Annotated in this window: 87 protein-coding genes and 2 pseudogenes; 27 read left to right on the top strand and 62 right to left on the bottom strand. The window is 72.9% G+C overall.

All coding sequences use genetic code 11. The features are described from left to right. Nucleotides 1-887 (bottom strand): NAD(P)/FAD-dependent oxidoreductase (locus ACJ6WD_RS31720; RefSeq protein WP_407617043.1); only part of this gene is annotated, 887 nt, incomplete at its 3' end. A gap of 630 nt (nucleotides 888-1517) precedes the next feature. Between ACJ6WD_RS31720 and ACJ6WD_RS31715 the strand changes: the two genes are divergently transcribed. Together ACJ6WD_RS31715 and ACJ6WD_RS31710 are read left to right on the top strand one after the other, a co-directional pair. Further along, nucleotides 1518-2261: a class I SAM-dependent methyltransferase gene (locus tag ACJ6WD_RS31715; protein ID WP_233659137.1), complete on the top strand. Its 744-nt coding sequence runs from the start codon at nucleotides 1518-1520 to the stop codon at nucleotides 2259-2261. 331 nt (nucleotides 2262-2592) lie between these two features. Beyond that, a complete protein-coding gene (locus ACJ6WD_RS31710) occupies nucleotides 2593-3636 on the top strand; it encodes a lysozyme (protein WP_407617042.1) in 1044 nt (347 codons plus the stop codon). On the opposite strand, the gene ACJ6WD_RS31705 is transcribed toward ACJ6WD_RS31710, so the two are convergent. Further along, nucleotides 3623-4897 carry an MFS transporter gene (locus tag ACJ6WD_RS31705; RefSeq protein ID WP_407617041.1) on the bottom strand — a complete coding sequence of 425 codons (1275 nt, stop codon included), beginning with the start codon at nucleotides 4895-4897 and terminating at the stop codon, nucleotides 3623-3625. The two genes, ACJ6WD_RS31710 and ACJ6WD_RS31705, sit on opposite strands and share 14 nt — an antisense overlap. 90 nt (nucleotides 4898-4987) lie before the next feature. On the opposite strand from ACJ6WD_RS31705, the gene ACJ6WD_RS31700 reads away from it, so the two are divergent. Both ACJ6WD_RS31700 and ACJ6WD_RS31695 read left to right on the top strand, forming a co-directional pair. After that, on the top strand, nucleotides 4988-5440 hold the full coding sequence (locus ACJ6WD_RS31700; RefSeq protein WP_016579240.1) for a helix-turn-helix domain-containing protein: 453 nt from the start codon (nucleotides 4988-4990) through the stop codon (nucleotides 5438-5440). A 226-nt stretch (nucleotides 5441-5666) separates the two neighbouring features. Continuing rightward, nucleotides 5667-7277, top strand: coding sequence for a carboxylesterase/lipase family protein (locus ACJ6WD_RS31695; protein WP_407617040.1), 1611 nt, complete (start codon nucleotides 5667-5669; stop codon nucleotides 7275-7277). 50 nt (nucleotides 7278-7327) lie between these two features. On the opposite strand, the gene ACJ6WD_RS31690 is transcribed toward ACJ6WD_RS31695, so the two are convergent. The 6 genes from ACJ6WD_RS31690 to ACJ6WD_RS31665 form a co-directional block, all read right to left on the bottom strand. Then, complete coding sequence (locus tag ACJ6WD_RS31690; RefSeq protein ID WP_376443964.1) at nucleotides 7328-8716, bottom strand: AMP-binding protein; 1389 nt, start codon at nucleotides 8714-8716, stop codon at nucleotides 7328-7330. A 209-nt stretch (nucleotides 8717-8925) separates the two neighbouring features. Next, nucleotides 8926-10071, bottom strand: a complete 1146-nt coding sequence (locus tag ACJ6WD_RS31685; protein ID WP_376444016.1) for an RNA polymerase sigma factor — start codon at nucleotides 10069-10071, stop codon at nucleotides 8926-8928. 8 nt (nucleotides 10072-10079) lie between these two features. Then, a complete protein-coding gene (locus tag ACJ6WD_RS31680; protein WP_331249799.1) occupies nucleotides 10080-10487 on the bottom strand; it encodes a YciI family protein in 408 nt (135 codons plus the stop codon). Nucleotides 10488-10664: 177 nt separating this feature from the next. Further along, entirely contained in the window at nucleotides 10665-12074 is a 1410-nt protein-coding gene (locus ACJ6WD_RS31675) for an MFS transporter (RefSeq protein ID WP_233659132.1), read from the bottom strand. A gap of 186 nt (nucleotides 12075-12260) precedes the next feature. Then, entirely contained in the window at nucleotides 12261-14291 is a 2031-nt protein-coding gene (locus ACJ6WD_RS31670; RefSeq protein WP_407617039.1) for a PQQ-binding-like beta-propeller repeat protein, read from the bottom strand. A 170-nt stretch (nucleotides 14292-14461) separates the two neighbouring features. Further along, nucleotides 14462-15001: an adenine phosphoribosyltransferase gene (locus ACJ6WD_RS31665; protein ID WP_038524909.1), complete on the bottom strand. Its 540-nt coding sequence runs from the start codon at nucleotides 14999-15001 to the stop codon at nucleotides 14462-14464. A 432-nt stretch (nucleotides 15002-15433) separates the two neighbouring features. Here ACJ6WD_RS31665 and ACJ6WD_RS31660 point away from each other — a divergent pair, with 432 nt between their 5' ends. The 3 genes from ACJ6WD_RS31660 to ACJ6WD_RS31650 all read left to right on the top strand — a co-directional run bounded on the left by ACJ6WD_RS31660 (nucleotide 15434) and on the right by ACJ6WD_RS31650 (nucleotide 18571). After that, nucleotides 15434-16027, top strand: coding sequence for a TetR/AcrR family transcriptional regulator (locus ACJ6WD_RS31660; protein ID WP_407617038.1), 594 nt, complete (start codon nucleotides 15434-15436; stop codon nucleotides 16025-16027). Next, on the top strand, nucleotides 16024-16869 hold the full coding sequence (locus ACJ6WD_RS31655; protein ID WP_376557002.1) for an alpha/beta fold hydrolase: 846 nt from the start codon (nucleotides 16024-16026) through the stop codon (nucleotides 16867-16869). Before ACJ6WD_RS31660 ends, ACJ6WD_RS31655 begins: the two co-directional genes overlap by 4 nt. A gap of 181 nt (nucleotides 16870-17050) precedes the next feature. Continuing rightward, nucleotides 17051-18571, top strand: coding sequence for a cellulase family glycosylhydrolase (locus tag ACJ6WD_RS31650; RefSeq protein WP_407617037.1), 1521 nt, complete (start codon nucleotides 17051-17053; stop codon nucleotides 18569-18571). A 54-nt stretch (nucleotides 18572-18625) separates the two neighbouring features. On the opposite strand, the gene ACJ6WD_RS31645 is transcribed toward ACJ6WD_RS31650, so the two are convergent. The 17 genes from ACJ6WD_RS31645 to ACJ6WD_RS31565 form a co-directional block, all read right to left on the bottom strand. Continuing rightward, the gene (locus tag ACJ6WD_RS31645) at nucleotides 18626-19444 is read right to left on the bottom strand and encodes an SDR family NAD(P)-dependent oxidoreductase (protein ID WP_407617036.1); all 819 of its coding nucleotides are present in this window, start codon (nucleotides 19442-19444) and stop codon (nucleotides 18626-18628) included. Nucleotides 19445-19550: 106 nt separating this feature from the next. Then, entirely contained in the window at nucleotides 19551-20030 is a 480-nt protein-coding gene (locus ACJ6WD_RS31640; RefSeq protein ID WP_233659125.1) for a deaminase, read from the bottom strand. Then, on the bottom strand, nucleotides 20027-20731 hold the full coding sequence (locus ACJ6WD_RS31635; RefSeq protein ID WP_376443980.1) for a RibD family protein: 705 nt from the start codon (nucleotides 20729-20731) through the stop codon (nucleotides 20027-20029). Before ACJ6WD_RS31635 ends, ACJ6WD_RS31640 begins: the two co-directional genes overlap by 4 nt. Next, complete coding sequence (locus tag ACJ6WD_RS31630) at nucleotides 20721-21566, bottom strand: MBL fold metallo-hydrolase (protein ID WP_016577079.1); 846 nt, start codon at nucleotides 21564-21566, stop codon at nucleotides 20721-20723. The genes ACJ6WD_RS31635 and ACJ6WD_RS31630 overlap by 11 nt, the downstream gene beginning before the upstream one ends. A gap of 58 nt (nucleotides 21567-21624) precedes the next feature. Next, nucleotides 21625-22326 carry an alpha/beta fold hydrolase gene (locus tag ACJ6WD_RS31625; protein WP_233659123.1) on the bottom strand — a complete coding sequence of 234 codons (702 nt, stop codon included), beginning with the start codon at nucleotides 22324-22326 and terminating at the stop codon, nucleotides 21625-21627. A gap of 94 nt (nucleotides 22327-22420) precedes the next feature. After that, the gene (locus ACJ6WD_RS31620) at nucleotides 22421-23521 is read right to left on the bottom strand and encodes an HAD family hydrolase (protein WP_233659122.1); all 1101 of its coding nucleotides are present in this window, start codon (nucleotides 23519-23521) and stop codon (nucleotides 22421-22423) included. Beyond that, on the bottom strand, nucleotides 23518-24630 hold the full coding sequence (locus ACJ6WD_RS31615; protein WP_407617035.1) for an acyl-CoA dehydrogenase family protein: 1113 nt from the start codon (nucleotides 24628-24630) through the stop codon (nucleotides 23518-23520). Before ACJ6WD_RS31615 ends, ACJ6WD_RS31620 begins: the two co-directional genes overlap by 4 nt. Continuing rightward, entirely contained in the window at nucleotides 24623-24874 is a 252-nt protein-coding gene (locus tag ACJ6WD_RS31610; protein ID WP_016575864.1) for a phosphopantetheine-binding protein, read from the bottom strand. Before ACJ6WD_RS31610 ends, ACJ6WD_RS31615 begins: the two co-directional genes overlap by 8 nt. Beyond that, nucleotides 24871-25743 (bottom strand): 3-hydroxyacyl-CoA dehydrogenase family protein, encoded by an 873-nt coding sequence (locus ACJ6WD_RS31605; RefSeq protein WP_331249807.1) that lies wholly within the window; start codon nucleotides 25741-25743, stop codon nucleotides 24871-24873. Before ACJ6WD_RS31605 ends, ACJ6WD_RS31610 begins: the two co-directional genes overlap by 4 nt. A gap of 121 nt (nucleotides 25744-25864) precedes the next feature. Continuing rightward, entirely contained in the window at nucleotides 25865-31483 is a 5619-nt protein-coding gene (locus tag ACJ6WD_RS31600; protein WP_407617034.1) for an SDR family NAD(P)-dependent oxidoreductase, read from the bottom strand. Continuing rightward, the gene (locus ACJ6WD_RS31595) at nucleotides 31480-33426 is read right to left on the bottom strand and encodes a non-ribosomal peptide synthetase (RefSeq protein WP_407617033.1); all 1947 of its coding nucleotides are present in this window, start codon (nucleotides 33424-33426) and stop codon (nucleotides 31480-31482) included. The genes ACJ6WD_RS31600 and ACJ6WD_RS31595 overlap by 4 nt, the downstream gene beginning before the upstream one ends. Then, the gene (locus ACJ6WD_RS31590) at nucleotides 33423-34700 is read right to left on the bottom strand and encodes a flavodoxin family protein (RefSeq protein ID WP_407617032.1); all 1278 of its coding nucleotides are present in this window, start codon (nucleotides 34698-34700) and stop codon (nucleotides 33423-33425) included. The genes ACJ6WD_RS31595 and ACJ6WD_RS31590 overlap by 4 nt, the downstream gene beginning before the upstream one ends. Before the next feature lie 12 nt (nucleotides 34701-34712). Further along, nucleotides 34713-35747, bottom strand: coding sequence for a formylglycine-generating enzyme family protein (locus ACJ6WD_RS31585; RefSeq protein ID WP_376443994.1), 1035 nt, complete (start codon nucleotides 35745-35747; stop codon nucleotides 34713-34715). After that, nucleotides 35744-36745, bottom strand: coding sequence for an SUMF1/EgtB/PvdO family nonheme iron enzyme (locus ACJ6WD_RS31580; RefSeq protein ID WP_233659115.1), 1002 nt, complete (start codon nucleotides 36743-36745; stop codon nucleotides 35744-35746). The genes ACJ6WD_RS31585 and ACJ6WD_RS31580 overlap by 4 nt, the downstream gene beginning before the upstream one ends. Beyond that, nucleotides 36742-38439: a WD40 repeat domain-containing protein gene (locus ACJ6WD_RS31575; RefSeq protein WP_233659114.1), complete on the bottom strand. Its 1698-nt coding sequence runs from the start codon at nucleotides 38437-38439 to the stop codon at nucleotides 36742-36744. Before ACJ6WD_RS31575 ends, ACJ6WD_RS31580 begins: the two co-directional genes overlap by 4 nt. Nucleotides 38440-38453: 14 nt before the next feature. Next, a complete protein-coding gene (gene ribA / locus ACJ6WD_RS31570; protein ID WP_233659113.1) occupies nucleotides 38454-39134 on the bottom strand; it encodes a GTP cyclohydrolase II in 681 nt (226 codons plus the stop codon). A 216-nt stretch (nucleotides 39135-39350) separates the two neighbouring features. Then, nucleotides 39351-39803 (bottom strand): transposase, encoded by a 453-nt coding sequence (locus ACJ6WD_RS31565; RefSeq protein WP_233659112.1) that lies wholly within the window; start codon nucleotides 39801-39803, stop codon nucleotides 39351-39353. A 402-nt stretch (nucleotides 39804-40205) separates the two neighbouring features. Between ACJ6WD_RS31565 and haaN the strand changes: the two genes are divergently transcribed. The 4 genes from haaN to ACJ6WD_RS31545 all read left to right on the top strand — a co-directional run bounded on the left by haaN (nucleotide 40206) and on the right by ACJ6WD_RS31545 (nucleotide 43891). After that, the gene (gene haaN / locus ACJ6WD_RS31560) at nucleotides 40206-40673 is read left to right on the top strand and encodes a cyclophane-containing RiPP N-acetyltransferase HaaN (RefSeq protein ID WP_407617031.1); all 468 of its coding nucleotides are present in this window, start codon (nucleotides 40206-40208) and stop codon (nucleotides 40671-40673) included. A 114-nt stretch (nucleotides 40674-40787) separates the two neighbouring features. Beyond that, the gene (locus tag ACJ6WD_RS31555; RefSeq protein WP_233659110.1) at nucleotides 40788-41426 is read left to right on the top strand and encodes a LysE family translocator; all 639 of its coding nucleotides are present in this window, start codon (nucleotides 40788-40790) and stop codon (nucleotides 41424-41426) included. A 193-nt stretch (nucleotides 41427-41619) separates the two neighbouring features. Further along, on the top strand, nucleotides 41620-42372 hold the full coding sequence (locus tag ACJ6WD_RS31550; protein WP_233659109.1) for a carbonic anhydrase: 753 nt from the start codon (nucleotides 41620-41622) through the stop codon (nucleotides 42370-42372). Nucleotides 42373-42484: 112 nt separating this feature from the next. Next, the gene (locus ACJ6WD_RS31545; protein ID WP_407617030.1) at nucleotides 42485-43891 is read left to right on the top strand and encodes a histidine-type phosphatase; all 1407 of its coding nucleotides are present in this window, start codon (nucleotides 42485-42487) and stop codon (nucleotides 43889-43891) included. Between the two features lie 36 nt (nucleotides 43892-43927). On the opposite strand, the gene ACJ6WD_RS31540 is transcribed toward ACJ6WD_RS31545, so the two are convergent. The 3 genes from ACJ6WD_RS31540 to ACJ6WD_RS31530 all read right to left on the bottom strand — a co-directional run bounded on the left by ACJ6WD_RS31540 (nucleotide 43928) and on the right by ACJ6WD_RS31530 (nucleotide 46291). Further along, on the bottom strand, nucleotides 43928-44275 hold the full coding sequence (locus tag ACJ6WD_RS31540) for a DUF1330 domain-containing protein (protein ID WP_233659107.1): 348 nt from the start codon (nucleotides 44273-44275) through the stop codon (nucleotides 43928-43930). A gap of 151 nt (nucleotides 44276-44426) precedes the next feature. Next, nucleotides 44427-45641, bottom strand: coding sequence for a GDSL-type esterase/lipase family protein (locus ACJ6WD_RS31535; RefSeq protein ID WP_233659249.1), 1215 nt, complete (start codon nucleotides 45639-45641; stop codon nucleotides 44427-44429). Between the two features lie 62 nt (nucleotides 45642-45703). After that, nucleotides 45704-46291, bottom strand: coding sequence for a TetR/AcrR family transcriptional regulator (locus ACJ6WD_RS31530; RefSeq protein ID WP_376556976.1), 588 nt, complete (start codon nucleotides 46289-46291; stop codon nucleotides 45704-45706). Between the two features lie 244 nt (nucleotides 46292-46535). Here ACJ6WD_RS31530 and ACJ6WD_RS31525 point away from each other — a divergent pair, with 244 nt between their 5' ends. Beyond that, nucleotides 46536-47405: a S1 family peptidase gene (locus ACJ6WD_RS31525; RefSeq protein ID WP_407617029.1), complete on the top strand. Its 870-nt coding sequence runs from the start codon at nucleotides 46536-46538 to the stop codon at nucleotides 47403-47405. Between the two features lie 46 nt (nucleotides 47406-47451). Here the strand turns inward: ACJ6WD_RS31525 and ACJ6WD_RS31520 are convergent, their stop codons facing one another. Next, nucleotides 47452-48564: a sensor histidine kinase KdpD gene (locus ACJ6WD_RS31520; RefSeq protein ID WP_233659248.1), complete on the bottom strand. Its 1113-nt coding sequence runs from the start codon at nucleotides 48562-48564 to the stop codon at nucleotides 47452-47454. Between the two features lie 2 nt (nucleotides 48565-48566). Continuing rightward, complete coding sequence (locus tag ACJ6WD_RS31515; protein ID WP_233659104.1) at nucleotides 48567-49277, bottom strand: response regulator transcription factor; 711 nt, start codon at nucleotides 49275-49277, stop codon at nucleotides 48567-48569. A 112-nt stretch (nucleotides 49278-49389) separates the two neighbouring features. On the opposite strand from ACJ6WD_RS31515, the gene ACJ6WD_RS31510 reads away from it, so the two are divergent. Next, on the top strand, nucleotides 49390-50205 hold the full coding sequence (locus tag ACJ6WD_RS31510) for a class I SAM-dependent methyltransferase (RefSeq protein WP_331249498.1): 816 nt from the start codon (nucleotides 49390-49392) through the stop codon (nucleotides 50203-50205). On the opposite strand, the gene ACJ6WD_RS31505 is transcribed toward ACJ6WD_RS31510, so the two are convergent. Both ACJ6WD_RS31505 and ACJ6WD_RS31500 read right to left on the bottom strand, forming a co-directional pair. Beyond that, the gene (locus ACJ6WD_RS31505; RefSeq protein WP_331249499.1) at nucleotides 50187-50621 is read right to left on the bottom strand and encodes a hypothetical protein; all 435 of its coding nucleotides are present in this window, start codon (nucleotides 50619-50621) and stop codon (nucleotides 50187-50189) included. The two genes, ACJ6WD_RS31510 and ACJ6WD_RS31505, sit on opposite strands and share 19 nt — an antisense overlap. Then, nucleotides 50618-51772 (bottom strand): molybdopterin-dependent oxidoreductase, encoded by a 1155-nt coding sequence (locus ACJ6WD_RS31500; RefSeq protein WP_407617028.1) that lies wholly within the window; start codon nucleotides 51770-51772, stop codon nucleotides 50618-50620. The genes ACJ6WD_RS31505 and ACJ6WD_RS31500 overlap by 4 nt, the downstream gene beginning before the upstream one ends. Before the next feature lie 113 nt (nucleotides 51773-51885). Between ACJ6WD_RS31500 and ACJ6WD_RS31495 the strand changes: the two genes are divergently transcribed. Then, the gene (locus ACJ6WD_RS31495; RefSeq protein WP_407617027.1) at nucleotides 51886-53334 is read left to right on the top strand and encodes a glycosyltransferase 87 family protein; all 1449 of its coding nucleotides are present in this window, start codon (nucleotides 51886-51888) and stop codon (nucleotides 53332-53334) included. A gap of 13 nt (nucleotides 53335-53347) precedes the next feature. Here the strand turns inward: ACJ6WD_RS31495 and ACJ6WD_RS31490 are convergent, their stop codons facing one another. From ACJ6WD_RS31490 to ACJ6WD_RS31465, 6 genes are all read right to left on the bottom strand, one after another. Continuing rightward, the gene (locus tag ACJ6WD_RS31490; RefSeq protein WP_407617026.1) at nucleotides 53348-55963 is read right to left on the bottom strand and encodes an acyl-CoA reductase; all 2616 of its coding nucleotides are present in this window, start codon (nucleotides 55961-55963) and stop codon (nucleotides 53348-53350) included. Beyond that, on the bottom strand, nucleotides 55963-57126 hold the full coding sequence (locus ACJ6WD_RS31485; protein WP_407617025.1) for an acyl-protein synthase: 1164 nt from the start codon (nucleotides 57124-57126) through the stop codon (nucleotides 55963-55965). The genes ACJ6WD_RS31490 and ACJ6WD_RS31485 overlap by 1 nt, the downstream gene beginning before the upstream one ends. Beyond that, a complete protein-coding gene (locus tag ACJ6WD_RS31480) occupies nucleotides 57123-58328 on the bottom strand; it encodes a GNAT family N-acetyltransferase (protein ID WP_233659098.1) in 1206 nt (401 codons plus the stop codon). Before ACJ6WD_RS31480 ends, ACJ6WD_RS31485 begins: the two co-directional genes overlap by 4 nt. Further along, nucleotides 58325-59671 (bottom strand): MFS transporter, encoded by a 1347-nt coding sequence (locus tag ACJ6WD_RS31475; protein ID WP_233659097.1) that lies wholly within the window; start codon nucleotides 59669-59671, stop codon nucleotides 58325-58327. The genes ACJ6WD_RS31480 and ACJ6WD_RS31475 overlap by 4 nt, the downstream gene beginning before the upstream one ends. Further along, nucleotides 59668-60954 (bottom strand): phenylacetate--CoA ligase family protein, encoded by a 1287-nt coding sequence (locus ACJ6WD_RS31470; RefSeq protein ID WP_233659096.1) that lies wholly within the window; start codon nucleotides 60952-60954, stop codon nucleotides 59668-59670. Before ACJ6WD_RS31470 ends, ACJ6WD_RS31475 begins: the two co-directional genes overlap by 4 nt. A gap of 396 nt (nucleotides 60955-61350) precedes the next feature. After that, nucleotides 61351-61827 carry a hypothetical protein gene (locus ACJ6WD_RS31465; RefSeq protein WP_376556965.1) on the bottom strand — a complete coding sequence of 159 codons (477 nt, stop codon included), beginning with the start codon at nucleotides 61825-61827 and terminating at the stop codon, nucleotides 61351-61353. A gap of 34 nt (nucleotides 61828-61861) precedes the next feature. Between ACJ6WD_RS31465 and ACJ6WD_RS31460 the strand changes: the two are divergent. Further along, nucleotides 61862-62425 (top strand): annotated as a pseudogene (locus tag ACJ6WD_RS31460) (transposase family protein); the annotation flags it as partial. Nucleotides 62426-63059: 634 nt separating this feature from the next. On the opposite strand, the gene ACJ6WD_RS31455 reads toward ACJ6WD_RS31460, so the two are convergent. From ACJ6WD_RS31455 to ACJ6WD_RS31445, 3 genes are all read right to left on the bottom strand, one after another. Continuing rightward, on the bottom strand, nucleotides 63060-63758 hold the full coding sequence (locus ACJ6WD_RS31455; protein WP_407617024.1) for a hypothetical protein: 699 nt from the start codon (nucleotides 63756-63758) through the stop codon (nucleotides 63060-63062). Between the two features lie 426 nt (nucleotides 63759-64184). Further along, nucleotides 64185-65207 carry a hypothetical protein gene (locus tag ACJ6WD_RS31450; RefSeq protein ID WP_407617023.1) on the bottom strand — a complete coding sequence of 341 codons (1023 nt, stop codon included), beginning with the start codon at nucleotides 65205-65207 and terminating at the stop codon, nucleotides 64185-64187. Nucleotides 65208-65524: 317 nt separating this feature from the next. Next, nucleotides 65525-66184, bottom strand: a complete 660-nt coding sequence (locus ACJ6WD_RS31445; RefSeq protein WP_233659092.1) for an MSMEG_1061 family FMN-dependent PPOX-type flavoprotein — start codon at nucleotides 66182-66184, stop codon at nucleotides 65525-65527. Nucleotides 66185-67134: 950 nt separating this feature from the next. Here ACJ6WD_RS31445 and ACJ6WD_RS31440 point away from each other — a divergent pair. Next, nucleotides 67135-68649, top strand: coding sequence for a hypothetical protein (locus ACJ6WD_RS31440; RefSeq protein ID WP_331249508.1), 1515 nt, complete (start codon nucleotides 67135-67137; stop codon nucleotides 68647-68649). A 103-nt stretch (nucleotides 68650-68752) separates the two neighbouring features. On the opposite strand, the gene ACJ6WD_RS31435 is transcribed toward ACJ6WD_RS31440, so the two are convergent. Then, nucleotides 68753-69787: a cytotoxin leucocidin gene (locus ACJ6WD_RS31435; protein ID WP_407617022.1), complete on the bottom strand. Its 1035-nt coding sequence runs from the start codon at nucleotides 69785-69787 to the stop codon at nucleotides 68753-68755. 255 nt (nucleotides 69788-70042) lie between these two features. On the opposite strand from ACJ6WD_RS31435, the gene ACJ6WD_RS31430 reads away from it, so the two are divergent. The 3 genes from ACJ6WD_RS31430 to ACJ6WD_RS31420 all read left to right on the top strand — a co-directional run bounded on the left by ACJ6WD_RS31430 (nucleotide 70043) and on the right by ACJ6WD_RS31420 (nucleotide 71924). Continuing rightward, nucleotides 70043-70492: a GtrA family protein gene (locus ACJ6WD_RS31430; protein ID WP_331249855.1), complete on the top strand. Its 450-nt coding sequence runs from the start codon at nucleotides 70043-70045 to the stop codon at nucleotides 70490-70492. A gap of 102 nt (nucleotides 70493-70594) precedes the next feature. Further along, complete coding sequence (locus ACJ6WD_RS31425; protein ID WP_331249854.1) at nucleotides 70595-71311, top strand: molybdopterin-dependent oxidoreductase; 717 nt, start codon at nucleotides 70595-70597, stop codon at nucleotides 71309-71311. Further along, nucleotides 71295-71924, top strand: coding sequence for a cytochrome b/b6 domain-containing protein (locus tag ACJ6WD_RS31420; RefSeq protein ID WP_331249853.1), 630 nt, complete (start codon nucleotides 71295-71297; stop codon nucleotides 71922-71924). The genes ACJ6WD_RS31425 and ACJ6WD_RS31420 overlap by 17 nt, the downstream gene beginning before the upstream one ends. Nucleotides 71925-71961: 37 nt before the next feature. Here the strand turns inward: ACJ6WD_RS31420 and ACJ6WD_RS31415 are convergent, their stop codons facing one another. The 5 genes from ACJ6WD_RS31415 to ACJ6WD_RS31395 all read right to left on the bottom strand — a co-directional run bounded on the left by ACJ6WD_RS31415 (nucleotide 71962) and on the right by ACJ6WD_RS31395 (nucleotide 76916). Beyond that, on the bottom strand, nucleotides 71962-73374 hold the full coding sequence (locus ACJ6WD_RS31415) for a glycosyltransferase 87 family protein (RefSeq protein ID WP_407617021.1): 1413 nt from the start codon (nucleotides 73372-73374) through the stop codon (nucleotides 71962-71964). Beyond that, the gene (locus tag ACJ6WD_RS31410) at nucleotides 73371-74036 is read right to left on the bottom strand and encodes a DUF2064 domain-containing protein (protein WP_331249851.1); all 666 of its coding nucleotides are present in this window, start codon (nucleotides 74034-74036) and stop codon (nucleotides 73371-73373) included. The genes ACJ6WD_RS31415 and ACJ6WD_RS31410 overlap by 4 nt, the downstream gene beginning before the upstream one ends. Further along, on the bottom strand, nucleotides 74033-74728 hold the full coding sequence (locus ACJ6WD_RS31405) for a glycosyltransferase family 2 protein (RefSeq protein WP_407617044.1): 696 nt from the start codon (nucleotides 74726-74728) through the stop codon (nucleotides 74033-74035). The genes ACJ6WD_RS31410 and ACJ6WD_RS31405 overlap by 4 nt, the downstream gene beginning before the upstream one ends. A 40-nt stretch (nucleotides 74729-74768) precedes the next feature. Then, entirely contained in the window at nucleotides 74769-75890 is a 1122-nt protein-coding gene (locus ACJ6WD_RS31400) for an NAD-dependent epimerase/dehydratase family protein (protein WP_407617020.1), read from the bottom strand. A gap of 63 nt (nucleotides 75891-75953) precedes the next feature. Further along, on the bottom strand, nucleotides 75954-76916 hold the full coding sequence (locus tag ACJ6WD_RS31395; RefSeq protein WP_407617019.1) for a GNAT family N-acetyltransferase: 963 nt from the start codon (nucleotides 76914-76916) through the stop codon (nucleotides 75954-75956). Between the two features lie 360 nt (nucleotides 76917-77276). Here ACJ6WD_RS31395 and dgoD point away from each other — a divergent pair, with 360 nt between their 5' ends. Further along, nucleotides 77277-78422 carry a galactonate dehydratase gene (dgoD, locus tag ACJ6WD_RS31390; protein ID WP_407617018.1) on the top strand — a complete coding sequence of 382 codons (1146 nt, stop codon included), beginning with the start codon at nucleotides 77277-77279 and terminating at the stop codon, nucleotides 78420-78422. 82 nt (nucleotides 78423-78504) lie between these two features. Further along, nucleotides 78505-79518, top strand: a complete 1014-nt coding sequence (locus tag ACJ6WD_RS31385; protein WP_407617017.1) for a sugar kinase — start codon at nucleotides 78505-78507, stop codon at nucleotides 79516-79518. A 56-nt stretch (nucleotides 79519-79574) separates the two neighbouring features. Here ACJ6WD_RS31385 and ACJ6WD_RS31380 read toward each other — a convergent pair whose 3' ends face one another. Then, on the bottom strand, nucleotides 79575-80210 hold the full coding sequence (locus ACJ6WD_RS31380) for a GNAT family N-acetyltransferase (protein ID WP_376443825.1): 636 nt from the start codon (nucleotides 80208-80210) through the stop codon (nucleotides 79575-79577). A 235-nt stretch (nucleotides 80211-80445) separates the two neighbouring features. On the opposite strand from ACJ6WD_RS31380, the gene ACJ6WD_RS31375 reads away from it, so the two are divergent. Continuing rightward, a complete protein-coding gene (locus ACJ6WD_RS31375) occupies nucleotides 80446-80769 on the top strand; it encodes a hypothetical protein (protein ID WP_407617016.1) in 324 nt (107 codons plus the stop codon). 25 nt (nucleotides 80770-80794) lie between these two features. Here ACJ6WD_RS31375 and ACJ6WD_RS31370 read toward each other — a convergent pair whose 3' ends face one another. Continuing rightward, a complete protein-coding gene (locus tag ACJ6WD_RS31370) occupies nucleotides 80795-81724 on the bottom strand; it encodes an NAD(P)H-binding protein (protein WP_407617015.1) in 930 nt (309 codons plus the stop codon). Between the two features lie 200 nt (nucleotides 81725-81924). Beyond that, nucleotides 81925-82374 carry an HPP family protein gene (locus ACJ6WD_RS31365; protein ID WP_331249844.1) on the bottom strand — a complete coding sequence of 150 codons (450 nt, stop codon included), beginning with the start codon at nucleotides 82372-82374 and terminating at the stop codon, nucleotides 81925-81927. Nucleotides 82375-82586: 212 nt separating this feature from the next. Here ACJ6WD_RS31365 and ACJ6WD_RS31360 point away from each other — a divergent pair, with 212 nt between their 5' ends. Then, a complete protein-coding gene (locus tag ACJ6WD_RS31360) occupies nucleotides 82587-83108 on the top strand; it encodes a MarR family winged helix-turn-helix transcriptional regulator (RefSeq protein WP_020930499.1) in 522 nt (173 codons plus the stop codon). A gap of 20 nt (nucleotides 83109-83128) precedes the next feature. Here ACJ6WD_RS31360 and ACJ6WD_RS31355 read toward each other — a convergent pair whose 3' ends face one another. From ACJ6WD_RS31355 to ACJ6WD_RS31305, 11 genes and pseudogenes are all read right to left on the bottom strand, one after another. After that, nucleotides 83129-83368, bottom strand: coding sequence for a hypothetical protein (locus tag ACJ6WD_RS31355; protein WP_407617014.1), 240 nt, complete (start codon nucleotides 83366-83368; stop codon nucleotides 83129-83131). A 274-nt stretch (nucleotides 83369-83642) separates the two neighbouring features. Next, the gene (locus tag ACJ6WD_RS31350; protein ID WP_020963689.1) at nucleotides 83643-83879 is read right to left on the bottom strand and encodes a DUF2180 family protein; all 237 of its coding nucleotides are present in this window, start codon (nucleotides 83877-83879) and stop codon (nucleotides 83643-83645) included. 73 nt (nucleotides 83880-83952) lie between these two features. Then, the gene (locus ACJ6WD_RS31345; RefSeq protein ID WP_407617013.1) at nucleotides 83953-84297 is read right to left on the bottom strand and encodes a DUF3040 domain-containing protein; all 345 of its coding nucleotides are present in this window, start codon (nucleotides 84295-84297) and stop codon (nucleotides 83953-83955) included. 39 nt (nucleotides 84298-84336) lie between these two features. Next, a complete protein-coding gene (locus ACJ6WD_RS31340) occupies nucleotides 84337-84798 on the bottom strand; it encodes an SPW repeat protein (protein ID WP_407617012.1) in 462 nt (153 codons plus the stop codon). Between the two features lie 85 nt (nucleotides 84799-84883). After that, a complete protein-coding gene (locus tag ACJ6WD_RS31335) occupies nucleotides 84884-85510 on the bottom strand; it encodes a carbonic anhydrase (RefSeq protein WP_233662012.1) in 627 nt (208 codons plus the stop codon). Between the two features lie 21 nt (nucleotides 85511-85531). Next, the gene (locus ACJ6WD_RS31330) at nucleotides 85532-85777 is read right to left on the bottom strand and encodes a hypothetical protein (RefSeq protein WP_407617011.1); all 246 of its coding nucleotides are present in this window, start codon (nucleotides 85775-85777) and stop codon (nucleotides 85532-85534) included. A gap of 145 nt (nucleotides 85778-85922) precedes the next feature. Beyond that, on the bottom strand, nucleotides 85923-86801 hold the full coding sequence (locus ACJ6WD_RS31325) for a geranyl diphosphate 2-C-methyltransferase (protein WP_016574303.1): 879 nt from the start codon (nucleotides 86799-86801) through the stop codon (nucleotides 85923-85925). A gap of 32 nt (nucleotides 86802-86833) precedes the next feature. After that, complete coding sequence (locus ACJ6WD_RS31320) at nucleotides 86834-87892, bottom strand: family 2 encapsulin nanocompartment cargo protein terpene cyclase (RefSeq protein WP_233662011.1); 1059 nt, start codon at nucleotides 87890-87892, stop codon at nucleotides 86834-86836. Between the two features lie 18 nt (nucleotides 87893-87910). Beyond that, nucleotides 87911-89353 carry a family 2B encapsulin nanocompartment shell protein gene (locus tag ACJ6WD_RS31315; protein ID WP_407617010.1) on the bottom strand — a complete coding sequence of 481 codons (1443 nt, stop codon included), beginning with the start codon at nucleotides 89351-89353 and terminating at the stop codon, nucleotides 87911-87913. Between the two features lie 441 nt (nucleotides 89354-89794). Further along, entirely contained in the window at nucleotides 89795-89938 is a 144-nt protein-coding gene (locus ACJ6WD_RS31310) for a hypothetical protein (RefSeq protein ID WP_407617045.1), read from the bottom strand. Nucleotides 89939-90230: 292 nt separating this feature from the next. Further along, nucleotides 90231-90428: pseudogene (locus tag ACJ6WD_RS31305) on the bottom strand (alcohol dehydrogenase catalytic domain-containing protein); the annotation flags it as partial. A gap of 12 nt (nucleotides 90429-90440) precedes the next feature. On the opposite strand from ACJ6WD_RS31305, the gene ACJ6WD_RS31300 reads away from it, so the two are divergent. After that, nucleotides 90441-90686 carry a hypothetical protein gene (locus tag ACJ6WD_RS31300; protein WP_407617009.1) on the top strand — a complete coding sequence of 82 codons (246 nt, stop codon included), beginning with the start codon at nucleotides 90441-90443 and terminating at the stop codon, nucleotides 90684-90686. Between the two features lie 194 nt (nucleotides 90687-90880). On the opposite strand, the gene ACJ6WD_RS31295 is transcribed toward ACJ6WD_RS31300, so the two are convergent. Then, entirely contained in the window at nucleotides 90881-91048 is a 168-nt protein-coding gene (locus ACJ6WD_RS31295; protein WP_233662009.1) for a hypothetical protein, read from the bottom strand. 1309 nt (nucleotides 91049-92357) lie between these two features. Between ACJ6WD_RS31295 and ACJ6WD_RS31290 the strand changes: the two genes are divergently transcribed. From ACJ6WD_RS31290 to ACJ6WD_RS31280, 3 genes are all read left to right on the top strand, one after another. Then, on the top strand, nucleotides 92358-95000 hold the full coding sequence (locus ACJ6WD_RS31290) for a Pls/PosA family non-ribosomal peptide synthetase (protein ID WP_407617008.1): 2643 nt from the start codon (nucleotides 92358-92360) through the stop codon (nucleotides 94998-95000). Between the two features lie 111 nt (nucleotides 95001-95111). Further along, nucleotides 95112-98333 (top strand): amino acid adenylation domain-containing protein, encoded by a 3222-nt coding sequence (locus ACJ6WD_RS31285; protein ID WP_407617007.1) that lies wholly within the window; start codon nucleotides 95112-95114, stop codon nucleotides 98331-98333. Nucleotides 98334-98411: 78 nt separating this feature from the next. Next, nucleotides 98412-99416, top strand: coding sequence for a TauD/TfdA family dioxygenase (locus ACJ6WD_RS31280; protein WP_407617006.1), 1005 nt, complete (start codon nucleotides 98412-98414; stop codon nucleotides 99414-99416). Nucleotides 99417-99546: the final 130 nt, after the last annotated feature.

The following is a 99546-nucleotide window of genomic DNA, read 5'->3' as shown; positions in this document are numbered from 1 at the left end:
GGGTGGTCGGCGGCGGCGACGTCGCCGGCGGCGTGGATGAACGGGTCGGAGGTGCGCAGCGCCGCGTCGACGGCGATACCGCCGCCGTCGGCGCGGTCGACGACGGCCAGGCCCGCGGCCTCGGCGAGCGCCGTGCGCGGGGCGGCACCGATCGCGACGAGCAGCGCGTGGGCGGGGTGGTCCGCGCCGTCGTCGGTGCGTACCGACACGACCGTGTCGTCCTGGCCGACGATCTCGGTGAGGCGGGCGCCGAAGTGGAAGCGGACGCCGTGTTCGGCGTGCAGGTCGCGGAAGACTGCGCCGAGTTCCGGTCCCAGCACTCGGTGCAGTGGGGTGGGTGACGGTTGGACGATGGTCACTTCCGCGCCGTATGCGCGGGCGGCGGCGGCGACTTCGAGGCCGATCCAACCGGCGCCGGCGATCACGAGCTGCCCCTGGTCGCGGCCGACCTCGGTCAGGACTTCGCGCAGTTGCTCGGCGTGGGCGAGGTCGCGCAGGTGGTGGATGCCGGCGAGGTCGGCGCCGGGGACGTCCAGGCGGCGCGGTTCGGCACCGGTGGCCAGCAGCAGCCGGTCGTAGCGGACGGACGTGCCGTCGTCGAGCCGCACGGTCTTCGCCGCCCGGTCGAGGTGGACGACGGGCTGGCCGAGGCGGAGTTCGACGTCGGCCTGCTCGTACCAGTCGGGCTCGTGGACGAAGACGCTGTCCCTGGCGGCCTTGCCCGCGAGGAACTGCTTCGACAGCGGCGGACGCTCGTAGGGCCGCTCGCCTTCGTCGCCGATGACGATCACCCGGCCGCCGAAGCCTTCGGCGCGCAGGGTCTCGGCTGCCTTGGCGCCGGCCAGTCCCCCGCCCACGATGACGAACGTCTCGTCGGTGTTCACCACTTGCTGCCTCCTCGTTGTCCGGTCCGTCTCGTTGACGTGTGTGCGCTTCCTCCGCCGGCGCCGTGGGCGCCGTGCGGCGGCTGGTGCAGCCGCCTGGGCGTTGCGTCGACGGCTGGTGCCGAGAATCCCGCACGCCGCGGCGAAGCCGGAAGATGATCTCCACCAGATGGGCGCATCACCCCCGGGAAGACGACGCCTGGGGGTGATGGGAGAGGTGTGCGCGGTGCGCGCGGACGCCTGGGGAGTGGCCGGGTGACTGGGACGCGAGGCAGGTCGGCGCCCGTCGTCCAGGCCCTCGCAGGTGGGCCTCGATGGTTGGGGAGGTCCGGGAGGGCTGCGAGGAGTGGAAGGAAGGGTGGGGAAGGGTGGGGAAGGGAGGGGAAGGCGGGAGAAGGGCGGCGGAGGGCGTGGGGATTGGCCCAGTTCACGGCTGATGCGCCAGGTGGTGTTGGGTGATTGGAGGATCATCCCACCACCTTCTTTGTGTTATTTGCCAGTACAGCGCCCAGACACGACGGAGGAGACTTTCGGCCACGCCGCGAGCCGTTGATCCGGTGCATCCGATACATCCGGTGCATCCGCTGGGCCGGCGTGGGAACGCACATCGACGTAGCACGGGAGGGGCAGCACGTGAGCGTGCAGCAGTACGACGAGATCGGTGAGGCATTCGAGGGGTTCAAGTCCCTGCCGCTGGTGCGTTACGGGGAGGTGCCGAGCTTCCTGGGCATGGTCGGGGACGTGCGCGGCAGGTCCGTTCTGGACGTGGCGTGCGGCACCGGCTTCTACAGCAGGGAGTTCAAGCGGCGCGGCGCCGCGGACGTCCTCGGGGTCGACATCTCCGTCGAAATGATCGCCGCGGCAAGGGAGTTCGAGCGGCGTGCGCCGCTGGGCGTGCGCTACGAGGTCGGCGACGTGGGCGAGTTGCAGTCCGTCGGGCGGCGCTTCGACGTCGCGGTCGGTGTGCAGTGCCTGAACTACTCGGCGGATCGGGCGGAGTTGGAGCGGATGTGCGCCAACATCCACCGGCGTCTGGTGCCTGGCGGCGAGTTCTTCGTGTTCGCCCAGAAGCCCGATTACGCGTTCGACTGCCCCTCCCTGGACAAGTACGGGTTCCGCTGCGAGCCGACCGGCGAGGAGACCGAGATGGGTCCGCGGGTGCGGGTCACCGCCCTCCTGGAGGCGGGGCCGATCAGCATCGTCGCCACGGCACCGCGTCGCGAGGTCTACGAGGAGTGCCTGCGGGCGAGCGGGTTCAGTGCGGTGGAGTGGGTTCCGCTGGAGGTGTCCGAGGCCGGCATCCGTGAGTTCGGCGAGGAGTTCTGGGCGGACGCCCTTGCGCACCCGCCGTTGGAGATGCTGCGCTGCCGAGCCTGACCCTTCGCTCCTTCGGGCCCTTCGCGGTTCTTCGACTCCCCGTCGACGCTGAGCCGAGGAAGCCCGCCGCCCCGGTGCGTCATGCCGGGGCGGCGGGCCTTCCGCCCATGGACCCGAAACGCACCCGATACGGACCCGCGCCCCGACCGGGAGGCGTCGCGGGGTCCGGTTCGACGGCCATGCGGCACCCAGGAGCACCCCAAGTAGTCGCAAAAATTGGTCAGTTGTGCACTCCGGGGCTCTTGACGGCGGCTTTGGTCTAGTCCAACTCTTGTCGGTGATCGGTCACGCTCTTCGCTCTTCCTCCCCCCACGGAAGGACCGGACACCTGATGAGGATGTCGACCCGAATGGCCCTGGCCGCCGCGGCCGCCGGAGCCCTCTCCCCCCTCGCGATCCCCACCGCCGGCGCGGGCACCGTGCACGCGCAGGCGAGCCACCCGGCGGCGCTTGTGAGCGCGGCACAGTTCGCCCCGTACGTGGACATGAGCAACTCCGGCGTATCCCAGCTCGATGCCGCCATCACCGGTCACGGCGTGCAGACCTACACCGCCGCCTTCACCATCGGCGCCGGTTGCAACAACATCTGGGGCGACACCCTCCCCGTCGGCAACGACCCGAACGTCGACCCGGAGATCGCCAAGGCCAAGTCCGAGGGCGCCAGCGTGATCATCTCCTCCGGCGGCGCCGGCGGTGAGCCGTTGGCCTTCACCTGTACCGACCAGGGCCAGATCGACGCCGGCTATCAGAAGGAGATCACCGCCTACGGCGCCAACGCCCTGGACTTCGACATCGAGGGCGCGGCCGTCGCCGACGCCGCGGGCGTGGCCCGGCAGATGACGGCGATCAAGGATCTCAAGGCGCAGAACTCCGGGCTGACCGCCTCGGTGACGCTGCCGGTGCTGCCCACCGGTCTGACCGAGGACGGCGTCAACGTGTTGAAGGCCGCCAAGGCAGCCGGCGTGAAGCTGGACAACGTCAACGTGATGACGATGGACTACGGGCAGGGCACCGGCACCGACATGGGCGCGGCCGCGATCAGCGCCGGCAAGGCCACCCTGGCACAGATGCAGGCCGTGGACCCCGACTACGGCTACGCCAACCTCGGCATCACGCCGATGATCGGTGTGAACGACGACGGTTCCACCTTCAGCCTGGCCGACGCCGCCTCGGTGGCGAGTTGGGCGGCGAGCAACGGGGTGGGCCGGATGTCCTACTGGTCCGTCAGCCGCGACCAGGCGTGCGGCTCGCTCGCGCGGACGGCGCCCAAGGACCGCATGGGCGCCGCGCAGATCATGAAACCGGCGTCCTCACCGGTGTGCAGCGGCGTCTCCCAGTCACCGTTCGCCTTCACCGACGCACTCAGGAACGGCTGACGACCGCCGCGGTCGGCGGGGTGTCGGGGTGCCCACGGTGCCGGGTGAGCGCCCACAGTGCGAGCCCGGCGCCGCTGAAGGCGGCTCCCAGCGCGCATACGGCGCCCCAGCCGGCCGCCGTGTAGAGGGCGGTTGCGGCGAAGGCGCCGGTGGCGCTGCCGATCGAGTAGCAGACCATGTAGCCGCCGATGAGGCGACTGCCCGCGTCCGGATGCAGCGCGTAGATCAGGGTCTGGTTGGTGACGTGCACCGCCTGCACGGCGAGGTCGAGGAGGATCACGCCGGCGACCAGGGCCCAGAGGGAGCTGCGGGTGAAGGCCAGGGGCAGCCACGAGGCGGCGAGCAGCGCCAAGGCGAGGCCGGTGGTCCGGCCGGACAGTCCGCGGTCGTTGAGGCGGCCCGCCACGGTCGCGGCGAGGGCGCCGGCGACGCCGATCAGCCCCAGCGCCCCGATGGCGCTGTGGGACAGGAAGTACGGGGCGCCGCTGAGTGGCAGCGCGATGCTGCTCCACAGGGTGCTGAAGGCGGCGAAGATGAGGAGGCAGAAGAGGGCCCTGAGCAACAGCAGCCGTTCCTGCGCGAACAACGTGACGGTGGAGCACAGGAGTTGACGGTAGCTCAGCTCCGGTGCGGGAGCGGCCCCGTGGCGGGGCAGCACTCGGTGGAGCACCATGGCGAGCAGGGCGGTGAGTGACGCCGAGGCCAGGTAGACGGAGCGCCAGCCCGCGAGATCGGCCAGGAGGCCGGACACGGTGCGGGCGAGCAGGATTCCGATGACCACGCCGCTGGTGACCAGGCCGACCACCCGGCCGCGCCCGGCGGGCGGGGCCAGCGATGCCGCGAAGGCCACCAGTGTCTGGGTGACGACCGCGAGGAGTCCCGTCGCGGCCATGCCCGCGAGCAGGACCGCCGCGGTGCGGGCGGTGGCCACCACGGCCAACGCCACCACCAGGAGCAGCAGTTGGGCCACGATGAGCCGCTTGCGGTTGGCCACGTCGCCCAGCGGTACGAGGAAGAAGAGTCCCAGGCCGTAGCCGACGTGCGTGAGCGTGACCACGCTGCCGACGAGGGCCGGACTCAGGGCGAGGTCGTGCCCCATGGTCACCAGGAGCGGCTGGGAGAAGTAGACGTTGGCCACCGCGGCCCCGCAGGCGACGGCGAACAGGATGACGACGCGCCGGGACAGGGCGAACCCGGAATCCCTCTCGCCGCGGACGTCGGTCCGTCGCGTCACGGCCTCACCGTTGCCTGGCATCAGCATTCCTCCGCGATTGTGGTTTCAACTTGCTACCAGACGGGACGGTAGCCTTCTTGGTAGCATGTTGCAACCACCTTGAAAGGGAGGGACGCCATGGTGAACCGGACGCGCTTGGACGACAGCGAATGCCCCGTCGCCCGGTCGGTGGACGCGATCGGCGACTGGTGGTCGCTGCTGATCGTGCGGGACGCCTTCGACGGGAGCCGGCGCTTCGGGGAGTTCCAACGCAGCCTCGGCGTCGCGAAGAACATCCTCACCGCGCGACTGCGGGCCCTGGTCGCCGGCGGCGTCCTGGCATCCGTTCCCGCTTCGGACGGCAGCGCCTACCGCGAGTACGTGCTGACGCCGAAGGGCGAGGCGCTCTTCCCCGTCATCGTGGCCCTGCGGCAGTGGGGCGAAGGGCACTTCTTCTCCCCCGGCGAACCCCACTCGGAGTTGGTCGACCGTCAGCAAGGGCGTCCCCTGCACGCGTTGGAAGTGCGGTCCGCGGACGGGCGACGACTGGGCCCCGACGACACGGTGGTCCACAAGGTCTCCGACCAGTGATCCACGCCCGGCCATCGGTGCCGCCGAGTCGCTCCGGCCGGTGATCCGGCACCCGGGTGCGACGCGCGGCGCGCACGGTCGCGGGCAGGCGGCCCCACCGCTCGACGGCGGATCGCAGCGGTGGCCACGACAAATGTCATGCCGGGATGCGGGTTGCTCGGCCCTACCTGACAGGACGGTCGCGCCGGGAGTCTGGGGAGGACCACACCCCATCCTTGGAGGACCCGTGAGGTTCCTGTCGCGCCGTCTCGTACCGCCCGTCCTCGCCCTCGGCCTGACGTCCGCCGTCTGCCTCGGCGCGCCCGCGCCCCCGGCTGCCGCATCGGGTGCGTCGGGGCGCCCGCTGGTGACCACCGAGGCGGGACGGGTGCGCGGCGTCGACCACGGCGCCTACCGGACGTTCGCCGGGATCCCCTACGCGGCGCCGCCGGTGGGCGAGTTGCGGTGGCGGCTGCCCGCCCCGGCCCGACCGTGGTCGGGCGTGCGCGACGCCGACCGGCCCGGCAGCCCGTGCCCGCAGGCAGCCAGCAGCGAGGTGCGCGGGGGCAGCACCGACGAGGACTGCCTCTACCTCAACGTCACCGCCCCGCGCGCCGACCGGCACCGGCCGCTACCGGTCGTGGTCTGGCTGCACGGCGGCGGGTTCCTCAGCGGCGCCGGCAGCAGCTACGACGCGCACCGCATGGCCGAGCGCGGGAACGTGGTCGTGGTGACGCTCAACTACCGGCTGGGCATCTTCGGCGGCTTCGGTTACCCGGGGCTGGCCGGCTCCGGTGACTTCGGACTGGCCGATCAGCAGGCGGCGTTGCGCTGGGTCCGGCGCAACGCCGCCGCGTTCGGCGGCGACCGGCACAACGTGACGCTCGCCGGTGAATCAGCCGGCGGGATGAGCACCTGCACCCAGCTGACGTCGCCGAGCGCGGCCGGACTGTTCGCCAAGGCCATCGTCCAAAGCGGGGCCTGCACCCTCGACTTCGGCAAGAACGCCGTCTATCCGGGCGTCGGAGACTTCTCCCCGTGGGCCTCGCTGCCGGCCGTGCAGTCCGCGGGCCGGCAGGCCGCCGGCACCTTGGGGTGCGCGCAGGCGTCGCGAGCGCTGTCGTGCCTGCGCGCGAAGCCCGCGGCCGAACTGCTGCGCGTCAACCAGGACTTCCAGCAGGTGTCCTACGGCACTCCCCTGGTGCCCAGGCGACCGGCGACCGCCCTGCGTGACGGCCGGTTCCACCGGGTCCCCGTGCTGCAAGGCGACAACCGGGACGAGATGCGGGCCTACGTGGCCGCCCTGCAACAGAACCAACCGATCACCGCGGAGTCGTACCGCGCGCTGTTGCAGGACACCTTCGGCGACCGGGCCGGGCGCTTCGCGGCGGTGTACTCCTCGACCGCGTACGGCACACCGGCACTGGCCTGGGCGGCGCTGAACACCGACCGCGTCTTCGCCTGTCCGACGCTCGCCGCAGACCGGTTGCTGGCCAGGCACACGACCGCCTACGCCTACGAGTTCGCCGACCGCGACGCGCCCGCCATCGGCTATCCCCGGTCGCCGGAGCTGCCGTTGGGCGCGGCGCACGCCACCGAGCTCCCCTACCTGTTCGACCTGGGCGGCCGGCATGCCTCGTTCACCAGGGCGCAGGACGCGCTGGCCACGGACATGATCGACTACTGGACGGCGTTCGCCCGGAACGGCGCACCGGCCGGACGGCGCCTCGCGCCCTGGCCGCAGGTGACCGCCGGCGCCGCTGCCCCCTACGTGCAGCAGCTCGACACCGGCGCCGGCGGCATCCACCGCGTGGACCTCGCGGCCGAACACCACTGCCGGCTCTGGCCGCAGGGGTGAGGCGGGGCCGGGCACGGCCCCACCGGCGGAGTCTGCGGTGCCGGAGGTCGTCACGGACCGGGGGGAGCTTCCTGGTCGGTGCGCCGCGGGGCCTCTTCGAGGCGGCCCGTCACCACCAGGTTGCCGTCCGGGGTGCGCCGGGCGAGGGCGCCGGTGCGGAAGTAGCCGTCGGCGGTGAAGGCGCGTGCGTCGTACTCCGGTGCGCGGTAGTGGCCGCGCGGGGTGTACGGGCCGCGGGCGAGGAGTTCGCCGGTCCCTCCCTCGGGCACGTCCGCGTCCTCGCCGTCGACGATGCGGATCTCGTCGTCGGGCGAGAGGGGGCGGCCCTGGGTGGTGAGCACGGCCTCGTCCGGATCGGCGGGGCGGGTGAGGAGCAGCGGCCCCTGGGCCGTGCCGAAGACCCGTTGCAGGCCGCATTCCCATGCGGGGCCGACCCGTTCGGCGATCGCCCGCTCCAGGGGCGCGCCGGCGACCTGCACGAGCCGCAGGCTGCGCACGTCGGCGCGTTGGCCGGGCGGTGCGTCGAGCCAGCGCTGTACGACGGCGGGCGTCACGGACGTGAGGGTGACCCGTTCCCGTTCGACGGCCGCGAGGCACTCCTCGGGGTCCGGGGTGTCGGCGAGGACGACGGTGCCGCCGACGGAGAGGGTGCCGATGATGCCGGGAGCGCCGAAGGCGACGTTGGCGTCGGCGGGCAGCGCGGCGAGGTACACGTCGTGCTCGGTGAGGGAGACCAGTTCGGCGGCGGCCCGTGCCTGGTAGACGTAGTCGTTGTGGGTGCGCGGGACGAGCAGGGGCGCCCCGGTGCTCGCGCTGGCGGTCAGGAAGAACGCCACGTGGTCGGCGCTCTGCGCGCGCGGCGGCTCGGGTGGGGCGTCGACGGAGCCCAGCGGGAAGTAGTGGCAGCCCGACCGGTCGGTCGCCAGACCGCCGTACGGGGAGGAGGTTCCCGGCGCCTCATAGGTGAAGACCCGCCGCAGGAACGGCCCTTGGGACGCGATGTCCGCGACCATCGCGGTGTGGTCGAAGCCCTGGGACGTGCCCGGGCCGACGTAGCCGGTGGCCTCGGTGACCTGCACGAGGTGGGAGACCTCGGGGGCCCGGTGCGTCAGCGGGCAGATGACGGGGACCGCGCCGACCCTCATCAGGGCGAACACGGTGAGGACGAACTCGGGGACGTTCGGCAGTTGGACGACGACCCGCTGCCCGGGCCGCAGACCGCGCAGGCGGAATCCGGCGGCCGTACGGTCCACCCGCCGGTTCAGCTGTCCGTACGTGAGGCGGTCGGCGCCGTGCACCAGCGCGGTCCGGGGTCCGTGCTCCAGGGCCCAGCCGCGCAGCAGGTTGTCGAGCGTGTTGCCGCGCCAGTGCCCGACCGCCCAGTAGCGGTCGACGAACACCTCGGGCCAGGGCGTGCAGCCGTCGAGTAGCGATGTCATGCGTGTCTTCCTGTACGAGGTCGTGCGTCGGAACGCGCCCTTGCCTCACGTTGGATGCGCCCGCTCCGTCATGATGCCGACCAGCCAAACCCTCCGCACCGCCGTACGCAATGCGCTGTCCCGACCATGGCGGCGGAACTCCCTCAGCAGAAGATCCAACGCACGCCGCTGACCAGGAGGATGTCGGAGCCCGCGGGGCCCGACGCCCCTCAGCCGTGTCGGCGGGCGTTGAGCCGCGCCGCCTGGCGCATCAGGTGGTCGCGCTCGGCGCGGTTGGACGCCTTGTCGGCGGCCTCGGCGTACAGCCGGGCCGCCGTCGTCGGGTCGCCGGCGCGCTCGTGGAGGTACGCCGCCGCCGCGGCGTGGCGGGGCAGTGCGGGATCGAGCTCCGCGAGCGCCGCCAGGCCGGCGCGCGGGCCGTCCGCCTGGCCGACGGCGACCGCACGGTTGAGGCGCACGACCGGACTGTCCGTCAGATGCGTGAGCTCGTCGTACCACTCGACGATCTGCACCCAGTCGGTCTCCTCCGCGGTGCGCGCGTCGGCGTGCAGGGCGGCGATGGCGGCCTGGGCCTGGAACTCGCCCAACCGGTCGCGGGCCAGGGCCGCCTGGAGCAGTGCGACGCCCTCGGCGATCGACCGGGTGTCCCACCGGTCGCGGTCCTGTTCGGCGAGCGGCACCAGGCTGCCGTCGGGCGCGGTCCGGGTGGCCCGTCGGGCGTGGTGGAGCAGCATGAGGGCGAGCAGGCCCGCCACTTCGGGGTGGTCGATCGCGGCCGCGAGCTGCCGGGTGAGCCGGATGGCCTCTGCGGCGAGGTCGACGTCGCCGGAGTAGCCCTCGTTGAAGACCAGGTACAGGACGCGCAGCACGGTGGCGACGTCGCCGGGCTGGTCCAGGCGCACGGCGGAGACGGTGCGCTTGGCCCGGCTGATGCGCTGCGCCATGGTCGCCTCGGGCACCAGGTACGCCCGAGCGATCTGACGGGTGGTCAGGCCGCCGACGGCGCGCAGGGTGAGCGCGACCGCCGAGGCCGGCGTCAGCGAGGGATGGGCGCAGAGGAAGTAGAGCTGGAGCGTGTCGTCCCGGCCGGGCGCGGTCCCGGGCGCCGGCTCCTCGTCGAGGCGGTCCTCGCGCCGGCGGCGGGCGGCGTCCGCCCGGGCCGCGTCGAGGAATCGGCGCCAGGCCACGGTGACCAGCCACCCCTTGGGATCCCTCGGCGGGTCGTCCGGCCAGACGCGCACCGCCTCCACCAGGGCGTCCTGCACGGCGTCCTCGGCCGCCGCGAAGTCGGCTCCGCGGCGGACGAGGAGGGCGAGCACGCTCGGCGTGAGGCCGCGGAGCAGGGCGTCGTCCATCGATCCGGTCACTCCGTGATGGTGGGGGGCGCGCTCAGGAAGGGGCGCAGTTCGAGCCACTCGTGGATCGGCCTGCCGCCGGCTCCGGGTGCGGCCGACAGTTCCCCGGCCAGTTCGACGGCGCGCTCGTAGCTGTCGACGTCGATCACCATCCAGCCGGCGATGAGGTCCTTGGTCTCGGCGAAGGGTCCGTCGGTGACCGGCGGGCGGCCCTCACCGTCGTACCGGACGAAGGTGCCCTCGGGGGAGAGCGCCTGACCGTCGACGAACTCGCCGGTCTTCTCCAGCCGGGCCGCGAAGTCCTCCATGTACTGCACGTGCGCCGAGATCTCCTGCGGCGTCCAGTGGTCCATCGGCACGTCGTTGACCGCGGCCGGGGCGCCGCGGTAGTGCTTGAGCAGCAGGTACTTGGCCATGATGACTCTCCTTGATGCTGGTGCCGCCCATTGTGGGCGCGTTCCTCACCGGGGACGAAGCCATCCGGGGGTTCTCGACATCGGCGCCGGAGATTTTTTTGTTTTCTTCGCGGGGGATCGATGCGGCACCCCGCGGGCACTGTGCGTGTCCGGTCCGGCACGCCCCGGGCCGGCCGTTCAGTGCGCGCTGCTGCGCACCGGCCGCGGGGCGGTGATCAGCACCCCGAGCAGCGCCACCGCCAGACCGCCCGCCGCGACCAGGCACCAGGCCGGTCGGACCGCCTCCTCGAACGCGGCGACGTGGGACAGCGGCCGTTGGTGCAGTCCGGCGGCGAGGATCGCGCCGAGGACGGCGACGCCCAGGGCGAAGCCGGAGCGGCCCGCCGTGGTGAACAGTCCGGAGGCGAAGCCGGCCCGGTCGGGCGGCAGGCCGGAGACCGCGGTGCTGATCAGCAAGGGGGCGGCCAGGCCGACGCCGAGCCCGAAGAGCAGGTAGTCGACCAGGAGCAGGATCCCGGGGGCGGCGACGCTCGGCAGGGCGAGCAGGGCCGCGCTGCTCGCCAGGGCCAGCCCGGCCGTCACCAGCAGGCGCCGGGTGCCGTACCGCTCGGCCAGGCGTCCCGCCAGCGGTGAACACACGCCGAGCACGATCGAGGTGGGCAGCATCCACAGACCCGCCTGGAGGGCGGACAGGCCCTGCGGGTGTTGCAGGGAGAGCGACGTGAGGAAGAAGAAGCCGCCGAACGTCCCGAAGACGCTCATGCCCCCGACGATGGCGCCGCTGAAGCGCGGATCGCGCAGCAGGTCGAGTTCGAGCAGCGGCTCGGGACTGCGTCGCTCCCACCACAGCAGCCCGCCGCTGGAGACGACGACGAGTGCCAGGCATCCCGCGATGACCGGATCCGCCCAGCCCCTGTGCGGGACCTCGATGATGGCGTAGGCCAGCGCCCCGAGGAAGACGATCACCAGGAGTTGTCCGACGACGTCCAGGCGTCGCGGCCGCGCCGCCCGTGACTCCGGCACGGACCGGGCGGTGAGCACCATCGCCAGCAGCCCCACCGGCAGGTTCAGCCAGAACAGCGGACGCCAGCCGACGCTGTCCACGAAGAGACCGCCCAGGAAGGGCCCCACGGCCAGGCCCAGGCCGTAGGCGGACATCCACGCGCCCATCGCGCGGGCCCGCTCCGCCGCGCCGGGGAACGCCTGCGCGACCAGCGACAGCGAGACCGGTGACAGGCTCGCCGCGCCCACCCCCTGCACCACCCGGAAGGCCACCAGCGACTCCAGTGACGGAGCGAGCGCGCACAGCACCGAGCCGGCGGTGAAGACCGCGAAGCCGATCTGGAGCACCAGCCGCCGTCCCACCCGGTCGCCGACCGAGCCGAACAGCAGCATCAGTGCCGCCATCGCCAGGCTGTAGGCGTCCAGCACCCACTGCATGCCCGCGATCGTGGCCCCGAGTTCGGTCTCCATGGCCGGCAGGGCGACGTTGATCGCGGTGATGTCGATGCCGATCGGCAGCAGGGCACCGCAACACACGGCGAGCAGCACGCGGCGTTGCCGTGTCCCGGGGACGCGCTCCGTCATGTCCGACCTACCCGTGGGTTGCCTGGCGAGGCGGTGCCCGCGCCTCCCGTCCAGAATCCCGGCAGACGCCGACCGGCGCATCAGCGACACACGGTGCGCTCCGCGGGCCGGCGGTCAGGCGCCAGTCGCGGGCCGGGCGCGTCCCGCGGGAGCGCCCGGCCCGCGCCGCGGCTACTTCCGCCGGCGTCACTTGCGGCCGGCTCCCGCGGCGGTGGGAAAGGCGTGCAGGCCCAGTCTGTTGGTGAGGTAGACGAGGCCGTCGGCCACGATGGGTGCGTAGGAGTCGCCCAGGGCACCGCCCGTCTTCACGCTCCACCGCTTGCTGCCGGTGGCCGCGTCGACGGCGTGGAGGGTGCCCTGGCGATCGGTGCGGTTCCCGACGTACACCGTGCCGTCGGCGACGGCCGGGGTGGTGGGACGGAAGTCGCCGGAGGCGCGGTAGGTCCACTTGCTCCGGCCCGTCGTGGGGTCCAGGGCGTGCAGGAGGCCGTCGCGGCCGCCGACGTAGAGGGCGTCCGCGGTGGCCACCGGGCATGAGGGGCGGTCGTTGTCGTCGGGCGTGGCGCTGCCGCCCAGGGGGGCCGACCACCGCTGTGCGCCGGTGGCCGCGTCCAGGGCGTGGAGGCGCTGGTCGTTGTTGGGTACGTAGACGGTGCCGTGGGCCACGGCGGCGGTGGCCCGGAAGGTGCCGCCGGCGCGGAAGGCCCACTTCTTGGTGCCGGTGGCCGCGTCCAGGGCGTAGAAGTGCCTGTCGTCGCCGCCGACGTACACCGTCCCGCCGGACACCGTCGCGGTGGACAGGACGAAGTCGTCCGTGGGGAAGGCCCACTTCTTTGCGCCGGTGGCGGCGTCCACGGCGTAGAGGTTCTTGTCGAGGCTGCCGACGTAGACCACTGCGCCGGCCACGGTGGGATCGCAGCCGATGTCGTTGCCGGCGGCGAAGGTCCACGCGGTGCTGCCGTCGGCGCTGTTCAGTGCGTGGAGCCTGCCTTTGGCGCCGACGGCGAAGAGGGTCCCGCCGGCGGCCGCGAGCCAGCCGCTGCCGAGCGGGGAGTTCTGGACGGTGAGGGCCGCTCGTGGCGTGCCGGTGCGGGCGTCGACGGCGTGGATCGTCGAACCGTCCATGAGGTAGAGGACGCCTTGGGAGAGCACCGGGCCCTGCGGGATGATCATGGGGGCGTCGACGTGCCAGGGGCGGGCTCCGGGCCGCGCCGGCTCCGGACCGGCGGCCGGCGGGTGCGGAGGTCGGGGCAGGGTGGCTGTCTGGGTGGGGAGTTGGTGCGGGTCGGGAGCCGGTTCGGGGTCGGTGACCGGGGCCGGAGGCGGCGGTGAAGCGGGCGCCGGATCGGCGGAGGTGGGGTTGGGGCTGGCGACCGCGGCGGCCGGGGTCGGGCGGGCGCCGGCCGTGGCGGTCGGCGTGCGCAGGGCGTCGTGGACCTCGGCCGCCGAGGCCGGGCGGTCCGCGGGGTCCTTGGCCAGCAGCCGGACGACCAGGTCGTCGACGGCGGCCGGGATGCCGGGGCGCAGGGTGCTGGGCGCGTCGGGTGCCTGTTGGACGTGGGCGGCCATCATGGCCACCGGATCGGATGCCTGGAACGGCGGTGCGCCGGTGAGGAGTTCGTACAGCACGCAGCCGAACGCGTACAGGTCCGTGCGGGCGTCGCCGCCGTGTTCGCGGAACCGCTCGGGGGCCATGTAGGCGAGCGTGCCCATGACCTTGCTGGACCTGTCGGTGGCCGCCATGAAACGGGCGATGCCGAAGTCGAGGACCTTGACGTCACCACCCGCGGTGAGCATGAGGTTGGCCGGTTTGAGGTCGCGGTGCACGATGCCCGCGTCGTGGGCCGCCGCCAGTGCGGCCGCGGCCTGGGCGCCCCAGTCGGCTGCGACGGGCACCGGCGGCGGCCCGTCCTGCCGCAACACGGCCGCCAGGTCCCGGCCGACCACGAATTCCATCACCAGGAACAGCGTGCCGTCGCCGCGGTCCTCGCCCACGTCGTGCACGGTGACGACGCCGCGGTGGTTCAGTCCCCCGGCGGTACGCGCCTCGCGGAAGAACAACTCCGCACTCGCGGCGGTGCCGTGGTGCGGTGGCAGCAGTTTGATCGCGACCCGGCGTTCGATCACCCGGTCCCGGCCTTCCCACACCTCGCCCATGCCGCCCCGGCCCACGAACCTCACGAGTTCGTAGCGGTCCCCCAAAACGCGCACAGTCACCCTTTCCGCTCCGTCGTCGGCGCCGCACCCGTCGCCCCGTGGACGGAGCCATCCAACCCCACCCGCATCGGACCTCGCCGCGCGGTGCGGAGCCCCGCCGCCACCGGTGTCGGCCGGCCGCCGCACGGCGTGCTGACGGCCGGCCGCCGGGGCGCGCCCCGGTGCGCGGCTCAGGCGTGGTCGGGGAGGAGGGAGAACACCCGCGCGGGGGCGAGCCGGGCCGCTCCGTCGAGGCCGGCGAGGGTCATCACGACGCTGAAGCCGACGAGTTGGGCGCCGCATTTCGCCACCAGGCCGGCCGCCGCGGCGAGGGTGCCGCCGGAGGCGAGGACGTCGTCGACGATCAGGACGCGTTCGCCGGGTGCGAAGGCGTCCTGCTGGAGTTCGAGGGTGTCGGTGCCGTACGCCAGGTCGTAGGCGGCGCTGAAGACCGGGCCGGGGAGTTTGCCCTTCTTCCTGGCCAGGGCCAGTGGCCGATCCGCAACGGCGGCCACGGTCGTGCCCAGCACGAATCCGCGCGCCTCGACGGCGAGCACGCGGTCGAACTCCCCGTCGAAGGCGGTGGCCAGGGACTCGGCTATCCGGCGCAGTAACCGGGGCTGCGCGAAGACCGGGGTGAAGTCCTGGAAGTTGATGCCCGGTTTGGGGAAGTCGGGGAAGGTCCGCAGGGCGTTGCGGAGATCCTCGGCGACCGTGGTGGGCTGCTGCATGCCGGTGTCCTCTGCTGGGTGGGGCGACCTGACGTGCCGGCCGCCTGCGGAGCAGGGCGCTCCGGAGCTGGGTGACGCCCCGCTTGGACGTGAGCGCGCGTGGCGGTGGTGCACGGTGCCAGGCGCAGCGGACGCAGCATAACCACCGCGGCGCGCCGCCCGGCCGTGAACGGTGCGCCCGGCGCGGACGGGTCCGGGAAGTCGGGTCCGACGGCGCAGGGCGGGGGCGGACCCGCCCCGGGGGCACGGCAAGTGCGCGGCGCACAGGGGTGGTTGGCGCGGGCCGGGCTGTCCGGGCGTTGTGGTAGGGCGGCCCGGCGCTGCTCCGGGCCGCAGCGGGTGCCCTCTCCGCGTTCCCGCGTGCCGTATTCCCCTTGCACTTCCTAGGACCCTTAGGCTTAACCTAGGCCCCCTAGGAAAGTGGGAGGGCGCATGGTGCGGGCCGGATTGACGGCGGAGCGGGTGACGGTGGCGGGCGCCGAAGTGGCGGACGAGGTCGGACTCGACCAGGTGACCATGTCGCGGGTGGCGCGACGGCTCGGCGTGAAGGACGCGAGCCTGTACACGCACGTCCGCGGCCTGGCGGACCTGCGCGGGCGGATCGCCCTGCTGGCGGCGGACGAGAAGACCGTCCGGATCGCGGAGGCGACCGCGGGGCGGTCGGGCAAGGACGCGCTGGTGGCGTTCGCGAACGCCTGGCGGGAGTACGCCCGCGCGCACCCGGGGCGCTACGCGGCCACCCAGGCCCCGATCGAGATCGACCCCGAACTCGTGGCGCGGGCGGCCGGTCCGCGGCGCGCGGTCGAGTTGAGCTACGGCATGCTGCGCGGCTACGGGTTGGCCGAGCCGGACCTGACCGACGCGGTCCGCTTGCTGCGCAGCACGTTCCACGGGTTCGTCGCCCTGGAGGCCGCGGGCGGGTTCGCGCACGCACGTCCGGCGCAGCACTCGTGGGAGCGCGCCCTCGACGCCCTGCACGCCCTCCTGGCCCACTGGCCCCCGTCCCTCGAAGGAGACTCCCGATGACTACCCCGACCACCCCGACCACCGGCGAGCTGCGGGTCGACGGCGCGACCCTGCACTACGAAGTGCGCGGCCGGGGACCGCTCTTGCTGCTGATCCCCGGCGGCACGGGCGGCGCCGCCGCCTTCGACGCCGTCGCCGACACACTGGCCACCACGCACACCGTGGCCACCTACGACCCGCGTGGCATGTCCCGCAGCACGCTCGACGACCCCGAGGCCGCCCAACGGGTGGCCGAGCACGCCGACGACGCGTTCCGCCTGCTGGAGCGGTTGTCGCCCGACGCGCCCGCCCGGGTGTTCGGCGCCAGCTCGGGCGGGATCGTCGCCCTGCACCTGCTCACCACCCGGCCCGAGCGCGTCGAGCGCGTCGTGGTGCACGAGCCGCCGGTCGTCGAGGTCCTGCCGGACGCCGCCGTACACCGTGCCCTGATCGCCCGCGTCCAGGCGACGTTCCGGACCGAGGGGCTGATGCCGGCGATGGCCGCGTTCGCGGCGGGGCTGGCGAAGGACGGCGGCACGCCGGCACCGCGGGCCCAGGTCGAACTGCCGCCGCAGGCCGCGGCGCGGGCCGAGCGGACGAGGGCCAACCTGCCCTTCTTCGTCGGGCGCATCGTCCCCGGCTTCATGTCCTACGCCCCCGACCTCGAACGGCTGGCGGCCCTGTCGGACCGGCTGGTGCTCGCCTGCGGCCAGGACTCCCGGGGCGAGTTGCCCTACCGTCCGGCCGCGCTGCTGGCCGAGCGGTTCGGCTGCGAGCTGCGGCACTTCCCCGGCGGGCACACCGGCCTGACGACGCATCCGGTCGAGTTCGGCGCACTGCTGCACCAGGCGCTCCGCGACTGACGGCTCCGGGCGGCGGGCGAGCGCGCCGCCCGGCCCGCGAGGTACTCCCCGTCCTTCCGGGCGCCACGGAGCACCTGCGTCACGCCTCTTCCTTCCGTGTCGTGCGTGCCGCAGAATCCCGACCGGCGGTCGGCGACCGCCGACCCGAGTGACGTCGAGCCGCTGCCATTGGAGAGCCACCATGCGTCTGCGCCGCGCCGTGACGAGCCTCGCCCTCGGGGTGGCGTTGCTGAGTGCCGTCTGTGGTGCCGGGCCCGCCGCGGGGTCGGCAGCGGCGGCGGTGGGACCGGTCACCCGGGACCCGTCGTCGGCCGACCGGGGCGGGCGCTCGGCCGACCGGCCCGTGCCCACGGCCACCGTCACCTCGCCCGCCGGGCGGACGTTCTTCGCCGACCGGAGCGGCCGGGCGTTGCAGTTGCGCGGGCTCAACCTCGGCAAGACCGACACCGTCACCGAGCGGCATCTCGCCGACCTGGCGGGCGACGGTTTCAACCTGCTGCGGCTCAACGTCCAGTGGGAGAAGGTCGAACCGCGGCGCGGGCACTACGACGCCGGCTACCTGCGTTATCTCGACCGGATCCTGGGCTGGGCCGACCGGCACCGGGTACTGGTGCTGGTCGACTGGCACCAGGACGTGTTCGGGCCGACGTTCGGCCACAACGGCATTCCCGCCTGGGCCGCCCGCACCGACGGCCTGCCCTTCGAGCCCAACCCCGACGACTGGTTCGCGGAGTACTTCCAGCCGGCCGTGCAGGCCGCCTTCACCCACCTGTACGACGACGCCGACCTGCGCGCGGCGCAGCGCGCCGCGTACGCGACGGTGGCCAAGGCGCTGCGCGGTCACCGGTCCCTGTTGGGGTACGACCTGTTCAACGAGCCGTTCGGGCCCGTCCCGGGCGATCCGACCGACCCGGACGACCAGGTGCGCGCCTCCGCCACGCTGGAGCGCGGGCGGTTGGCGGCCATGTACCGGCGGTTGATCGGTGCCGTCCGCTCGGTCGATCCCGACGCCTGGCTCTTCGTCGAACCCACCGTGCTGGTCGGCCAGGGCGTGCCCACCAGCCTGCCCGGCTTCCACGACCCGCGGCCCGGCGCGGCCCGGTTGGGGTACGCCCCGCACTACTACGACACCGCCGTCGAATCGGGCGCCGACTGGGACCCCTCGGGTCGCTTCGTCGAGCGCTACGAGGCGGCGATCGGCGACTACCCCGCCCGTCACCGGGTGCCGGTGCTGGTCGGCGAATGGGGACCGCCCCAGGCCCGCACGCCCGGCAATGCGGAGCTGATGAAGCGTCAGGTGACCTCGCTCGAAGGCTTCGCCGCGGGGTGGGCGCTGTGGTACGACTGCCGCGCCACCGGGGGCGGTGGCTACTGCGCCTACGACCACGACGGCACGCCCGCGCCCGGCAAGGAACCGGCCTTCGGCCCGTACGCGCCCGCGGTGGCGGGGGTCCCCGGTACCGAATCCGCCAGCCCCGCCACCCGGAGCTACACCCTCACCCTGACCGCCGACCGCACCACGCGACGTGCCTGGACCGTGCTGTCCCTGCCGGACGCGGCCTTCCCGCACGGCCCCCGGGTGCGCGTCACCGGAGGCGGCCCGATCACCGTCGTGGTCGCGGACGGGCCCGGACGGACGAAGCTCCGGCTGCCTGCGGCGCGGCCCGGGGCCACGGTGCGGGTGACCGTGACGGATCGTTGACATAGCGTCATGTCGCCCGCGGCCCACGCCTTGGCCGCCTCGACGCCCGTCGCGCTACGGTCGCGGGCCGCGGGGGGCGATCGAGAAGTCGAAGGCGGCGACTCCGGGGTCGAGCGCGGTCACTCCCCCGTCCACGGTCAGCACCGCGCCGTTGACGTAGGACGCGGCGGGCGAGAGCAGCCAGCTGATCGCCTCGGCGACCTCGTGCGGAGCGCCCGGGCGGCCGGCGGGCGTCAGTTGCGTCGCCTCGGCGTAGGCGTCGTCGATGCCTCCGGGCAGTTCGGCCTCGTCCGCGAACCGGGTCATCCGCCGGTCGGCCATCTCGGTCCGGACCCAGCTCGGGCAGACGGTGTTGGCCCGCAGGCCCTGTCGGCCGTAGTCGACGGCCAGGGAGCGGCAGAGTTGCAGCAGGGCCGCCTTGGACGTCGCGTAGGCGGCGTTGCCGGTGCCGTTGCGGAGCGCGGAGACCGAGGCGACCGCGACGACCGCGCCCCGGGTCGCCAGCAAGTGCGGCAGGGCGGCCCGCAGGAGCAGGAACGGGCCGGTGAGATTGGTCCGCAGCACCGCTTCACAGTCCTCCAGGACCATGTCGCCGACCGCGCCGCCGCGCCCGATGCCGGCGTTGAGCACCACCCCGTCCAGCCGGCCGTGGGTGCGTACCGCCGCCTCGACGAGGCCCGCTATTTCTGTGGGGTTCGCGGCGTCGGCGGGGTGGGCGAGGGCGCCGGTCTCCTCGGCGATGCGGTGGAGGGGTTCGGGGCGCCGGCCGGACACCACCACGTGGTGCCCGGCCGCGCTCAGGAGGCGTGCGGTGGCGGCGCCGATGCCGGTGCCACCGCCGGTGACGATGACGACGCGCTGTGCTTCGGGCATGGGGTGCGCCTTTCGGAAGTGTCGGGTTGCGGTCCAAGGGACGGCGTGCGGAGGGTTGTCGGGGCGGGCGTGGGGCCGGGTGGCCGCCGGTGTCGGAGGCGGGCGGTCAGGGGTCGATGCCCGGGAGGTAGGTGTTGGCGGCTCGGGCGGCGGAGGCCAGGTCGGGGATCTCGACGACAGTGATGCCGGCGGCGGTCAGGATGGCCAGGCCCTGCCGGGCGGCGACGAACAGGGACGGTTCGCGCCAGGCGTAGACGACCCGGGGGATGCCGGCTGCGGCGATGAGGCGGGCGCAGGGGGCGGGGCGTGACTTGCGCAGACCACAGGGTTCCAGGGAGCTGTAGAGGGTGGCGTTGGCCAGTCGGGGGTCGTGCGGGTCGAGTTTGGCCAACGCGGCCTCTTCGGCGTGTTGGTGGTCGTCCGCCTCGCGCGAGTGGCCGCGGGCGATCTCCTCGCCGCGGTGGTCGACGACGACCGCGCCGACGCAGAACGCGGTGGCGGAGCGTGGGCACTTGTGGGACAGCGCGATCGCTTCGCCGAGCCAGTGCCGGTCCTGTCGGGTCGGCCGGCCGAGGTGGGTGCTCATGCTCCCTCGCTCCGGCGCTGGGCCAGGTAGCGCACGAAGGCGACGTCCCCCACCTGTGTGACGTCGGCGAGGTGCAGTCGGTGGGCGGTGTCGTGCGGGAAGGCACCGGGGCCCACGAAGCGCGGTGCGCCCGCTTCGCCGACGAAGAAGGGGGCGAGGGCGAGGTGGACCTCGTCGGCGAGGTCGTGGACGAGGAACTGGGTGTGCAGGGTCGTGCCGCCCTCGACCATGAGGGTGCGGATGCCGCGGTCGCCGAGGTCGTCGAGGAGCAGGCCGAGGTCGAGGGGGTCGCCGGCGGCGGTCACGTCGGCGACGTCGGCGAGTTCCTCCGCCAGGGTGGGCAGGGCCGGGCGGGGGCAGTAGACGATCTTGTCGCCGGCGGTGGTGAAGAAGGCCAGGGACGGGTCGAGGCCCTTGGTGGTGACGGTGACCTTCGTGGGGTGTTCGGGCCGTCCCTGACTGCGGCGGTGGGCCCTTCGGGCGGCCGACCCGATCAGGAGCCGGGGGTTGTCGCGCCGGACGGTGGTGGCGCCGACCAGGATCGCGTCACAGGTGGCCCGGACGTCGTCGACCCGGTCGAAGTCGGCGGCGTTGGACAGGCGCAGGCGCCGGTCGCTGGTGTCGTCCAGAAAGCCGTCGAGGGACATCGCGGCGCTGAGCAGGACATAGGGGCGTGGTGCGGAGGGCGGGTCAGTCGGCATCGACGACCCAGGAGGGTGCGGTGCCGCGCATGAACGTGAGGTAGTGGGCGGTGGAGTCCTGGAGGATGCGTTGCGCGTCGCGGCGGATGGCCGGCTCCCACCAGTGGCCGTAGAGCCGGTCGAAGGGGTAGGGGCGGACGGCTTCGACGACGCGATGGACGCCCTGTTCGGGCAGGGGCAGGCGGTTGGGGGCGCTGTAGAGGAAGGCCACCCGGTCCTCGCCCGGGGAGATGTTGATGGTGTCGCCGGTGAGCAGGAGGCCGCGGCCTTCGGCGCCGGCCGCCCAGTGCAGCACCGAGCTGCCCGGGAAGTGGCCGCCGCACTGGACGAGGGTCACGCCGTCGGCGATCGGGAGGGTGCCTTCCCAGGTGGTGACCAGGGGTTCGGTGGCGGCGGGGCGGGAGAGCCAGTGGATGTCCGCCTGGGGCAGCAGGATCTCGGCGTCGAAGGCTTGGCTCCAGGCGACGATCGCGCCGTAGAAGTGGGGGTGGCTGGAGCTGATGGCGCGCAGGCCGCCGGCGTCCCGTACGGCCTGGATGGCGGCGTCGTCGATGTAGGGCGACGGGTCCCACAGGACGTTGCCTTCGTCGGTGCGCAGGAGGAGTCCGCGCTGGCCGATGCCGATCACGGGTTCGGCGCCGATGCCGACGAGGCCGGGTTCGACGTCGCGCACCTGGCTGTGGAAGCCGTCGGCCTTGAGGCGGTCGAGGGTGGACCAGCGCTGTCCGCCTGCGGGGACCCACTGCCGGTCGTCGGCGCAGATGACGCAGACGGCCGGGGGTTCGTTCCCTTCGTGGTAGTCGTGGTTTCCGCAGGTCAGGCAGATCCAAGGCACGTTGGTGTCCTCTCCTGTGGGGTGGGGTCACGTCGGGGGTGGGGGCCGCGGCTCGCCGTCAGGTCAACTCCAGCAGGAGCGCGGCGAGTTCCTCGGGGCGGTTGCTCGGGATCTGGTGGTTGGTGGCGATCTCGCGGTAGTGCCAGTCGGGGGACTTCGCGACGCGGTCGGCGACGGTCCAGAAGGGGCCGGGCGGCTCCGGTCGGGGTTCGCCGGTGGCTTTGACGTAGGTGCGGGTGCAGGGGTACGCCTCCGGCGGGCGGGCCAGGCGCACGGGTTCGGTGAAGGTGCCGATCGGTTGCGGGGTGCGCCGGGCGGTGGCCCAGGCACCGACTTCGGGGTCCTCGAACTCCCGCAGGGGCGGCGGGACGAGCCAGGCGTCGCCCAGGTCGGTGAGGCGGGGGTGGGCGGCGCCGCCGGGGACGCCCGCGGCCTCGCCGTCGGCGGGGACGAAGGCGTCGAGGTAGACGAGGTGTCGTACCCGGTCGGCGACGTGTTCGAGGGCTCCGGTGATCACGCAGCCGCCGTAGGAGAAGCCGAGCAGCACGATGTCGTGGAGGTCTTCGTAGCGGATGCAGTTGACGACGTCGGTGATGTGGGTGGTCAGGCCGACCTGCGGGCTCGCCAGGTGGGCGCGTTCGCCGATGCCGGTCAGGCTCGGGGTGAAGACCTGGTGGCCGGCGCGCTGGAGGAGGTCGCGGACGCGACGGAAGTCGTGGGCGCCGCTCCAGGCACCGTGGACGAGGACGAAGGTTGCCATGGCGTAGTGCTCCACCCAAGGTGAGGAGTGTCCGGGCGATGGTGCCTGTGCGGTGCGGTGCGGGACGGTGCGGGACGGTCCGGTCGGGCCGGGGTCAGGTCGGGTCGGTCACCACGGTGAGGTGACGGGGCGGGGGTTGGACGCGGGTCAGGTCCGCTTCCAGCAGTACGGTGTCGGCTTCGCGGGCGACTTCGCGGAAGCCGGCGAAGCGGTACGTCACGAACATCATGCGGTTGCGGCCGGTCTCGACGAACTCGGCCTGGAGTCGTGCCTTGTTGTCGCGGGCCAGGGTCATGATGTGGTTGAGCAGGACCGCGCCGACGCCGCGGGACATGACGCGGCAGGACATCAACAGCAATCGCAGCCTCCAGACCGTCTCGCCGGTCTCGATCAACGCCAGCCCGATCTTCCCGTACGGGCCGAAGCGGTCTTCGAGTTCGGCGACGAGCAACAGGTGGTCGGGCGACTGGCACAGTACCTTGAGTTCCTCGTAGGAGTAGGTCCTTCCGGTGGAATTCAGCTGATTCGTACGGATGGTGAGTTCCTCGGCCCGTTGGAGGTCTTCTTCCGCCGCGGGGGTGAGGGTGAAGACCATGTCGAGGGTGGCCAGGAAGTCCTCGCCGGTGGCCGTTGCCGCCTTTTCCGCCTGGTCGCGGGCGAGGCCGCTTTGGTACATCGCCCGCCGATGACGCGATTCGTCGGTGCGGAAGCGTGGCTGGAACTCTTCCCATTCCGTGAGGGCGGTGGCGGCCTCGCCGGCGTCCACGCACAGCACGTGGGGGTGGCGGAAGGCGACCTCTTCGCGTTCGAACGGCTGGTCGTCGACGAAGGCGAGGGAGTCCACGCCGATGTTGAGGGCACCGGCGATCTCCGCGATCGAGGCGGACTTGGGGTTCCAGTTGATCTGGGGGTGGAGGAAGTAGTCGGCCAGGCCGCACCGCGTGAGGACGGCCCAGGCGGCGTCGTGGTCGTTCTTGCTGGCGATGGACTGCAGGATGCCCCGGGCGTCGAGGGCCTCGATCAGCGCGACGAGGTCCGGTCGGGGGGTGACGTCGCCGTCTTCGAGGAGGACGCCGTCCCAGAGGGTGTCGTCGAGGTCCCAGACCACGCATTTGACCCGGCCGCGGGGCGGCTTGTCGCGCGGGGTGTCGCGTCGGCCGCCGGGCACGGCGGTGCCGGGTGTCCGGCTGCTCATTTGTACGCCTCCTCCGCGATCTGGACCTCCTGGATCTGGGTGCTGCCCTCGATGATCTCCATGACCTTGGCGTCGCGGTAGTACCGCTGCACGGGGTGGTCGGTGGAGCACCCGGCGGCGCCGTGGAGTTGGACGGCGTCGGCGGCGGCGCGACTGGCGGCGGTGGCGGCGAAGTACTTGGCGATCCAGGTGGCCATGATGGTGTGCGGGTCGTTGTCGTCCTTGAGCCGGCCGGCTTCCCGGCACAGCAGGCGGGCGGCCCGCACGTCGGTGACCATCCGGGTGAGCATCTGGCGCACGAGCTGGTGGTCGCCGAGCGGGGCGGGGCGGTTGCCCTTCCGGCCGGTGTGGCCGGCACTGGCCTCCATGCAGGCTTGGAGGATGCCCACGCAGCCGCAGGCGACGCTGTACCTACCGATGTCGAGGACGCCGGTGAGGACGGTGGCGAGCGCGAAGCCCTCCGGGCCGAGCACCGCGTCCGCGCCGAGGAGGCAGCGGTCGAAGTCGATCTCGGCGAGCATGCTCGCCGTGGTGCCCAACATGCCGGTGCGCGGGCGGATGGTGAGGCCGGGGGTGCCGCGTTCGACGAGGAAGGCGGTCACGCCGCGTTCGGTGCGGGCGAAGACCAGGAGCAGGGTGGCGAGTTGGCCGCCGGTGATCCAGCGCTTCTGCCCGTCGAGGAGGTGGCCGGATGTGTCGCGGGTTGCGGTGGTGGCCAGTTGGGCGGCGTCGCTGCCGCCCTCCGGTTCGGTCAGGCAGAACGCGCCGAGGGCCTGGCCGCTGGCCAGGCGGGGCAGCCACCGTTCGCGTTGGTCCGCGCTGCCCCAGCGGGCGACGGCATGGGCCACCATCGAGTGCACGGTGAGCAGACTGCGCACGGAGGAGCAGCCGCGGCCGACCTCCTCGTGCAGGGCACCGAGGGTGACCATGTCCATCCCGGCGCCGCCGACGTCGGTGGGCAGGATCGCGCCCCACCACCCCAGTTCGCCGAGGCGGGCCAGCATCTCGTCGGGGACGCGTTCGTCGCGGTCGAAGCGGTCGGCGTGCGGGGCGATCTCGGCGTCGACGACGGCACGGAAGGCGGTGGTGTCGGGTGACGGGTCAGGCATCCGGCCGGGTTCCCGTCAGTCGTTCGACGAGCTTGGTCATGGCCGTCACGGTGCGGAAGTTGTCGAGTTCGAGGTCCTCGTTCGGTATCTGCACGGCGAAGTGCTTCTCGACGAACATGATCAGTTGAATGGTGAACAGGGAGTTGGCGATGCCGCGGCCGAAGAGGTCCTCGTCGTCGGCGATCGTCAGGTTGGGGAAGCTGTCGGCCAGGAACTTCGCGAGGTCGGAACGGATGTCGATCAACGGTCGGCCTCCCAGCCGTGGGACCCGTACGAGAAGAACCCCTGCTGGGTTTTGCGGCCGTGCAGTCCGGCGTCGACCATCTTCTTGAGCAGGGGGCAGGGGCGGTACTTGCTGTCGTTGAAGCTGTCGTGGAGGACTTCGATGCTGCGCAGGATGGTGTCGACGCCGATCAGGTCCGCGGTGGCCAGCGGGCCCATGGCGTGGCCGAAGCAGGAGGTGAAGACCGCGTCGACCTGTTCGGCGGTGGCGACGTTCTCGTGGACGAGGAAGGCGGCCTCGTTGATGGTGAGCATGAGGACGCGGTTGGAGACGAAGCCGGGCGAGTCGTTGACGACGATCGCGGTCTTGCCCATGGTGGCCAGCAGTTCCTGGGCGATCGCCACGGTGGTCGGCGTGGTGTGGTGGCCGGGGATCAGTTCCACCACTGGCTTCATCGGGACCGGGTTCATGAAGTGGATGCCCAGGACCTGGGGGGCGCGCCGGGTCAGGGAGGCCAGGCGGGTGATGGGGAGGGCGGAGGTGTTGGCGGCGAAGACGCAGTGCGCGGGGCAGACGTCGTCGAGGACGGGGTAGACCCGTTGTTTGATCTCCCAGCTCTCGGTCACGTTCTCGATCACGAAGTCGACGTCGTGGAGGTCCGCGTAGTCGGTGGTGAAGGTGATCGCCCGAAGGGCCCGGTCGGCGTCGACGGGGTCCTTGGTCGCGCCGACCAGGCGGCTCAGGCGCAGTTCGGTGCGTATGCGGATGGCGGTGGAATCCAGGATGTCCTTGCTGACGTCGATCAGCACGACGTCGTGACCGGCCGTCGACAGGCTCTGGGCCACTCCCCCGCCCATGATGCCCGCGCCGATCACCCCGACCCGACTCATGTCTGCCTCCTGTGGTGTCCGTGGGGGCCGACGAGGAGGGTGTCGGCCCGGTCTGCGTGCGGTGGGTTGCGGTGCGTCGGTGGATGGCTGTGTGGGTGTGCCGGTGGTGGTGCGGGTGGCGTCATGTGCGCTCCGTCCGGGGGGTCGGTTCGGTGAGGACGTCGGCGAGCGCGGCGACGGTGAGGTGGTCGAAGAGGGTCTGCAGGGTGAGGTGGACCTGGCAGGTCTCGCGGATGCGGGCGACGAGGGTGATGCCGAGGAGGGAGTGGCCGCCGAGGTCGTAGAAGTTGTCGTGGATGCCGACGGGTTCGACGCCGATGTGGTCGCGCCACAGGTCCACCAGGCGCTGTTGGAGGGGGGTCGTCGGGGCGACGTAGGGGGTGGCCAGTGGGGGTCGGGCGTGGGCCCGGGGCGGTGTGGCGGGCCGGGGGTCGGCGGGTTGGGGGCGCAGGGCCCCGACGTTGCCCATGAGGGCCGTCAAGTCCTTGGTGGCCACCACGACTTGGGGCGCCACGTCGCGGGCCAGGACCCGGTCGAAGGCGTCGGTGCCCTCGGCGGGGAGGATGCCGGTCTCCAGGTGGGCGCGGAAGGCGTTGTCCTCGTGCGCCGGGCCGGGCAGGTGCGGGTGGGAATAGGCGGGGACCTCGTCGGAGGTGCCGTCGCGCAGCGCGACCAGCTTGCTGTCCAGGGCGCGGGCCTTCTTCATGACGAAGTCCCCGACGGTCAGCAGGACATGGCCGTCCTCGTCGAGGAGGGTCACGTCGAAAGAGCGGGTCTCGTGCGGCGTGCCCGCCCGGTCGGTGCGCTGGGTCAGGAAGGTGTGGATGCGCGGCGGCAGGGGGGCGTGCATCTCGATGGTGCGGTAGCGCAGCGGCATGAGGTAGTCGCGTTCCAGGTACAGGCTGACGAGTCCGGTGGCGACGTCGAGGAGGAAGGGGTGCAAGCCCAGGGCGGTGACCTCGTCGGTGTAGGGCTCGGGCACGGCCAGGCGGGCCAGGACGTGCCCCTCCCCCGTCCAGACGCGTTCGACGCACCGGGAACGCGGTCCGAAGGTCATCGGGCCGTGGTGGGTGACGGGTCCCGCGTCGCGGAGGGCGTGGCGCGCCAGCAGGTCGGGGACGGCCTGCGGCGGTGCGTCGGCGGGCCGGGGCGGGGCGGGCCGGACCCGGCCGGTGACGTGTTCGGTCCAGTGCGGACCGCCGGTGCCCGGGTGGTCGGCGCGGCTGGCGACGGAGAACTGGTACGCGTCGTCGTGCCGTTCCAGGACGACGTGGACTTCGCGTGCCCGGCCGTCGCCCAGGACGACGGGGGCGAGGAAGAGGACGTCGTCGAAGTCGACCAGTTCGCCGTGGCCTTGGTCGGCCATGGCGGCCCGCACCATCTCCAGGTACGCGGTGCCGGGGATGACGGGGTGGCCGAGCATGCGGTGTTCGTCGACGAGCCAGTCGTCGGGACTGGTGAACCGCGTGGCGTAGACCGCGAGGGTGGGCGTGGTGGCCAGGCAGGTGTGCAGGAGGGGGTGGCCGACGGGGCGGGGCTCGGCGTGGGGCGGGGCGGTGGGGGTGAGGGTGTTGACCGCCATGCCCACTTCCTGCCAGGCGTCCCAGTTGACCGCGACCGTGTGCGGGCCGTCGGCGGTGCTGCGGTACTGGGCGTAGGCGTCCAGGAAGGCGTTGGCGCTGCAGTAGTCGACCTGGCCGAGTCCGCCGCTGAAGGCGATGGTGGACGAGCACAGCAGCAGGAAGTCCAACGGGGTCTCGCGCAGCAGGGCGTCGAGGACCAGCGTGCCGTGGACCTTGGGGGCCAGTACGGCGTGTGCGGTGGCGGGGTCCTTCAGCTGCATCAGGCCGCCGCCGGGGACGCCGGCGGCGTGGATGACGCCGTCGAGCGGGCCGAACCGCTCACGGGCGGTGGCCAGGGCCGCGCGCATCTGGGGCGCGTCGGTCACGTCGGCGGTGAGCACCAGTACCTGCGCGCCGAGTCGCTCCAGGGCGGTGACTTCGCGGATCTTGGTGGTGGTGGCGTCGTGGGCGTCGTGGGTGGCGAGCCAGTCGTCCCAGTCGTTCCGGACGGGGAGTGCGGAGCGTCCCACCAGGACGAGGCGGGCCCGGGCGGTGCGGGCCAGGTGTGCGGCGAGGGTGCGGCCGATGCCGCCGAGTCCGCCGGTGATCAGGTAGACGCCCTCCTCGCGGATGCGGGGCGGGCGGTGCGCGGCGGGCGCGAGGGGCAGCGGTTGCCAGCGGGGGGTGAAGCGGGTGCGTCCGCGGTGGGCGACGACCGGTTCGGCGGCGGGGCGGCGGACGAGTTCGGTGACGAGGCGGTCCAGGGCGCGGTCGGTGAGGTGGGGCTGGTCGGTGGCGGGGCCGACGTCGATGCTCTGGGTCGTCAGCCGGGGGTGTTCCTGCGGGGCGACCAGGCAGGGGCCGGTGACGGTGGCCTTTTCAGGACTGATTGGCTCGCCGTCGGTGACTTGGCGGAGCCCGTTGGAGACCACGGCCAGGTGGAGCGGGTCGTCGGTGCCGAGGGCGCCCCATGCCTGGGTGAGGGCGAGGAGGCTGGCGAAGCCGCGGCGCCGGTGGTCGTCGTACCGGTCGGGGCCGGGTGGTGCGGGGGCGTCGGCGGTGACGGTCCACAGGTGGGCGACGGTGTGCGGCAGGCGGTCGTGTGCGGCCAGGGTCCGCAGCAGTGCGTGGTAGTCCTCGGTGCGGTCCGGGTCGACGGTGGCGTGCCGGTCGTCGTGGTGGTAACGGGCCGCGGGCGCAACGGTGGTGACGTCGTGGCCGGTGCGGCGCAGGCGTCGGGCGAGGCGTTCGCCGAGGCCGAGGTCGTCGAGGAACAGCAGCCACCGCTGGGGGCGCGCGGCCAGTTCCTCGTCGTCGACGGGGGCCGGTGGTGCGGTGGAGGTCCAGGTGGGGACGGAGAACCAGTCGGCGAGGTCGGGGAGCTTGCGCAGCGCGTCGGTGGACGCCGTCGTCGGTGCCTGGGTGGCGGGTGGGCGGTGGGCGCCCTGGCCCGGGGTGGTGGGCAGGTCGATCCAGTAGCGCTGGCGTTGGAACGGGTAGGTGGGCAGGGGGACCCGCCCGGGTTCCGCCCCGGAGTGGACGCGCTCCCAGTCCGGTTCCAGGCCGGCCAGCCAGAGCCGGCCGAGGGTGGCCAGGAGGAAGGGGCCGGCGCCCTGGTCGTCGTGGGCGGCGGGCAGCGAGGACAGCGATGTGCGGCTGCCGCCGCCGTCCTCGGGCAGCAGTTGCAGTGCCAGGCTGCTGTACGCCTGCCCGGGCCCGACCTCCAGCAGGATGCGGTCCGGGTCCTGCCACAGTTGGTGGATGCCGCTGGAGAAGCGCACCGGCTGGCACATGTGCCGGGCCCAGTAGGTCGGATCGGTGGCTTCGGCGTCGGTGATCCAGGTCCCGGTGACGTTGGAGAGGTAGGGGATGCGGGGCGGGCGGAGGGTGAGGGTGCGGGTGAGCTCGGTGAACGGGGCGCGGGCCGGTTCCATCATCCGGGAGTGGAAGGCGTGCGTGGTCTGGAGTCGGCGGCAGGCGATCTGGTCGTCGGTGAGCCGCCGTTCGACCTCGGCGACCGCGTCGGTCGGGCCGGCCAGGACGGTCAGGGCGGGGCCGTTGAGGGCGGCGACGCACAGGCGGTCGTCGACGGCGCGGGCCTGTGCCTCGGGGAGCGACACCGCGAGCATCGCGCCACCGTCGAGGCCGTCGATGAGCAGTGCGCGCTGGGCGACGAGGTGGGTGGCGTCCTCAAGGGAGAGGACCTCGGCGACGCAGGCGGCCACCCACTCGCCGATGCTGTAGCCGATGAGTGCCTGCGGGGTGATGCCCCAGTCCCGCCAGAGCTGCGCCAGCGCCCACTCGACCATGAACGTGGCGGGCTGGGCGTAGCGGGTGTGGTGGAGTTCCGCGGCTCCGGGTGACGGCGGGGCGCCGCGGCCGAGCATCCTGCGCAGGTCGAGCCCGCCGCCGTGCGGGGCCGGGTCGTCGGGGGTGCGGTCCGTGGGGTAGAGCAGGGTGCGCAGGTCGAGGTCGAGGTGGGGTAGGAAGAGTTGGGCGCAGCGGTCGATCTCCCGGCGGAAGACGGGTTCGTGGGTGTACAGGTCGTGCGCCATGTGCGGGTACTGGTCGCCCAGGCCGGAGAACATGAAGGCGACCGGGCGGGTGCTGCGCTGGCCGGTGTGCTGCCGCAGCAGGCGGCGGGGGTCCCGGGTGGCGAGGGCCTCGGCGGCGTCGGCGGCGTCGCGGCAGACGAGGGCTTGGCGGTGGGCGAAGGGGGTGCGGCCGGCCTGGAGGGTGTAGGCGACGTCCGTGAGGTGCTGGTCGGGGGTCTCGCGCAGGTGCGTGGCCAGGCGGTCGGTGGCGTCTTCCAGGGCGGTGTCGGTGCGGCCGGAGAGCAGCAGGAGGTGCCAGGGCCGGGCGGCGGTGGGCACGGGGCGGGCGGGGGCCTCTTCGAGGACGGCGTGGGCGTTGGTGCCGCCGGTTCCGAAGGAGCTGACGCCGGCCCGGCGGGGGGTGTCGTCGGTCTTCCAGTCGGTGAGTTCGGTGCAGACGTGGAAGGGCGAGCCGACGAAGTCGATGTCGGGGTTGGGGCGGTGGTAGTGGAGGCTGGGCGGGATCCGGCGGTGGCGCAGGGCCAGGGTGGTCTTGATCAGTCCGGCGAGGCCGGCGGCGGCGTGCGTGTGACCGATGTTGGACTTGACGGAGCCCAGGGCGCAGTGGCCGGTGCGGTCGGTGCCGGCGCGGAAGGCGCGGGTGAGTCCTTCGACCTCGATGGGGTCGCCCAGTGCGGTGGCGCTGCCGTGCGCCTCGACGTAGCCGATGGTGCCGGGGTCGACGTCGGCCATCAGGTGGGCGGCGCGGATGGCGCGGGCCTGGCCGGTGACGCTCGGTGCGCTGAAGCCCACCTTGGCGGCGCCGTCGTTGTTGATGGCGGAGCCCTTGATGACCGCGTGCACCGTGTCCCGGTCCGCGAGCGCGTCCTCCAGGCGTTTGAGGACGACGACGCCCACGCCGCTGGAGCTGACGGTGCCTTGGGCCTGGGCGTCGAAGGAGCGGCAGTGCCCGTCGGGCGAGAGGATGCCTCCGGGTTCGTAGCGGTAGCCCTCGGTGTGGTCGGCCCGTACGGTGCTGCCGCCGGCCAGGGCGAGGTCGCAACTGCCGCTGAGCAGGGCCTGTCCGGCGAGGTGGACCGCCACCAGCGAGGTGGAGCAGGCGGTTTGGACGCTGACGGCGGGGCCGCGCAGGTCCAGTTTGTAGGCGGTGCGGGTGGCGAGGTAGTCGGCTTCGTTGCTGAGGTGGGTGAGCAGCCAGCCGGCCGCCTCGGTCAGCTCGGGGTGGGCCTGGAGGTGGCGCAGGTAGGTGTTCTCGTAGCATCCGGCGTAGACGCCGGTGGCGGAGGGGCGGCGGTCGTTGGCGTATCCGCTGTCCTCCAGGGCTTCCCAGGCGCATTCCAGGAAGACCCGGTGTTGGGGGTCGATGAGTTCGGCTTCGCGGGGCGTGATCTGGAAGAACTCCGCGTCGAACAGGGCCGGGTCGGCGAGGACGCCGCGGGCCTTGACGTAGTCGGGGTGGTCCAGGAGGGCCGGTGGGACCCCGGCTTCGGCGAGGGCGTCCGCGTCGAAGTGGGTGAGGGATTCGACGCCGTCGCGGAGGTTGTTCCAGAACTGGCCGACGTCGTCGGCGCCCGGGTAGCGGCAGGCCATGCCGACGATGGCGATTTCCAGTCCGGTGCTCATATCTCGGTGTCCTGCTGCCGGCGGCGCTGCTGGAGTTGTTGCGCCAGGCGCCGGTTGCCCGCTGCCGCGTCCTGTGCCCGGTCCGGTTCGGTGCGGTCGTCGGCGCGGGCCAGGTAGTCGGCCAGGGCGCCGACGGTGGGGCGGGCGAAGAGTTCCACGACGGGTACGTCCGTGCCGAGGGCGTCGTGCAGGCGCACCTGGAGCTGTCGGACGAGGAGGGAGTTGCCGCCGAGGTCGAAGAAGTGGTCGTGCGTGCCGACGCGTTGGCGGCCGAGCAGGTCGCACCAGATGGCGGCGATGCGGGTCTCCAGTGCCGTGCTGGGGGCGGCCGGCCGACTGGCGGTGGGGCGTGCCAGGCGGGTGGCGAGCGCGGCGCGTTGGATCTTTCCGGTGGTGGTGCGTGGGATGGCCGGCAGGCGGAAGAGGCGTCGGGGGACCTTGGGCGCGGCCAGGCGGGTGGCCAGGAACGCGGTCAGCTCGTCGTCCTCGATCCGGGTGGTGACGACGAGGGCGGCCGCCACTTCTTCCCCGAGGGTGGCGTGCGGGAGGGGGAAGGCCGCGGCCTCGGCCACGGCGGGGTGGGCCAGGAGTGCCTCTTCCACTTCCACGGGTGAGATCTTCGTGCCGCCGCGGTTGATGATCTCCTTGATGCGGCCGGTCAGGAAGAGGAAGCCGTCCTCGTCGAGGTGGCCCCAGTCCCCGGTGCGGAGCCAGCCGTCGGTGAAGGTCTGGGCGTCGGCCGCGGGGTTGCGGTCGTAGCCGGCGATGACGGTGGCGCCGCGGAGCACGATCTCACCGTTCTCGCCCGGGGGCAGGAAGTCGCCGTGTTCGCCCCGGATGGCGATCTCGTTGCCGATGGACACCCCGACCGAACCGGGTTTCCGGGTGGCGGGCGGCAGCGGGTTGCTGGTGACGATGGAGCACGCTTCGGTCATGCCGTAGGAGTCGATGACCGGTGCCTGGACGGCGCGTTCCAGCGTCCGGCGCAGGTCGGCCGGGAGCGGGGCCGAGGCGGAGCGGACGAAGCGCAGGGGCTGCCGGAGGGCGTCGGGGCGGGTCGCCAGGGCGCCGACGATCGCCTGGTGGACGGCGGGGACGGCGGTGTACCAGGTGGGGGTGAAGGCGGTCAGCCAGTCGGGGAAGGCGGTGGCGTCGAACCCTTCGGGGCACACGACGCTGGCGCCGGCCCACAGGGTGGCCAGCAGCGGGCTCATCAGTCCGTGTCCGTGGAAGAGCGGCAGCACGTTCAGGCAGCGGTCGTGGTCTTCGAGGTGGAGGCTGGTGGCGATGTTGCGGGCGGAGTGGCAGACGATGTCGTGCGTCTGCGGGACGAGTTTGGGGCGGCCGGTGGTACCGGAGGTGTGCATGAGGAAGGCGATGTCGGCGGCGCGCCCGGCGTCGTCGTCGGGTGCGGGTTGGGAGTGCGACCGGACGGCGGGGTTCGGGGGCGGTGCGGCGTCCGGGTCGGGGACGAGGTCGAACGTGCCGGCGGCGCCGTCGGGGACGGGGACGAGGTGGAGCAGGGTGCGGCCTTGGGCGCGGGCGACGGCGGCGGCCAGGGTGTCGGCGCCCTGTCGGACGATGACCGCGCGGGCGTCCATGTCGGTGAAGAAGGCGTCGAATTCCCGGGCCGTGCCGGCGGGGTCGAGTGGGGCGACGACGGCGGTGCGGGCCACGGTGACGAACGCCGCGGCGGCGTGCGGCCCGTGGGGCAGGGCGACGGCGATCCGGTCACCGCGCCCGATGCCGGCGGCGGCCAGCGCGCGTGCGGTGCGCTCGGCCTGCTGGTGCAGTGCGCGGTAGGTCAGGGCGGGGGCGTTCGGGCACAGGACGGCCGGTGCCTGCGGCCGGTGCCGGTTGTGGTGGTCCAGCAGGTGGCCGAGGTGGCGGATGCGCACGGCGCCAGGTTCCTGGGTGGTGGCGGCGTCCTTCGCAGGGGTCACGTGGAGTTCCTCTCGGACAAGGAGAGCACCGGCGGGCGGGGCGGCTGCGGTCCTGCTCGGTCCGCGGGCGGGGGTTCGCGCGGCGGGCCCGGGCTGGTGGCGCACCGCCCGCGCAGGCGTGCGGTCAGCCGCGCCAGGCGTTGTCCTTGGAAGGCGGCCGCCTTGACGGTGGCGTCCGCGGGCCGTGAGCCGCCCGCGGTGGAGTGCGCGGTGCCGTAGGGGTTTCCGCCGGCCGCCGCGACGGCGGGGTCGGTGTAGCCGGGGGGCACGAGGACCGCTCCCCAGTGGTGCAGGACGTCGTAGAGGGCCAGGAGGGCGGTTTCGCTGCCGCTGTGCGGGTGACTGGTGGTGACGAAGGCGGTGACGGTCTTTCCCGCCAACTCACCTGTGGTGCACAGGGGTTCGCAGGCGGCCAGGAACTGCGACAGGAGTGGTGCGACGAGGCCGGCGCGGACCGGCGCTCCGAACGCGACGGCGTCGGCCCAGGCGACGTCGGCGGGCGTGGCGGCCCGGGCACCGGTCGGCGTGTGGGCGGTGCCGGGCGGTGCGAGCGGGCGGAGCCTGACCTCGGCCTGTGCGGAGCGGGCTCCGTGGGCGAGGGCGTCGGCCAGGATGCGGGTGCTGGCGCAGTCGGGGTGGTGGAGGACGGCGATCCGGGTGGGGCGGGTGGTGCTGCGGGCGGCGCGGGAGGCGCGGGAGGCGGCGAGTTGGTGCGCGTAGTGGCCGATCCGGCGGCCCAGGGCGCCCGCGGCGCGCAGGTACGTGTCGGGGAGGGCGCCGTCGGTGGCCGGGGGTGCGCCGACGCCGTAGGGGTTGGCGCCGGCGGCGGTGAAGGAGCTGTCGGTGGGGTCGGCCGACATGATCAGCGTGCCCCAGTGGTACATGCTGCGGTACAGCGCGAGCAGGGTGGCTTCGCGGCCGCCGTGGGGGCTGTTGGCACTGGTCATGCCGGTGACCACGCGGTCGGCGAGGGCACCGGCGCGCCACAGGTCCGAGGTCGATTCGAGGAACTGCTTCAGTGCGGCGGAGACGTTCCCGAAGTAGGTGGGCGTGCCGAACACAACGCCGTCGGCCCACAGCACGTCGTCGTGCGTGGCGACCGGGACGGGGTGTGGTGCGCCCGGTGGTGGCCCCTTGAGTGCCCGGTCCTCGACGCGGCGCAGGCGCACGGTGGCGCCGCCTGCCAGCGCACCGTCCGCGGCGGCTCGGGCGAGCGCGTGGAGGGTGCCTTTCCGGCTGTGGTAGATGACCGCGACATGAGGGGCTCGCTGCATGATTCCCTGTTCTCAGGAGGACTCGGCCAGGCGGAACCCGACCGCGTAGAAGCCGCGGTCGTACAGTCCGTGTCGGCGCCGGCAGCGCGCCACGTCTCCCCGGCGGGTGAAGCTTCCGCCCCGCACGATGCGGTAGGTGCTCTGGGCGCGCAGCACCTCGTTGGCGGAGTGCATGCCGCCGGCGTACGGCAGGAGGTCGTCGGCGACGAGTTCGCCGCCCGGGTAGGGGCGGTAGTCGTCGGCGACGTACTCCTCGACGTTGCCGGCCAGGTCCAGGACGCCGAACGGGGAACGGCCCGCGGGGTAGCTGCCGATCGGGGTCGCGGACAGCGGTCCGGCTTCGGAGGTGTTGGCGCGGTCGGGGTCGAAGGTGTCGCCCCAGGGGAATTCGCGGCTCTGCCCGCCGGTCGCGGCGTACTCCCACTCGGCTTCGGTGGGCAGCCGGAAGGCCCGCCCGGTGCGGTGGGCGAGCCACTCGGCGTACGCGTCGGCCGCCTGGGCGGGGACGGTCCACACCGGGTGGTTGGCGAGGTGGTGGGGGTAGCAGCCGAAGTGCCAGGAGGTGGGGAGCCAGCGGGCGCGGGTGTCTTCGAGGAACGCCCGGTACTCGTGGTTGGTGACCGGGTAGCGCATGAGGCGGAAGGCGGCGAGGTCGACGTCGTGCGCCGGACACTCCTTGCGCAGGAAGTCCTCCTGGAGGCCGGTGTGTTGCCACTGGGCGAGGACCTCGGGCAGGCGGTCGGCTTCCAGGCCGATGCGGACGCGGGCGCCGGGGATGTCCGCCATCGGGGGGTCGTCGGGGCGGATGCGGGGGTCCCCCACCAGGCCGCACAGGCTGCCGGCCGCGTAGCGGCGGGCGAAGGGGACGTCCGGGTCCTCGACGACCGCCACCAGTGCGTCGGGGGTCTCCCGCCGCAACGCGGTGGCGTGGCGCTGGAGTTCGGTGGGCCGGGTGCGTCCTTCGAACCAGGCCGGCAGCCGCATGGCGTGGCGGTCGCCGATCATGTCGGTGTTGGGGGGCACGGGGTGTCCGCTGGCGACCGTCACGCCGCGACCTCCTCGACCAGGCGGAAGCCGATGGCGTAGATCTTGCGGTCGAACCAGCCGTGCCGTCGGGAGCAGCGGGCGAGGTCGCCGAAGCGGGTGAAGCTGCCGCCGCGGGCGATGCGGTAGGAGCCGGCCGTGGTGAGGTCGTCGGCCACCGCGGCGCCGCCCGGGTAGGGGCGGTAGTCGTCGGCGACGAACTCCTCGACGTTGCCGGCCATGTCCTCGGCGCCGAACGGGGTGCGGCCGGCCGGGTGGATGCCGACGGGCGCGGTGGTGAGGGGGCCGTTCTCGACGGTGTTGGCGCGGTCGGGGTCGAAGGTGTCGCCCCAGGGGTAGGCGCGGCTCAGCCCGCCGGTCGCGGCGTACTCCCACTCGGCTTCGGTGGGCAGCCGGAAGGCCCGCCCGGTGCGGTGGGCGAGCCACTCGGCGTACGCGTCGGCGTCCTGCGGTCGGACGGTCCAGACGGGGTGGTTGGCGCGGTGCAGGGGGTAGACGCCGAACTCCCAGGAGGTGGGGAGCGCGTCGGCGCCGGTGTCGGCGAGGAAGGCGCGGTATTCGAGGTTGGTGACCGGGTACCGCATGATCCGGAAGGCGTCGAACCTGACCTGGTGGCGCGGGCACTCCTTGGCGATCCAGGATTCCTGCACCCCGACGTCGGCCCAGGCGTCGACGACCTGTTGGACCTGGTCCTCGGGGAGTCCGACGGCGCACTGCGCGGCGGGCAGGGCCACCGTTTCCGGGTCGTCGGGCCGGATCCGGGGGTCGCCGCGCAGCCCCAGGACGGTGCCGGCGGCGTAGCGGCGGGCGAAGTCCGCGGTGGCGTCGCCGCACAGGTCGACGAGTTCGGCGGGTGCGCGGCCCAGCAGGTCGGGGTGGCGGGCGAACAGGTCGTGCGGGAGGCGTTCGACCAGCGAGGCGGGCAGTCCCATGGCGGACCGGTCGTCGAGCCGGTTGGGGTCGGTGATGGTGGGTCGGGGCCGTCCGGTGGAGGTGGTCACGCGGTCGTCCCGGGGATCTCGTAGACCTGGCTGTCGTAGGAGCCGGCCAGGAACAGGCCCCGGTCGGGGTCGTGGGACAGGGAGGAGATGCCGGCGGTGGTCGGGCGTTCCTCGGTGGTCCACCGGTCGCGGTCGCGGTCGTAGATCTTGACGTGGCCGTGGTAGGAGCCGGTCGCGATCAGCCGACCGGAGGCGTCGGCGGCGACGCACTTGATGGAGTTGGGGTGCGTGGTGGGGATCACGCGTGAGGTGAAGTCCGGTGCCCAGAGCCGGAGTTTGAGGTCGCGTCCGACGCTGGCGAAGTGGCCGTCGGCGAGGCCCACGCAGCCGTTGGCGATGCGGTCGTGGGCGGCGTCGATGCGGTGGACGAGTTCCCTGGTGCGGGCGTCGTGCCAGGCGACGCCGGTGTCGGCGCACACGGAGAACAGCAGGTCACCGGAGAAGGCGACGCCCTTGACCGCGTTCTCGTGCAGGGGGACGTCGGCGACGTGGTGGAGTCGGCCGTCCGCATCGAGGCGGAAGACCAGCCCCTCGCCGGTGTAGGCGCCCACCAGGAGATGGGTGGTTCCGTCCACGTCGTAGCGGACGCCGCAGTTGAGCGGCGAGCGGTGCTGGTGCAGGACGCGTCCGGTCGCCGCGTCCATCAGCTTGCCGAGTTGGCCGCCGGTGACCATGACGGTGGGGCTCAGCGGCGTGAGGAAGTTGCACAGGCTCCCCGTCTGCCCGTGCACCGCGGTGTCGCGCAGCACGATGCCGGCGTCCCCGACGGTGTAGACGCTGCCGCCGTCGGCGCAGACCGCGTTGATGCCGGGGGTGGTGGGGACGTCGGCGTCGCTCCACTGGCCGCTGAGGTAGTCGTAGGTGCGGTAGGAGGCGCCGAACGTGCCGAAGACGAGGGTGTCCTTGGCGGCGAAGGCGCAGGAGCGGGGCCAGACGTCGTCGGGGATGTCGGACTGCCCGATCTGGCGGAGTTCGCGTGCGCTGGTGTCCCACAGCAGCAGTTTGCGGTCGTAGCTGAGGCTGACCAGGAGGCTGCGCTCGGCGCTGAGGACGAGGCGTTTGATGCCGGCGTCGTGTCCCTGGACGGTGGTGCGGTCCGCGCCGTGGATGACGACGATCTGGCCGCCGTCGTTGCCGGCGTAGAGGGTGCCGTCGGGGGCGCTGACGATGGTGTCGGTCTCGACGCCGCCGAGGTCGATGTCCTCCAGGAGGGCGCCGGTGGCGGCGGACCAGCGTTTGACGGTGCCGTCGTCGCTGGAGGTGACCAGTTGTTCTCCGTCGGCGGACCAGTCCACCGAGATGACGTCGGCGGTGTGGCCGACGCAGCAGTGCACGAGGGTGCCGGTGAAGTCGTAGACGCGCAGGTTGTGGTCGCGGGAGGCGGTGGCGATCCACTCCCGGGTCGGGTGGAACGCCGACATCTCCACGTCGTCGGCCTGTGCGTTGAAGACCGCGCGGAGCTTCAGGTCGGGGACGGACCACAGGCGTGCGCTGTAGTCACTGGACGAGGTGACCAGGAGGGTGCCGTCGGGGCTGAAGGCGCACTGGTTGGCGAGGTGGTCGTGCAGGACGCGGTTGACCGGGCGCTTGGTGGCCTGGTCCCAGAGGATCACTTGGTTGTCGTAGCCGGCGCTGGCGATGTACTTGTCCTGGTAGGCCGCAATGCCGCTGATGGGACTCCTGTGCGCGATCACGCGCACCCTCCTCGTCAGTCGATTTCGATGGAATGACCGGCGTACATGACTTTTGCTTGGAGGTACTTGCGGTTCGCGTCGGTGAGGTGGACGGCGGTGCGTCGTTGGCTGTGGACGGTGATGCCGCCGGCCTCCAACTGCCGGATCTTTTCCGGATTGTTGGAGAGGATCTCGATTTCCTTCAGGCCCATCGTGACGAGCATCTGGGCGGCCGAGGAGTAGGTGCGCTGGTCGTCGAGGAAGTTCAGGGCGCGGTTTGCCTCAAAGGTGTCCATGCCGGTGTCTTGCAGGGCATAGGCATCGATCTTGTTGTACAGACCGATGTCCCGGCCCTCCTGGCGGAGGTAGAGCAGGAGGCCGCCCTTGTCGTGCATCAAGGCCATGGCCTCGCGCAGTTGCGGCCCGCAGTCGCAGCGGGTGGATCCGAGCACGTCACCGGTCAGGCACTCGGAGTGGAGCCTGACGAGCGGTACGGGTTGGGTCAGCGCGTCGCCGAACACGACCATGAGGTGTTCGCGTCCGTCGTCGAGTCCGTCGAAGGTGATGATTTCGCTCGGCGCGAGCTTGCCGTCGGATATCTTCAACGGAATGCGCACCCGCGTGCGGACACGGGGAGGTTCCGGTTTCTTGCCGGCTGACTGATCGAGTACGTGATTCTTGCTGAATGGGTAGGAAGAACGGTTTTCCAATGACATCCCCGCCATCCGAAGTTGGCTTGCGCGTCTTTCCGGAACCGCTTTTTCCGCTACCTACTGCACATGCCGCAGGCCCTTGATCCGGCGCCACACTCCCGCAAATCCCGCAGCGTCGTCAAGCGGCACAACACGTCTCACGTGGTGGCGATGGTGCCCTTGGTACGTCGCACTCGGTGCGGGCGGTCGGCCGCGCCGGAAAGGCCGCGCAGGGGGCCGTCATTCCGGAAAGTGCGCAGGTGGCGAACCGGCGTCCCGGTCCGCCCCGCTCCCCTGCCGCACTGCCGCCGGCGGCTGGGCGGGCCGGCGCCGGGCGGCGTGTGTCGCGTGGGCGCGGGCCGCCGCGGCCTGCACGATCGTCGACGTCCACGCCAACTCGCCGTACGTGCCGCGCTGTTCCGGAATGGCGTCATGGAGTCGACGCCACAGTTCCGCTTCGTTCCACAATACGAACCTCCGGTGCGCGGTGGCGGGCGAGACGCCGAACGCCCTCGGTAGCTGACGCCAGGCACAGCCGCTGGTTAATACGTAGACCACCGCCGTGAAGACGATCCGCTCGTCTCGGGGGGCCGTCCCGCCGCCTTGCGGGCGATGACCGAACGACGGTAATAGCGGGGCGGCTATTTGCCACAGCCCGTCGGGAACGAGTCTGGCGAACAGGTCACTGTCCATGAGAGGCGATGGTGCCTCAGGCCCATGCCACCACATGAGACAACTCATCGCGTCTCAGCCGTCTCAAATTCACGGACACGATCTTGTTTGTCCCGCGCGGCATTACCGCAATTAGCGATCATGGGAGCCTCGTCCACGCCCTTGGAGGATTCCCGCCCGTGGTCAGGGGAATGATCGGCGGACGGACCCCGGCGCACCGGCAGGCGGTCATCCCCGCGCACCGCCCGGCCCCACCGCCACCACATCCCCCATCCCGTGGCCGGGAAAAGCCGGGCAGTTGGCCGGGACGGTGCGGTATTTGGCCGGGAGCCTCCCGGCGGCCCCACCGCGCCGTGTCGCGGGGCCGCGGTCCTCCGTTGAAGGGTCACGAGTCGAGCGAGCCGAGAACGACGGGAGATGTCGATGAGCGTGACGATCCGCCCGGCCGAGACCGGGGACGTCCCGGCGGTGGCCGAACTGGTCGAGGAGATGGACCGCTTCTACGGGGAGACCGAGGTGCAGCCCCTGGCCGAACGGCTCTGCCAGGTGGAACGGGCCCTCTTCGGTTCGCCGCCGCTGGCCTGCGCCCTCCTGGTCGAGGACGCCGACGGCGACCTGGTCGGGCTGGCGGCCTACGGGTTCCTGTGGCCCGCGGCGGGCTCCACGCACTCCCTCTTCCTCAAGGAGCTGTACGTCCGCGACACCTGCCGCCACCAGGGCGTCGGAGCCCGGCTGATGGGCGAGCTGCGCGCGTTGGCCGCGGCCCGCCCCGGGTGCACCCGCATCGAGTGGACGACCGGCCGGGACAATCCCGGTGCGTGCGCCTTCTACGCGTCCTTGGGATTCACCGAGTTCGAAGGGAAGGTCGTCTATCGGATCGAACTCCCGTAGGCACCGGGCCGCGGCCGCCGGGATTCTCCGCCGTCGGCGCCCTTTCCGGTCGCCTTTCGGCCATGTGCACGGAAAGCCTGAAGGACAACGGGCCTGCGTGCTTACATGATCCGTATGTTATCCACAGACCGTCTCTTGGCTTTCTCGGCCATGTCGTTCCTTTTGATCGTCATTCCCGGTCCCAGTGTGCTCTTCGTGATCGGGCGGGCCCTGGCGCAAGGCCGACGGGCGGCGCTGACCACCGTCGCGGGAAACACCCTGGGCGCCTATCTCCTGGTGGTGGCCGTCGCACTGGGCGTCGGGTCCGTCGTGGAGCGTTCCGCGATCGTCTTCACCGCGCTGAAGCTGCTGGGCGCGGGGTACCTGGTGTACCTCGGGATCAGGGCGGTGCGTCAGCGCGGGACGCTCCAGGCGTCGTTCGCCGGCGAAGGGCCCGCCTACGGGGGGCTGCGCACGCTGTGGGAGGGGTTCGCGGTCGGCATCGCCAACCCGAAGACGATCGTGTTCTTCGCCGCCGTCCTGCCGCAGTTCGTCGACCGCGCACAGGGACACGTCATCATCCAGATGCTGCTGCTGGGCCTGGTCTTCAACATCATCGCGGTGGTGTCCGACAGCGTGTGGGGACTGGCCGCGTCCACCGCACGGACGTGGTTCGCCCGCTCCCCCAAGCGCCTTTCCATGGTGGGCGGCGTGGGCGGCCTGTCCATGATCGGGCTCGGCGTCATCGTCGCCGCCACGGGCCGCGCCGATTGAGCGGGCCGGGCGCGCCGGCGGGGTCCCGCCGTCCGTCGAGGACCGGTGGCGGTCGGTCGAGGACGGGAGGTTGGTCCGTCAGGGGCCATGTGGTGCGCGCCCGCTCGTGCCTGCGCCCGCCGGCCCGCTCCCCGCCGGAGACTCTGCCCGATCACGCGAGGACGTGGCCGGGCGACGGTGAGGAGAGCGGCCGATGGACGGGAAGAGACCACTGGATCGCAGGGCCGTGCTGGCGGGCGGGTTGGCCGGTGCCACGGTCGCGGTCGCGGGGTGCTCCGCGACGCGCACCGCCGCGCCGGCGTCCTCCGCCTCGGCCTCCGCCACCGCACTGGCGCGGGCCCGACCGAGCACCCCCGCCGCGGCCTTCGCGCGTCTGGTGGAGGGCAACCAGCGGTGGGTCAGCGGAGACCTCCACCACCCCGACCGGGATCCGAACCGGCGTCAGCTGGTGGCCCAGTCGCAGGAGCCCTTCGGGTCGATCCTCTCGTGCATCGACTCCCGGGTGCCGCCGGAGCTGCTCTTCGACACCGGACTGGGCGACCTCTACGTGATGCGCACCGGTGGCCAGACGCTCGAGCCGGTGGTCACCGGATCCGTCGAGTACGGGCCGATGACCAGCGGCACTCCGCTGGTCGTGGTCCTGGGGCATCAGCGCTGCGGCGCCGTCAAGGCCGCCTATACCGCGCTGCGGGACGGTACCCCGCTGCCCGGCAACCTCCAGGCGATCGCCCTGGCCCTCAAACCCGCCTACGAGCAGGCGGTGCGCAAGGGCGGCACCGACCCGGTCGAGACCATGACCCGCGCCCAGGTCACGTTGGCCTCGACCGCGCTGCGCTCGAACGCGGACCTGGCGCCGCTCGTGAAGAAGGGCGCCCTGGCGGTGGTGGGTGCCTACTACTCGCTCGACACCGGCAAGGTGGAGGTCCTCGACGGCGCGCCGTCGTGAGCCCGCGGTCGTGTCGTGGGGTGCGCCGGAGGGCGCGGCTGCCGCGCTGACGGCGTCGACCGGGCCACCTCGCGGCCATCCCCGGTTCACGTCCGGCGAAAACCATGGGGTCATGAGACGAACCCCGGCACTCCTCGGCCTCGGCCTGTGCGTCCTGTTCGCCACCACCGCCCCGGCGGACGCCACCGCCCGGCCCGCCGCACCCAGCGCCCACCACGCCCGGGAGCAGCACCCCGCAGTGCGCTACGGCGACGCCTACAGCACCAAGGCACCGTACGCGCCCCGGCAGGCTCCGGGGACCTACCAGTCCGCGCCCCGGGGCTTCCGCCCGGTGTTCACCGAGAACGTTTCCCGGCACGGCTCGCGGGCCGCCTCCGACGGTGCGGACGGCGAGCTGATCCTCCGCCTGTGGGACCGGGCCGACGAGGAGCACCAACTCACCACCCTCGGCGCGGAGTTCGGGCCCGAGGTGCGTGCCCTGCTCGCCGCCATGGAGAAGGTCGGCTACGGCAACCTCAGCGGCCGCGGCGAGCGGGAACTCAGCGGCACGGCCGTCCGGATGGCGCAGCGGCTGCCGCAGCTGTTCACGACCATCGTCGCGGAGCACGAACCCCTCGACGTCGTCAGCTCCGGACAGGGCCGCGCCGTCGACAGCGGGACCGTCTTCGCCGACGCCCTCGTCGGAACCGACCCGGCGTTGAAGCCGCTCGTCGGGCCCGCCCGCACCGACAGGGACCTGCTCTACTTCCACAAGTCCGCCGGCGGTGCGGCCTACCGTGACTGGCTCGCGCACGACCAGCGCCTGGCGCACACCCTGAAGGGCGTTGCCGACCAGCCGGCCACCCGCGCCGCCGCGCGGCGGGTGCTGGCGAAGCTCTTCCGGCCGGCGTTCGTACGACGCGTCGTGGACGGGGAGTTCGCGTCGATCGGCAGCGAAATCGACGCCGCGCGGGCCGTCTACCGCCTCTACGCCATCGCACCGGCCATGAGCGCGGAGAGCCCGCACGGCCGGGGTTGGCACCTGGAGCGGTACCTCGCGCCGCGCGACGCCGACTGGTTCGGCTACGTCGAGGACGCATCGGAGTTCTACGAGAAGGGCCCCGGCTTCGCCGACAGCGACATCACCTACGCGATGGCCGGCGTGCTGCTCGACGACTTCTTCCGTCAGGTCGAGGCCAAACGGGACGGCCGCAACGACCGCGGGGCGGAGCTGCGCTTCACCCACGCCGAGGAGATCATTCCGCTCGCCGCGCTGATGGGGCTGCCCGGCAGTACCAAGGCGGCCGACCCCGGGCGGCCCTACGCCTGGGCGGACAATCCCTGGCGCGGCGCGTCGGTCGCCCCGATGGCCGCCAACATCCAGTGGGACGTGTTCCGCAGGGGTGACACCTACCTGGTGCGCATGCTCTACAACGAGAAGGAGACGGCCTTCAAGGCGGGGTGCCGACCGGTCGCCCGGGGCAGTCGCTTCTACGACCTGGAGGAACTGGAGCGCTGCTTCGGCCGCACGTCGGGGTGACGTGCCGGCGGGGCCGGGGTACCCCCGCCGGGGCGGTCAGTCGGCGGGCAGGGCGTCCCGCATCGCGCGGGCCGTGGACGTCGGGTCGTAGCCGACGGGGACGCCCTCGACCAGGAGGATGTCGCCCTCGATGTGCCGCGCGCGCAGCGGGGCGATCTCCTGGTACGCGGGCGAGTCCCACCAGGCCCGCGCCTGGTCGATCCCGGGGAAGCCGATCACCACGACGTGCCCGGGCCACTTCCCCTCCTTCACCTCGTGTTGCGTCGCGTGCACCAGGAAGCGACCGCCGAACGGCTCGAAGGTGCCGGCGATCCGTTCGATGTACTCGGCGATCTCCGGGTGCGGGGCGGCGTCTTGGAGGTGCGCTATGGCGTAGGCGGTCATGGTGGCCTTCCGGTCGTTCCTGCTCGTACGCCGGTGATCGTGGCACGCGGGACGCCTGCGGGGCGATGACGTCGGAGGTAAGCGTCCGGGGCCCGCGGGCGGTGCGCCCCCGGAGCCCCGGGAGCCCCCGGGGGCTCCCGGGGCTCCCGGGTCAGGCGGCCGGTTCGGCGGCGGAACGGGGGGCGGGTGCCCCGGTGGCGAACGGGCCGTCGGGGGCGAAGGCCCGTTCCGCGAAGCGTTCGCCCATGCGGCGGTGGGTGGCGGCGTCCGGGTGGAGTGCGTCGGGCAGTGGGAGTTCGGCGTGGTCGGCGTGGCCGTAGAGTTCGCGGCCGTCGAGGTAGTGCAGGTGGGGGTCGTCGGCGGCCCGCTGTCGAACGATCCGGGCGAGTTCGTCCCGGATGGCGTTGAGGGTCAGCTTGCCGCTCGCGCGCTCCGCCGGGTCGCCGGTGGCCGTGAAGCGCAGGCGTCCCTCCCCCAGTGCGCTGAGGTCCGGGAAGCTGGGCCCGGGGGTGTCCTCGTGGATGGGGCACAGGATGGGCGAGATGACGAGCAGCGGTGCGGTGGGGTGGCCTTCGCGGACGGTGTCGAGGAAGCCGTGGACGGCGGGGGCGAAGGCGCGCAGCCGCATCAGGTCGGCGTTGACCAGATTGATGCCGATCTTGATGCTCACGAGGTCCGCGGGGGTGTCCCGCAGCGCGCGGGCGACGAACGGGTCGAGCAGGGCGCTGCCGCCGAAGCCCAGGTTGATGAGTTCCACGTCGCCGCGGGCGGCGGCGAGTGCGGGCCAGATGGTGGTGGGGCTGGCCGCGTCGGTGCCGTGGCTGATCGAACTGCCGTGGTGCAGCCACACCTTGCGGCCCCGGTCCGGCACCGGCTCGACGGGCGCGTCGGTGCGCAGGGCGAGGAGTTCGGTGGTCTCGTCGTACGGCAGCCAGAGCTCGACGTCCTTGACGCGGTCGGGCAGTTCGGTGAAGCGCGCGGTTCCGGACGGGCCGGACGCGTGCTCGGCGGTCTGCTTGATCATGTCGATGGTCAGGGTGTTGCCGCCGGGCACGCTGGACTGGCCGGCCGGACGGCCGTCGACGAGCAGGTCGTAGCGGCCGTCGGGGCGGGTGGGCGCACCCACGTAGACCCGCTTGGTGGGGAGCGTGTCCAGTTCGATGGCGGTGGCCCGGGTGCGGAAGACCAGTCGGACGCCGGAGGGTTGGGATTCGGCCATGGCGAGTAGGCCGTCGTCGCACTGGGCACGGGCCCGGGCGGGCAGACGGTGCGGGAGCACGCCGCGTTCGGTGCGCTCCAACTCCAGTGCGCCGCGCACGATGTCGTCGGTGAGGGGGGTGGTGATCCAGTGGGGGTGGGTGGTCATCGCCTCAACCTGTTCGTCGGGGTGGGGGTTGCCGTGCGGGCGGGCGCCGTCGACTGCGGTCGTCACGGTCGCGGCGGTCCGGGCGTGGGCCAGTTGCGCAGGAGGGCGTCGAGGGCGTCCACGACGCGCGACCACGTCTCCTCGCTGTCGGGAGCACTGTGACTGAAACCGCCGGCCAGTTCCAGGCTCACGTAGCCGTGGAAGACGCTGCCCAGCATGCGCACGGCGTGGGTCTGCTCCGGTTCCGGCAGGTCGTAGCCGCGCAGGATCGCCCGTGTCATCTGGGCGTGCCGGACGCCGGCGCTGGCGGCGGCCGTCTCCGGGTCGAGTGGGAACTGGGTGGCGGCGTAGCGGCCGGGGTGTTGCCGGGCGTAGTCGCGGTAGACGTCGGCGAAGGCGGCCAGGGCGTCCTTGCCCGCGCGGCCGGCCAGGGCCTCCGCGGCCAGGTCGGCGAGCTCCGCCAGGGCGAGCAGGCTGATCCGGGTCTTGAGGTCGTGGGAGTTCTTCACGTGCGAGTACAGGCTCGCGACCTTGACGTCGAACCGCCTGGCCAGCTCGGAGACGGTCACCTGCGCGAAGCCGACCTCGTCGGCCAGCTCAGCGCCCGCCCTGGTCAGGCGTTCCGCGGTCAGTCCTACCCGTGCCGCCATGACCACCCTTTGTTCGTTCCTCGTGTACCTGAATCGATTATGCGCATGCCTAAAGCTTTTAGGCAACTGCCGAATGGATGAGGCGGTCGGACGGCTCCGCCCCTGAGGAGCGTCAGGGTCCGGTACGCCCGCAGGCTGACGCCGCACGCGACCGCGGTCTGACGACGCCCACCGCCTCCCGCCGCTACGTTCGGTTCCGGACGTTCGACAGCGAGCGATCCGCACGGGACGAGGACGGAGCGACATGAGCGGCGAAGTGGTGCGCGCGAAGGGCCCGGCGGGCCGTCGGCCGTCGGCGCGGCGGGACCGGCGGACCCGGGCCGCGGTCCTGGGCACCGTCGGCCCCGCGCAGGCGATGTCGGGCGGCACCCCCGTGCCACGGCGCGGCGCGGCGCCGTGGTTGGCGACGCTGGCAGTCAAGGGCGACGGCCCGCTTGTGGAACGCGCCTCGTGCGGCGGGGCGCTCATCGCCCCGGACCGGGTGCTCACCGCGGCCCACTGCCTCGACGGCGCGGACTTCCGCACGGCGGAGGTGCACATCGGCTCCGCGGTGCTCTCCCGGGACCCGGGCACCGTGCGCGCCATCCGCGCGGTCACCCCGCACCCGCGCTACGCACTCCTGCCGTCACCGGTCGATCCGCACGCCCCGGAGCTGTCCTCGGCCGCCTACGACCTGGCCGAGATCCGGCTCGACGCCCCGGTGCCCGGCGTCCGACCGCTCCCCCTCGCCGCGCGCCGGCCGGCCCCCGGCACCCCGGTGTCGCTGTTCAGCCACGGCACCACGGCCGCGCCCGACCCGGACCGGCCCGGCACCGACATCCGCGGCGACGTGCTGCGCCGCGGCGACCTCACCGTACGCACGCACGCCCGATGCGCCGCGCAGACCCCGGCGGTCGTCGACGCGGCATCGGTCTTCTGCGCCCGCGACCTGACCGACGGCCGCACCACGATGTGCTTCGGGGACAGCGGCAGTCCCCTGGTCACCTGGGGACGGCGCGGACCCGAACTCGTCGGGGTGTTCAGCTTCGCCGGGGAGACGGCGGGCAAGGTCTGCGGCCAGCCGGCCGACGCCGCGTTCGCCGACGTCCCCGCGCTCGTCGGGGCACTCGGCTGACGCGGGGGCGGGCCGGGCGGCGCCCGCGCGGTCGCGGCGCGGCGGGTCAGGTGCGTGCGGCGGGGAGGGTGACCTCGAAGCGGCAGCCGCCGGCGACGTTGTGGACGGCGGCCCGTCCCGCGTGGGCCTCGACGATGCCGCGGACGATGGCCAGGCCCAGGCCGGCGCCGGCCGGTGGCGTCCGGGCCGTCGTGCCGCGCCAGCCGGTGTCGAAGACCCTGGGCAGATCGGTCTCGGGGATGCCGCCGCAGCCGTCGGTGACGGACAGCACGACGGTGTCGGCGCGGCGTTCCGCGGCCAGCGCCACGGTGCCGTCGGCCGGGGTGTGGCGGATCGCGTTCATCAGGAGGTTGGCCAGCGCACGGGTCATCTCCTTGCTGTCGACCTCGACCGGGACGGCTTCGACCCGGTCGCCCACCAGGCGCACCCGGTGTTCCCGGGCCAGGGGGCCGACGCCGGCCAGCGCGTCGTCCACCAGGTCGTAGACCGACACCCGGGACGGGGCCAGGGCCAGTACCCCGGCGTGGATGCGGGAGAGTTCGAAGAGGTCGCCGACCATGGTGTTGAGGCGGTCGACCTCGGTGCGGATCTGGCGGTGGTAACGGGCGGGGTCGTCCGCCACGCCGTCCTCCAGGGCTTCGGACATGGCGCGCAGGCCGGCGAGCGGGGTGCGCAGGTCGTGCGAGATCCAGGCGACGAGTTCGCGGCGGGACTCCTCCAGGGCCCGTTCGCGGTCCCGGGAGGCCGCCAGGCGGGCACTGGTCGCGGTCAACTCCGCGCTGAGCGTGGTGAGTTCGGCGGCAGCGGGGCGGGTGGGCGGCACGAAGGTGCCGCCCTCGCCGAAGTCGTGGGCGGCCCGGGCCAGTGCGCGGGAGTCGAACACGACCCGACGCCCCAGGGCGAGCGCGGTGGCCAGGGAGACCACGGTGGCCACCGCGACCACGGTGGTGACCACGGCCAGGTCGTGCGAGGAGAGGAACATCGCCCAGGCGACCGCGAGGGTTCCGGCCAGCATCGCGCCGACCGCGACGGCCGCGACCACCGTCAGGGACACGGCGATCGAACGGCGGCGCAGCAGGTGCAGGACGCCGGCGCCCAGGAGTCCGGCGCCGGCCGCGCCGGCGGACGCGTACAGGGCGATGAGCAGCACGTCCCGCACGGTCACGGCCTCTCGTCGGGGTGGCTGGCGCCTTCGGGCCGGGCGTCGAAGCGGTAGCCCACGCCCCAGACGGTCTGGATCAGGCGCGGGCGGGCCGGGTCGTCCTCGATCTTGGCGCGCAGGCGGCGCACGTGGACGGTGACGGTCGACAGGTCCCCGAATTCCCACCCCCACACCTCCTGCATCAGGCGTTCTCGGCCGCAGACCTGGCCGGGGTGGCGCAGGAAGTAGCAGAGCAGGTCGAACTCGCGCAGGGTGAGGGCCAGTTCGCGGCCGTGGTGCAGGGCGCGGCGGGCCGCCGGGTCGACGTCGAGCCCGGCGGCGCGCAGTACGGGCCCCGGCGTGCCGGCCGTACCGGCACGGCGGAGCACGGAGGTCACCCGCAACACCAGCTCCCGTGGGCTGAACGGTTTGGTCACGTAGTCGTCGGCGCCCACCTCCAACCCGAGGATGCGGTCCTCCTCGTCGCTGCGGGCGGTCAGCATGATCACCGGCAGCGGGCCGTGCGACCGCAGTTCCCGGCAGACGGTCAGGCCGTCCATGCCGGGCAGCATCAGGTCGAGGACCACCAGGTCGGGTCGGTGGGCGCGGGCCGAGGTGAGCGCGGCGGGGCCGTCGGCGGCCCGGCGCACGGCGAAGCCGGCGCGTTCCAGATAGCCGGCCAGGACCTCGGAGACGGTGGGGTCGTCATCCACGACCAGCACGTTCTTCATGCGTCCAGCCTCCCACCCCGGCGGGGCGCGGCGGCCGGCACGACGTCGACGTCCGCGTTTCGTAAGGTCCGCCAGCCCCACGGGGCGCGTCGCGGTTCGTAGCGTGAGGGCCGTGAACGACTCGATGGAACAGTGCGCGGTGGACGCGTCCGGCCCGCCCTCCACCCCGCGGCAGACCGCCGACCCGGGCCGCGCCGCCCTCCTGGACGCGTCCGGCGGGGTGCTGCGCGCGCCGGTGGACCGCCGAGGGGCGGCGCGCGCGGAACCTGCCGCGCCCGCGGTCGGGGCCGGAGCCCGGGAGTGGCATGCCGACCCCTACGCCGCCGCGCTGCGCACCGGCCGCGGGCCGCTGTTCCTGCGGCGCGGCGACGGCTGGCTGCTGCCGCTGGAGGTGGAGCGCTGGTGCGCGCCGCCCGACGAGGCCGACGCCACGGTGCTCGCCCGCTGCCGGGGCGGGGTCCTGGACGTCGGCTGCGGACCGGGCAGGCTGGTGGCCGCCCTCGCCGCGCGGGGGCATCCGGTGCTCGGCATCGACGTCAGCCGGCACGCCGTGGAACGAGCGGTGCGGGAGGGCGGTGCCGCCCTGTGCCGTTCGGTCTTCGACCCGCTGCCCGGTACGGGCCGGTGGGCGACGCTGCTCCTCATCGACGGCAACATCGGCATCGGGGGCGACCCGGCCGCCCTCCTGGCACGGGCCCGCGAACTCGCGGCGCCGGACGGCACGGTGCTCGTGGAGACGGCCGGGACGGAACTCGACGAGCGGGTCGTGGTCCGGGTGGACGACGGCCGCGGCGGGCACGGCACGCCGTTCCCGTGGGCCCGGCTCGGCACCCGCGCGCTGCTGGCCCACGGCGGGCGGGCCGGCTGGAGGGCGGTCGAGCAGTGGCGGGTGGGCGGCCGCCGGTTCGTTCAGCTGCGCCGGGGCTGAGCCCTGCGCCGCCACCGCGCGAGCAGTCGCACACCGGCGAGCGCGCCCGCCCCGGCCGTGACGGCCAGCACCGAGACCAGCCAGCCGCGCGGGTAATCCAGCGGCAGGACGGAGGAGTTGGCGGGGGCCCCGGGCCTCAGCAGGGCCGGCAGGGCCACTGCGGTCAGGGCGCCCGCCACGATCAGCGCACCGCGCAGCACGCCCCGCACCGGGCCGCCGCGCCCCGTCGGGCCGGGCAGCAGCCATCCGGCCCCGCACACCAGCGGCGCGAGCAGCCCGTCGTGCAGGAGCAGTGCCCCGGCCAACCAGAGCACCACGTGGCCCGCCCACCCCGTGCCCCAGACCAGGAGCAGGCCCACGGCCATTCCGGTCACGCCCAGGAATCCCGCGGCGTACCGCATCCGTGCCGTCGTCACCGGACCTCCAGGCGCGTGACCCACTTGGTCTGGAGGACCCCGGGGCGGTTGGGTGCGATCAGGCGGGCGGGGTGGCCGTGGTCCAAGGAGAGCTCCTGGCCGTTGAGGCGGAGCGCCAGCAGCGTCAGCGGATCGGCGACGTAGGTGGCGCCCATCTCCGTGACCCGGTAGGCACCGGACCGCTCCATCGAGACCACGCGGACCCGGGCGGCCGGATGGGCGCCGGCCGCCCGGAGGAGGTCGCGGACCCGGACGCCCGTCCATCGGGCCGCGACGCTCCACCCCTCCACGCAGGCCAGCGGTAGTTCCACCTCGTGCTGGGGCAGGGCCCGCAGGGCGGCCAGGCTCAGTTCGTACGGCCGTGGGCCGGTGACGGTCAGCCGCCAGTCAGGGCCGACCGCGGTGATGCCGGCCGCTCGCGCCGTGCGGTTGACCGGGAGCCCCTGCGGTCCGTGGCCGGGGTGGCGGGGCGCGAGCAGGTCCAGTTTCCCGAGCGGGGTGACGGACTGGCCGACGGTGGTGAGCGTGACGGCGCCGACCGCCGCTCCCAGTCCCGCCAGCAGTGCGCGCCGGTCCGGTCCGTGCGCGGCCGGCAGCCGGCGCGTGCCCGGCGCGTGCCGGCTCCAATGGTCGCTGATCTGCGGCCACTTGACGGCGAGGTGCAGCACCACCGCACCGGCCAGGAGCCAGCCGACGGCGAAGTGGACCGGCACGAAGGGGAACGGCCACGGATACCACTGCACGACGTTCAGCAGGCCGCTCAGCACCTCGAAGACGCCGCTCGCCACCAGCACCGCCACCGACAGCCGTTCCAGGCCGTGCCGCACGGACCGCACCGGCGGCCACACGAACAGCTTCGGGTACACGGTCCACAACTTGGCGAGCAGCAACGGGAGCGCGGCGATGCCGCAGGCGACGTGCAGTCCCTGGGTGAGCCGGTAGCCCCAGGCGGGCCGGCTGGGCAGGTGGTCGCGCAGCCAGTCCGGGGGGTGTTGGAGGAGGTGACTGACCAGACCGGTGCCGAAGCACAGTGCGACGGCCAGGCCCAGCCAGCGGCCCACCACCGTCGCGGTCCGGGCGTCGTGGAGCGCGGAGGTGCGGGCGGGCAGGGACGGCAGCCGGCGCGGCGGCCGGCGCGGTGACGGTTGCATGGTTCCCATCACACCGCGCGCCGGGCCGTTCGGGGCCGTGGAACTCCTTACGAAACCGGGACGGCGGGCCCTGCGCCCTCGGCACGGCCGCGGTCCGCTGCGAGGCTGCTGGCGTGATCGAACCGCGCCTTCGCCTGCCGCTCGCCGCCGTCTTGACCACCGCCCTCGCCGTCGCCCTGGTGTGGACGGTCGAGTTCGACGGCTATCGCCGCGATCCCGGCGGGTTGTCCTGGCGGTACGCGCTCTGCTGGGCGCTGTTCGCGGCCGCCGCCTGGGCGGTGCGGCGGGCACCGGTGCGCCGGGCGGTGGCCCTGATCCTCGCCGGGTCGGCGCTCGTGGCCGTCACCGGCCTCGTCGCACCGCCGCGCACCAGCACCGACGCCTACCGGTACGCCTGGGACGGCCGGGTCCAGGCATCCGGGACCTCGCCCTACGACTACGTGCCGGCCGCCCCGGAGCTCGCTCCGCTCCGCGACGCCTGGCTGTTCCCCACCGGCGCCGCCTGTGCGGGCCCGGACCGGGCGCGCCTGGCGTCCCCCGCCGCCACGCCGCACTGCACCCGGCTCAACCGGCCCGCCGTGCACACCATTTACCCGCCGCTCGCCGAGTCCTACTTCTACGGCGTGCGGCTGCTGTCCCCCGACGGCGCCCGCCTCAAGCCGCTGCAGATCGGTGGAGCGGTGCTGTCCGTCGCCGTCACCGGCGCCCTGCTGCTGGTCCTGCGCCGTCGTGGGGACCCCCGGACCGCGGCCTACTGGGCCTGGTGCCCGGCCGTCCCCGTCGAGGCCGTCAACAACGCCCACGTCGACGTGTTGGGCGTGCTGTTCACCGTGGCGGGGCTGGGGGCGGTGGCGGTGCGGCGGGCGCGGGGCGGCGCGCTGCTCGGTGCCGCGGTCGCCGCCAAGCTCGTGCCGGCCGTCGTCCTGCCGGGCGCGCTGTCCGGCGTGCGCCGCCCCCGCGACGCGGCCGCGGTGCTGCTGCCCGCCGCCGCCGTGCTCGCGCTCTGCTACCTCCCCTACCTGCTCGCCTCGCACGACTCCGTCCTCGGCTACCTCAGCGGCTACCTCAACGAGGAGGGCTACCGCGACGCGTCCGCCGGCAGCCGGTACGCGCTGCTGCGGCTGCTGCTGCCGGACGCCTGGGCGCTGCCGGTGCTGGTGGTCGTCCTGATCCTGCTGTGCGGCGGCGTCCTATGGCGCGGCTCCCCCGAACGCCCGTGGTGCGGCGCCCTGTTGGTGACCGGCGCCGCCTTCCTGCTCCTCACGCCCGGCTACTCCTGGTACGCCCTGCTGCTGATCGCCCTGGTCGCGCTGGACGGTCGCTGGGAATGGCTCGCGGTGGCCGCCGCGGGCACCGTCGCGTACGTCACGGCGCGGGCCTTCCCGGCCCACGGTGCGGTGGCGACGACGGCCTACGCCGTGGCGGCGGCGGGCGTGGGGGTGGGTTGGCTGGTGCGGCGCCGGGCGGCGCCGGGGAGCCCGCGGCGGCCGTTCGGTGCGGGTGCGCCCCTGGCAATGCGGGTGCGCGGGGGCCGTGCCAGGACGGCACGACCCCCGCGCTGACGGTGCCCCTCGCTCAGGAGGTCGGCGTGCGGCGGTCGATGACGGTGCGGAGCTTGCCGCTGGTGGGGGTGCGTTCGAAGGCGAGGGTGGGGGCGGTTTCGACGGTGAGGGTCAGGAGGGCTTCCGGGCCGGCCGCCGAGCCGAGTTCGGGGATGTGGGTCAGGAGGGCCGCGCGGGCGGCGGCCGGGTCGGGTGCGTAGTGGGCGTCGAGGCGGACCGTGAGGTGTTCGCGGCCGGCCTCGTTGGTCAGGAGGAGCTGTAGTTCGCCGCGGTACCCGAGGTGTTCCTCGGCGACCTGGGTGAAGCGGCGGTAGTTGAAGTGGTAGGTGCCCATGCGGAACACCTCGCCGTACCGGCCGAGGAGTTCGATGCGCGGGGTGTGGCTGCCGCAGGGGCACACTCCGGCGACGGCCCGGCCCAGGTCGCCGATCTGATAGCGCTCCAGGCGCTGGCCCGCCCGGGTGCGGGTGGTGAAGACCAGGCGTCCCGGCTGGCCGGCGGGAACGGGGCGGTCCTCCTGCGGGTCGAGGATCTCCAGCGTGTGGAGGTCGGTCAGGACGTGGTGTTCGGTGCCCCGCGCGTGGCCGCACTGGTAGCCGAGCGGGCCCAGGTCGGTGCTGCCGTAGGCGGCGGAGCGGATGACCTGCACGCCGAAGGTCTCGGTGAGGATGCGGCGCTGTTCACCGGTGAAGTGCTCGCCGCCGTAGAACACCTTGCGGATGCCGCCGTAGGCGCGCAGGCGCTCGCCCTGGGTGTGGAAGAGCTGCCACAGGTACGACGGCATGCCGAAGAGGGTGTCCACCCGGTACGTGACGAGGGCCTGGGCTATCGCCTCGTGGTCGGGGCCGGCGGCCATCGGGATCTGGGTGGCGCCCAGGCGTTCGAGGATGGAGAAGAAACTGATGAAGCTGCCGTACATGCCGCCGCAGTAGAAGAGGTTGGCGGCACGGTCGTGGGCCGGGTCGAAGCCCGCGGCGAGCAGGCCGTGCGCCGAGGCGCGCATCTGCGTGTCGTAGTCGTCGCAGGTGAAGACGGACAGGGCCGGGGCGCCGGTGGTCCCTCCGCTGCGGAAGTACAGCTGGGCGTGTTCCGGTGCCAGGGTGGCCAGTTGGGCCTGGGCCGCCGCCTTGTCCATCAGCGGGCCGGTGGGTGCCGGCGGCGGGGCGGCGGGGGCGATCAGTTCGTCCAGGCAGGGGGTGGTGGCGAACGCGGCGTGCGGGGCGCGGACGCTGACCCGGCGGCTGTAGCGCTGGAGGGCGTAGACGCCGTCGTGGGGTTCGCCGTGGTAGCCGTCGAGCATCGAGCCGAGCGGGGTGATCCGCTGGACGCCGGCGGTGAGGAGGGTGCGGGAGAGCTGGGCGACGTCGGCGGGGGTGCCGGCCACCGCGGCGGTCTGGAGGTAGCGGCGCATGGGGCGCAGGGTGGCGACGACGTCGCGGCGGGGCAGGGGTTTGATCCAGACGGTGCGGTGCAGCGGGGACGCGGTGAGCGCCGGGCGGGTGTCGGCGAAGACCCGCCAGCTCCCGTCGTCGGCGGTGATCACCTTGGTCAGGCCGAGGTGCTGCTCGGCCCGGGCGACCAGTTCGGTGGTGGTGACCTCGGCCCGCTCGGCCGCGTGGGCCAGGTCGGCGCCGTCCGCGGCGTCCGCGCCGTCGGGGTCGCTGCTCGGGCCGGGGACCTTCGCGGAGACCTCGGCCAGCACCGCGGCGAACTGCTCGGCGAAGGCGAAGAGTTCGTCGCGGGTGGTGGCCGCGGTGGCGGTGTCGTCGCCCGGCTCGGCGTCCAGGTAGACGACCTGCGGGCTGGAGCACGCCTGCTGCTCGGCGCGGCAGACGTCGGCGGCGAGCTCGGTGAGGGCGGCCCGGTCGGTCCGGGCGTCGCGGGTCAGGTAGGCGAACGAGATCTTGTGGCCCCATTCGACGAGCCGGCAGCCGGGCGGGACGAGGGCCGCGGCCCCTTGCACGGCGTCCTCGCCGCCCCATACGGCGACCGCGTCGGCGGGCGCGCACATCAGCCGCATCAGGTCCTGGCGGCTGGAGGGGAAGCGCAGGGCGACGATCCGGCGGGCGAGGGCCCCGGTGGGGTCGGCGGCGGCGAGTGCGGCGAGCAGGTGCGGGGCGAGTGCGGTGTCGCCGCTGCTGGTCTTGAGGACGTTCACGTTGCCCGCGAGAAGGCCCTCCACGACGCTCAGCGACGCGACCGCCGCCGCGTTGCCGGGGGCGATGTGGACGAGCAGGCCCACCGGGGCCCACGCCTCGTAGGTGGTCTCGCGGGCGTCGGGGCGGGTGAGGCGTTCCGGGCGCGGTCCGCCGAGTTCGCGCCGGAGCTTGCGCTCCAGGGCGGGGCGGGCGAGGGCGTCCGCGATCTCGGCGAGGGTGGCGGCGGCCTCCTCGGGGTCGGTCGGCGCGGCGCCGCCGGGGTCGGTCAGGTGGGCGAGGAGGCGGGCGTGCAGGTCGCCGTGCGGCTGTTGCAGGGCGCGGCTGACGGCGTCGCAGGCGAGCAGGACCGTTTCGGTGGACAGCGGCTCCGCCAGGGTGCGGGCGACCAGGTCCGGCAGGGTGGCGAGGCGTTCGGCCGCCTCGGCGTCGTCGATGAACTCGCCCTGCCAGTAGTGGCGTTCGGTCGTCATCACATGCCCTTCAGAAGTTCGGCGGCGGCCACCGCGCAGCTGCGGTTGCGGCTCACCCCGGCGCGGCCGAGGATCGTGAACCACGGGGTGTCCAGGGAGCAGGGGCACGCGTCCCCGGGGTGCAGCGAGGCCAGGTCGCCCATCACGACGCTCTGCGCCGGGACGGAGGTGATGTACGGGGACACCAGGTGGAGGTAGCCGGGGCTGCCGTACGACAGGGGTTGCAGGGTGCGGGTGTCGCGGACCGCGGCCCGGGACCAGACGGGCACGTGCAGGCGGTGGTGGGTGCACTCGACGTACGGCACGCAGTGCTCGACCGAGCCGTAGGTGTCCCGGATCCGCTCCGGCGGGATGCCGAGCTGTCGGGTCACCGCGTCGTGGAACTCCTCCTTGGCGATCTGCCGGTCGGCGTGGCCCTTCCAGCCGCCGCCGAGCAGCACCAGGGAGTCCGGCGGCAGTTGCAGGGGCGGGATGCCGGCGGTGCGCATCCGTTCCAGGGTGAAGTGCAGGAAGGCCGGGAAGCCCAGGATCCGGACCGGCGCTCCGTCCTCGGCGTAGCGCCGGAGGGCGTCGATGCAGCCGTGCACGTCGAAGGCGTGGCCGGTGCCGGTGTGCCGCAGGGCGTGGGTGGTGTGCCGGGCGGGCGCGAAGTCGCAGAGGTAGTTGTCGGTGAAGGAGGTGCCCAGGCGCACCTCGGGGGCGGGTTCGTAGCTGTAGAGGAGGTAGTTGACGGGCTGGTCGGGGGTGATCCAGCCGTAGTGGTCGAAGATGCGGGCCACCATGCGCTGGGCGGCGCGGATGGTCCACCGGTCGTAGAACATCTGGGACTTCTGGCCGGTGGTGCCGGACGAGGTGAGGTGCAGGAAGACCTCGTCGCGCGGGACGGAGAGCACCTCGTGGCGCTTGAAGAAGTTGGCGTGCAGGAGCGGGGTGCGGGTCCGTGCGCCGACGGTGGGGGCCGGGGTCTCCGGGGCGTCGTCGAGGAGGGCCCGGTACAGCGGGGAGCGGTCGGCGTGCCAGGCGTGCGATTCGGCCATCGCGTCGGCGAACAGGGCGTCGACCTCGGGCCCGGTGGTGTAGGGCGACGGGAGGTCGCAGAGGCGTTGGACGCTGGCGAGGGCCGTCGGGTCGGGGACGTCGACGGGGGCGAGATGCGGGTTCACAGGACAACCTCGTGGTGGGGCAGGTAGGTCGACGCCCACGTGGTCAGGTAGGCGTTCAGGTACGGCTGGACCAGCGGGCTGACGGCCGTGGTGCGGAAGTCGATCTGCCGGTCGGTGCGGGAGAGCACGACGTAGTCGTGAAAGCGGTCGCCGACCCGGCGCATGGCCGGATAGCTGGCGCTGGGGACGAAGCCGGCGGCCAGGAAGGCGTGCAGCCCGGCGGTGTCGGCCAGGGGCACCAGCGTCTCGACGTAGTCGGCGCCGGCCCGGGTGAGCGCGGTCATCAGGGAGTCGAGGGCCCGGGCGGCGGCCGCCGGGTAGGGGTGCACCGCGACCAGGGCGCAGCTGCTGGCCGCCAGGTCGAGGTCGGCGTAGATCTCGAACGCGCCGTCCGGCGTGGTCAGCACCGTGTTCGGGGTGCGCAGCGGCGAGTAGGCGCCCGCGGGGTCGGGGAACAGCTCGCGGAAGCGCCGGCGGACGAAGCCGGGTGCGTTGATCACCTCGATGGGCGTGCGGGTGGTGGGGCGGGCGGGAGCGGTCAGGAGTGCGCCCGGGGCCGGGGTGCGCGCGCCGCCGCCCGGGAGCGGCGGGGACGCGTCGAGGTCCGTGGCGTCCGCGGGCAGGACCGCGGCGCAGGGGATGCCGATGCTCGCCTCGGCCGCGTCCAGCAGGGGCATGACGGCCCGGGGCACGACGGTCACCCGCTCCCGGCGTTCGAGGACGCCCTCGGCGTAGCAGGCGAAGAGTGCCAGGGTCTCGCAGCCGGAGACGTCGGCGGCGTTGGGCAGCAGGCCCAACGGCCGGTACCCGTTGCGGGCGACGACGCGTTGCGGGGCCTGGGTGACCATGCGGACGGTGGTGTGGATGGAGTCGAGGGTGCCGGTGGCGAGCGCGTCGGCGGTGACCGCCTCGGTCAGTCGGCCGGCCAGGCCGCACTGGCGCTGGCGCGGATGGACGGCTAGGCCGACGAGTTTGCCGACCCGGTTGCCCGGGTCGGTCTGCACCACCACGGAGCCGGCCAGTTCACCGGTGTCGGTGCGGCGGGCCGTGAGCCAGTGGCTGTGCGGGTCGGTGATCAGGCGGTGCATCTCGGTCGGGTCGCTGCCGAGGGCCACCGGGTAGCCGTGTCCGTACACCTCGAAGTACAACTGCCGCAGTTCGGCGATGTCCTGGGGTGCGGCGGGGCGGAGGGTGGTGTTCATCGGGCCTCCTCCAGCGCGGCGCCGGCGGCGGTCGCGACCGGGGCGTCGGGCGTCCCGGACGTGGCCGGGGCGGCGCGGTCGACAGCCTCCGCGGGGGCGTCCGCGCGGCGCCCGATCGACCACAGCGCCGCGGCGAGCGGGAGCACTCCGACGGCCTGGAGCAGGCACAGGGTCTGCGGTGACAGGTGGTCGCCGAGCGCGCCGAAGACGAGGGAGGACAGCGGGAACGTCGCGCCGAGCAGGGCCTGCATCACGGCGAAGAAGCCGGGCTTGTCGGCGGCCGGGACCAGGCGTTGGAAGAGCGCGACGAACCGCACGCCGATCGCCCCCACGCACCAGCCGGCGACGATCAGGGCGGCCACGGCCACGGACCGGTCGGCGAGCAGGCCGGGCGTGCCGAGGGCCACGGCCAGCAGTGCCAGGCAGGCCCCGCCGACGGTGGTGGCCGAGCCCGGCAGTCGCGCTCCGGTGAACGAGCCGAGCAGGGCGCCGATGCCGAGTGCGGTTTCCAGGGCGGCCGCGGTGGAACCATGGGCGTGCAGCACCGCCCGCGTGTACAGGGGCATGACAACGTAGAGAGCGGTGGAGAAGACGTTGACCGCGGCGAAGCAGAGCAGTACCCGCCGGATGAACGGGTGGTCCGCCAGGATCTGACGGAGCGTCCGGCGCGGTGGTGCGGTCTCGCCCGGTGCGGCGCCGTCCGGCGCCGTGGTGGCGCGCGGGAAGCGGGTCACGGCCACCAGGGCGGCGGCGACGAGGTAGGCCCCGGCGCAGCCGGAGACGATGCCGGTCAGCGCCCAGGCGTCCACCACCAGCGGTCCGAGGAGCCCGCCGGCCAGACCGGCGAGGGATTGGGTGGCGAGTTCGAAGCCGGTGGCGGCCTCGATGTCGGCGTCGTCGACCAGTTCCGGGACGGAGGTGGTCAGGCAGGGGTCGAACAGGGCCTGGCAGCCCGCCAGCAGCAGTGCGGCCCCGTAGGCGACCGCCATGGGCGGCGAACCGAGTTGCGTCCAACCGGCGACGGCGGCGGCGACCAGGCCCGCCACGGCGGCGGCCGAACCCAGCACCGTGCGGTGCGGGCAGCGGGCGATGACGGAGGCCACCAGGGGGGCGAGCGCCACCGCGGGCAGCGTGCTCACCGCGAGGAACACCCCCGAGGCGAGACCCCGGTCGCCGGCGCCGTCGACGGCATGGCCCACCAGCCACCACACCACGCCGACCTGGAACATCCGGCCGGCGGCCTGGGTGAGGACCTGGGCGACCCAGACGGCGCCGAAGGCCCGGTTGCGCAGGACCACCGGCAGCCGGCGCGGGGTCAGGGTCGGGGTCGGGGTCGCGCTCATGAGTGCGGCCGTTCGTCGATGACCCGCATCAGCTTGCCGGTCCGGGCGTTGACGACCAGTTCGTCGTGCCGCACCCACTCCACGGCCAGCGGATGGATGCGTGCGGCGTCGACCTCCGCGGCGTACATCGGGCGGGCCGCGAGGATCTCCTTGGCGATGGCGGCGGCGAGGTGTCCGAGGTCGCGGGCGTCCCCGTCGTCACCGGTGGCCGGGTCGCCGGCGACGGCCAGCCGCAGCACGAGTCCGTCCCGCCCGTCCCAGCGGCGCACCACCAGTTGGGTGCCGAGCACCTGGCCGGTGGGGTCGGCGGCGCGCACCAGGTCGTGCACGTCCTGGGTGTAGAGGGACACCGCGCCGATGCGCACGCCCTCCTCGGCCCGGCCGAGGATGCGGAAGTGTCCGGCCGCGGCGTCGGTCCACTCCGCGCGGTCGCCCACGGGGTAGCGGAGGATCGGCATCAGCCGTCGGCGCAGGTCCGTCACGACGATGCGGCCGGCGACGCCGTCGCGGGTGATGGGCTCGCCGGTGTGCTCGTCGAGGATCTCCACGACGGTGTGCGGCGTGAACGCGCGGTGGACGCGGGGGTCGGCCCCCGGGACGGCCTGTCCGAGCAGTCCGGAGTCGACGCCGGCGTAGCCGATGGAACGGGCCTCGGCATGCGGGAACGCCTGGCGGAGCAGCGGCCGCTGGTCCTCGAACAGGCCCTCGCCGCCGAAGAACAGCAGCCGCACGTCGGGGAGTTGGCGGTCCTCGCGCACGAGGTGGTCGGCGAGGCCGCAGAGCGTCGTCGTGGTGCCGGCGATGACGTCGACGTCGAATTCCGCCAGCGTGTGCACGGTCGAGGCGAACGGTGCGCCGCCGCCGATCGGCAGCCGGACGTTGGCGACGGGGGCCCGGTGGAGGGCGTCCAGGATGAAGGTGAAGCTGGCGTAGAGCTCACCGGCGTAGAAGAGGTCGGCGACCCGGTGGCCGGGGCGGAGGCCGGCTTCGACAAGTCCGCCACCGAACGCCTCGGTGAATTCCCGCCATTCTTCACGGGTATAGACGGAGAACTTCGGCGCGCCGGTGGTGCCGCCGCTCTTGAAAACCACCGCCTCGTCGAGCGGTCCGGTCAAAAGGCCGTTGTCGCGCGGTGTGTTGGCGCGCCAGAATGCGTCGTGCGGGACGACCGGCAAGTCCGTCAGCTCCGTCACCCGGTCCGGGAGGTCGGCGTAGAGCTCCCGATAGAAGGGTGAGTTGTGACGCACGAAGCGTATGAGGTCCGTTAATTGTTGAACGGGCATTGCATTCCTGTTTTTCGCATTCAGAGGAACCGGTACCGCGGGGTGTGCGGCACCAGCTCATGGTGTGGGGACAGTCGCAGCGGGTACGGGCAATCCCGGTCAGGGACGCTTCCGCACGGATTTCTGGACTGGCTACTTGGCGCACTGATGCTATGTCATGTCCGAAGTGCCGAATCACCCGTGGCCGACCCGTAGGAGATTTTTTGCCAATCGCTATCGCACGCGATGGCGCACACCTGCGACCGGTTCCGCCCTTTACGGTGACCTAGCTCACCACGCAGCTTTTCGGCCGTGCACGCCAGGCGGTTTTCGGGCTCCGGCGGGCACTTCTAGGAATTCTCGGGTCGGACTTCCGCTAAGGGCCGTCCCGTAAACGATCTTCGAGGTGGCGGTGTGCTACCCCATGACCGTGCGGGCCGCGTCCAGAAACGCCAGCCGGTTGTCCTCCAAGTAGTCGCGCACGCTCTCGCCGTCGGGCAGGCCTTCCCACACCGTCCGGTTGAGGTCGAGGAAGTACGCGCGTGCCGCGTCGTGCACGGGCAGGGGGAACTGGATGCGGATGAGCCGCTCCGCGACCCACAGCCTGTTCATGACGTCCCGGGTCGTGAGGAACCAGGCGTCGGTGTCCTCCCACTCGGAAGGCCGACTGAAGGCGGAGCGTTCGGCCTCGGCCCCCACCTCGATGAACCGCTCCAGCAGCGCCAGCCGTTCCCCGCGCCGGGCCTCCGACAAGGCGATCTGCTGCCGTTGTTGTTCAGCGCGTTCCGCCGAGAGTTGAGTCCTGTGCTGGACGAGGTAGGACAACGAGCCGCCGAGGACAACGCCGCCCAGCGATATGAGGGACACCCAGACCTGACCTGACATGGCGGCCATCGTGCCATGCCGTCATCTTTGAGACGATCTCGCTGTGGCTGGTGTGATCACGGCGTCCGAGCCGTCCTGGACAGCCCCGTTCACCGGGCTGAGCCCGCGTCAGTTCGGCAAGCTGATCACCGAGCTACGGCGCGAGGGCGCGGATCCGGTACGCAAGGGCCGGCCGTGGAGCCTGCCGCTGGAGGACCGGGTGTTGCTGGTCGCCGCGTACTGGCGCACGTACCTGACACTGCGGCAGCTCGCCCCGCTGTTCGACATCTCGAAGTCCGCAGCCGACCGCATTATCGACGCCCTCGGGCCGTCGCTGGCGCTCCATCCGCGCAGGCGGTTCCGCAAGGACACCGTGCTGATCGTGGACGGAACCCTGGTGCCCACCCGTGACCACACAGTCGCCGAGCAGTCGAACAACTACAGGTACTCGACCAACCACCAGGTCGTCATCGATGCAGACAGCCGGCTCGTGGTCGCCGTCGGCCGCACCACGGTCATCGCGGACGGCGGCTACCGGGGCGCCGGCCTGGTCATCCCGCACCGCCGCGAGCGCGGCCAGGCCGAGCTCCCGGCGTGGAAACGGGATGATCAACCAGCACACCGCAGATCATTTACGGGACAGCCCTTAGCTTGATCTTTAACCTTTGCGGCGGAAGTGGTGACACCGCGCCCGGCGCGATGATTCCCGCCCCGACGGTCCGGGCACAGCCGATGCGGCACGTCGTGCCGGCCGACACCGAACTCTGGCGCGTACACAACGTCCGCCGTCCGCGACCGAGTTCAAGGCACTGCAAACCAACCTGCACTGGGGCGGCGGGCGGCGGGCGGCTCTACGACATCCGCGACGAACCGGGCACGGCGGCACCGGCCCCGTACCTGTACACGGCACCGTCCCCACTGGCCGCGTCAGGACGTCCGACTGGTGCAGTCCTCCGCCCCGAACTACCCGCGCACCCGCCGCCGGGGTTCCTGGATGCGCCATCAAACCCCCTGCGCCGTCGGCTTCCGGCGGCCCTCCCGCCGGGACTTCGGCCCGGACGCCAGCGACGTCTGCGTCCTGTACGCCGCGGCCGGCTCGCCCGCCCCGCTCGCACCGTCCGGTCAGGAGCCGCTGCACCTGGACGCCGCGGCCGGCCGCGGCTACGTCAACGCGCTCCTGGACCCGTTTGCGGATCCGCGTGGAACAGCCCCGCACCCGCACCCGCACCCGCGAGTGACCGCACCGCCGCGGCGGGCTCCGCTCAACGCGTCAGGAACTCGATCCCCACCGAAGCGGCGCCCACGGCCAGGATCTTGACCTGTTTGAGCGTGGTGGTGCGCGGCTCCGTCGAGGCGTGACGGCAGAAGAGGACGGCGTCGCCGGACGCCCGGTAAGTGTGCGCGACCGTCAGCGCCATGGGCACGCTGCCGCCCGGGGCCAGGTCGGCGGAGACCACGTCGTAGTCGTTCTCCGCCTCCAACCGGCAGGTGATCCGCACCGCGCTCGCCTCGGGCTCCGTCGCGTAGAGCTTCACCCAGATCACGTACGAGCCGGGCTCCACCGGCAGGGCACCGACCCGCACGTCCTCGTCGGCACGGCTGCGCAGCGCGACGGCGTCATCGAAGCCGATCTTGACCGGGGCGGGCGTGACCGTGGCGAAGAACGCGCCGACACCGAGCAGCAGGGCCGTGCACCCGCTCACCACACCGGCGGCGACCGCCACCGTCACCCACAGGCGTCGCCGCGGCGCCTCCCGCCGGGCCCGCACGGTCGCGAAGACGCTCAGTCCCAGGGTGACCGCGATGAGCGCCAGGAACGCCCGGTTCCACGGGCTGAGGTGCTCGATGAGCTGCGGGAGCGACGTGATGAGCACGCCCACGACGGCGGCCGTCAGCCCGGCGCCGGTCCCCGGCTGGGCGGCGACGGACGGATCGGCTGGTCTGGCATCCGGATCCGACAATGCCCCTCCACATCGCCCCGGGCCATACGGCCCACCCCCTTGGTGGCGACCGCCGCACCCCCGCGCCCAGGCACCGCCGGCCGTCGCCCCAACTGTCCCGCAGATCAAGGCAATTTTACGGGTTGCGCTGGCGCCTCACACCCTCCGCGCACGCGAAGTCGCCGGGCGACCGTCGCGACCTGGCCGTTCTCCCGACTGCTCTCCCCGCTGTACTCCTGACCGTTCTTCCGGCCGATCTGCCGACACCGCAGGACACGCCGTCACTCCGCGTCTGACATCCACTCGGCAGACGGCAGAACAGCCGAGCGCGCAGCGTCAGGCCGCGGCGGCCTACCCGTTCAGCCCGTTCGTCTCCGAGCATCCGGAGACGAACTCACTCTTCATGAGGCCGCTGTGCGCTTGCGGCATCCCGTCTTCGTCGCGTGATCAGACGGGCGAGGTCGCAGCCAGCGGTGCACCGATCCGGATGTCGAGGTAGGCCACGAGATCTCCTCCGTCGAGCGCGCTCTTCCGCGCGTCGATGATCACGACCGTGCCGGCCACGATGCCGGCGAAGCTGGTGCCGGTTCGTCGGGACTGTTCGATGCGCTCCGTGACGGGACGACGGACCGCCTCGGTGAGAAAGGTGAGGCCGTGCGGGAACTCCTCGCTGAGCAGGTGCCGTTGCCGCCCGGCCTCGATCCGACTGCCGATGCCGAACTCGGCCGAGACGACCTGGTCACCGCGGAGGGTGACACGGAAATAGCCGTTCGACTGGACCCGGTTGCAGTTCTGCTGGGGTGGATAGAAGCAGTCGTAGCCACCGGCGAGGAGATCGTCGACAGCGGAACTCATCGAGGTCGCGTAGTGGTCGGAGCCGAACGGCCAGCGCCGGACCGAGGCGTCCCGGGCGGTGACGACCAGCCCGTTCGACCAGCCGTAGTCGTACTCCGCATACGTGTCGCGCCACCCCGCGTGGGGCACACCGTCCGCCTGCCCCGCCCTGTCCGTGCGGTGATCGTCCTCGAAGTCCTCGATCTCCTTCCGCGCGCGATCGCCGGCGTCGGGCCAGATCGCGGTCAGCGTCGATGCCGCGGCCGCGACGACCTCCTTGCTCTCCAAAGCCGTCCCGACCGGCGGGAACCATGCCCAGACGAGCCGGTCGTCACGGTCCAGCAGGAACTGCGCCACCTGCGAACGGACCGTGTCCGACGCGTCGTGGCGCGCGATCCGGCACCACAGTGCACGACCGTCCGCATTGGCTCGGGCCTGCACGCAGAACCAACCGGCCGCCCGCAACGGCCGGGTGAGAGCCCCTGCCACTCCGTCGGGCGCGATCGGCTGGGCCTGCGAGTTCTCGGCCGCTGCGGCGTGCTGGTAGACGCCGGCGGGCGGAAGGGACGACGGCTCGTCCGCCCGGGTGCAGCCGGTCAGCGCGAGCGGGCCCAGCATCGTGAGCGTCAACGCCATGACGGTCGTTCGCCGGACCGGTCGACAGCGGCGTCGAGGTATGAAGGAGGTTCGGGACACGGGGCTCATCGAAGCCGCTGGATCACCAGTTCGGCAACTTCGGTCGCCGGATCACCCCGTCGAAGACGGGGCCCGTGGAGACGCGGGGTCATTCGCCGCTTCCACACCCGAGGACGGGTGCCTTCGGCCCCATCGCGGCGGTGGACCGTCCGAGGACGTGGTCCTGCATGCGGCCAGGGCCGGGCCGCGATCGGTCCTGGGGGCGTACTTCGTCCGAGGGTCGGCGGCCGGTGGCTCAGGGACCGCTGGTCGGCCCGTTACTCGTAGCGGTACTTCAGCGAATCCGCCTCCGCCTGCTCGATGTCGGCGATCGTCAGCTCCGGCATCCGCAGTTGGGCCAACGTCACCTCGGCCGAGGTCGGTTGGACGTCCGCCGGCGGCCACTGCTCCGGCTTCCAGGCCCCGCTGCGCAGGAGCGACTTGGGGCAGTGCGGGTAGACCTCCTCGATCCCCAACACCAGCGCGCTGGCCGGCGGCTTGCCCACGGCGGTCAGCTGCGACAGCAGTTCCGGGCGGGTGGAGACGCAGGCCCGGCCGTTCACCCTGAGCGTCGTGGTGCGCCCCGGGATGACGAACAGCAACCCGGCCCGCCCGGTGGCGACGACGTTCTGCAGGGTGTCCAGACGCTTGTTGCCGGTCGCGTCCGGTATCGCCAGTGTCCGTGCGTCCAGGACGGCGACGAACCCGGCGGGACCGCCGCGCGGGGACACGTCGCAGTTGCCCTCGGCGTCCGCGCTGGCGACCAGGACCAGCGGCGAGCATCCGATCAACCGACGGGCCTGTGCGGTGAGTTCGGTCGTCTGCTTGCGCACGGCCGCGTCGCTGGGCAGTGCGTAGGCCCTGCGCAGCGCCTCCTGGTCGGGCACGGCGTCGAGGCGGAGCGAGTCGAAGGTACTGCCGGCAAGGAGTGACGTCATACCCCGACCCTAATGCGCGACCCGCGGATGATCTTGATCGGTGAGTGCGTGAAGGACGGCCGCTTTCCCGTCGGCCCGACAGCGCTCTGGCACTGGTGCATCTCCCCGACGCCGCAACGCCGTTGGTCTGCCGCAGGGTCGGAAACGGGGGTGGCGACCTGCGGGTGATCGGCCCTCGCAGCCGTGCCGCCTTCCACCCGGGCAAGGAACTGGCGACGTGCATCAGGGTCCGACTGCGCCCCGGTGCGGCGGCCAGGTCGGTGTCGGGTGTCCCGGCCGGCGAACTGCGGGACGGTGCCGTGCGCTCACCGAGGTGTGGGGCGGCCGCGCCACCCGCCTGGAAAACCGGCTCGACGAGTAGACCGACCCCGGCCCGATCCTGCGGTGCATCGAAATCGCGCTGCTCAAGGGCCTGCCCAACGGCACAGAGCCGCGCGACCGGTTGCTCCGCGAGGCCGTCGCGTCGCTGTCCACCGGCTACGGCGGGTCGGCGCGCTCGCCCGGCGGCTGTCGGTCAGCGAACGCCACCTGCGCGACGCCTTCACCCATCAGGTCGGTCTCTCACCCAAACGCTTCGCCCGCATCCAACGCGTCCGCACGGTGCCGGCCGAGGCGGGCGCAGCACCGTGGGCGCAACTCTGCCCTACGACTCCCTGCGCCACGCGAGGTAGTCAACGCCGGGAAACCGAAGCGGGCCGGCGGCCCCGGGGCACCCGGTCGGTTGGAACGGGATCCTCGACCTCATCGCACCTCCTGCGGGAGGGCTTTTTGCTGGTCAACGTCATGACGGAGGTGATTGCGCTCACATCATCACCACGTGGCCGGTTATTCGGCTCTGTGGGCGTATGACCCGTGGCACGATCATGCCAATCATTACCTGCGGGTAACCGCCCGGTCGGAGTGCTTCCTCCCTTCGGCCGCCCCCACGCCACGCCCCTGAGGAACCAACAGTGCGCAAGACCATCAGATACGCCGTTCTACCGGCGCTCACCGCCACGTCCCTGCTCGTCGTCAGCGGTTGTGCGAACGGGTCGTCCGGCACCGCGGCAGGGAGGGCCGACGGTGCCGGGCCGGTGACCGCCGTCGAGGACACGGACGCGCAGGCGCCGCTCGCCGTGGCCCCCGCGCCGGCCGGCGCCGGGACGCCCAGCGCCGTGGCGAAGCCGGGGACGGGCCACCGCCCGGCGGCCAAGTCCCCGTTGAAAATCGTCGCGTTCGATGCCGCGCGCGGCCGGGCCATCATCGCCGGGCCGGCCGCCGGCGCCCCGCCGAAGGGCACCGGCAAGGACACCCGTGGCGATGGGCAGGGTGAGAGGGGCGGCGACCACGGCGGCGGCCGGGACGAGGAGCACGGGAAGGGGTCGACTCCCCACCGGCCGGCCGCGGTTGCGGTCGGCGACGTGCTCGCCAGCGCTCCGGTACCCGGCGCGCCCCGCGGCGCCCTGGCCAAGGTGACCGAGGTGGTGGGCACCACCGAACGGGGCACCGAGGTCAAGACCGCCCCCGCCACCCTGGGCGCGCTGCTCGGCGGCGCCACGGCGAAAGGCCAGGTCCCGGTCGACCCCGCCGCGATGCAGGTCGAGCCGCTCACCCCGAACGTCAAGGTGTCCTGGGCGAAGAACGGGACGGTGCGTTTCGGGCCCGAGGGCGCGCAGTTGCCGCTCGGCAGCCTGCGGGTGGACGTGCGCGCCGTGTTGCCCACGGTGAAGACGTCGGCGGGCACCGTCGACGCCTCGGCCACGGGCTTCGTGCAGCTCGCACCCGAGGTCGACTTCTCCTACGACGGCAAGGGGACCACCACCGGCACCCCTGGCACCGCGTCGGTGAGCCTGGCCGGTGACTGGGCCTCGCAGTGGGAGCTCAAGGGCCAGGCGGCCACCTCCACGCCGGACGGCCAACCGGTGCGGGTGCCGTTCGCCAAGCTGCACGCCGACCCCGTCATCCAGGTCGGCGTGGTGCCGGTCGTGGTCAACCTCGATCTGACCTGCTACCTCCAGGTCGATGCCGACGGCAAGGTCAGCGTCGATGTCAAACAGGACGTGCAGGGCAAGTTCCGGGTCGGCGGCTCCTACAGCCGGGCCAAGGGCTGGACGCCGGTCGCCCGGGCCGACCTGCACGGCACCCCGCTGACGGCGACCGCGACGGCGGCCGGCCGGGTGAAGGCCGCACTGGGCACGGAGGCGAGCGTCGGCCTGTACGGCAGCGTCGGCGTGACCGGCACGCTGGCCCCGTACCTGCGCGCCGAGGTCTCCGGCACGGCCACCGGCTCCTCGGACGGCACGGCTTCGGCGGTCGGGAAGTGGGCGGCGTACGGCGGCGTCGACCTCTCCGGCGCGCTCCGGGCACGCCTGGACGTCTTCGGCACACCGGTCTTCGAACGGAGCATTCCGCTCGGTCCGCTCCACCGCGAGTGGGAACTCGCCGGTGGCCAGGGCACCGTGCGCACCCCCGCGAAGCGCCCCTGACCCCGCCGTGCGCATGCCGGGAGCCCCGCCGGATCACCGGCGGGGCTCCTTCGGCTCCTGGAACAGGGGCAGTTGGTGCGGCTGCCGCGGAGGCACCGGCCGGTCAGCGGCCGGCGCGGATCACCTTCGCACCGTCCTGGCCGAGCGGCACCGGAACGGTCCGCGGTGCGCTGCGCCGCGTGCGCCCGGCGAGGTCCTGCTGGACGACGTTCACGTTGAGGGACGTGCCCTGGCCACCGCCGAACTTCCCCCGCGCGAAGCCCTGCACGCCGTTCGCGGTGATCTCGTAGCCGCCGGTGTCGACGATGCCGTGGGCACGGCAGTCGCGGAACACCTCCTCGACGGGGACGAACCAGAGCCAGTGGTAGTCACCGTCGTGGTTGAGGTCGACCTTCTCCTCGAACCAGACCGCCACGCTCCCCACCAGGTCCACGGTGGCCGTCCAGTCGATGTCGTACTGCTGGGTGCCGACCACGAGCGACGCCTCGATGAGGGACTTCGGCGGGATCCGCAGCGGCAGGTCGACGCTCCAGGTCTGCGTCTCCTTGTGCGTGAACTCCTGCGTCGAGGAGAGGTTGGTCTCGATCGAGGTGGTCTCGCTGACCTTGGCCACGGCCGGTATCTCGGCGGAGACCTCCACGGTGACGCCGATCTTCAACGACTCCGTCACCGAGATCCGCAGGTCCTGCTCGGTGGTCTTGCTCTGCTTGTACGTGACGACCTGTTCGACCGCCGAGCCGTTGCGGTAGTTGGTGGTCACGGAGTTGACCTGGCCCGGTACGGGCGAGGGGGCCTTGGGGTCGTAGGTGATGCCGCGGTACTCCGCGCCGACCTGGTACTGGTGGTAGGCACCGAGCTCGCTCCGCCGTCCGTAGTCGGTGGAGGCGGTGAACCGGCAGCCGCGGGAGCCGGGGAAGCGCTCCGCGGCCATCCACTTCCCCCACGCGTCCGTGACCTCTTGCAGCGGGCGGGCGGCCGCCGTGCGCTGCGCCGCGCCCGCTGCGGCACGCGGCGCGGCGGCCGGCCGGGCGGGGGCGGCGGCCGCGGTGCCGGCGGTGGCGAGGGCGGCGGGAACGGCCGCGGCGAGTCCGGCGACCGGGGCGACGGCGAGCAGGCGCCGTCGGGAGACATGGCTCATGGAAGTCCCAATCCGAGGGGGCGGAACGACGGAAGCGTCGTGGGCAGCCATGCAACCGACGATCATCCTCGGCGCGTAGGGGCTTTGGTCCCGACTGTGCCGGCTCGCCGTGCCGCGGCACGGCGCGAGTGGCGCGGTGCGTGGCACCGCACCGGTCCGACGTACCCGTGCCGTGCCGTGCCGGCACCAGTCGAACGGGCGAACCGCCGCCTCGCCGTGCGCCCGTTCCCGCGGTGGCGGCCGCATCATGGTGCGGTGCGAAAACCCCGCGCACGGTCCGCCACCGCCACTGCCTCCGCCCGGCCCGGCCGCGCGGCGCTGGGCAGGGAAGTCGGCTGGTTCGTCGCGATCGGGCTGGCCTCGACGGTCGCCCAGGCCCTGGCGTACTGGGTGTTGCGGCGCTGGTGGCCACCGCTGTCCGCCAACCTCGTGTCCCTCCTCGTCGTCACCGTCCTCAACACCGAGGCCAACCGGCGGCTGACCTTCCGCGGCTCGGCCGCCCGGGTCGTGCGGGCGCACCTGGCTGCGGGCGCCCTGTTCGTCGTGGCCTACGCGACCACGTCGGGCGCGGTCCTGCTGCTCCGTCATCTGTGGCCCGCCGCCCCGACGGCGGCCGAGGTCGCGGTGCTGGTGCCGAGCTTCGCCCTGGTGACCGTGGTGCGCTTCGCCGTGCTGCGGCTGCTGGTGTTCCGACGCCGTCGCTGACGCCGCGGGCCCCGGTGGGCGGCGCGGTCGGGTCTTACGAATCGCTGACGTCGGGGCGTGCGGGCTGGTCAGGGGCGCCCGGGCGGTGCTCTGCTGGGTCGCATGGTCGGAGAGAGACGCGACAGGCCCGTCGGACGACGGCTGGTCCTGGGGATGCTCGGTCTGGGCGCCGTGGGAGTGGCGGCCGGGGCGCCCGTGCAGGACGCGGTGAGCCGGGTGCTCGGGGCGGTGCGGAACGAGGATCCCACCGGCATCACGGGTGTGCTGCCCGGCGCCGGTGGATTCCGCTTCTACTCGGTGGCGTCCTCGGTGCCGCACCGGTCCCCCGCCGACTACCGGCTCACCGTGGACGGGCTCGTCGCGCGTCCTGCGGTGTACACGCTGGCGGACCTGCGCCGGATGCCGCGCACCCGGCTGGTGCGGGACGTGCAGTGCGTCACCGGCTGGCGGGTTCCGCGGACGCCGTTCACCGGGGTGGCGTTGTCCCACCTGCTCGCCGCGGCCGGGGTGGCACCGGGCGCGGGGGCGGTGCACTTCACCTGCTTCGACGGCGTGTACAGCGAGAGCCTCACCCTGGCGCAGGCACGGCGGCCGGACATGCTGGTCGCCTACGAGATGGCGGACCGACCGGTGACCGACGCGCACGGCGGCCCGGTCCGGCTGTACGCGGCACCGATGTACTTCTACAAGTCGGCGAAGTGGCTGTCCGGCATCACGGTCACCGACCGGGTCCGGCCCGGCTATTGGGAGCGGTACGGATATGACGTGGACGCCTGGGTGGGACGGTCGAACGGGCGCGGCGATGCCCCCGTCGGCTGAGCCCGCGGCCCCGGTACGGGCCGCCGGGAGGCTGCGGCGCTTCACCGGTGCGGAGCGGTGGGTGCACCGGATCACGGCGGCGCTGATGGGCGTCCTGTTGGTCACCGGGGCCTGCCTGTACGTGCCGCCGCTGGCCGAACTCGTCGGCCGCCGGCGGCTGGTGGTCACGGTGCACGAGTGGGCGGGCCTCGCCCTGCCGGTGCCGTTGCTGGTCGGTCTGGCCTCGCGGGCCCTGCGCGCGGACCTGGGGCGGCTGAACCGGTTCGCTCCGTACGATCGCGGCTGGATCCGGGCGGCCCTGCGGGGGCGACGCCGTCCCTCGGGGAAGTTCAACGCCGGGCAGAAGGCGTACGCGGCGCTGGTCGCCGGCGCCGCGCTGGTCCTCCTCGGCACCGGTCTGATCCTGTGGTTCCCCCGTGTGGTGCCCGTGCCGTGGCGGACCGGGGCGACGTTCGTGCACGACTGGACCGCGCTGTTCGTCGGCGTCCTCGTCCTCGGTCACGTGGTGCTGGCCGCCCGCGACCCGGAGGCCCGCCGCGCCCTGCGCACCGGCTACGCCTCGCGGGCCTGGGCGCGGCGCGAGCATCCGCTGTGGGACGACGAGGAGTCCTGAACGGGGCCGGTCGGCAGGGGCGGGCGGCCGGCCCCGGTCAGTCGGCCGGCCGCCCCGGGTCCCGCCGCCGGGTCGGTGGATGCCGCGGCAACCAGCGCCGGACGGCGTCGCTGCGCAGGACGGCCCCGTTCGCGACGGCAAGGGCCGCGAGGACGTACGTCAACGCCTGGAGGGGGAAGCCCGGCAGGATCGGCCCGCCGACGTAGAGCACGGCGCCGGCGAGGGGGACCGCCAGCCACTCGACGCGGCCGTCCAGGGCGACGAGGCCGACGACGAGCAGGGCGTACCAGGGGTAGTTCGGCGAGAACAGCAGCAGGGCCGTGCCGGTCACCAGGAGGGCGCCGCGCCAGGGGCGGGCGGGGTCGCCGCGCCACCAGACGGCCAGGGCCAGCACGGCGAGCAGCACGCCGGCGGTCACCGCCGCGGCGGTGTCCGGCAGCAGCAGCCGCGGCAGGACGAAGCGGCGCACGTCGCCGGGTGCGTAGCCCTCTTCGTGGAGGTAGCCGGGCAGGTAGCCCAGGACGGCCTTGCCGGAGAGGAGCACGTACGGCAGGTAGCAGAGGGCGACGGTCACGAGGAGGGGGACCACGACGCGGACGACCCGCGCCGGGGCGCGTTGGCCGGACAGGGCCCCGGGCAGCGTCAGGACGGGCAGCAGTTTGACGGCGGTGGCGGCACCGAGGAGGACGCCGCGGCGGGCGCCGGCGGTGGCGGTGCCGAGGGCGAGCACGGTGAACAGGACGCCGAGGGCGTCGATGTGGGCGTTGTTGACCGCCTCGAAGGGCACGGCCGGGCACCAGGCCCACAGGGCGGCGCGGGGCGGGGCGCGGCGGGGATCGCCGCGGCGGCGCACCACGGTGAGCAGGGCGAGGGTGGTCGCGAACGCCACGACGGCGCCGCCGATTTGGAGCGGCTTGTGGCGGCTGTCCGGCGGGGAGAGGGCGTGCACCGCGAGGTACCAGCCCTCGGCGAGCGGCGGGTAGACGGTGGGGACCGTGGGGCGGTTGATGCGGGTGCAGAGCCCTTCGTCGGTGCGGGTGAGTCCCCAGCCGGCGCAGGGGCGGGCCGCGGGGAAGAGCCACGCGTCGCGCAGCGGGGCGAGTTGGGGCGCCGCGGGCGGGTGGGCGTAGGGGGAGGTCCCGGCGGCCTGGACGCGCCCGTCCCAGGCGTAGCGGTACATGTCGGTGCTGGTGCGCGGTGGGGCGGCGAGCCCGGCCAGTGCGAGGGCGGCGGCACCGACCAGGACCAGGGGGGTGGCCGCGCGCACCGGGACGGTGCGCACGACACGTGCGGCGGCGGCGAACAGGCCCCAGGCCACGGCGTAGCCGACCAGGATGCGGCCCGGGGCGCTCTGGCTGTCCCCGACCCTGAGGGTGCCGACGACGACGGCGGTGAGGAGGGCGAGGAGGGCGCCGGTGACGAGGGTTGCGGTACGGGCGCCGCCCTTCACCGCGCGACGCCGGCGAGCGCGCGGACGGTGGCGGCGAACCGCGAGCCGGCTGGGCAGCGGGCGGCGACCGGCCCGACGTCGGCGGCGGTGTCCACGTCGCGCAGCACCGGCAGGTCGCGCACCGCCAGTCCGGCCGCGACCAGCCGGTGCCGCTGGAGTTCCCCCGTGCGGTCGGTGGACATCGGCACGCCCCGCACCAGGGCCGCGGCGCGTGTCGGGTCGGCGAGGCCCAGCGCCCAGAACCCGCCGTCGGCCGCGGGGCCGAACCAGGCGTCGTGGTCGTCGTCCCCGCCGACGCCCGCCAGCAGGTCGGCGGTCATCTGGGGGGTGTCCATGCCGACCAGGAGCGCCGGTCCGGGGTCGCAGTGGGCGAAGGCGGCGGCGATGCGGTCGTCGAGGCCGCCGGGCGACTGGGGCAGGACGTCGAAGCCCGGCGGGAGCCAGGGCCCCGGGCGGCCGTCGAGGACCAGTACGCGCCGTCGGGCGGGGGTCCGGGAGACGGTGTGCAGGGTGTCGGCGAGGGCGGCCTCGGCGAGGGCGGCCGCCTCCCGGGGCGTGTAGGGCGGGGTGAGCCGGGTCTTGACCCGGCCCGGCACGGGTTCCTTGGCGATGACCAGGAGGGTGGCCGGTCCTGGTCCCGGTACCGGGGGTCGGGCGCTCATCGTCCGGCTCCGGGCGCGTGCGCGGTCCCCGCGGGGACGGTGGGCGGCGGCTCGGCGAGCACCCCGCGCATGTCACGGACCGCCTGCCAGGTGCCGCGCCAGGTGCCGGTGACCTTCGAGCGCCCGGTGCGCGGGTGGTAGGGCACGTCTTCCTCGCGCACCCGCCAGCCGGCGTCCGCGGCCCGGACCACCATCTGCAACGGGTAGCCGGACCGCCGGTCGGTCAGGGCGAGGGCGAGCAGTGCCTCGCGGCGGGCGGCGCGCATCGGTCCGAGGTCGTGCAGGCGCAGTCCGGTGCGCCGCCGGACCAGTCGCGCCAACTCCACGTTGGCGAGGCGGGCGTGGAGCGGCCAGGCGCGGGGCGTGGTGGGTCGGCGGCGGCCCAGGACCAGGTCGGCGGAGCCGTCGAGGACCGGAGCGGCGATCCCGGGCAGGAGTCCGGGATCGAGGGAGGCGTCGCAGTCGCAGAAGCAGACGACGTCGGCGGTCGCGGCGGTCAGGCCGGCGTGGCAGGCGGCGCCGAAGCCGCGGCGCGGCTCGTGGACGACGTGGGCGCCGAGGCGTCGGGCGATGTCCGCGGAGGCGTCGGTGGAACCGTTGTCGACGACGATCGCCCGCCAGCCCGGCGGGATCCGGTCCAGCACCCACGGCAGGGCCGCGGCCTCGTCGAGGCAGGGCAGTACGACGTCCACCGGCGGACGGGAGGGGGAGGGCTCGTTCACCGCACTCACCCTACGAGCCCAAAGGGCGCGAAAAGGACTTTGCATCCTTACGGTTCGCTGACGTCGCGGCATCGGGCGGGCCGCCCGCGCGCAGTGGCGCCGCCGCGAACTCCGCCATGCCCGCCGCGAACGCGACCCGCGGCCGCCAGTCGAGTTCGGTGCGCAGCCGGTGCGCGGAGGCGGTGATGTGGCGGACGTCGCCGAGCCGGTACTCCCCCGTGACGACCGGCGTCGGTCCGCCGTGGGCGTCGGTCAGCGCGGCGGCCATCTCCCCGACCGTGTGCGGCTCGTCGCTGCCGACGTTGTACGCCCGCACCGCGCCCGGCGGCAGCCCGTCGATGCCGGTCAGGGCCGCGAGGTTGGCCGCGGCGACGTCCCGCACGTGCACGAAGTCCCGGCGCTGCCCGCCGTCCTCGAACACCCGGGGCGCGGCGCCGTTCGCCAGTGCGGAGCGGAACAGCGAGGCGACGCCGGCGTAGGGCGTGTCGCGCGGCATGCCGGGCCCGTACACGTTGTGGTAGCGAAGGGCCGCGGCCCGCCCGCCGGTCGCCCGGGCCCACGCGGCGGCCAGGTGCTCCTGGGCGAGTTTCGTGCTGGCGTAGACGTTGCGGGGGTCGGTCGGTGCGTCCTCGTCCACCAGGCCGGGGGCCAGGGGTTCGCCGCACGTCGGGCAGGGCGGTTCGAAGCGGCCCGCCTCCAGGTCCGCGACGCGACGCGGCCCGGGCCGCACGACGCCGTGCCGGGGGCAGGCGTAGCGGCCCTCCCCGTAGACCACCATGGAGCTGGCCAGCACCAGGCGGCGCACGCCGGCCGCGGCCATCTCGGCCAACAGGACGGCGGTGCCCAGGTCGTTGCATCCGACGTAGGCGGGGGCGTCCGCGAAGTCCTTGCCGAGCCCGACCATCGCGGCCTGGTGGCAGACGGCGTCGACGCCGCGCAGCGCACCGGCGACGGCCTCCTCGTCGCGGACGTCGGCGTGCCGCCAGTCCACCCCGTCGGGCAGGGGCGGTGCGGTTGGGTGGGCGGCGGGCAGGAGGGCGTCGAGCACGCGCACGGCGTGCCCGGCCCCGGTGAGCGCGGTGACGAGGTGCGAGCCGATGAAGCCCGCACCCCCGGTGACCAGGATCAGCATGTCCCGACCGTACGGCCGCCCGTCCCGCCGCGGGCCGCACCGCGGCGGGACGTCAGACTTCCGTCATCCTTCCGCGCCCTGGCGGTGCCACCGCATGACGATCTCGCGTTGGAAGGTGACGTAGCCGGCGCGTGCGAAGGCGTCGGCCATCGGCGCGTTGCCGAGGTCGGTCGACGCCCGGATGCGGGGCACGCCCTGCCCGGCGAGGATGCGGGTGCCTTCCGCGAGGAGGTCGTCGGCGTAGCCGTTGCCGCGGTGCGCGGGCAGCACGCCGAGGTAGGCGATGATCGCGTTGTAGTCGTTGCGCGCGGGGATCACGAATCCCACCGGGGTGCCGTCGGGTCGCGACGCGACGCGCCACCACTCCCGGGGGCTGGTGTACCGGGCGAGTTCCTTCTCGTAGTGCGCGACCGCCGCCGCCCGGACGGACATCCGGGTCAGGTCGTCGCGGCTGTGCGCGTCCAACGTGCCGTCCAGGGCGGCGGTCATCAGGTCCAGCAGTTCGGCGGCGTCGTCGACCGGCCGGAAGGCGAGGCGGCCGGCGGGCCTGGCCGTGGTGGCGCCCGGTCGCCACTCCAGGCGGAGGCGCTCCACGAACGGCCGGGCACCGGTGCGTTCGACGATCCGCATGCGGTCCTCGACCGCCTGCCGGGTGGCGGGCCGGTCGCGCCAGTCGTCCGGGACGAAGCGGCTGTACCGGGGCGGATCGCTCCCCTCGGGGAGGGCGGTGGCCATCGCGGTCCGCAGCAGGCGGACCCCGACGTCCACCCGGTCGGGAGCCGTCAGCGCGTCGTCGACGTCGAGGACGTCCAGCAGCAAGGGGGCGTCCGCGCCCGCCCGGCCCCACCAGGCGGCCCGGCCCAGCAGGCGGTCGCCCCGCAGCGCGACCCACATCCGTGCGGGCCGCCTGCGCCCCTGCGCGAGGTCGTCGGCGATTTCTTCGTTGAGGACATAGGGGAGTTGGTTGAACAGGTCGACTTCCTGGTCGCCGGCGAGGGGACGCAGGGTCAGGTCGTTCGGGTTCACGGTCGGTGCACGCTCCGGTGGAGGTGCCCGCCGGCCTGTACCGGAATCAGCGGTGGTCCGCGTTGCGGCGTCGGGACGGGACGGGCACGAGGGACTTGGGCGACATGGGCTGAGCCCTCCTCTCACGGTCGTGGTCGGTGTGCCGATGCGGCGGTCGCGGCCACAAGGACTACCCGGGCGTGGCTTTCGGCCGCAACTCCATTTGCCCGCACGCCCGGTGACCCCGGCCGTGCCGACGCGCCGACGCGCCGCTCGTCACCCGGCCCGTGCACGACGGACACCGAGCGGGGGAATAATCACCCTCCCGCGCGCCCCGCAACGCCCCGCCCACCGTGAACACCGCACCGAAGGACGGCCGCCGTGCAGATCACCCGCATCGAGACCTTCCTCGCCCCACCCCGGTGGACGTTCGTCCGGGTGGAGACCGACACGGGCGTCGTCGGTTGGGGCGAACCGGTCGTCGAGGGCCGCGCCGAACCGGTCCGGGCGGCGGTCGACGTGCTGGCCGAGTACCTCGTCGGCACCGACCCGATGCGCATCGAGGACCACTGGCAGGTGATGACCAAGGGCGGCTTCTACCGCGGCGGCCCGGTGCTGTCCTCCGCGGTCGCCGGCCTGGACCAGGCACTGTGGGACATCAAGGGCAAGCACTACGGCGTGCCCGTGCACCAGTTGCTCGGGGGCCCGGTGCGCGACCGGGTCCGCGCCTACGCCTGGGTCGGCGGCGACGATCCGGCCGAGGTGCGCGACGCGGTCACCGCGCAGCTGGAGGCGGGCTTCACCGCCGTCAAGATGAACGGCTGCGGCAGGATGACGCCGGTCGCCTCCCGCGCCGAGGTCCGCGCCGTGCTGCGGCGCGCCGAGACGGCCCGCCAGGTCCTCGGCGACGCACACGACTTCGGCCTGGACTTCCACGGCCGGGTCTCCCCCGCCAACGCCCGCCGCCTGCTGCCGCTGCTCGCCGAATACGCCCCGATGTTCGTCGAGGAACCGGTGCTCCCGGACCACGTGCACGTGCTCCCGGACCTGGTGAACGCCTCCCCCGTCCCCCTCGCACTGGGTGAACGCCTCTACTCCCGCCGGGAGTTCCTCGCCCCGCTGCACGCCGGGGTCGCCGTCCTCCAGCCCGACGTCTCGCACGCCGGCGGCATCTCCGAACTGCGCCGGATCGCGGCCCTGGCCGAGACCTACGGCGCGCAGCTCGCGCCGCACTGCCCGCTGGGCCCGATCGCCCTGGCCGCCTGCCTCCAACTCGCCTTCACCACGCCCAACTTCCTGATCCAGGAACAGAGCATCGGCATCCACTACAACCGGGGCGCCGAACTCCTCGACTACGTCGTCGACCCGGAACCGTTCCGCTTCGACCGCGGCGCCCTCCTGCGCACCGAGCGTCCGGGGCTCGGCATCGACGTCGACGAGGCGGCGGTACGGGCCGCCGACCGCAAGGGGCACACCTGGCGCAACCCGGTCTGGCGGCACCAGGACGGCTCGTTCGCCGAGTGGTGACCGGCCGCGCGCCGACCGTCCGGGCCACCCGCCGGCGCGGCAGAAATAGAGTGCGGGCAACGAGAGAGACCGGAGGCACGACATGAACGCCGACCAGCCCGCGACGCGGCACGGGGGCGCCGGTGCGGCGCGCAGACCGCGCCCGGGGCCCGTGCTGACCTTCGGCGAGACGATGGTGGCCCTGCGCGGCAGCGGACCCCTGAAACTGGGCGGCACCATGGCGGTGTCCGTGGCCGGGGCGGAGAGCAACGTCGCGATCGGCCTGGCCCGGCTCGGGCACGCCGTGCGCTGGGCCGGCGCCGTCGGCGACGACGAGGCCGGGCGCCTGGTCCTGCGCACCCTGCGCGCCGAAGCGGTGGACGTCTCCGCCGCCACGGTGGACGCCGGAGCGCCGACCGGCCTGCTGCTCTTCGAGCCCCGCCTCCCGCAGGCGACCCGCGTGCACTACTACCGCACCGGTTCCGCGGGTTCCCGGCTCTCCCCGGAGAGCGTGGAGCGGGCCTTCGCCACCGCCCCGCCGCGGCTGGTGCACCTCACCGGCATCACCCCCGCACTCGGCCCTGGCCCCCGCGCCGCCGCCGAGCGGGCGCTGCGCCTGGCGCGCGAGCACGGCTGCGTCATCTGCCTCGACGTCAACTTCCGCTCCCGGCTGTGGAGTGAGGCCGCGGCCGGTGAGGTGCTGCGCGCCTGGGCCCCGCAGGTGGACGTCCTGATCGCGTCCGACGACGAACTGCCGCTGGCCCTGCCCGAAGGCGCCGGCGCCGACGGCTCGGCGCGGGCGGAGTTGCTGCTGGGGTCGGGCGTCGCGGAGGTCGTGGTGAAGCTCGGGGCGGACGGCGCGCTGGTCCGCACCGCGGACGGGCAGGTGCACCGGCCGGCGCGCCCGGTGCGCGCGGTGGACCCGGTGGGCGCCGGTGACGCCTTCGTCGCCGGCTACCTCTCCGCGCTCCTGGACGGCGAGGGCCCGACGGCGTGCCTGGATCGGGGCGTCACCACCGGCGCGTTCGCCGTCGCCGCGCACGGCGACTGGGAGGGCGCCCCGACCCGCGACGAACTGCCGCTGTTGGCAACGGAGTCGGGCACCGTGCTGCGGTGAGGTGCCCGCCCGGCCCGCCCGAGGGACCGCAGCGGGACGGGTCGGGCACCGGTGGGTCAGAAGTCGCCCTGTACGACGGCGTGCAGATGCTCGTCGTGCCATCCGTCGGCGTGCAGCAGCGCGCTGCGCATGGTGCCTTCGTAGGAGAACCCGGCCTTGGCCGCGACCCGGCAGGAGGCCGGGTTGGCCACCGAGTGGCACAGCCGGAGCCGGTGCAGACCGAGGTCGTCCAGGGCCCACCGGCTCACCCGCCGGGCGGCTTCGGCCACCACCCCACCGCCCCGGGCCGTGGGCAGGACCCAGTACAGGATCTCCGCGCTGCCGCCCGCCAGGTCGATGTCGCCCCAGCCGATGAGCCCGTCGGCTTCGCCGTCCGGCCGCGCGATGGCCCAGATCGCGCTCGCTTCCGACGCCCAACGGCGGTGCATGCCGTCGATCCGCCGGCGGGCGTCCTCGGCCGTGGCCACCAGCAGGCGGTTCCACTGGCGGATGGCCGGGTCCTGACTGGCCGTCACCAGGACGGCGGCGTCGCCGTGCCGCCAGGGACGCAGGGACCGGCCGGCCGACAGGGCGAGCACGGGTTGCGCACTGCGGGCCATCCGCCCTGCGGGCACGACGGCGGGCACTGCGCCCGGCGGCGCGTCGGGCGGGCCGGCGGGGATCTCCTCGGGCTGGGGCGAGTTGGAGGTCATCGCGGCATCGTGCCACGTCCCGGCAACGCCGCGAGGTGCCGTGGCAGTCTCCGCGGTCCCGGCCATACCCCCTCGGGGCGAATTGCCTCGGTGTTCGCCGTGCGAGCCGCGGAAAAGCGGTCAGACTCCTCACGGACGGTCTGCCGGGGCCCTGCCCCGGCAGACCCGTCACACTGCCCCGCGCTTCCTGCCTGACGCCCCGTACCGCGGGGCGACCTCGCATGACGGAGATCGCATGACGGAGACCGAACGGACCGCCCCGGCACCGCGGGCGGCATTCCGCGCCACGGCCTTCGCCCGAGACGGGCGCTGGCACTTGGAGATATCCAGCCTCGACAGCGAACCCGACACCGGCGACACCGAGGCCGTACTGGTCACACTCCGGCCCACCGGGGACGCCCGGGACGGCACCCGGTTCCCCGCCGACGGCCTGCGCGAACAGTTGCGGCACAACGGCTTCGTCCTCGACGATCCGGACGCCGGCACCGGCGGCTGGACGCGGGTGGACGACGAGGAGCGCTACACCGCGATGTGCCGCCCCATCACGAGAGCGGTGTGACGGCGCGGGCGGCGCCGCGAGGGCCTCACCTCACGACCAGGTCGTGGTTCCGGCGGACGAACTCCCCCACGGATACCGGTGACCGCCCGATCACCCGCTCGACGCCGTCCGTGAGGCGGTCGTACCGGTTCTCCGCGTGGAGCCGCGCCATGGTGGAGATGTGCTGGAAGACGTGGTCCGGCAGCCCCAGCGGGACGAGGTCGTGGGCGATCCACTCGTCCAGCGGGACGTCGGTGTGGCCGACCGGTCGGCCGAGCGCGGCGGAGACCTCCGCCGCCATGGCGGCGACGTCGATCGAGCGGGGTCCGGTCAACTCGTAGGTCCGGCCGACGTGCGGAGCCGGGTCGGCCAGGACCTCCGCGACCACCGCGGCGACGTCGGCGGCGGCCACGGGCGAGGTCTTCGCCCGGCCGAAGGGCAGCCTGATGGCGCCGCCGTCGGCGACCGGGGACAGGCCCAACCGGAAGAGCGGGTTCTCCAGGAACACGGTGGGTCTGATCTCCACCACGGGCAGACCCGACCAGTCGAGGAGCTGCTCGACCAGCCACTGCTGTCGGTGCTGGTGCGATTCGGTCGTACTGGTGAGGTCCATCTCGGAGACCGTCAACTGCGACATGTTCACCAGCACTTCCAGGTGTCCCGCGGCGCGGGCGACGGCCGCCGTCGCCACCGCGGCCTCCAGGTACTGGTCCGACACCGCCATCCCGAAGTACATCCGCTCGCAGCCCGCCAGCGCCGCGGCGACGTCCACCGTCCGCGTCAGGTCGCCGACGACCACCTCGGCGCCCGTGCCGCGCAGCTGCCGCGCGCGCTCGTCCTCCCGGTGCACCAGGGCGCGGACGGCCAGGCCGCGCCGCCTGAGATCCTCCACCACGGTCCGTCCGACGGCCCCGACGCTGCCCGCGGCGCCGGTCACCAGGATCGGCTTCCCCTTCGCCTCCGGGTTGCGGTCCATAGCCGCAGCGTCCCGCGCACCCCCGGACGACGCAACCCGAACCGGCCGCGGCACCAGGCGCATCGGTGCGCGCACGGTTGGTCAGGACTCGGAGGGCGGTCGAGGCACGGCGTCGTAGCGGCGCAACGCACCGAAGCGCAACGTCCCGTCGCACGGCCGCCCGACGACCAGAACGCGCCGCTCGCCACCGGTCGCCGGAGTCACCAGGCGACCGGATAACGGACCGGATGGCCTCCTATGCGGCCCGGCAGCAGGCCAATCGCCACGAGCAGCACGGTGGCGAGTGCGAGCAGCGGGAGGAACGGGACCGGGTGCGGGGCCTGGAGCACCACGATGACCGACGTGGCGGCGGCCGGGGAGTGGGAGAGGTGGGTGAGCATCATCGCGCCCAGTGACAGGCTGGCGGCCACCGCGGCGCCCCAGCCGGTGCTGCCGGTCACGGCGAGGGTGCCGAAGCCGATCGCCGCGGACATCAACTGGCCACCGATCAGGTTGCGCGGTTGGGAGATCGGCAGCCCTGGCGCACCGTGCACCAGGGCCGCGCTGGCCGCCAGGGGCGGGATCAGCAGCGGCTCGTGCAGCAGCACGCCGACCCCGACCAGGAGGAGCAGGGCCCCCAGGGCGAAGGCCGTGGCCCGCAACGCGTGCAACGGGTGCGGCCTAGGAGTAGCGGGGGGCGGTGGTACGGACATGCAGGAACTCCAGGCGGGCAGGTGCGGCCCGCAGATCATAAACAAACTGTTGATTGAAGTGTGAACGTACTTGTGGCGGGGGCCTCATCGCGGGCACGCTCCGGCCGTACCGCACCGCCCAGCGCGCCCGCCCCCTCCGCCGCCACCTGGGAGAACGGTATAAAAGCGGTATGGTGCGACAAGCTCAGAGCGGCGACCCCCGACCACCCGCCAACCGACCGGCGGACGACCTGCACGAGACCGTGGAGGAGGTCGCCGCCGCCGTCATGACGGCGTCCCGGCTGTTCGTCGCGCTCTCCGCGCGGGCGCTCGCCGAGACGGAGCCGGCACTGACCCTGCCGCAGCTGCGCACCCTGGTGGTCCTGCACGGCGAGGGCCCGGTCAAGCTCGCCGCGCTCGCCTCCGGGCTGGACGTGAACCCCTCCACCGCGATGCGGATGGTCGACAGGTTGGAGGCCCGCGGCCTCGTGGACCGCCAGATGAACCCCGACAACCGCCGCGAAGTCATCCTGGCCCTCAAACCGCACGGCCGGCGCCTGGTCGAGCAGGTCCTGGCCCACCGCCACCAGGAGATCCAGACCATCGTCGCCAGTCTCCCCGCCGAACGGCGCGCCGAGTTGGTGCGGGGCCTGCGCGCCCTGACCGACGCGGCCGGCGAGCCGACCGCCGATTCACTGACCGACCCGTACTGAGCAGCGCGGACCCTGCGCCCTCAGGTGGGGACGGCGTCCGGGCGATCCTGACCGGCGGCAGTCGGGTCGCCCCGCGGGTCGCGGCAGAACACCGCGTTGGTGACCAGGCCGATCAACCGCGACAGGGCCAGCGCCGCCACCGCCCCGGCGCCGCCCACCAGCAGCGCCCAGCCGCAGATCACCAGCATTCTCGGCTGGACGGCGAAGTCGCCGAGGTGGGCGCCCCGGTGCCCGGCCGTTCCCTTGCGCGGCCCGCTCACCGCAGCGCCCCGCCCCGCCGCAGAGGGCCGGCGCACCGTGCTCGCCCGCCCGGCCATGGGCTCACCTGTATGTTTTCCATAGCGAAAGTATTGCAGTGAGCAAAAGTTGCTGACAGGTGGCGTCCAGCACTCGGACGGGCCGGTGGTTGGCTCCCGGTAGCGGGCGCCGCGCGACCGTGCGCCTCAACGCGCCGCACACACCTCCCCGCAGGCGCCCCCACGGCCGACCGACCGGAACCCGTCACGCCAGGCACCCCAAGCCCGGCCGCGCACCTCAGTGCACGCTGCGCTTCACCTCCGCCTGCGGCGTGGGCGCCATCGCGAAGTGGCACGTCAGGCAGGTGAGTTCACGGGCCGGCCGGGCGAGCGTCGACTGACCGACGCCGGCGAGCCGGTGCCCCGGCTCCAGAGCGACGTGGCAGTGCCGGAGACAGACACCGACGCCACAGTGATGACACACACCCACCGCGTCGACGACCTCTTCGGCCCACGCGCAGTCGAAGCACTTCATGAGACTCACCCGCCTCCCGTCCGCCCACTCGGGCCCATTCTATCGACAGGAAAATATTGCAGTGAGCAACCCTTTAGGGCTGCGCCCCGTGCCGCCGGTCGGCCGGAGCCCGGCGTCCGGGAGTGCGTCGCCGCGCGGTGACGAACGGTGCGGCGGACAGGAGCACCACACCCCCGGCCGCCCACAGCAGCTCCGCGCTCCGCGCCAGACATGCCGCGACGAGCAGCGCGGCGCCCGCCGCCACCGCCGCGCAGGCCATGGCGACACCGGCCCGGCGCCGCACGGCCGCCAAGGGCCGGCGACGCCGCCGCGGCGCACCTCCGAAGGTGCTCAGCAGCAGGGCCAGGTCGGGGTCGTCCGCCAGGAAGTACTCCTCGATCTGGGCGAGGACCCGCCGGTCACGCATGGGGAGATCCATGACCGCCTCCTCCCGGAGCAGTGCGCCTGCCCACCCCGGCTACGCGGTGGGCTCCCGTGGCGCCCCGGTCGCCATCGCGAGACGGGTGGCGGCCAGGCCGAGGGCCAGGGTCACGGCGCCGATCAAGACGTTGTTCCAGATCAGTCCGGCCGTGGGGCGGTGGCCCGCGGTCACGACCCAGGGCGAGATGATCATCCAGACACCGATCACCGGGCAGGTCCAGCTCAGCCGGTACATGCGCTCCGGCGAGCGGGTCAGTCCGAGACCGATCACGGTCAGCACGAGGCCGATGATGAGGTTGTTCACCGCCAGTTCAGGGCTGGCGAGCCGGAAGTGCACCACCCAGGGCGAGATCGCCGTATACATGCCGGCGAGGAGGACCAGTCCGTCGAGGGCGGTCGCCTGGCGTCCGGAGAGCAGGCGGGCGTAGCGCTCCCGCATCTCGGCCACGTCCGGGTGGCTGGTGATGTCCGTGGTTGCGTGATGGGAGAGATCCGACATTCGAATCGCTTCCTCTCAGACGCTTCGAACGGCGTCACCTCGAGAATACCATTGCATTCTGCAATAATGCAGGTCACGGGCCGCGTCAGCGCTCCCCCAGGCCGCGCGCCGCGACGAGGTCGGCACTTCCGTCGGCCAGCCGGTAGGAGAGCCCCACCACCGCCGCCCGGCCGTCCGCCACCCGCTGGGCCAGCGCCCGGGAACGGTTCAGGAGCAGGTCGACGGTGTGCCCCACGTGCTCGGCGAGGATCTCGTCGGGCCGCACGCGCCCGGCCGCCCGCGCCGCCAGCACGCTGGGGGTGACGCGCTCGACGACGTCACGGATGTAGCCGCCCGGGGTCACACCGGTTTCGAGCGCGGCGCAGGCGGCACCGATCGCCCCGCACGAGTCGTGACCGAGGACCACGACCAGCGGGCAGTCCAGCACCTCCACCCCGTACTCGACGCTGCCCAGGACCTCCGCCCCGACGACGTGCCCGGCGGTGCGGACGACGAAGAGGTCACCCAGGCCGCGGTCGAAGATGACCTCGGCGGCCAGGCGCGAGTCGGAGCACCCGAAGAGGACGGCGAACGGGCGTTGGGCCGGCGCGGTCTCGGCGCGCCGCGCGGCATCCTGGTTGGGGTGTGCGGGCGTGCCGGCGACGAACCGTTGGTTGCCGGCGCGCAGCAGCTCGAAGGCCCGACGGGGGGCAGGAAGGGTCATGTCGTTCATAGCTCCCCATCGTCGGGCGCCTCAACCACCGGGTTCGGCCGGCACCGCGCGTCCCGGGGGTATGGAGGAGAGGGCGCGCGCCGAGACGGCGATCAGCAGGCGGGACGCCGTCATGACCGCCACCGTCACGTCCTCGGCCTCCGCGTCGAGGTCGGACCATGCGGCGGGCCGGCCGGAGGGTTGCTGCGGTGCGGCTTCGTCCAGGGGCGTGGGGAAGGTTGTACCGGCCCGGCCGCCCCCGGTACGCCCGCGACCGCACTTCGTCACCCGGAGGTCCGGTTCGCGCAAGGCACCGCAGTCCCGTTGACGGCACCGGACACGGCGCCGACCAGACACCGTGGTGGCGCCTGGTCGGTACGGGTGTCGCAGCGGGGCTCGGGGGCCGCGCCGGCGGCGGCGCGGCCCCGGGGGCTCACACGCGGTCAGCGACGATCAGCAGGTACTGGAAGCTCCCGTTGCGGTAGGCGTTCAAGAAGGTGTCCTCGATGCCGGTGACCAGGTGGTCGGCCTCGCGGCGCAGCTCCCAGTACGGGAGCGCGGCCTCGGTGAGGTCCTCGACGTGCGCGGGGACCAGCCGATTGCGGGCCATGGCGTTGAAGTACGCCGAGCGCGGGTGGATGTCGCAGATGTAGTGGGCGTTGATCAGCGACACCTCGCGGGAGGCGCGGCCGTAGGCGTCGTTGTAGCAGCCGGTGATGGTGACGTAGCGGCCGCCGCGCCGCAGCAACCGCGCGTGCTCCGCGAACAGCAGGTCCAACTCGACGTACATGGTCGACTCGTTGTTCCACGACGCCGAGTAGGCGCCGGTGGTGAAGCCGGTGTCGAGCATGTTGCGGTGGTGGTACCGCACCTTGTCGTCGATGCCGCGCTTGCGGGCCTGCTCGTTGGCGAACTCGGCCTGCTTGGCGGAGATGGTGACGCCGTCGGCGTGGCAGCCGTAGCGCAGGTTCGCCACCACGCTGCCGCCGCCGCGTCCGCAGCCGGCGTCGAAGACGCGGTCGGAGGGGTCGAGGTCACCGAGGTGGGAGGCGAGGAGGTCGGCCTGGGCGTGCTCCAGGCGGTGCAGTTCGCCGGTGACCCGCTCGCGGCGCCGGTCGGCGTCCTGCTCGTCCAGCACCGAACGGTCGGCGTCCCCGATGCCGTAGTGGTGGTGGTACAGGTCGTCGATCTTGCCGAGTTCGAGGTTGACCGGGTTCTCCTCGGCGTTCCAGTAGTCCGCGACCCGTGACTGGTACGTGGACTGGGTCGGCACCGGCGTGCGGGTGGCGGTGTCGGCGTGTGCGATGGTCAACGGTGGCTCCTTGCAGTGGTACGTGGATCGGTCTACCAGTAGTTGGGCAGCTGGTAGCGGTCGGTGTTGGTGGCGTGCCATTCGTGGTTGCCGGCGACCCAGTCGGCCAGGCCCCGGACGTACCTCTCCAGGAGTGGGGAGAGGGCGGCCAAGGGAGCCGACTCGGTCTCGAACGCCTCGAAGACCTGGTTGTGGATCTCGACGCTCTTGAGGTAGGCGGCCTTGAGGCCGCGCTTGTCGTTGGCGGCCACCACTTGCGGCAGGTTCAGGTGGGTCGGGTCGCTGGCCAGCTCCTTGGTGAAGGAGTACAGGTCGTTGACGATGGTCGTGGCGTTACACGCCAGGGCGGTGACCCGCTGGACCTCGGGTCGGGCGTAGAGCGCCTCGGGCAGTTCGTAGCCGTCCACCGCGTCGACGATGGACAGGCAGGGGCGGAAGTTGTTGAACTGCCGCATGACCAGGTACTCCCAGACCTGCGGTGCGTACCGCGACTGCGACCAGGACGCCTCGGCGAGGTAGCCGAGGTGCAGTCGGGCCATGTCGTGCACGAACCGGTCGGTCTGGCTGGGCGTGGCGACGGCCGCGTAGTCCTTCATCGCCCAGTAGTACGAGCGCAGCGGGCCGTCGGCCTGCATGCCCTCCAGCCACTCCGCTTCCAGCGCGGGGGTGCCGTGGTACGGGTCGAGGGCCGACTGGGCCAGGATCAGGCGACCGCCGAGGACGCTGCGCGAGGCGCCCCGGCCCTCGTCCTCCTCGCAGTAGCAGCTGTCGACGACGTTCTCGGCGAGCAGGAACTTGCCGGCGGCGGTGAGGCGTTCGAGGTCGGCCGCGCCGGGGTGTTGCAGGACGACGGCGCGGCCGCACTGGAACTCCGCGAAGTCGCCGCTCCATTGGGCGGGGAAGAGGTCCAGGCCGCGGGCCCAGCTTTCCAGCCGGCGGTCGATCTCCTCGGCCTTCTCCGGGTCGGCGGGGGCGGCGGGCCGGTACGCGAGGCCGGGTACCGCACCGCTGCGGCGGGCCCGCAGGTCACGGGCGAGGTGGGGCGGTCCGGGCAGCGAGAACCCGGTGTCGGTGTTGGGGGGCGTGCTCATGCTTCAGACTCCACCGGGTCAGTCGGCGCTCCGGCCGAGCTGGACGTTCTCCAGAATGCCGACGGCGTCGGGCACGAGGATGGCCTGCGAGTAGTAGGCGGTGACGAGGTACTTGATGATGGCGGCCTGGTCGATCCCCATGAAGCGGACGTTCAGACCGGGTTGGAACTCCTCGGGGATGCCGGTCTGGTACAGGCCGACGACGCCCTGGTCCGCCTCGCCGGTGCGCAGCGCGATGATGCTGCTGGTGTGGGCTCCGCCGATCGGGATCTTGCCGCACGGGAAGATCGGGACGCCGCGCCAGGCGGGGACCTCGTGGCCGTCGACGTCGGCCGTGCCCGGCACCAGTCCGCGCTTGTTGCACTGCCGGAAGAAGGCGGCGATCGCCTTGGGGTGGGCCAGGAACAGTCGGGTCTTGCGGCGCATGGACAGCAGCTCGTCCATGTCGTCGGGGGTCGGGGGGCCGGTGTAGGTGCTGATGCGTTGGCCGTAGTCGGCGTTGTGCAGCAGTCCGAAATCGCGGTTGTTGACGAGCTCCCACTCCTGGCGCTCGCGGATCTCCTCGACGGTGAGGCGGAGTTGCTGCTGGGTCTGGTCCATCGGATCGTTGTAGAGGTCGGCGACGCGACTGTGGACCCGGAGCACGGTCTGGGTGAGGGAGAGTTCGTACTCGCGCGGGGCGAGTTCGTAGTCGACGTAGCCGCCGGACAGCGTGGGCTCGCCGATGTGGCCCGCCTGTACCGGTAGCTCCGCCTCCCCCTTGCGGTTCATGGGGCGCTGCTGCTGCTCCGCGTAGGCCGTGAGGTGTGCGGCGAGCGACGGCGCCCGTTCGGTGAACTCCTCGATCACGTCCCAGGGCAGCACCATCACCACGCCCTCGGTTTCGGCCCGTACGGAGCTCAACCACCGCGGTTCGGGTTGGCCGATCGCTTCGTCGCCCATCTGGTCGCCGTCCGTGACGACGCCGATGACCTCGTCCTCGCCGTACTTGCCGGGCTTGTACCGGGCGAACCGGCCGTGGACGACGAGGTATGCCTCGGTGGCGGACTGGCCGGCTTCGAAGAGGACCTGGCCGGCCCGGACGTCACGGACGCGGAAGCGGCCGGCGATCTCCTTGAGGACCTCGATGTCGTCGTAGCCGCGCAGGACGGGGAGTTCGGTGAGGGTCTGCGGGATGACCTTGATGTCGTCCGCGCCGTTCTGCTCGAACTGGACGCGCCCCCGGCCGACTCGGAGTTGCAGACGCCGGTTGACCCGGTAGGTGCCGCCCTTGACGTCCACCCACGGCAGCATCTTGAGCAGCCACCGCGAGGTGATGGCCTGCATCTGCGGCTCGGACTTGGTGGTGGTGGCGAGTTGGCGTGCGGCCTGTGTGGCGAGGCTGGTGCGCACGCTGTCTGCGGGTGGTTCGAGTGCGGGATCTTCGGTGACGGAACCGGTGACGCTGTCCGGTGTGGACACTTTCCCTCCCGGGACGTGAACAGAGATGAGCAGAACGGCCAGTGGTGCGCAGGGTGGCCGTGCGCAGGGACAAGCGAAACAGGCGAGAGATCATCTCGGTACGGCGCGAAGGAGGGCGCCTTCGCATTCAGGGGGCGTGAACATCAGAATGTTGCAGAAGAGGCTCACGCGCGCTCCCGCGCGCCCCCTCGCTACCACCATTCACCGGAATGCATGCACCGCGAGCTGCACCAACCAGGTACCTCGTTGGTGAGCGCGTCGCACACTAATCCGAACGCCCTTTGTTGCCAAGAGAGTTGGTCAGTGGGCGGCCTGGGAGCCGCCTTGGTTCGTCTGCCCGGCAACGCCAAGTGGTGCCGCTCAAGGGCGCATTCGCCTTGAGCGGCACCACGAGGAGAGCGCACCGCCGTCCCGATGTCGGGCGGGGCGGGATACCCAACGTCAGGGACGTAGCAGCGGCTTGATGCGCTGTCTGGCGTCCCTGGCGTGGAACGCCTTCGGCGCGTCGACCAGGTGGAAGGTCGCGTCGAACACGCCGCCCGGCCGGAGGATGGAGTCGAGGACTTCGCCGACGAGTTCGGGCATGGTGTCCCGGACGTCGGCACCGCCCCCACTGAGGGACAGGTTCTTGCCGAAGAGCTCCCAGAGGGGAAGGGAGACGCCCCACGGCGCCGTCGTCGACCACCACGACGGTGGACCCCGGACCCGCTCCCGCGTGCACCGCCGCCTCGTGCCCGGTGGGCAGCACGTCGGCGAGCGTGAGCAGCGCCGGCACCAGGTCGTCGGGCGGCACCTCGGGGAGGGCCAGGAGCGTCGTGTCGGCGAGGGGTACCCGCACGCACTCGGCCTGGCCCCCGCCGAGGGCGGCGCCGTCCGGCCCGAACTCGCCGAAGAACATGCCGCTTTCGCAGGCGATCGGCATCCCGCGCAGGCAGTCGGCGCAACTGACGTCGGAGGTGCTGAACGGTGCGATGACGAACTGGCCCGTGCGCAGGGTGGTCACCCCGGCGCCCATGTCCGTGACGATCCCGACGAACTCGTGACCGCTGCGGATCGGCCGGGTCAGCGGGGACATGCCGCGCAGGACGTGGAGGTCCGAACCGCACACGCCGGCCGCATCTCCTTCACGCCGGGGGACTTCTTCGCCGACACCAAGGACGGCCCGCTCGACGCCACCCTGATGAGCCTGTCGATGCTGGTGGAGACCTTCGGCCGCAACCACACGGGCGAGGAGTACCGGTCCTGGCTGCTGGACGTCGGCTTCACCGACGCCGAGACCCGCCCGTTCGACGCCCCGGCCGCGAACGGGGTCGTCGTCGCCCGCAAGCCGTGAGGAACGGGGGGACCCGGGCAATCGTGATCCCGTCGGCCGAACCGCCTCGCCGTTGACGGCGGCGGGGGCGGGGGCGGCACCGGCCGCCATGAGCCGGACCGCGGGATGGGCTCGCCCCGTCCTGCGCCACCTCACCTCACCCCGAACCGAACGACGCCCCGCCCCTGCCGTGGCAGGGGCGGGGCTGGTCCGCTTCAACTGGTGGTCGGGGATGTCTGTACGGAGTTCGCCCAGGTGGTGAGCAGTTGCTCGTACTCGGCTTGCTCCTCGGGCCATAGCGGCCGACCGACTCGGGCGGCCATGAACGCGCGTATGCGCTCGTTGGCCTCGGCAGTGGCGTCTGGGACGCATGTGGGCGTCATGTCGCAGATGATAGGGGCATGAGCGGTCTGCGGCCATTACCGCTTTTGGATGACGTTCACAAGCTCTGACCCTGATATGACGTTTCCTCACCATGGCGAGGCACCACACACCCCACCCGCACCGCCGCGGAGCACGGAGCAGGGGACGCCGAGCACACCGGAAGAAAACCAGCGGAATGAGAGTAAAAATTCCCCTCCGAGCAGCCTGGCGACTGGTTTACCGGAGCGTGGCGAGCCCTTGCCGGAGAGCGGTCGAATCTTTAGCGAGGGGGCTCACCCCGTCGGCTGCTTTGCGCCAGCCCGCTCCCGCGTTGACGCGTATAGCGCCCACTCCCCCTTACCACCACCCGTAGCCATTCGCGTGCTTTAGGGTGGATGCGCCCTCTTTGGCTTTTGTGGCATTTTGGGGTTTTGCGGGATGGGGTGCGCGTGCGTGCCGGCGTCCCGGGCGGGGCGGGCGCGGCACGAACCAGCAGGTGGTGAACCTCATGTGAGGCTGCGTCGCACGGTGGCCGAACCTCAGGGGAACGGACGGGTTGATCCATTTTCGCCGTGTGCAGGCGCGTATTTTTATTGGCCTACACCTGCCTAGTTCGACTTCCGGTCGGGTCCTACGTTCTTCAACGACCCCATTCGATCGGATCGGAAAGGGGGCACAATGCTGGATTCCCTCTGCGCGTCGTTTTGACTTCGGCCGGAAGCAGGCCGGGATGGTCACTGGAAGCCCCCGGCGAGTAGCCGATTGATCGTTGTGAGGTATCCCTTAGTTCTGTCGTCGGCCGGGTTGCGGAAGTGCGCCGAACGGCGAACGCGGGTACGCCTCGATCGGTCTGCCAGCCACGGGTACGAAACGGCTGCGCCCGGGCGAAAAGGTCGAGGATCGACGGCACTCGCGGGCATCGGGAAACCATCGGGGAGCCGTATGTCCTTTGTCACCAACGGTACGTCTGGGGTTATGCCCGGAGGCCGTTGGTGAATTCCCCTGGCCGAGGGCGCGTTGAGGATTTCGGCGTCCTCCGATAAGTCATGGGACACCCCTTTCGGGCGATGACTGTTGCGCGTCGCCGGACAGGTGGTGCCCGAGGAACGGCACTTCTCACGGCACTGGCGCCGTTGCGGGTACGCCCGCGACGTCCGCATGCCCGCAACGGCCCGGTCCCCCCGCTCAACAGGGCGAACGTGCCCTGCGCACCGCACCACGGCACGCCCTCCGCCGGCCCCGCGGCACCCACGGGCCCGCCCCGACCCGCAGGTCCGGCGACATCGGATTCAGTGCGCGGAATGCGCACGAGGCGCTCAAGGAGTTCGCATGGTCAGAGAACCCGTCGACGGCCCGCCCGGCGACCCGCCGGAATCCACCACGCCCCCCACGGACGACGGCGATTCAACGGCCGGTGTGGAACGCGCCTTTGCCGCATTGCTCGCCGAGGTCGTGCGCACCGAACGGGTCGCGGTCGACAGTCATTTCTTCGCCGACCTCGGTGCCGACTCACTGGTGATGGCCCACTTCTGCGCACGGGTCAGAAAGCGGCCGGATTTGCCACCGGTGTCGATGAAGGACGTCTACCAGCACTCCACGGTGCGCGGTCTCGCCATCGCGGTGGCCGGTGCTGCGCCCGCCCGAACCGCTCCCGGCGCCACGGAATCCGCCCCGACCGCCGCACCGCCGGAAGAAGCACCACTCGCCGGCAGCACCCTGCGTTATGTCCTGTGCGGGGCGGCGCAGTTGTTGTTCTTCCTCGGATATTCGGGCCTCGTCGCATTCGCCACCACGGGCGGATACCGGTGGGTGGCCGACGGTTCGGGCGCGAGCGGCGTCTACGGACGGGCGGTCGTCTTCGGGGGCGCCGAATTCCTCGGGCTGTGCGCTTTCCCGGTCCTCGCCAAATGGCTCCTCATAGGCCGGTGGACGGCTCGCGCGTTTCCGGTCTGGGGGCTGACGTACCTGCGCTTCTGGATCGTGAAGGTGTTGGTGCACGCCAACCCCGTCGTGCTGTTCGTCGGCAGTCCGCTGTACGTGCTCTACCTGCGGGCCCTCGGGGCGAAGATCGGCAGGCACGTCACGATCCTGTCCCGCACGGTCCCGGTCTGCACCGACCTGCTCACGATCGGCGCCGGGACGGTGATCCGCAAGGACGCGTTCCTGCTCTGCTACCGGGCCCACGCCGGGCGGATCCAGACCGGCCCGGTCACCCTCGGCCGGGACGTGTTCGTCGGCGAGCGGACCGTGCTGGACATCGACAGCTCGATGGGCGACGGTGCGCAGCTCGGCCACACCTCCGCGCTGCCGCGTGGCACGACCGTGCCCGGTGGCCAACGGTGGCACGGCTCCCCGGCGCAGCCCACCGAGGTCGACTACGTCCGGGTCCCACCGGTGCGGTGCGGCACCTGGCGACGGGCCGCGTTCGGCGTGGTGGGCCTGGCGAAGGCGTTGCTCATCGGCGTGCCGCTGGTCGTCGCCGGCACCGCCCTCCTGCTGACCCGGGTCCCGGTGCTGGGCGGCCCGGACGACCTCGCCCCGCAGTCCGTCACCGCCGGCGCGCTGCTCCTCGACGCCCTGGTGCTCTCCCTCGTGGGGTTCTTCGGCTTCGTCGTCGTGGGACTGGCCGTGCTGGGCACCGTTCCGCGCCTGTTGCACCGGCTGCTCGTACCCGGGACGGCCTACCCGCTCTACGGCCTCCGCTACTCCGTGCACCGCACCGTCGCGCGGATGACCAACCTCAAGTTCTTCGTCTGGCTCTTCGGGGACAGCTCCGCCATCGTCAGCTACCTGCAACGGGGCCTGGGGTACCGCCTGTCCCCCGTCGAGCAGACCGGCTCGAACTTCGGCATCGGGCTCCAGCACGACTCCCCGTACCTGAGCACCGTCGGCACCGGCACGATGGTCGCCGACGGCCTGTCGCTGCTCAACGCCGAGGTCTGCCGAACCTCCTTCAGCGTCTCGCGGACGACCATCGGCAACCACAACTTCCTGGGCAACTACATCGCCTACCCCGCGCGGGGCCGCACCGGCGAGAACTGCCTGCTGGCGACCAAGGTCATGGTGCCGCTCGACGGGGAGGTCCGCACCGGTGTGGGGCTGCTCGGTTCGCCGTGCTTCGAGATCCCGCGGTCGGTGGAGCGCGACAGCCGCTTCGACCACCTGCGCAGCGGCGACGAACTGCACCGTCGGCTGGCCGCCAAGAACCGCTACAACCTCCGCACCATCGGTCTGGTCCTGCTCATCCGGTGGGTGCACGTCTTCGGCCTGACGCTGCTGAGCCTGGCGACCGCCAACGGCGACGGCGGCGTCGGACTCGCCCTGGACGCCGGCTTCCTGGCGGGGAGCTTGGGGTTCACCGCCGTCTACTACGCGCTGGTGGAGCGGTGCATGACGCGGTTCCGCCCGTTGCAGCCGCAGGTCTGTTCCATCTACGACCCGTACTTCTGGCATCACGAACGACTGTGGAAGGTCCCCGACACCCACTTCAACGCCTTCAACGGCACCCCCTTCAAGAACCTCGTGTGGCGCCTGCACGGCGTCCGCCTGGGACGCCGGGTCTTCGACGACGGCTGCCACCCCTCCGAGCGGACCCTCACCACCATCGGCGACGACTGCACCCTCAACGCCGGCAGCCGCATCCAATGCCACTCCCAGGAAGACGGCACCTTCAAGTCCGACCGCAGCACCCTCGGCGCCGGCTGCACCCTCGGCGTCGGTGCGCTCGTCCACTACGGCGTCACCCTGGGCGACGGCGCCACCCTCGCCGCCGACTCCTTCCTCATGAAAGGCGAGGACGTACCACCCCACGCCCGCTGGGCGGGCAACCCCGCCACCGCGGTGCGCGATCACCGGCCGCGTCGCTCCCCCGCGGACACTCCGACGGATCCCCCGGGGTCGGTCGCCGGCCCGGCACCGTCACCGCGTTCCCCGCACCACGGCACGACCGTCGCCGAACCCACCCCGGGCTGACGGGGCACCACAACGGCCCGCCGCCACCGGGCCGCACCGCAACGCCCCACCCACGCACCGCGCCGAACCGCCGACCGGCACGCCCCGGCCCGAGCCAGCTAAGGAAGTCCGATGAAGACACCGAAGGACGATGACCGCGAGCGCCGGCGGACGGCCCCGGCCGGCGCAGGATTCACCGTGGTCCCCCGATGGACCGCCACTCCGGAACCCGGCCTCGCCGATCACGAACTGCCGCTGTCCGACGCGCTGGTGGCACGGTTGGAGCAGGGGGCCGACGCGCACCGCGTGCCCCTGGCAGCGGTGTTGTTGGCCGCGCACGCCGCGGTGCTCGCCGCGCTGTCGGGGGAACCGGACGTCACCACCGGGTTCCGTGCCGCCGACGGCGGTCCGGCGCTGCCCTGCCGGGTGTCCACCACACCCGGCACCTGGCGGGAACTGGCCCGGGAGTCCGCACGGGCGGTGCATGGCCTGAAGGTCGAACCGGGCCCGGGGCAGGCACCGTTCGAGACCGAGCTGGACCTCTCCGACACCCACGGCGAGCTGGCCGACAGCACGGTGCTCCGGGTGGCGGCGGCGCGGACCGGTGGGCGGTTCACCCTGCGGCTGCGCTACCGCACCGACATGCTGGACGCGGACGCCGCGGCCCGAATAGCCGGCTACCACCGCACGGCACTGGCCCGGTTCGCGGCGGATCCGGACGCCGAGCACCGGCGGGGGTCCCTGCTCTCCGACGCCGAACGCCGTTACCAGCTGCACGGGTTGGCCGGACCCGAGCACGAGGTGCCCGACCGGCGCTTCCACGAACTGTTCGAGGAGCGGGTGCGCGCCCATCCGGACGCCGTCGCCGCCGTGCACGGCGCCCAGCGGTGGACCTACCGGGAGCTCAACGAGCGGGCCAACCGCCTGGGGCGCGCCCTGCTGGACCGGGGACTGGCCCGCGAGGACGTGGTCGCCGTCGTCACGGAACGCACGCTGGACTGGCTGGCCGCCGTGCTGGCCGTCTTCAAGGCCGGCGGCGTCTACCTCCCCGTCGAGCCGCACTTCCCGGCCGACCGCATCGCCGCCATGCTCACCCGCGCCGAGTGCCGGTTCGTGCTGACCGAACGCGGCAGCACCAGCACCCTCGATCCGGCCCTGGCCACCCTGCCCGACATCCGCACGCTCGACGTCGAATCCGCCCGCCACGGCGGCCACGCAGCCGATGACCTGGGCGTCGCGGTCGGCCCCCGCCAACTCGCGTACATCTACTTCACCAGCGGCTCCACCGGGGAGCCCAAGGGCGCGATGTGCGAGCACGCCGGATTCCTCAACCACCTGCACGCCAAGATCACCGACCTGGGCATCACCGAAGGACAGGTCGTCGCCCAGACCGCCCCCCAGTGCTTCGACATCTCCCTGTGGCAACTGGCCGCCGCCCTCCTCGTCGGCGGCCGCACCCACCTCGTCGACCAGCAGACGATCATGGACGTCCCACGCTTCGTCGACACCCTCGCCGACGGCCGCGTCACCGTCCTGCAAGTCGTCCCCTCCTACCTCGAAGCCGTCCTGTCCCACCTGGAACTCCACCCGCACCCGCTGCCCGACCTCCGCTGCGTCTCGGTGACCGGGGAGGCGCTGAAGTACGCACTCGTCCAGCGCTGGTTCGCCGCGCGACCGGGCGTCCGGCTCGTCAACGCCTACGGCCTGACGGAGACCTCCGACGACACCAACCACGAGGTCATGGACCGGGCCCCCGCCGACGGCCGGGTCCCACTCGGGCCATGCGTGCCCAACGTCCGCGTCTACGTCGTCGACGAGCGGCTGGAGCCGGTACCGCTGGGCGCCCCCGGACAGATCGTGTTCTCCGGCGTCTGCGTCGGCCGCGGCTACGTCAACGACCCCGAACGCACCCGGCTGGCCTTCCTCGACGACCCCCACCGTCCAGGGCAGCGGCTCTACCAGGGCGGCGACTACGGCCGGTGGCTGCCCGGCGGGAAGCTGGAGTTCCTCGGACGGCGCGACGCCCAGGTCAAGGTCCGCGGCTTCCGCATCGAGATCGGCGAGATCGAGAACGCCCTGCTGCGCGTGCCCGGTGTCCGGGACGGGGCCGTGGTGGTCGCCGGGGACGACCGGCAGGGCAAGCACCTGGTCGCCTTCTACAGCGGTCCGGGGCCGTTGACGGCGGACGTCCTGCGCGGGCGGTTGGCCGAGTCGCTGCCGCCCTACATGGTCCCCGGTGCGTTCCACTGGCGGGCCCGGTTGCCGTTGACGCCCAACGGCAAGACCGACCGGACGTCGCTCACCGCCCTGGCCGCCGGGGCCGGGACGCCCGAGGAGGGCCGCCGTGCACCGCGCACCCCCACCGAGCTGCGGTTGGCCCGCGCCTGGGCGGAGGTCCTCGGCGTCGCCGCGGACCGGATCGGACGCCGCGACCACTTCTTCGACCGCGGCGGCACCTCGCTGTCAGCCGTCAAGCTGGCCATCGCGCTCGACCGCGCGGTGTCGCTGAAGGACCTCACCCGCCACCCGGTCCTCGCCGACCTGGCCGAGCTGGTCGACGGCCGCCGCGAGGCGAGCCACGATCTACTGCACACCCTCGCCGAACCGGCGGACGAGCCCCTCGGCCACCTGGTGTGCTTCCCCCACGCCGGGGGCAACGCGGTCACCTTCCAGCCGCTGGCCCGGGCGCTCGGGAACGGCGGTTGGGCGGTGCACGCCGTGGAACTGCCGGGCCACGACCCGGCCGCCCTCGACGAGCCGTTCGCGCCGCTGCACGACGTCGTCGAGCGGACCGTCGCCGAGATCGCCCGGCGCGGTCTGACCGGGCTCCTGCTGTGGGGCCACTCGTCGGGCGCGGCGCTGGCCGTGGCCACCGCCCAGCGGCTGCAAGCCCGTGGGACGCCCGTGCGGCGGGTGTTCGTCGGCGCCCAGCTGCTCGGTTCGGCGCCCGAACGGCACGCCGCCGCAAGCGCGTTGGCCATCCGGAGCGACGTCGAGATCGCCAAGGAGCTGAGCGCGGACCACGACCGGCACCCGCTCGGCGCGCCCGACTCCGCACCCGCCCTGCGCGCCGGCGCCGCCTACCGGCACGACTGCCTGGCCGCACACCACTTCTTCGCCGAGCTCCTCGACCGCCCGCCGGCCACGAAGCTGACCGCACCGCTCACCGTCGTCGTCGCCGACGACGACCCGGGTACCGCCGACGCCGTCCGAGGGCACGACGACTGGGGACTGCTGGCCGACCGCGTCGCACTGCACCGGATCCCCGACGGCGGCCATCTGTTCCCGCGCACCCGCCCGACCGAGGCGGCCCGCGCCGTACTCGCCGCCGTCCCCCTGCCGACCTCTTCCTGAACGGCACGCCGCAGACACCGGCCGCGCCGGACACCCACCCGCACCCCCGTACGCACCCACCACAGGAGAGAACCCGACATGTCATCGCCACCGTCAACGACCCTGCCCGGCGTGGAACTGCGGCCCGGGAAACCACCGTTGCTCCTGGCCGACGCCCACGGCGATCCGGCGGACTGGGCGGCCCGGCACAAGCAGGCGCTGCGGGCCACCGTCGCCGCACACGGCGCCGTCCTGGTCCGCGGTCTCGGTCTGCACGACGCCGCCGCGGCGGTGGCCACCTTCACGGCCCTGTCCGCCGATCTCATGGCGGAGACGGAGAGCTTCGCCCCCCGGCACAGTTACGGCGCGGGCGTGTACTCGTCGTCCAAGTGGCCGCAGAACCAGCCGATGTGCATGCACCACGAACTCAGCTACGCGCTCCGCTTCCCCGGCCTGATGCTCTTCGCGTGCCTGACCGCCCCCACCGACGGCGGAGCCACCGCGGTCGCGGATGCGACGAGCGTGTTGAACGCCCTGCCCAGGAAGGTGGTCAAGCGCTTCGAACGGCAGGGCTGGTTGCTGACCCGCAGCTACAACGACGAGATCGGGGCCTCCGTCGCCCAGGCGTTCGGCACCGACGACCGCGAGGCCGTCGAGCGCTACTGCCGCGCCAACGCCATCGCCTTCGACTGGCAACCCGACGGCACCCTCCACACCCGCCAACGCCGCAGCGCCGTCGTCCGCCACCCGGTCTCCGGACAGCGCTGCTGGTTCAACCAGATCGCCTTCCTCAACGCATGGACGATCGCCCCGGAGATCCGGGAGTACCTGGTCGACACCTACGGCGCCGACGGACTCCCCTTCAACACCCGCTACGGCAACGGCGATCCGCTGGACCCGGACGTCGTCGAGCTGGTGAACACGGTCTACCAGACCCACACCGCACGCGAACCGTGGCAGGACGGCGACCTGATGGTGGTGGACAACATCCGCACCGCACACAGCCGGGAGCCGTTCGACGGGCCCCGCGACGTCCTCGTCGCGCTGGCCGACCCGATCCGCCTGTCCGACTGCTCCCCCAGCATCGAGGTGACCGCACCGTGACGACCCTGCACCCGCCCGTTCCGCAACCCGCCGATCCCGTGCCGCCCACCGCGCCGCCGTTCGCGGTGATCTCCGGGGCCCAGGTCCAACGCGCCCTCCAGGGAAGGGCACCCGAGATCGTGGACCTGAT

Origin of the sequence: Streptomyces sp. VTCC 41912 (assembly GCF_045799175.1) — a bacterium.
GTDB classification, from domain to species: Bacteria; Actinomycetota; Actinomycetes; order Streptomycetales; family Streptomycetaceae; genus Streptomyces; species Streptomyces albulus_C.
Note: the sequence above shows the minus strand (reverse complement) of the source record. Positions and strands in the feature narration are given on the sequence as shown.

Coding starts and splice junctions, on each gene's coding strand:
- ACJ6WD_RS31710 (WP_407617042.1), top strand. CDS start 2,593: ATGAGGATGTCGACCCGAATGGCCCTGGCCGCCGCGGCCGCCGGAGCC.
- ACJ6WD_RS31705 (WP_407617041.1), bottom strand. CDS start 4,897: ATGCTGATGCCAGGCAACGGTGAGGCCGTGACGCGACGGACCGACGTC.
- ACJ6WD_RS31700 (WP_016579240.1), top strand. CDS start 4,988: ATGGTGAACCGGACGCGCTTGGACGACAGCGAATGCCCCGTCGCCCGG.
- ACJ6WD_RS31690 (WP_376443964.1), bottom strand. CDS start 8,716: ATGACATCGCTACTCGACGGCTGCACGCCCTGGCCCGAGGTGTTCGTC.
- ACJ6WD_RS31685 (WP_376444016.1), bottom strand. CDS start 10,071: ATGGACGACGCCCTGCTCCGCGGCCTCACGCCGAGCGTGCTCGCCCTC.
- ACJ6WD_RS31680 (WP_331249799.1), bottom strand. CDS start 10,487: ATGGCCAAGTACCTGCTGCTCAAGCACTACCGCGGCGCCCCGGCCGCG.
- ACJ6WD_RS31675 (WP_233659132.1), bottom strand. CDS start 12,074: ATGACGGAGCGCGTCCCCGGGACACGGCAACGCCGCGTGCTGCTCGCC.
- ACJ6WD_RS31665 (WP_038524909.1), bottom strand. CDS start 15,001: ATGCAGCAGCCCACCACGGTCGCCGAGGATCTCCGCAACGCCCTGCGG.
- ACJ6WD_RS31660 (WP_407617038.1), top strand. CDS start 15,434: ATGGTGCGGGCCGGATTGACGGCGGAGCGGGTGACGGTGGCGGGCGCC.
- ACJ6WD_RS31655 (WP_376557002.1), top strand. CDS start 16,024: ATGACTACCCCGACCACCCCGACCACCGGCGAGCTGCGGGTCGACGGC.
- ACJ6WD_RS31650 (WP_407617037.1), top strand. CDS start 17,051: ATGCGTCTGCGCCGCGCCGTGACGAGCCTCGCCCTCGGGGTGGCGTTG.
- ACJ6WD_RS31645 (WP_407617036.1), bottom strand. CDS start 19,444: ATGCCCGAAGCACAGCGCGTCGTCATCGTCACCGGCGGTGGCACCGGC.
- ACJ6WD_RS31640 (WP_233659125.1), bottom strand. CDS start 20,030: ATGAGCACCCACCTCGGCCGGCCGACCCGACAGGACCGGCACTGGCTC.
- ACJ6WD_RS31635 (WP_376443980.1), bottom strand. CDS start 20,731: ATGCCGACTGACCCGCCCTCCGCACCACGCCCCTATGTCCTGCTCAGC.
- ACJ6WD_RS31625 (WP_233659123.1), bottom strand. CDS start 22,326: ATGGCAACCTTCGTCCTCGTCCACGGTGCCTGGAGCGGCGCCCACGAC.
- ACJ6WD_RS31620 (WP_233659122.1), bottom strand. CDS start 23,521: ATGAGCAGCCGGACACCCGGCACCGCCGTGCCCGGCGGCCGACGCGAC.
- ACJ6WD_RS31615 (WP_407617035.1), bottom strand. CDS start 24,630: ATGCCTGACCCGTCACCCGACACCACCGCCTTCCGTGCCGTCGTCGAC.
- ACJ6WD_RS31605 (WP_331249807.1), bottom strand. CDS start 25,743: ATGAGTCGGGTCGGGGTGATCGGCGCGGGCATCATGGGCGGGGGAGTG.
- ACJ6WD_RS31600 (WP_407617034.1), bottom strand. CDS start 31,483: ATGAGCACCGGACTGGAAATCGCCATCGTCGGCATGGCCTGCCGCTAC.
- ACJ6WD_RS31590 (WP_407617032.1), bottom strand. CDS start 34,700: ATGCAGCGAGCCCCTCATGTCGCGGTCATCTACCACAGCCGGAAAGGC.
- ribA (WP_233659113.1), bottom strand. CDS start 39,134: ATGTCATTGGAAAACCGTTCTTCCTACCCATTCAGCAAGAATCACGTA.
- ACJ6WD_RS31565 (WP_233659112.1), bottom strand. CDS start 39,803: ATGGACAGTGACCTGTTCGCCAGACTCGTTCCCGACGGGCTGTGGCAA.
- haaN (WP_407617031.1), top strand. CDS start 40,206: ATGAGCGTGACGATCCGCCCGGCCGAGACCGGGGACGTCCCGGCGGTG.
- ACJ6WD_RS31555 (WP_233659110.1), top strand. CDS start 40,788: ATGTTATCCACAGACCGTCTCTTGGCTTTCTCGGCCATGTCGTTCCTT.
- ACJ6WD_RS31550 (WP_233659109.1), top strand. CDS start 41,620: ATGGACGGGAAGAGACCACTGGATCGCAGGGCCGTGCTGGCGGGCGGG.
- ACJ6WD_RS31545 (WP_407617030.1), top strand. CDS start 42,485: ATGAGACGAACCCCGGCACTCCTCGGCCTCGGCCTGTGCGTCCTGTTC.
- ACJ6WD_RS31540 (WP_233659107.1), bottom strand. CDS start 44,275: ATGACCGCCTACGCCATAGCGCACCTCCAAGACGCCGCCCCGCACCCG.
- ACJ6WD_RS31535 (WP_233659249.1), bottom strand. CDS start 45,641: ATGACCACCCACCCCCACTGGATCACCACCCCCCTCACCGACGACATC.
- ACJ6WD_RS31530 (WP_376556976.1), bottom strand. CDS start 46,291: ATGGCGGCACGGGTAGGACTGACCGCGGAACGCCTGACCAGGGCGGGC.
- ACJ6WD_RS31525 (WP_407617029.1), top strand. CDS start 46,536: ATGAGCGGCGAAGTGGTGCGCGCGAAGGGCCCGGCGGGCCGTCGGCCG.
- ACJ6WD_RS31515 (WP_233659104.1), bottom strand. CDS start 49,277: ATGAAGAACGTGCTGGTCGTGGATGACGACCCCACCGTCTCCGAGGTC.
- ACJ6WD_RS31500 (WP_407617028.1), bottom strand. CDS start 51,772: ATGCAACCGTCACCGCGCCGGCCGCCGCGCCGGCTGCCGTCCCTGCCC.
- ACJ6WD_RS31490 (WP_407617026.1), bottom strand. CDS start 55,963: ATGACGACCGAACGCCACTACTGGCAGGGCGAGTTCATCGACGACGCC.
- ACJ6WD_RS31480 (WP_233659098.1), bottom strand. CDS start 58,328: ATGAACACCACCCTCCGCCCCGCCGCACCCCAGGACATCGCCGAACTG.
- ACJ6WD_RS31475 (WP_233659097.1), bottom strand. CDS start 59,671: ATGAGCGCGACCCCGACCCCGACCCTGACCCCGCGCCGGCTGCCGGTG.
- ACJ6WD_RS31470 (WP_233659096.1), bottom strand. CDS start 60,954: ATGCCCGTTCAACAATTAACGGACCTCATACGCTTCGTGCGTCACAAC.
- ACJ6WD_RS31465 (WP_376556965.1), bottom strand. CDS start 61,827: ATGGCCGCCATGTCAGGTCAGGTCTGGGTGTCCCTCATATCGCTGGGC.
- ACJ6WD_RS31450 (WP_407617023.1), bottom strand. CDS start 65,207: ATGGCGTTGACGCTCACGATGCTGGGCCCGCTCGCGCTGACCGGCTGC.
- ACJ6WD_RS31445 (WP_233659092.1), bottom strand. CDS start 66,184: ATGACGTCACTCCTTGCCGGCAGTACCTTCGACTCGCTCCGCCTCGAC.
- ACJ6WD_RS31435 (WP_407617022.1), bottom strand. CDS start 69,787: ATGAGCCATGTCTCCCGACGGCGCCTGCTCGCCGTCGCCCCGGTCGCC.
- ACJ6WD_RS31425 (WP_331249854.1), top strand. CDS start 70,595: ATGGTCGGAGAGAGACGCGACAGGCCCGTCGGACGACGGCTGGTCCTG.
- ACJ6WD_RS31420 (WP_331249853.1), top strand. CDS start 71,295: ATGCCCCCGTCGGCTGAGCCCGCGGCCCCGGTACGGGCCGCCGGGAGG.
- ACJ6WD_RS31410 (WP_331249851.1), bottom strand. CDS start 74,036: ATGAGCGCCCGACCCCCGGTACCGGGACCAGGACCGGCCACCCTCCTG.
- ACJ6WD_RS31400 (WP_407617020.1), bottom strand. CDS start 75,890: ATGCTGATCCTGGTCACCGGGGGTGCGGGCTTCATCGGCTCGCACCTC.
- ACJ6WD_RS31385 (WP_407617017.1), top strand. CDS start 78,505: ATGAACGCCGACCAGCCCGCGACGCGGCACGGGGGCGCCGGTGCGGCG.
- ACJ6WD_RS31380 (WP_376443825.1), bottom strand. CDS start 80,210: ATGACCTCCAACTCGCCCCAGCCCGAGGAGATCCCCGCCGGCCCGCCC.
- ACJ6WD_RS31375 (WP_407617016.1), top strand. CDS start 80,446: ATGACGGAGACCGAACGGACCGCCCCGGCACCGCGGGCGGCATTCCGC.
- ACJ6WD_RS31370 (WP_407617015.1), bottom strand. CDS start 81,724: ATGGACCGCAACCCGGAGGCGAAGGGGAAGCCGATCCTGGTGACCGGC.
- ACJ6WD_RS31360 (WP_020930499.1), top strand. CDS start 82,587: ATGGTGCGACAAGCTCAGAGCGGCGACCCCCGACCACCCGCCAACCGA.
- ACJ6WD_RS31350 (WP_020963689.1), bottom strand. CDS start 83,879: ATGAAGTGCTTCGACTGCGCGTGGGCCGAAGAGGTCGTCGACGCGGTG.
- ACJ6WD_RS31345 (WP_407617013.1), bottom strand. CDS start 84,297: ATGGATCTCCCCATGCGTGACCGGCGGGTCCTCGCCCAGATCGAGGAG.
- ACJ6WD_RS31340 (WP_407617012.1), bottom strand. CDS start 84,798: ATGTCGGATCTCTCCCATCACGCAACCACGGACATCACCAGCCACCCG.
- ACJ6WD_RS31335 (WP_233662012.1), bottom strand. CDS start 85,510: ATGAACGACATGACCCTTCCTGCCCCCCGTCGGGCCTTCGAGCTGCTG.
- ACJ6WD_RS31320 (WP_233662011.1), bottom strand. CDS start 87,892: ATGAGCACGCCCCCCAACACCGACACCGGGTTCTCGCTGCCCGGACCG.
- ACJ6WD_RS31310 (WP_407617045.1), bottom strand. CDS start 89,938: ATGCCCGAACTCGTCGGCGAAGTCCTCGACTCCATCCTCCGGCCGGGC.
- ACJ6WD_RS31295 (WP_233662009.1), bottom strand. CDS start 91,048: ATGACGCCCACATGCGTCCCAGACGCCACTGCCGAGGCCAACGAGCGC.
- ACJ6WD_RS31290 (WP_407617008.1), top strand. CDS start 92,358: ATGGTCAGAGAACCCGTCGACGGCCCGCCCGGCGACCCGCCGGAATCC.
- ACJ6WD_RS31285 (WP_407617007.1), top strand. CDS start 95,112: ATGAAGACACCGAAGGACGATGACCGCGAGCGCCGGCGGACGGCCCCG.
- ACJ6WD_RS31280 (WP_407617006.1), top strand. CDS start 98,412: ATGTCATCGCCACCGTCAACGACCCTGCCCGGCGTGGAACTGCGGCCC.